This window comes from Streptomyces telluris, assembly GCF_024519335.1.
Lineage (GTDB): Bacteria > Actinomycetota > Actinomycetes > Streptomycetales > Streptomycetaceae > Streptomyces > Streptomyces telluris.
On the sequence record NZ_JANIID010000017.1, the window covers coordinates 1 to 115343 of the forward strand.

The 115343-nt window shown below is 72.7% G+C and carries 101 protein-coding genes (1 of these 101 running past the window's edge); 62 read left to right on the forward strand and 39 right to left on the reverse strand.

Annotated features, from left to right (window positions below; genetic code table 11):
- Positions 1-187: 187 nt before the first annotated feature.
- The 4 genes from NQU55_RS19010 to NQU55_RS19025 all read right to left on the reverse strand — a co-directional run bounded on the left by NQU55_RS19010 (position 188) and on the right by NQU55_RS19025 (position 4938).
- Positions 188-799, reverse strand: a complete 612-nt coding sequence (locus NQU55_RS19010; RefSeq protein WP_168096873.1) for an antibiotic biosynthesis monooxygenase — start codon at positions 797-799, stop codon at positions 188-190.
- Between the two features lie 87 nt (positions 800-886).
- The gene (locus NQU55_RS19015; RefSeq protein ID WP_168096874.1) at positions 887-1933 is read right to left on the reverse strand and encodes an alpha/beta hydrolase; all 1047 of its coding nucleotides are present in this window, start codon (positions 1931-1933) and stop codon (positions 887-889) included.
- A 220-nt stretch (positions 1934-2153) separates the two neighbouring features.
- The gene (locus tag NQU55_RS19020) at positions 2154-3176 is read right to left on the reverse strand and encodes a helix-turn-helix transcriptional regulator (RefSeq protein ID WP_240976947.1); all 1023 of its coding nucleotides are present in this window, start codon (positions 3174-3176) and stop codon (positions 2154-2156) included.
- A gap of 52 nt (positions 3177-3228) precedes the next feature.
- A complete protein-coding gene (locus NQU55_RS19025; protein WP_168096092.1) occupies positions 3229-4938 on the reverse strand; it encodes an amidohydrolase in 1710 nt (569 codons plus the stop codon).
- Positions 4939-5195: 257 nt separating this feature from the next.
- On the opposite strand from NQU55_RS19025, the gene NQU55_RS19030 reads away from it, so the two are divergent.
- The 5 genes from NQU55_RS19030 (at position 5196) to NQU55_RS19050 (ending at position 8128) form a co-directional block, all read left to right on the forward strand.
- On the forward strand, positions 5196-5807 hold the full coding sequence (locus tag NQU55_RS19030) for a hypothetical protein (protein WP_168096091.1): 612 nt from the start codon (positions 5196-5198) through the stop codon (positions 5805-5807).
- Positions 5808-5904: 97 nt separating this feature from the next.
- Positions 5905-6543, forward strand: coding sequence for a DUF6000 family protein (locus tag NQU55_RS19035; RefSeq protein ID WP_168096090.1), 639 nt, complete (start codon positions 5905-5907; stop codon positions 6541-6543).
- Between the two features lie 135 nt (positions 6544-6678).
- The gene (locus NQU55_RS19040) at positions 6679-6828 is read left to right on the forward strand and encodes a hypothetical protein (RefSeq protein ID WP_168096991.1); all 150 of its coding nucleotides are present in this window, start codon (positions 6679-6681) and stop codon (positions 6826-6828) included.
- Positions 6825-7415 (forward strand): RNA polymerase sigma factor, encoded by a 591-nt coding sequence (locus NQU55_RS19045; protein ID WP_256790882.1) that lies wholly within the window; start codon positions 6825-6827, stop codon positions 7413-7415. Before NQU55_RS19040 ends, NQU55_RS19045 begins: the two co-directional genes overlap by 4 nt.
- On the forward strand, positions 7412-8128 hold the full coding sequence (locus NQU55_RS19050) for a hypothetical protein (RefSeq protein WP_168096992.1): 717 nt from the start codon (positions 7412-7414) through the stop codon (positions 8126-8128). Before NQU55_RS19045 ends, NQU55_RS19050 begins: the two co-directional genes overlap by 4 nt.
- 166 nt (positions 8129-8294) lie before the next feature.
- Here the strand turns inward: NQU55_RS19050 and NQU55_RS19055 are convergent, their stop codons facing one another.
- Together NQU55_RS19055 and NQU55_RS19060 are read right to left on the reverse strand one after the other, a co-directional pair.
- Positions 8295-8813: a GNAT family N-acetyltransferase gene (locus NQU55_RS19055; RefSeq protein WP_256790915.1), complete on the reverse strand. Its 519-nt coding sequence runs from the start codon at positions 8811-8813 to the stop codon at positions 8295-8297.
- 200 nt (positions 8814-9013) lie between these two features.
- Positions 9014-9931 (reverse strand): EamA family transporter, encoded by a 918-nt coding sequence (locus tag NQU55_RS19060; protein WP_372504744.1) that lies wholly within the window; start codon positions 9929-9931, stop codon positions 9014-9016.
- 69 nt (positions 9932-10000) lie between these two features.
- Here NQU55_RS19060 and NQU55_RS19065 point away from each other — a divergent pair, with 69 nt between their 5' ends.
- The gene (locus tag NQU55_RS19065; RefSeq protein WP_168096642.1) at positions 10001-10864 is read left to right on the forward strand and encodes a LysR family transcriptional regulator; all 864 of its coding nucleotides are present in this window, start codon (positions 10001-10003) and stop codon (positions 10862-10864) included.
- Positions 10865-10888: 24 nt separating this feature from the next.
- Here NQU55_RS19065 and NQU55_RS19070 read toward each other — a convergent pair whose 3' ends face one another.
- Positions 10889-11683: a helix-turn-helix transcriptional regulator gene (locus NQU55_RS19070; RefSeq protein WP_256790883.1), complete on the reverse strand. Its 795-nt coding sequence runs from the start codon at positions 11681-11683 to the stop codon at positions 10889-10891.
- A gap of 202 nt (positions 11684-11885) precedes the next feature.
- Here NQU55_RS19070 and NQU55_RS19075 point away from each other — a divergent pair, with 202 nt between their 5' ends.
- Positions 11886-12623, forward strand: a complete 738-nt coding sequence (locus NQU55_RS19075) for an SDR family oxidoreductase (RefSeq protein WP_168095242.1) — start codon at positions 11886-11888, stop codon at positions 12621-12623.
- Between the two features lie 70 nt (positions 12624-12693).
- Here NQU55_RS19075 and NQU55_RS19080 read toward each other — a convergent pair whose 3' ends face one another.
- A complete protein-coding gene (locus NQU55_RS19080; RefSeq protein ID WP_168095243.1) occupies positions 12694-13110 on the reverse strand; it encodes a VOC family protein in 417 nt (138 codons plus the stop codon).
- Between the two features lie 56 nt (positions 13111-13166).
- A complete protein-coding gene (locus NQU55_RS19085) occupies positions 13167-13877 on the reverse strand; it encodes an NADPH-dependent F420 reductase (protein ID WP_168095244.1) in 711 nt (236 codons plus the stop codon).
- A 90-nt stretch (positions 13878-13967) separates the two neighbouring features.
- On the opposite strand from NQU55_RS19085, the gene NQU55_RS19090 reads away from it, so the two are divergent.
- Positions 13968-14927 carry a helix-turn-helix transcriptional regulator gene (locus NQU55_RS19090; RefSeq protein WP_168095245.1) on the forward strand — a complete coding sequence of 320 codons (960 nt, stop codon included), beginning with the start codon at positions 13968-13970 and terminating at the stop codon, positions 14925-14927.
- A 171-nt stretch (positions 14928-15098) separates the two neighbouring features.
- Here NQU55_RS19090 and NQU55_RS19095 read toward each other — a convergent pair whose 3' ends face one another.
- Positions 15099-16709: an alpha/beta hydrolase gene (locus tag NQU55_RS19095; RefSeq protein ID WP_168095246.1), complete on the reverse strand. Its 1611-nt coding sequence runs from the start codon at positions 16707-16709 to the stop codon at positions 15099-15101.
- Positions 16710-16848: 139 nt separating this feature from the next.
- Between NQU55_RS19095 and NQU55_RS19100 the strand changes: the two genes are divergently transcribed.
- The 5 genes from NQU55_RS19100 to NQU55_RS19120 all read left to right on the forward strand — a co-directional run bounded on the left by NQU55_RS19100 (position 16849) and on the right by NQU55_RS19120 (position 25341).
- Complete coding sequence (locus NQU55_RS19100; protein ID WP_168095247.1) at positions 16849-17490, forward strand: hypothetical protein; 642 nt, start codon at positions 16849-16851, stop codon at positions 17488-17490.
- 384 nt (positions 17491-17874) lie between these two features.
- Positions 17875-20679: a M4 family metallopeptidase gene (locus NQU55_RS19105; protein WP_256790884.1), complete on the forward strand. Its 2805-nt coding sequence runs from the start codon at positions 17875-17877 to the stop codon at positions 20677-20679.
- A gap of 395 nt (positions 20680-21074) precedes the next feature.
- The gene (locus tag NQU55_RS19110) at positions 21075-22196 is read left to right on the forward strand and encodes a Vgb family protein (RefSeq protein WP_256790885.1); all 1122 of its coding nucleotides are present in this window, start codon (positions 21075-21077) and stop codon (positions 22194-22196) included.
- Between the two features lie 178 nt (positions 22197-22374).
- The gene (locus tag NQU55_RS19115) at positions 22375-23694 is read left to right on the forward strand and encodes a lipase family protein (RefSeq protein ID WP_256790886.1); all 1320 of its coding nucleotides are present in this window, start codon (positions 22375-22377) and stop codon (positions 23692-23694) included.
- A gap of 42 nt (positions 23695-23736) precedes the next feature.
- On the forward strand, positions 23737-25341 hold the full coding sequence (locus tag NQU55_RS19120) for an FAD-dependent monooxygenase (RefSeq protein WP_168096442.1): 1605 nt from the start codon (positions 23737-23739) through the stop codon (positions 25339-25341).
- A 39-nt stretch (positions 25342-25380) separates the two neighbouring features.
- Here NQU55_RS19120 and NQU55_RS19125 read toward each other — a convergent pair whose 3' ends face one another.
- A complete protein-coding gene (locus NQU55_RS19125) occupies positions 25381-25929 on the reverse strand; it encodes a hypothetical protein (protein ID WP_256790887.1) in 549 nt (182 codons plus the stop codon).
- A 221-nt stretch (positions 25930-26150) separates the two neighbouring features.
- On the opposite strand from NQU55_RS19125, the gene NQU55_RS19130 reads away from it, so the two are divergent.
- From NQU55_RS19130 to NQU55_RS19145, 4 genes are all read left to right on the forward strand, one after another.
- Entirely contained in the window at positions 26151-27026 is an 876-nt protein-coding gene (locus NQU55_RS19130) for an NmrA family NAD(P)-binding protein (protein WP_168094760.1), read from the forward strand.
- 289 nt (positions 27027-27315) lie between these two features.
- Positions 27316-27684, forward strand: a complete 369-nt coding sequence (locus tag NQU55_RS19135) for a hypothetical protein (RefSeq protein ID WP_168094761.1) — start codon at positions 27316-27318, stop codon at positions 27682-27684.
- Between the two features lie 217 nt (positions 27685-27901).
- A complete protein-coding gene (locus tag NQU55_RS19140; RefSeq protein WP_168094762.1) occupies positions 27902-28894 on the forward strand; it encodes a GlxA family transcriptional regulator in 993 nt (330 codons plus the stop codon).
- A 124-nt stretch (positions 28895-29018) separates the two neighbouring features.
- On the forward strand, positions 29019-29642 hold the full coding sequence (locus NQU55_RS19145) for an isochorismatase family protein (protein WP_168094763.1): 624 nt from the start codon (positions 29019-29021) through the stop codon (positions 29640-29642).
- A 49-nt stretch (positions 29643-29691) separates the two neighbouring features.
- On the opposite strand, the gene NQU55_RS19150 is transcribed toward NQU55_RS19145, so the two are convergent.
- The 3 genes from NQU55_RS19150 to NQU55_RS19160 are packed head-to-tail and all read right to left on the reverse strand — an operon-like array spanning position 29692 to position 31597.
- Entirely contained in the window at positions 29692-30471 is a 780-nt protein-coding gene (locus NQU55_RS19150) for an alpha/beta hydrolase family protein (RefSeq protein ID WP_505017594.1), read from the reverse strand.
- Complete coding sequence (locus NQU55_RS19155; RefSeq protein WP_240976727.1) at positions 30360-30680, reverse strand: hypothetical protein; 321 nt, start codon at positions 30678-30680, stop codon at positions 30360-30362. Before NQU55_RS19155 ends, NQU55_RS19150 begins: the two co-directional genes overlap by 112 nt.
- A complete protein-coding gene (locus tag NQU55_RS19160) occupies positions 30677-31597 on the reverse strand; it encodes a zinc-binding dehydrogenase (protein ID WP_168094764.1) in 921 nt (306 codons plus the stop codon). Before NQU55_RS19160 ends, NQU55_RS19155 begins: the two co-directional genes overlap by 4 nt.
- An 89-nt stretch (positions 31598-31686) precedes the next feature.
- On the opposite strand from NQU55_RS19160, the gene NQU55_RS19165 reads away from it, so the two are divergent.
- From NQU55_RS19165 to NQU55_RS19195, 7 genes are all read left to right on the forward strand, one after another.
- Positions 31687-32616 carry a LysR family transcriptional regulator gene (locus tag NQU55_RS19165; RefSeq protein ID WP_168094765.1) on the forward strand — a complete coding sequence of 310 codons (930 nt, stop codon included), beginning with the start codon at positions 31687-31689 and terminating at the stop codon, positions 32614-32616.
- Between the two features lie 207 nt (positions 32617-32823).
- On the forward strand, positions 32824-33381 hold the full coding sequence (locus NQU55_RS19170) for a hypothetical protein (protein ID WP_256790889.1): 558 nt from the start codon (positions 32824-32826) through the stop codon (positions 33379-33381).
- A gap of 320 nt (positions 33382-33701) precedes the next feature.
- A complete protein-coding gene (gene ctaD / locus NQU55_RS19175; protein ID WP_443744702.1) occupies positions 33702-35384 on the forward strand; it encodes an aa3-type cytochrome oxidase subunit I in 1683 nt (560 codons plus the stop codon).
- A 99-nt stretch (positions 35385-35483) separates the two neighbouring features.
- Positions 35484-36014 carry a hypothetical protein gene (locus NQU55_RS19180; protein WP_206329905.1) on the forward strand — a complete coding sequence of 177 codons (531 nt, stop codon included), beginning with the start codon at positions 35484-35486 and terminating at the stop codon, positions 36012-36014.
- 143 nt (positions 36015-36157) lie between these two features.
- Entirely contained in the window at positions 36158-38644 is a 2487-nt protein-coding gene (locus tag NQU55_RS19185) for an FAD-dependent oxidoreductase (RefSeq protein WP_256790890.1), read from the forward strand.
- The gene (locus NQU55_RS19190) at positions 38641-40512 is read left to right on the forward strand and encodes a hypothetical protein (protein ID WP_168095416.1); all 1872 of its coding nucleotides are present in this window, start codon (positions 38641-38643) and stop codon (positions 40510-40512) included. The genes NQU55_RS19185 and NQU55_RS19190 overlap by 4 nt, the downstream gene beginning before the upstream one ends.
- Complete coding sequence (locus tag NQU55_RS19195; RefSeq protein ID WP_256790891.1) at positions 40509-41603, forward strand: alpha/beta fold hydrolase; 1095 nt, start codon at positions 40509-40511, stop codon at positions 41601-41603. Before NQU55_RS19190 ends, NQU55_RS19195 begins: the two co-directional genes overlap by 4 nt.
- Positions 41604-41652: 49 nt before the next feature.
- Here NQU55_RS19195 and NQU55_RS19200 read toward each other — a convergent pair whose 3' ends face one another.
- Complete coding sequence (locus tag NQU55_RS19200) at positions 41653-43077, reverse strand: Dyp-type peroxidase (RefSeq protein ID WP_256790892.1); 1425 nt, start codon at positions 43075-43077, stop codon at positions 41653-41655.
- 239 nt (positions 43078-43316) lie between these two features.
- Between NQU55_RS19200 and NQU55_RS19205 the strand changes: the two genes are divergently transcribed.
- On the forward strand, positions 43317-44348 hold the full coding sequence (locus NQU55_RS19205) for a methyltransferase (RefSeq protein ID WP_240976861.1): 1032 nt from the start codon (positions 43317-43319) through the stop codon (positions 44346-44348).
- Positions 44349-44359: 11 nt separating this feature from the next.
- Here the strand turns inward: NQU55_RS19205 and NQU55_RS19210 are convergent, their stop codons facing one another.
- Positions 44360-46036 carry a purine-cytosine permease family protein gene (locus tag NQU55_RS19210; RefSeq protein ID WP_168095531.1) on the reverse strand — a complete coding sequence of 559 codons (1677 nt, stop codon included), beginning with the start codon at positions 46034-46036 and terminating at the stop codon, positions 44360-44362.
- A 162-nt stretch (positions 46037-46198) separates the two neighbouring features.
- Positions 46199-46906 (reverse strand): bifunctional 2-polyprenyl-6-hydroxyphenol methylase/3-demethylubiquinol 3-O-methyltransferase UbiG, encoded by a 708-nt coding sequence (ubiG, locus tag NQU55_RS19215; protein ID WP_168095532.1) that lies wholly within the window; start codon positions 46904-46906, stop codon positions 46199-46201.
- A gap of 278 nt (positions 46907-47184) precedes the next feature.
- Between ubiG and NQU55_RS19220 the strand changes: the two genes are divergently transcribed.
- The 10 genes from NQU55_RS19220 to NQU55_RS19265 all read left to right on the forward strand — a co-directional run bounded on the left by NQU55_RS19220 (position 47185) and on the right by NQU55_RS19265 (position 52926).
- Positions 47185-47517, forward strand: a complete 333-nt coding sequence (locus NQU55_RS19220) for a gas vesicle protein GvpO (protein WP_372504748.1) — start codon at positions 47185-47187, stop codon at positions 47515-47517.
- Between the two features lie 111 nt (positions 47518-47628).
- Positions 47629-48096 carry a gas vesicle structural protein GvpA gene (locus NQU55_RS19225; protein WP_372504749.1) on the forward strand — a complete coding sequence of 156 codons (468 nt, stop codon included), beginning with the start codon at positions 47629-47631 and terminating at the stop codon, positions 48094-48096.
- A 3-nt stretch (positions 48097-48099) separates the two neighbouring features.
- Positions 48100-48813: a GvpL/GvpF family gas vesicle protein gene (locus NQU55_RS19230; RefSeq protein WP_168094612.1), complete on the forward strand. Its 714-nt coding sequence runs from the start codon at positions 48100-48102 to the stop codon at positions 48811-48813.
- Positions 48814-48836: 23 nt separating this feature from the next.
- Positions 48837-49079 carry a gas vesicle protein GvpG gene (locus tag NQU55_RS19235; protein ID WP_168094613.1) on the forward strand — a complete coding sequence of 81 codons (243 nt, stop codon included), beginning with the start codon at positions 48837-48839 and terminating at the stop codon, positions 49077-49079.
- Between the two features lie 64 nt (positions 49080-49143).
- Complete coding sequence (locus NQU55_RS19240; RefSeq protein WP_168094614.1) at positions 49144-49749, forward strand: ABC transporter substrate-binding protein; 606 nt, start codon at positions 49144-49146, stop codon at positions 49747-49749.
- Positions 49742-50812, forward strand: coding sequence for an SRPBCC family protein (locus NQU55_RS19245; protein ID WP_168094615.1), 1071 nt, complete (start codon positions 49742-49744; stop codon positions 50810-50812). The genes NQU55_RS19240 and NQU55_RS19245 overlap by 8 nt, the downstream gene beginning before the upstream one ends.
- Positions 50813-50865: 53 nt before the next feature.
- Positions 50866-51462, forward strand: a complete 597-nt coding sequence (locus NQU55_RS19250) for a gas vesicle protein (protein ID WP_168094616.1) — start codon at positions 50866-50868, stop codon at positions 51460-51462.
- 24 nt (positions 51463-51486) lie between these two features.
- The gene (locus NQU55_RS19255; RefSeq protein ID WP_168094617.1) at positions 51487-52290 is read left to right on the forward strand and encodes a GvpL/GvpF family gas vesicle protein; all 804 of its coding nucleotides are present in this window, start codon (positions 51487-51489) and stop codon (positions 52288-52290) included.
- Positions 52287-52541: a gas vesicle protein gene (locus NQU55_RS19260; RefSeq protein WP_168094618.1), complete on the forward strand. Its 255-nt coding sequence runs from the start codon at positions 52287-52289 to the stop codon at positions 52539-52541. The genes NQU55_RS19255 and NQU55_RS19260 overlap by 4 nt, the downstream gene beginning before the upstream one ends.
- A complete protein-coding gene (locus tag NQU55_RS19265) occupies positions 52528-52926 on the forward strand; it encodes a gas vesicle protein K (RefSeq protein ID WP_168094619.1) in 399 nt (132 codons plus the stop codon). Before NQU55_RS19260 ends, NQU55_RS19265 begins: the two co-directional genes overlap by 14 nt.
- Positions 52927-52963: 37 nt before the next feature.
- Here NQU55_RS19265 and NQU55_RS19270 read toward each other — a convergent pair whose 3' ends face one another.
- Both NQU55_RS19270 and NQU55_RS19275 read right to left on the reverse strand, forming a co-directional pair.
- Positions 52964-53935 (reverse strand): SDR family NAD(P)-dependent oxidoreductase, encoded by a 972-nt coding sequence (locus tag NQU55_RS19270; protein ID WP_168094620.1) that lies wholly within the window; start codon positions 53933-53935, stop codon positions 52964-52966.
- A 112-nt stretch (positions 53936-54047) separates the two neighbouring features.
- Positions 54048-54722, reverse strand: coding sequence for a MerR family transcriptional regulator (locus NQU55_RS19275; protein ID WP_168094621.1), 675 nt, complete (start codon positions 54720-54722; stop codon positions 54048-54050).
- A gap of 134 nt (positions 54723-54856) precedes the next feature.
- Here NQU55_RS19275 and NQU55_RS19280 point away from each other — a divergent pair, with 134 nt between their 5' ends.
- Both NQU55_RS19280 and NQU55_RS19285 read left to right on the forward strand, forming a co-directional pair.
- Positions 54857-56161: a YhgE/Pip domain-containing protein gene (locus NQU55_RS19280; protein WP_168094622.1), complete on the forward strand. Its 1305-nt coding sequence runs from the start codon at positions 54857-54859 to the stop codon at positions 56159-56161.
- A 204-nt stretch (positions 56162-56365) separates the two neighbouring features.
- On the forward strand, positions 56366-56701 hold the full coding sequence (locus NQU55_RS19285; protein ID WP_168094623.1) for a thioredoxin family protein: 336 nt from the start codon (positions 56366-56368) through the stop codon (positions 56699-56701).
- Positions 56702-56777: 76 nt separating this feature from the next.
- On the opposite strand, the gene rox is transcribed toward NQU55_RS19285, so the two are convergent.
- Entirely contained in the window at positions 56778-58205 is a 1428-nt protein-coding gene (gene rox / locus NQU55_RS19290) for a rifampin monooxygenase (protein WP_256790895.1), read from the reverse strand.
- 196 nt (positions 58206-58401) lie between these two features.
- The gene (locus tag NQU55_RS19295) at positions 58402-58935 is read right to left on the reverse strand and encodes a hypothetical protein (RefSeq protein WP_168096124.1); all 534 of its coding nucleotides are present in this window, start codon (positions 58933-58935) and stop codon (positions 58402-58404) included.
- A gap of 276 nt (positions 58936-59211) precedes the next feature.
- Between NQU55_RS19295 and NQU55_RS19300 the strand changes: the two genes are divergently transcribed.
- The 3 genes from NQU55_RS19300 to NQU55_RS19310 are packed head-to-tail and all read left to right on the forward strand — an operon-like array spanning position 59212 to position 62009.
- The gene (locus NQU55_RS19300) at positions 59212-60000 is read left to right on the forward strand and encodes a tRNA-dependent cyclodipeptide synthase (protein ID WP_168096125.1); all 789 of its coding nucleotides are present in this window, start codon (positions 59212-59214) and stop codon (positions 59998-60000) included.
- An 11-nt stretch (positions 60001-60011) separates the two neighbouring features.
- Positions 60012-61220: a cytochrome P450 gene (locus NQU55_RS19305; protein ID WP_168096126.1), complete on the forward strand. Its 1209-nt coding sequence runs from the start codon at positions 60012-60014 to the stop codon at positions 61218-61220.
- Positions 61221-61226: 6 nt separating this feature from the next.
- Positions 61227-62009 (forward strand): class I SAM-dependent methyltransferase, encoded by a 783-nt coding sequence (locus NQU55_RS19310; protein ID WP_168096127.1) that lies wholly within the window; start codon positions 61227-61229, stop codon positions 62007-62009.
- On the opposite strand, the gene NQU55_RS19315 is transcribed toward NQU55_RS19310, so the two are convergent.
- Positions 62004-63233: a cytochrome P450 family protein gene (locus tag NQU55_RS19315; RefSeq protein WP_256790896.1), complete on the reverse strand. Its 1230-nt coding sequence runs from the start codon at positions 63231-63233 to the stop codon at positions 62004-62006. The genes NQU55_RS19310 and NQU55_RS19315 overlap by 6 nt on opposite strands.
- A gap of 319 nt (positions 63234-63552) precedes the next feature.
- On the opposite strand from NQU55_RS19315, the gene NQU55_RS19320 reads away from it, so the two are divergent.
- The 7 genes from NQU55_RS19320 to NQU55_RS19350 all read left to right on the forward strand — a co-directional run bounded on the left by NQU55_RS19320 (position 63553) and on the right by NQU55_RS19350 (position 69378).
- Positions 63553-64566 (forward strand): beta-ketoacyl-ACP synthase III, encoded by a 1014-nt coding sequence (locus NQU55_RS19320; RefSeq protein ID WP_168097039.1) that lies wholly within the window; start codon positions 63553-63555, stop codon positions 64564-64566.
- Positions 64567-64576: 10 nt separating this feature from the next.
- On the forward strand, positions 64577-64861 hold the full coding sequence (locus tag NQU55_RS19325) for an acyl carrier protein (RefSeq protein WP_256790897.1): 285 nt from the start codon (positions 64577-64579) through the stop codon (positions 64859-64861).
- A 43-nt stretch (positions 64862-64904) separates the two neighbouring features.
- Positions 64905-65780, forward strand: coding sequence for an alpha/beta fold hydrolase (locus NQU55_RS19330; protein WP_256790898.1), 876 nt, complete (start codon positions 64905-64907; stop codon positions 65778-65780).
- A 34-nt stretch (positions 65781-65814) separates the two neighbouring features.
- On the forward strand, positions 65815-66828 hold the full coding sequence (locus tag NQU55_RS19335; RefSeq protein ID WP_168094052.1) for a 3-oxoacyl-ACP synthase III family protein: 1014 nt from the start codon (positions 65815-65817) through the stop codon (positions 66826-66828).
- A gap of 77 nt (positions 66829-66905) precedes the next feature.
- Entirely contained in the window at positions 66906-67163 is a 258-nt protein-coding gene (locus tag NQU55_RS19340) for an acyl carrier protein (RefSeq protein WP_168094051.1), read from the forward strand.
- Positions 67160-68098, forward strand: a complete 939-nt coding sequence (locus tag NQU55_RS19345) for an alpha/beta fold hydrolase (protein ID WP_168094050.1) — start codon at positions 67160-67162, stop codon at positions 68096-68098. Before NQU55_RS19340 ends, NQU55_RS19345 begins: the two co-directional genes overlap by 4 nt.
- Before the next feature lie 20 nt (positions 68099-68118).
- On the forward strand, positions 68119-69378 hold the full coding sequence (locus tag NQU55_RS19350; RefSeq protein ID WP_168094049.1) for a glycosyltransferase: 1260 nt from the start codon (positions 68119-68121) through the stop codon (positions 69376-69378).
- Between the two features lie 97 nt (positions 69379-69475).
- Here the strand turns inward: NQU55_RS19350 and NQU55_RS19355 are convergent, their stop codons facing one another.
- The 7 genes from NQU55_RS19355 to NQU55_RS19385 form a co-directional block, all read right to left on the reverse strand.
- Positions 69476-69634: a hypothetical protein gene (locus NQU55_RS19355; protein ID WP_168094048.1), complete on the reverse strand. Its 159-nt coding sequence runs from the start codon at positions 69632-69634 to the stop codon at positions 69476-69478.
- 187 nt (positions 69635-69821) lie between these two features.
- Entirely contained in the window at positions 69822-76040 is a 6219-nt protein-coding gene (locus NQU55_RS19360; protein WP_168094047.1) for a type I polyketide synthase, read from the reverse strand.
- Positions 76030-82311, reverse strand: coding sequence for a type I polyketide synthase (locus tag NQU55_RS19365; protein WP_256790899.1), 6282 nt, complete (start codon positions 82309-82311; stop codon positions 76030-76032). Before NQU55_RS19365 ends, NQU55_RS19360 begins: the two co-directional genes overlap by 11 nt.
- Before the next feature lie 96 nt (positions 82312-82407).
- On the reverse strand, positions 82408-84045 hold the full coding sequence (locus NQU55_RS19370) for a PfaD family polyunsaturated fatty acid/polyketide biosynthesis protein (protein ID WP_168094693.1): 1638 nt from the start codon (positions 84043-84045) through the stop codon (positions 82408-82410).
- A gap of 7 nt (positions 84046-84052) precedes the next feature.
- A complete protein-coding gene (locus NQU55_RS36840; protein WP_168094694.1) occupies positions 84053-85351 on the reverse strand; it encodes a cytochrome P450 in 1299 nt (432 codons plus the stop codon).
- A 204-nt stretch (positions 85352-85555) separates the two neighbouring features.
- Positions 85556-86386, reverse strand: coding sequence for a hypothetical protein (locus NQU55_RS19380; protein ID WP_168094695.1), 831 nt, complete (start codon positions 86384-86386; stop codon positions 85556-85558).
- Between the two features lie 288 nt (positions 86387-86674).
- Complete coding sequence (locus NQU55_RS19385; RefSeq protein WP_168094696.1) at positions 86675-87250, reverse strand: hypothetical protein; 576 nt, start codon at positions 87248-87250, stop codon at positions 86675-86677.
- A gap of 289 nt (positions 87251-87539) precedes the next feature.
- On the opposite strand from NQU55_RS19385, the gene NQU55_RS19390 reads away from it, so the two are divergent.
- The gene (locus NQU55_RS19390) at positions 87540-88670 is read left to right on the forward strand and encodes an ABC transporter substrate-binding protein (RefSeq protein WP_256790900.1); all 1131 of its coding nucleotides are present in this window, start codon (positions 87540-87542) and stop codon (positions 88668-88670) included.
- A gap of 166 nt (positions 88671-88836) precedes the next feature.
- Positions 88837-89103, forward strand: coding sequence for a hypothetical protein (locus tag NQU55_RS19395; RefSeq protein ID WP_168097159.1), 267 nt, complete (start codon positions 88837-88839; stop codon positions 89101-89103).
- 4 nt (positions 89104-89107) lie between these two features.
- On the opposite strand, the gene NQU55_RS19400 is transcribed toward NQU55_RS19395, so the two are convergent.
- Entirely contained in the window at positions 89108-89677 is a 570-nt protein-coding gene (locus NQU55_RS19400) for an N-acetylmuramoyl-L-alanine amidase (protein WP_256790901.1), read from the reverse strand.
- Between the two features lie 99 nt (positions 89678-89776).
- Positions 89777-90355: a TetR/AcrR family transcriptional regulator gene (locus NQU55_RS19405; RefSeq protein ID WP_168093925.1), complete on the reverse strand. Its 579-nt coding sequence runs from the start codon at positions 90353-90355 to the stop codon at positions 89777-89779.
- A 335-nt stretch (positions 90356-90690) separates the two neighbouring features.
- On the opposite strand from NQU55_RS19405, the gene NQU55_RS19410 reads away from it, so the two are divergent.
- The 5 genes from NQU55_RS19410 to NQU55_RS19430 all read left to right on the forward strand — a co-directional run bounded on the left by NQU55_RS19410 (position 90691) and on the right by NQU55_RS19430 (position 97214).
- Positions 90691-91359: a 2Fe-2S iron-sulfur cluster-binding protein gene (locus NQU55_RS19410; RefSeq protein ID WP_168093924.1), complete on the forward strand. Its 669-nt coding sequence runs from the start codon at positions 90691-90693 to the stop codon at positions 91357-91359.
- Positions 91356-92348 (forward strand): FAD binding domain-containing protein, encoded by a 993-nt coding sequence (locus tag NQU55_RS19415; protein ID WP_168093923.1) that lies wholly within the window; start codon positions 91356-91358, stop codon positions 92346-92348. Before NQU55_RS19410 ends, NQU55_RS19415 begins: the two co-directional genes overlap by 4 nt.
- Complete coding sequence (locus tag NQU55_RS19420) at positions 92345-94486, forward strand: xanthine dehydrogenase family protein molybdopterin-binding subunit (RefSeq protein WP_168093922.1); 2142 nt, start codon at positions 92345-92347, stop codon at positions 94484-94486. Before NQU55_RS19415 ends, NQU55_RS19420 begins: the two co-directional genes overlap by 4 nt.
- Entirely contained in the window at positions 94479-95624 is a 1146-nt protein-coding gene (locus NQU55_RS19425; protein WP_168093921.1) for an XdhC family protein, read from the forward strand. The genes NQU55_RS19420 and NQU55_RS19425 overlap by 8 nt, the downstream gene beginning before the upstream one ends.
- A 252-nt stretch (positions 95625-95876) precedes the next feature.
- A complete protein-coding gene (locus tag NQU55_RS19430) occupies positions 95877-97214 on the forward strand; it encodes a cation:proton antiporter domain-containing protein (protein ID WP_168093920.1) in 1338 nt (445 codons plus the stop codon).
- A 51-nt stretch (positions 97215-97265) separates the two neighbouring features.
- On the opposite strand, the gene NQU55_RS19435 is transcribed toward NQU55_RS19430, so the two are convergent.
- Positions 97266-98675, reverse strand: coding sequence for a DUF2252 domain-containing protein (locus NQU55_RS19435; RefSeq protein WP_168093919.1), 1410 nt, complete (start codon positions 98673-98675; stop codon positions 97266-97268).
- Positions 98676-98680: 5 nt separating this feature from the next.
- The gene (locus NQU55_RS19440) at positions 98681-99670 is read right to left on the reverse strand and encodes a hypothetical protein (protein WP_168093918.1); all 990 of its coding nucleotides are present in this window, start codon (positions 99668-99670) and stop codon (positions 98681-98683) included.
- Between the two features lie 142 nt (positions 99671-99812).
- Between NQU55_RS19440 and NQU55_RS19445 the strand changes: the two genes are divergently transcribed.
- On the forward strand, positions 99813-101168 hold the full coding sequence (locus NQU55_RS19445) for a diacylglycerol/lipid kinase family protein (RefSeq protein WP_168093917.1): 1356 nt from the start codon (positions 99813-99815) through the stop codon (positions 101166-101168).
- A 7-nt stretch (positions 101169-101175) separates the two neighbouring features.
- Here the strand turns inward: NQU55_RS19445 and NQU55_RS19450 are convergent, their stop codons facing one another.
- Both NQU55_RS19450 and NQU55_RS19455 read right to left on the reverse strand, forming a co-directional pair.
- A complete protein-coding gene (locus tag NQU55_RS19450; protein ID WP_168093916.1) occupies positions 101176-101715 on the reverse strand; it encodes a potassium channel family protein in 540 nt (179 codons plus the stop codon).
- On the reverse strand, positions 101712-103361 hold the full coding sequence (locus NQU55_RS19455; protein ID WP_256790902.1) for an MFS transporter: 1650 nt from the start codon (positions 103359-103361) through the stop codon (positions 101712-101714). The genes NQU55_RS19450 and NQU55_RS19455 overlap by 4 nt, the downstream gene beginning before the upstream one ends.
- Positions 103362-103601: 240 nt before the next feature.
- Between NQU55_RS19455 and NQU55_RS19460 the strand changes: the two genes are divergently transcribed.
- From NQU55_RS19460 to NQU55_RS19475, 4 genes are all read left to right on the forward strand, one after another.
- Positions 103602-106343: a winged helix-turn-helix domain-containing protein gene (locus NQU55_RS19460; RefSeq protein WP_168095623.1), complete on the forward strand. Its 2742-nt coding sequence runs from the start codon at positions 103602-103604 to the stop codon at positions 106341-106343.
- A 210-nt stretch (positions 106344-106553) separates the two neighbouring features.
- A complete protein-coding gene (locus NQU55_RS19465) occupies positions 106554-106751 on the forward strand; it encodes a DUF8691 family protein (RefSeq protein WP_168095624.1) in 198 nt (65 codons plus the stop codon).
- A 168-nt stretch (positions 106752-106919) separates the two neighbouring features.
- Positions 106920-108263, forward strand: a complete 1344-nt coding sequence (locus NQU55_RS19470) for a hypothetical protein (protein WP_256790903.1) — start codon at positions 106920-106922, stop codon at positions 108261-108263.
- The gene (locus NQU55_RS19475; RefSeq protein ID WP_168096870.1) at positions 108260-108676 is read left to right on the forward strand and encodes an SHOCT domain-containing protein; all 417 of its coding nucleotides are present in this window, start codon (positions 108260-108262) and stop codon (positions 108674-108676) included. Before NQU55_RS19470 ends, NQU55_RS19475 begins: the two co-directional genes overlap by 4 nt.
- 46 nt (positions 108677-108722) lie before the next feature.
- Here the strand turns inward: NQU55_RS19475 and NQU55_RS19480 are convergent, their stop codons facing one another.
- Positions 108723-109550 carry a DUF4232 domain-containing protein gene (locus NQU55_RS19480; protein WP_256790904.1) on the reverse strand — a complete coding sequence of 276 codons (828 nt, stop codon included), beginning with the start codon at positions 109548-109550 and terminating at the stop codon, positions 108723-108725.
- A 604-nt stretch (positions 109551-110154) separates the two neighbouring features.
- Between NQU55_RS19480 and NQU55_RS19485 the strand changes: the two genes are divergently transcribed.
- From NQU55_RS19485 to NQU55_RS19495, 3 genes are all read left to right on the forward strand, one after another.
- Entirely contained in the window at positions 110155-110568 is a 414-nt protein-coding gene (locus NQU55_RS19485; protein ID WP_168096907.1) for a hypothetical protein, read from the forward strand.
- 142 nt (positions 110569-110710) lie between these two features.
- Positions 110711-111541 carry an NAD(+) synthase gene (nadE, locus tag NQU55_RS19490; RefSeq protein ID WP_168096906.1) on the forward strand — a complete coding sequence of 277 codons (831 nt, stop codon included), beginning with the start codon at positions 110711-110713 and terminating at the stop codon, positions 111539-111541.
- A 330-nt stretch (positions 111542-111871) separates the two neighbouring features.
- Positions 111872-114562 (forward strand): AMP-binding protein, encoded by a 2691-nt coding sequence (locus NQU55_RS19495; RefSeq protein ID WP_168095812.1) that lies wholly within the window; start codon positions 111872-111874, stop codon positions 114560-114562.
- 112 nt (positions 114563-114674) lie between these two features.
- Here the strand turns inward: NQU55_RS19495 and NQU55_RS19500 are convergent, their stop codons facing one another.
- The 3 genes from NQU55_RS19500 to NQU55_RS19510 form a co-directional block, all read right to left on the reverse strand.
- On the reverse strand, positions 114675-114899 hold the full coding sequence (locus NQU55_RS19500; protein ID WP_168095813.1) for a hypothetical protein: 225 nt from the start codon (positions 114897-114899) through the stop codon (positions 114675-114677).
- Positions 114896-115147 carry a hypothetical protein gene (locus NQU55_RS19505; protein WP_168095811.1) on the reverse strand — a complete coding sequence of 84 codons (252 nt, stop codon included), beginning with the start codon at positions 115145-115147 and terminating at the stop codon, positions 114896-114898. The genes NQU55_RS19500 and NQU55_RS19505 overlap by 4 nt, the downstream gene beginning before the upstream one ends.
- A gap of 114 nt (positions 115148-115261) precedes the next feature.
- Positions 115262-115343, reverse strand: the final stretch of a protein-coding gene (locus NQU55_RS19510; RefSeq protein ID WP_168095814.1) for a metallophosphoesterase family protein. 428 nt of this gene lie beyond the right edge of the window; only the last 82 of its 510 coding nucleotides appear in the window; its start codon lies off the right edge, out of view; it ends in the stop codon at positions 115262-115264.

Consider the following 115343-nt stretch of genomic DNA (forward strand, 5'->3'; position numbering starts at 1 on the left):
CCCTGGCAATCACTGTGACCTACTAACCCCATTCATTGCCCGGGGGAGGGAAGGCCACCCTGCCCCCGGTTTTCACCGCACTTTTTACTAACGGAATTCGTAAGTGACCCACGCCTCATGCGCGGCCTCACACCGGACAGGCGTTCCGGCTACCCTGTGTGAGCACAAGTAAGAGGAGAGTTCCGTCCTATGCGCGCGCCGGACCGTAGAAGCGGTAGCGGCTGTGCGGGGCCCGGGGCCCGTGAGCGGCTTCCAGGTCCGCCTCACCGGCCGCAGCCGACCATTCTGCGACCTCCACCGCACGCTCCCCGTCGACCGTCAGGTGGAAGTGGGCCGCGAGCAGCCCCTCGTGCCCGGCGTCCGCCAGGGCGGCCGCCCGTGCGTCGGCCCATGCCCGCTGTTCCCCGGGTCCGCCGCCGGTGTCGTGACCGGTGACGACGAAGAGGTCCGCCTCGCCGTCGGCGCCGACTACCGCGCTGCGGTACAGGTGGGTGCGCTCCAGGCCGGGCCGCTCGATGCCCGGGACGCGGGCGTCGATACGGGCGACCCTCTCCGAGCGCCCTTCCCGGACGAAAGCGAGGTGGTCCTCGGCGCTCGTCCACTGTCCGTAGATGAACAGGCCGGCGCCGTCCACGTCCTCGAAGACGTGCGTGGCCAGCTGCACCTCCGGCGCGTCCGCCGCCGACACCTCCAGGAGGGCGTCGGCAGCGGCGCGCGTGCGTTCGGCGCTCCCGGTGATCCAGCGGCTGATGAAGGTTATTCCGGTGTCGGGGTGCTGTAGGGAAGCGATACGTGTCATGCCATGACACTCGCACCTCAACCGCAGTCGAGGTCAACTCGCGTCACATCACGTCACTTCACATCTTCCCTCTCACATCCCCCTCGCTCATCCGACAGGTGGGTTCGTCCTGCCCGACTGTGCGAGCAGGCGCCGGAGCCAGCGGGTACGGGCGTCGCGTGCGTCCCGGCTGAGGGCCGCCTTCGGGGCGATGCCGTCGAAGCCGTGGTACGCGCCGGGCCAGACGTGCAGTTCGGCCTGGCCGCCGGCCTGCCAGATCGCGTTCGCGTAGGCCACGTCCTCGTCCCGGAACATCTCGGCCGACCCCACCTCGATGTAGGCCGGGGGAAGCCCCGAGAGGTCCGTGGCGCGGGAGGGGGCCGCGTAGGGCGGCAGGTCGGCGGCGCCGTAGCGGTCGCCCAGCAGCGCCTTCCACACGGTCGTATGGGAGACCCGGTCCCACATGCCGAGGCCCGACATCTGGTAGGTGGAGAAGGTGGTGTCGCGGTCGTCGAGCATCGGGCACAGCAGCAGTTGCCCCAGTGGCTCGGGTCCGCCGCGGTCACGGTTCAGCAGGGCGAGGGCCGCGGCGAGACCGCCGCCGGCGCTCTTCCCGCCGATGATGATGCGGTCCGCGTCGATGCCGAGTTCGGCTGCGTGTTCCGCCGCCCAGACGAGTCCGGTGTAGCAGTCCTCCAGCGGTCCCGGGTACTGCGTCTGCGGCGCCAGCCGGTACTCGACCGAGATGACGGCCAGTTCCAGCGGGAGGACCCACTCGCGGAGGATCCGCGGAAGCACGGACCATGCGTTGCCCATGATCATCGCGCCCCCGTGCATGTAGTACAGCAGGGGGAGCGGCCCGGCGACCCCGGCCGGTCGTGCGCTCACGAGCGTGACGTCCGGTGCGTCCGGCGGCCCCGGCACATGGAGCTCCGTCACCTCGAACCGGCCGTCGGCGCGCAGAGCCTCGGCCGTCGGCCTGGGCCGGGACGCGGCGTCCCGCCGGCGCCGGGCTTCAAGGTTGTCCGGGGTGATCGGCTCCCTCGGCTCCTTGCTCAAGGCCTCCAGTACGACGTTGAGTTCGGGATCGAAGGGGGGTGCCGCCTTCGGTATCGGGACGCGGCCGGACGCCGACGGCACGCGGTCGTCACTCATGCCGTCACCCCCCGGTCGGACGACGGGATGCCGCGCGGTGCGCCGCCGGCATCCGCGCTGGAACTCCTCGGCTGCACACGCGTGCGCCCGGGAAACACTTGCCTGAGACCCATGCGGCGTAGCCAATCACACCGCCCGACCGATCACACCGCCCGACCGATCACACCGCCGGACCGATCACACCGCTGGGCAGCCCTGTTGCCCGGGCGGCCATCGCCGGTCAGGGAGCCGGTTCGAGGCCCCAGGCGACGGCCCGGCCCGCGGCGGCCACGCGGTTGGGGACGTCGAGTTTGGCGAGGATGTGCTCGATGTGGGTGGCGACGGTGCGCGGGCTGACGTAGAGGCGGTCGGCGATCTCCCGGTTGGTCCGCCCCTGGGTGAGTTCCGCCAGCACTTCGAGCTCGCGCGGGGAGAGCGCCGCGGGGCGGGTGACCGTACGGCACACGACGACCGTGCCGCCTCCCCCGCGGGTCAGGTGGAGTTCGAGCATCCGCTGCCGGTACGGCACCAGCACCGTTGCCGGCAGCGTCCGCCGTGCGGCCGTGCGCCGCAGCAGGGCCACGAGCGGGGAGCCGGCCTCGGTGAGGCCGGGGAGCGGCTCCCCGCTCACGGTCACCGGCGCTGCGCCCTTTCCGCTCCCGCGCTCCCCTCCGTCCTCGGCATCCGGCAGGAGTACGGCGCAAGCGTGGCCGGCGCCGCCGGGCCCCGTGGAGCGGTGTCCGGCGAGCGGGTCGGCGACGGCCGCGAGGCACTCGCCCAGCAGGGTCATCACGGCGCGGACGGCCGGCTGGTCGCACCGTGCCCGCGTCGTGCTGAGGTTGAGGATGCCCACGTACCGGCCGTCGGCGGAGAACAGGCACTGGGCCACGCCGTCCTGGACGCCGAGGGGTTCGAGGACCTCCTGGAAACCGGTGGAGGCCCCCCGTACCGGAGCGGGCACGTCGTGCCACCAGCTCGTGGTGCCCGGCGCGTGCCGGATGAGCGCGAAGGCCGGATCGTCGTGCAGGCGGGTCTCGATGTAGCGGGTGGTGCCCACCGGGTAGCTGCCGGCCAGCGTGACGTGGCGACGGAGCATCGGGTCCCACCGGGACAGCGACGCGTGGTCGTGGTCGATCACCGCGGACAGCGCCGTCAGGACGGCGTCGGCGTCGCCCTTCCCCCGCACGGCGTGGCGCGCCGCCTCGCGCACGTCCAGGGCGGCGCTCAGGACGTCCGTGGTGCTCGGCTGCGCTGCTGCTCTCATGGGCGTCGGCTCGGCTTCCATCCGCTCAGAATGATCATCCGGTGTGCGGGCGTCAAACGGCGAGTTCGTCGTGCACGACGTCGCCGCCGACGGCGGTGAACACGACCGGCATGACGGGGATGTGCCGCGGGTCGGCGGTCAGCAGGTCGCCCGCGAGCACGCACAGGTCGGCGACCTTGCCGACCTCCAGCGTGCCCTTCCAGTCCTCGGCGAAGTCCTGCCAGGCCGCGTCGGAGGTGTAGGTGCGGAGGGCCTCGGCGAGCCGGATGCGCTGGCCGGGTCCGCTGACGCGGCCGCCGGCCCTGGACTCGCGCAGCATCATCGTGGAGACGCCCTGCCGCCAGTCGGGGAGGGTGACGGGGGCGTCGGAGCCGCTGGTGACGATCACGCCTGCGTCGATAGCGTCCCGGTAGGGCCATTCGTACGCCGCCCGCTGCGGGCCGACGAACTGCTCCTCGAGGTCGGCGACGGTCCATTTGATGGTCGGGTTCATGTTGACGCCGAAGCCGTGCTGCGCCAGCGTCCGCATGCTGCGGGCGGTGAGGAAGTCGCCGTGGATGACGTAGTGCCTGGTGTCGGCCCGGGGATGCGCGGCGACGGCCGCGGCGAAGGCGTCGGCGACGGTGTCGATGGCCCGGTCGCCGGTGACGTGGACGCCGGCCTGGTAGCCGGCGGCGTGGGTGTACCGGATCATCTCGGTGATCTGGGCGACGCGCTCCTCGTCGGTCTCCCCGCCGACGCACAGCGAGCCGCAGCCGCCGCCGACGTACGGCTCGTGCATCCAGGCCGTCTTGTTGACCGGGATGCCGTCGGCGAACAGCTTGACGCCCAGGACGGCGAGGCGGCGGGGGTCGGTGGACGGGGGCTCGTCCATGGCCGCCAGGGTCCGTACGAACTCATCGGCCGTGCCGGCCATCCCGGCCGGCAGCAGCAGGACGCCGACCCGCGCGGTCAGTTCGCCGTCGGCGAGCAGGCGGCGGTAGACGTCGAGGGTGCTGTGGGCCATGGCGCCGCGCATCAGGGCGTCGCCGCCCGGGCCGAGGCCGGGCTCGGTGTAGCTGGTGATGCCGAGCCGGGCCAGGGTGCGCAGGGTGGCGCGGATCGCGTCGGCGCGCACTTCCGGGGAGAGGGCGGGCAGTGCCCGGTGGACGAGGTCCTGGGCGCCTTCCTGGAGGAGACCGGTGGGCTCGCCCGCCGCGTCGGTGACGATGACTCCTCCGGGCGGGGCGGGGGTGTTCCGGTCCACCCCGGCCCGTGCGAGCGCCGCGGAGTTGACCCAGGTGGCGTGGCCCGTGGTGGAGTACAGCAGGACGGGGTGGTCCGGGCTGACGGCGTCCAGATCGTGCCGGGCGGGCAGCCGGGAGGGGTCGGCGACGCACTCGGCGAGGTAGCCCGCGTCCCACCCGTATCCGCTGATCCACTCCCCCGCGGGGGTCGTCGCGGCCGCCTTCCGCACGGCCTCGGCCACGTCGGCCAGCGACTGCACGGCGGGGTGGGAGACGTCGACGGACAGCGGCGGCATGGTCAGCCCGAGGGCACAGCCGTGCAGGTGTGCGTCGTTGATGCCGGGGAGGAGCGTTCCGCCGCCGAGGTCGACGACCCGGGTGGCGGGGCCTGCGTGCGCCATGGCCTCCTCCCGGTCGCCGACCGCGCTGACGAGGCCGCCGGTGACCGCCAGGGCGGAGGCGACGGTGAAGCGGGAGTCGACGGTGAGGACCGAACCGTTGACGAAGACGAGATCTGCCGGAGTGCTGCCGGGCACGACGATGTCCTATCTGCCGGGGCTGGTTAAGGGGCTCCCGCGGAACCGCCGGGGAGGGGGAAGCGAAAGCGGCGGGGAAGCCGACAGCACTGTGCAGCCGGGCGGCGTTGGCGCACATCGGTCGTCCAACCGATGCCCGGGATGCTCGTCCGGCCGCCGAGGGCCCGAGTTCCCCGGCCGGACGACAGCCTGCAAAGCCGTGGCTCATGAGTAAAAGAACTCATGACGCCCGCCGAGATGCGGGAGACGATCGGCGAATGACGCTATCGAGAACGAGAACGCCGGCGGTCCGGCTCGGGGTGCTGCCGGTGATGATGCTGGCCGTGCTGGCGGCGGGGTGCGGAACACAGCGGTCAGGGGACACCGCCGACGCGGACCGGCGTTGGCAGCCGACGCCGACGCGCGCTGCGACGGGATCGTCGACGCCGAGTTCGCCGGTGGACCTCCCGTGTCCCGGTGAGAGCCCCGCTTCTGCGCCGCAGACAACCGCGCCTCCCTCGGGCCCGGCTGCGCCGCCCACCGACCACTACGCCGAGAACCACGGCTTCAGGGTTCCCCTCCCGCTGCGGGGTCAGAGCCGCTGCGACGGGCTCGCGGCCGTCCGGCGCATCAAGGACGCGCTCGAACCGCTGCGCGAGCGCGGAGACTTCGCTCCGGAGGACACCCGCAACGCACTCACCGGCCTCGGCTACTCCGCCGGGAAGGTGCAGGCGCACCGGAACGGCCCCACCGGGGTGGGCTTCCTCATCGACACCGGCGGCTCTCCGCGGTGTGTGGAGGGCACGATGGACCGCGCCTCCGTCAAGGCGGATGCCTTCGGGGGCTATCCCGACCACTCCGGCTGTGACGTTCCCTCAGGCGGCCACTGAACCGGGGCCGTCGCACCCGCCGGGCCCCGGGAGGCCGCTGAGCCCGGGTAGGACACCGGCGGGCGACGCCGCCTCGCCCATCGGTCAAAATGGACCAATGGCACACCCGTTCTACACCGATCACCAGGCCGGCCTCATCCAGCAGTACGTGACCACGCCGGAGGAAGCACCCCTCAGGTACCTCGACCTGCTGCACGGCAACTTCATCCGCATGCCGCAGCCGGAACAGCAGGCCTTCTTCGCCTCCCTCACCGAGGACGCCCGGGCGATCGCCGACGACGATCTACGGGCGCTGATGGGCACCGGGTGGCGCGGACGTCTGGTGGCCGGATGGCTGATCGGCATCGACGGGCGGACGCAGCACCGGCAGCTCCTGGGCGAACTGTTGCTGGAAAGCCGCATGCCCTTCGCGGGCCAGGGCTACTGCTTCGCCCTGGCCCGCTTCGCCACGCCCGCGGACGCCGCGCTCCTGATGACCTACCTCGACCACTGGCTCCGGCGCCCCGACAGCCGCTACGACCAGGAGTGGGCCCTCGGAGCGCTGCAGCACATCGATGCGCGCAACGCTTCCTCCCACGCCGAGCAGTTCCTCGCGCCGCAGGGCCTGTGGGACCGGTGGGTCGGGGTGGACGATCCGGATCTGTGCGACCAGCGCGTGCGGGGCTTCCACACACGGTTCCGATCGGCAGCCGGCCACCTGGGGCCGGCGCAGCGTGCGAGTGCGGGCCGGCTGTAGAGCACCAAGTTCCTCCCGATTGCCGTTGCACATCCGGCGGTCGGCAGACGCCTTACGTAACAGAGGAGCCACTGACACTCCTCCGGGGCGTAGGGGGGCGCCCCTTGGAACGTTTGAAGGGGTTTGCCGATCGTGATGCCAGATCATCTCGCGGACGGACTGCTGGTCGTCCTGCTCGTGGTGCTCGCCCTGCTCGTGCTGCTCGTGCTGCTCGTAAGGGCCTTCGGCCGGGACGCCTCGGTGGCGCCCGGCCACGCTCTGCTCCGGCGAGGAGGGCAGGGGTGACACGTACGCACCGTCCTCACCGACGCCCGGTCGCCGTGCTGCAGCCACGCCTTCCGGCGGATTTCAGGGCCTTCCACGAGCTCTACCGCAGCCGCTACGTGTACTGGGCGCAGCTGTACCTCTCCAGCTGGGCCGATGCGGAGGAGGCTGTCGACATCGCCTTCGAGCAGTTGTACTTCAACTGGTCGAAGGTGTTATCCAAGGCCAATCCGCGAGCCTATGCCTGGCGGGTCGTACGGCACCGGACCATCGACCTGGCCCGGGCCCGCGGTCGCCGGGCCGTGGCCGTCGACACCGCCGCCTTCGAGACCACCAGACTGGAGCAGGCCTGCGATCCGATCGGCGAGCTGGAGATCAGCCTGGAGATCTACCAGGCGGTCCAGGACCTTCCCGAGCGGCAGCACGACGTGTTCATCCTGCACCACGTGCTGGGGTACACCACCCGCGAGACCGCCGACGTCCTGGGCATCACCGAGGGCGGTGTCCGCTCCACCGCCCGCTACGCCCGCCACCGCCTCAACAAGGCCCTGGGGGCGGACCGCAACCCCGGGGGAAGAGACGACCGTGCCGAGGGAGGCCGAGGATGACCGAGCCCATCGACCGCCTGCTGGAGCACGCCCGCATCCACCGCCCGCCCTACACCCGCACCCGGGAAGCCGAAGAGCGCCTGACCGCACGGATCGCCGCCCGCACGTGGCAGGGGGCCCTGCGCGTCGACGACGCCCTGCAGCCCGCCTCCGTCCGCCCCGCGGCCGAACGCGCGGCCGTGCGCCGCTCCCTGCCCCGGCGGATCTTCCGGGAACACCTGCGGGCCTTGTGCGAGACCACCGCCACCCACGATCTGCACCGGCTGCGCGACTTCCTCGTCAGCCGGGTCCCCGAGCCGGACGGCGCGCTGGTCCTGGGTTGCGTCCTGCACCTCGCCGGCCGGGAGTACGGTGCCCGGTTCTGGTGGCAGTTCGCGGCGGGCGCGGGCGAGCTCTCCGCGGCGCTGTGCCTCTACCTCCACCACATGGCCCTGGGGGAGACCGACGAGGCCGATCTGTGGCACGAGCAGGCCGACCTCGGCAACGGCCTTCCCTGTGCTCCCGGACAGGACAGCCTCCGCGACCTGCGTGCCGTCCTGCGCTACACGATGGTCCAGCGCGGATACGTCACCCACGCGCCCTCGCCGGCCGTCACCGCCGTCATCGCCTACATCCCCGAGGCCCTCGACGACGCCGATGACGCCGACGTCGAGCTCCCTCTGCCCGGCCCCGATTTCGCCGAACGGATCGAAGAACTCACTGCCGGCGTTTGACGGCATCGCTCGCGTGCTTCCCCGCTGCCGGGTCTCCGGGCCCGGCAGCGGCAGCGGCAGCGGCAGCGGCAGCGGCAGCGGCAGCGGCAGCGGCAGCGGCAGCGGCAGCGGCAGCGGCAGCCGACCGTGCTCGCGGGGGCCGACCGTGCTCGCAGGGCCGGCGCCGTCAGACCATCCGCCTCTCCAGCCATGCCACGTCCCAGAAGGTGCCGAACTTGCGGCCCACCTGTTCGAGCACGCCCGCCGGGCGGAAGCCGAAGCGTTCGTGAAGCCGCATCGAGGCCGCGTTCGGCTGCGTGATGCCGGCGTACGCGCGGTGGACGTCCTCGTCCGCCAGGGCTTCGAAGAGCGTGCGGTACAGCAGGCCTCCGAGGCCGCGTCCCGTGTGGTCGGGACCGAGGTAGATGCTGGTCTCGACCGAGGTCTCGTACGCGCGCTTGTCCCGGAAGGGGCTGCTGGTGGCGTAGCCCAGCACCCGGCCCGCCTCCTCGGCCACGAGCAGGCGGTGGCGGCCGGTGGCGGGGTGGGAGTCCAGCCAGGCGCGGCGCCCCTCGACGGTGACCGGCTCGATGTCGAAGGTGATCGGGGTGTGGACCACGTAGTGGTTGTAGATCTCGGTGAGCTCGGTGAGGTCGCCGACCGCTCCCGGCCGGACACGTATGCCCGTCGTGACGCCCGTCGCCATATCCGTCATATCCGTCATATCCGCCGTGACGCCCGTCGTGGTCCCCGCCACGCTGTCGTGCATGGGTGCTCCCTTCGCTCCTGCCGGTTCCGGCTCGTCCCAGGCAGGTGCCCGGCGCCGGAACGTTACAAGGGGACTGTTACATGCATATTTCTCCCGGGCTCAGGTCCCCGGCCGTGCGGCTCCGGCCCGCGTTCCGCTCAGCGGTTGCCCGTACGGATCGCGCCCGCGCTCGCCGCCACCACCATCGCGACGGCGGCACACTGCAGCAGCGAGAGCCCCTGGTCCAGGACCAGGTAGCCCGCCATCGCGGCCAGGGCCGGCGCCAGGCTCGTCAGCACCGCGAACGTCGCTGCGGGCAGCCGTCGCAGGGCGAGCGTCTCCAGGGCGTAGGGCACGCCCGAGCTCATCACCGCGATGGCCAGGCCCAGCCCCAGCACCCCCGGTTCGAGCAGTGTCCCGCCCGCGGCCCCGATGCCCGGCGGCAGGCTGACCAGGGCGGCGACGGTCATCGCGATCGCCAGGCCGTCCAGACGCGGGAACCGGGCGCCCGCGCGGGCGTTGAGCACGATGTACGCCGCCCACATCGCCCCGGCTCCCAGCGCGAAGGCCACGCCCGCCACACCGAGCCGGCCGAAGTCGCCGCGGCCCAGCAGGAAGACCCCGGCCAGGGCGAGACCGGCCCACACCAGGCCTGCCGGGCGGCGCGAGGCGACGACCGACAGGAGCAGGGGCCCGAGCACTTCGAGGGTGACCGCCGCTCCCAGGGGGATGCGGTCGATCGCCTGGTAGAAGAGGATGTTCATGCCGCCGAGGGCCAGGCCGAACCCGACGGCCACCGACCAGTCGGCGCGCGAGTGGCCGCGCAGCCGGGGCCTGGTGACGACCAGCAGCAGCAACGCGGCGAAGGTCACCCGCAGTGCGACGGCGCCGAGCGCACCGGCCCGGGGGAACAGCAAGGCGGCGAAGGCCGACCCGAACTGGCCGGTCACCGCCCCGGCCAGCACCAGGCCGGCGCCGCCGAGGCTGCCGCGCCCGGCGGCGTGGCGAGTGACGAGGGGCGCGGCCGCCGTCGCGGAGGGGTTCTGCACCGTTGATGTCATGCCGTCCGATGTCATGCCGTCCACGCTAGGGACTCGGCCACGCGGCGTGAAATGCCTGATCGCCTGCGGTTATGCTCCTGAGGCATGACCATCGAGCTGCGGCACCTGCGTGCCTTCCTCGCCATCGCCGAGGCGGGCAACGTCACCCGCGCCGCCGCGCGCCTCCACATCGGCCAGCCCGCGCTCTCCCGCACCCTGCGCCGGATCGAGGACCACATGGGGGCCCGCCTCGTCGACCGTTCCACGCACCACCTCGAACTGACCGCCGAAGGCCGTACCTTCCGCGACAAGGCGGCCGCCGCCGTCGCCGCCGTCGACTTCGCCCTCGACCCCGGCCGGCTGCGCAGCTGGCCCCTGCGCCTCGGTCACACCTGGGCGGCGCTCGGCGACCACACCGTCCCCTTGCTGCGCCGCTGGGACGAGACGCACCCCGGCGTCCCCCTGGAGCTGCTCCGCGTCGACGACCGCACGGCGGGTCTCACGCAGGGCAAGGTCGACGCGGCCCTGCTGCGCGGCAGTGGTGCCGCCGCCACCGCCGGGCTCCGTACGGAGCTGCTGTCGTCGGAGGAGCGGGTGGTGGTCATGCCTGCGGACAGCCCGCTGGCGGCTCTCCCCCGGGTCACCCTGGCGGATCTCGCCGGCTGTCCGATCGCCCTCAACACCGTCTCCGGCACCACGACGATGGACCTGTGGCCCCCGTCGGCCCGCCCCGTCGCGACCATCGAGGTGACCAATACGGACGAGTGGCTCATCGCGATCGCCGCGGGCCGCGCCGTGGGGGTCTCCACCTCGGCCACCCCGAGCAACCACATGCATCCGTCGCTGGTCTACCGCCCCCTCGCGGACGCTCCGGCCGTCCCCGTCGTCCTGGCCTGGCGCGAGGGTCCGGGACACCCGGCCGTCCCGGACCTGCTGGCACTCGTACACGAGCTCCTCGCGAACGGATAGCACATAGCACGACGGCCGGGGCGATCACCTGTGGCGCTCGTCGGAATAGACCACCAGCGTCTGTTCCGGCCGTTCGGCCAAGTGGAATGCGGAATATACGAATTCCACCTCCTGGCCTCCCCGGCTCCGCAGCCGTTTGCGTCCGCCGTGCCGGTCCTGTACGTCGTACTGCGGCCACCAGGCGCGCACTTCCGCGCTGCCCGCGTTCAGCTCGTCGATCAGCCGGGTGTACCGGGGGTCGCCCGGGTGGCGTCCGGCGAGTGTCCGCAGCCGGGCGAGCAGGCCGCGTGCCTCGAGCTCCCAGTCGACCAGGACGTCCCGGGCCGCAGGTTCGAAGAACACCCAGCGGGCGATGTTCACCGGCCGGTCCGTCACCGCGGTGAGGTTCCGGAACAGCTCGTCGGCCGCCTGGTTGCAGCTGAGCACGTCATAGTTGCCGCTGATGATGTACGCCGGGTGCGGCTGGAGCAGGAGCGGGACGGCCGCCGCCTCCGCGGGGAGCGGCTCGGGCTCTTCGGTTCCGGTCACCGGCGCGTGACCGGCGAGTTGGAAGAGATGAGCCCGCTCGTGCCGGTTGAGCTGCAGCGCCGAGGCGAGGGCGTCGAGCACCTGGTCCGAGGCCCGGATGTCCCGGCCTTGTTCGAGGTACGTGTACCAGGTGGCGCTGATCCCGGCGAGGACCGCGAGTTCTTCCCGGCGGAGCCCGGGTGTCCGGCGTCGCCCGGTGTGGGGCAGCCCGACCTCGTCAGGGGTGATGCGCTCTCTGCGGCTGCGCAGGAAGGCGCCCAGCTCCCGGCGTTGGTCCAGTGGTTTCTGCATGGCGGTGGCATCCCTGGTTCCAGAATAAACACGCTCTGTATACCAGTGTGAACCCGCCGCAGACTGAGTCCCGGGCTGGGGGCCGCAACCCTCGCCGACGGCCGGTGAAGGCCACCCGGGCGCCGAACGGCCCCGGCGCGCACAGGGGTTCCGGGCGGTCGCCCGGAGCGCGATCCCCAAGGGAAAGGGAAGGGAAACCACCATGTCCGGAATCGACGGCAAGGTCGTGGCCATCACGGGAGCCGGCAGCGGCATCGGCGAGGCGACCGCACTCCTGCTTGCCGAGCGAGGCGCGCGACTCGTCCTGGGTGCGCGCCGGTCCGGGCGCCTCGTGGATCTGGTGGCGCGGATCGAGCAGGCGGGCGGCACGGCCGTGCAGATCCGCACGGACGTGACCCGGCGGGAGGACCTGCACGCTCTGGTCGCCCTCGCGGGCCGGAGGTTCGGCCGGCTCGACGTGCTGGTCAGCAACGCCGGGGCCGGTACGATCTCGCCCCTCGACGATCTGCGCGTCGACGAGTGGGACCAGATGGTCGACGTCAACATCAAAGGCGTCCTGCACGGGATCGGGGCCGCGCTGCCCGTCTTCCGGGCGCAGGGCACCGGTCACTTCATCACCATCGCCTCGACGGCCGCGTTCCGTATCGTGCCGGCCATGGCGGTCTACGCCGGCACGAAGTTCGCGGTCCGCGCCGTCTGCGAAGGACTGCGCCAGGAAGCCGGTGACTCCCTGCGGGTGACCACCGTCTCGCCTGGTGCAGTCGCGACCGACTTCGCCGAGGCGTCGACGAATCGGCAAGTGCGGGCGCGCATCACGGAGATGCGGGACCGGATCGCGATCCCGCCCGACGCGATCGCCCGGGCCGTCGCGTTCGCGATCGAGCAGCCGCCGGACGTCGACGTGAACGAGATCGTCGTCCGGCCCACCGCCCAGAACTGACTCCGGGTCGCACCGGATGCGGTGCCCGTGGCCGCCTCGCGGACATCCGGCAGCCGGAAGGGCTGCGGCGTCAGCGGGCGCCGTGGATGCAGAAGGGCTGTCCGGAGGGGTCCAGGAGGACGGTCCAGTGCTTGCCTCCGGGCTGGTGGCCGGGCTTGGTGGCGCCCATCTCCAGCAGCTGCTCCTCGGCTGCCCGGACGTCGTCGAACACGAGGTCCATGTGGAAGGGCAGCTCCTGCTCCGGCCATTGGGGAGCGGTGAAGGAGAGGGAGGTGTAGAAGAGGTACATCGTCCCGTTCACACGGAAGGCGAAGGCGACCTCGTCACCCTCCTCGTTCGGGAAGGCCTGCGTCACCTTGGTGCCCAGGGCGGTGGCGTAGAACTCGGCGAGCTTCCTGCCGTCGCGGGCCCACATCGCCTGGCACATGATCGTGCCGGACAGGGGTGCGGAGTGCGTGTGGGTGGCGGTGCCGGTGCGGCTGGTCATGCGGGAGTTTCCTTTCGCGTCGTCACGGGAGCGTTGTCACGGGACCATTCGCGTCGTCAGCGGACGACCTTGATGCCGAAGTGGGTGCCGAAGCCCAGGGCGAAGCCGATGGCGGAGTGCATGTGGGCGTACATCTCCATGCCGCGGGCGGCGACGAGGGGGCCGAGGTCGAGGACGTCGCTCCAGCCGTAGGCGGTGAGCAGGTCGGTGACGGTCTGCTTGGCGCCGGCGTTCTCGCCGGCGATGAACATGGTGTGCTCACCGCCACCGACGGCCTTCGGGTCGACGACGGTGGCCTGCTCCTGGGTGACGAAGGCCTTGACGACGTTCGTGTCCGGCAGCGCGCGCTGGATCTGCTCGCCGAGGCTGTCGCTGTCGCACGGGTCGAGCTTGGGCATCACGCCCCATGGTGTGGGCCAGGGGTGCTCGATCTCGGGGTTGTAGAGGTACGGCACCGCGTAGTCCACGAGCGTCTTGCCCGCCAGCTGCCCGGCGGCGGCCGACAGGGCGGCCACCGCGTTGTGACCGTCGATGCCGTTGATGACCAGCTCGGCCCGGTCGGCGGCATCCGCGAAGGTGTGCAGCTCGATGCCGGGGTGCCCGGCGAGCCAGGCCCCGAACGGCGGGGTGCCCATCATGTCGGGCTCGGTGCGCGCGAGGGTGACCCGGGGGGCGCGTGTGCCGACGTGGACCTCGTGTCCGAGCTCGGCGAGCTTGGCGATGTGGGCGCGGGCGCCGCCACCGGTACCGAGAACAGCGATTTTCATGGAAAGCTCCCGTTTTGTTCGTGCGGACGTATCCACAGTAGGAGGACTTCAGGACAGCCTGTGTCCTTTGACTCGGGCAGGGTGGGGTTCATGACGAGCGACATGACCGCCCGCACGCTGCGGCTGCTGTCCCTGCTGCAGACCCGGCGCGAATGGTCCGGCGCCGACCTCGCCGACCGCCTGGGCGTCACCGTGCGCACGCTCCGCCGCGACATCGACCGCCTGCGCGACCTGGGCTATCCGGTCGACAGCTCCCGCGGGCACACCGGTGGCTACCGCCTGTCCTCCGGAACCGGCCTGCCGCCCCTGCTCCTCGATGACGCCGAAGCCGTCGCCGTCACGGTGGCCCTGCGCACCGCCGCGGGCGGTCTGGCCGGCATCGAGGAGAGCGCGCTGCGGGCCCTGGCCAAGCTGGAGCAGGTACTGCCCCGCCGCCTGCGCGGCCAGGTCGCCGCCCTGCAGGGCTCCCTGGCCGGCATCACGTGGGAGTCCCGCGGGCCGCGGGCCGACCCGGCGCTCCTGGCCGCCCTGGCCGTCGCCTGCCGCGACCACGAGATCATCACCTTCGACTACGCCGATCGCCACGGCATGACGACCTCGCGCCGGGCCGAGCCCTGTCACCTGATCGACTCCGGAGGCCTGTGGTACCTCCTCGCCCACGACACCGGCAGGGACGACTGGCGTATCTTCCGCCTCGACCGCATCACCGATCCCACGCCCACCGGCCGACGGGTTCCTCCGCGCGAGATCCCCGGGGCCGACCCCGCCGCCTTCGTCGCCGGCCGGCTGTCGGCCGCCCCGACCCGCTACCGCGCGATCGCCACCGTCCACGCCCCCGCCGACCACGTCCGCGCCCGCACCCGGTACCTGGCCACCCGTATCCGGCCCGTCGACGAGGCGTCCTGCCGGGTCGACGCCTCCGACGACAGCCTCACCCGCATCGCCCGGACCCTCGCCGGCCTCGGCACCGACTACACCCTCGACGCCGACCCGGCCGTCCTCGACCACCTCCGCGAAACCGCGCGCCGCATCCTGCGCGCCACGGGCTGAACCCGTCCGCCGTGTGGAGCGCCTCCCGCCGGCCCGGAGTGTGCGTCCTGGGCGCAGCGATCTCGTCGGCCATCGTCCTGGTCCGGCTGACGGAACCCCGCGCGGCGCGGCAACAGACGCGCCGCGCCCGGCAGACCGGTCGCACCACACCGGCGGAGATGCTGTGCCGGACTACTTGGATTCCGTCCCGGCGGTGGTGCAGAGCGTGTCGGACGCCGGGCGCTGTCCGGTCGTGAGGAACGTGGTCACGGCACGGTCGGCGCAGGCTCCGGCCCGCTTGCTGTCCTCCCCCGCACGCGCGGCGTTGCCGAGGTAGACGCCGTGGCCTCCCGCGTCGACGCCGACCATCCGGGCGCGCTCGCCGAACGCCTCGCGCATCTTCAGGGCGCCGCGGTACGGCGTGGCGGGGTCGCGCAGGCTCTGCACCATCAGGACGTTGGACGGTCCGTCGGACGTGATGCGGGTGGGCTTGCCGGCGGGCCGGTCCTTCCAGAACGCGCACGGCGTCACGCTGACGGGCATCCCGGCGGTGAGGGGGTGCCGTATGCGGTCGGCACGGACGTCACGCGCGTACTCCGGGACCGAGCGCGGCCAGTGCACGTCGTTGCAGACGACCGCCATGTTCACCGTCGCATCGGCCGACGAGACGGACGGGAGCTCGTACGGGACCGGTTTGCCGCCCGCGTCCCGGGCCGTGACGACCAGCGCGGCGAACTGCTCGAAGGCCGCGTCGGAGTACAGCGCCTGCTGCATCACCATGCGCAGGCGGTTCCCCGTGAGCTGCCCCTTGCCGTCCGCCGACCGCTCAGGAACCCCGTCGAGCCGCTTCGCGAGGGAGAGGAACAGCGGCCGCACGTCCTCGGCGCGCGCGGCGACCCGGTGCTTCGCGTCCCGCTCGGGCGCGGCGGCCCAGCGGGCGAAGTCGGGGAAGCGGTCGTCCGCGGCCGCCGACATGTTCGCCAGCCACCCGCGCGCGACCCGGCCCGGGTCCGGGTCCCCGCTGCTGTCCAGCACCCAGCGGTCCGTGCGCTCCGGGTACTTCTGCGCGTAGACCGCCCCGACGTACGTGCCGTACGAGATCGCCCACGCCGACAGCTTCTCCTCGCCGAGCGCCCGGCGGAGGCTCTCGATGTCGCGCACCTCGTTGGCGGTGGTCAGCGACCGCATGACCTCGCCGCCGTTGCGGGCGCATGCTTCGGCGATGCGGCGGCTGCGCGCGACGCTGTCTCCGATGTCCCCGTCGGCCCGCGGCCAGGAACGCAGGTGGGCGGGCTCCAGATCGTCCGCCCCGAGCTTGCAGTCGGCCCGCGTGCTGTCCCCGACCCCGCGCGGGTCGAAGCTCACGAGGTCGTACGTCCCGCCGGTCTCCTTGCGCAGGGCCTCACCCTTCCTGGCCAGTCTGTCGACCCCCGAGCTCCCGGGCCCACCCGGTATGACCAGCAGCGTCCCCCGCCGGGCCGTGGGCTTGTCGCTGCGGATCCGGGACACGGCGATGCCGACGGTGCGGCCGTCCGGCTTGCCGTAGTCGAGGGGGACGGCGAGGGTGGCGCACTCCGTGCCGCCGGGCATGCCGTCGTGGGTGCCGTCGAGGCCGGCCTGACAGTCGTGCCAGTCGAGGCCGGGGGTGGTGGGTCGGGTGGTTCCGGCCTTCGGAGTGCCGGGCCCGGCAGCGGGCGAGGCCGCCGCCGGGGAGGCGGCGACGGCGGTGGCCACGGTCGCCGTGGCGAGGGCGAACAGGAGGGCCTTGCGCTTGGTGGAGACCTGCGAGGTCGTAAGTGCCATGCGGGACATGCTTGTTGATCAGGGCCGCCGAGACCATCAGGGAAGCCACCCATGCGGGGTGGGGGTAGCCCTCGGGTCCGTATCGGGGTGAGCCCATAATCATCGGGAATCATCGGCTCCGGAGAGGAGAAACCGGTACGTGAGAGAGGCGGGTCCGAGGGTGTCGCTGTGTGCGGAGATGGACGAGGCGTGGCAGAAGAGCGAGGTGCTCCAGCACGTCGACGTGCTGGAGGGCTTCCTGGTCTCGCGGTATCCCGGTGGTGGCGACGGAGACGGTGACACGGGCCGGGACGGTGACGCGCGCGAGGGCGCCGGCGACGGGGGCGAGAGCGCGGCCGCGGCACGCCGGAGGGTGGCCGACACGGCGGCGTCCGCACGGCGCGCGCTGGAGGGCGGCGACCTCGACGAGGCCCGGCGCCGGGCGGACGACCTCGCGCACGAAGCGGAGGCCTGGGCCGGCCACCCCCACTTCCCGCCCGCCCCGAGCCACTACGATGCCGACGCCCGGGTCCACGACTACGCGAAGGACCTGGCGCGGGGCTTCCTGTCGTCGAAGCACCGGGACGACCTGGCGACGATCCGCCTCTCCCTCACTGTCTGCCGGTCGCGCATCATCCGGCTCTGCCATCTGACCGCCCGTGACCGCCAGGACTTCCACTACATCTGCGGCCGCATCTCGATGTGCCTCGATCTGGGCCACGTGGAGACGGCGCGCCGGGAGCTGGCCCGGCTGAGGGAGATCGACGAGCGGTACCGGGGAATGCCGTGCCCGGCGGCGTGAGCGGGCCGGCTGTCCGGCCGGGCCCGGCCGGCCCGCCTGTGCCCGGCCGGCCCGCCTCTGCGCGGCCGACCCGCCTGTGCGTCGTCGTCCGAAAGTCGCCTCTGCATTTTCGTCCGCCACATTGATGCCGGTGCGCATCAGCGTTTGCATGGCTCTGCCCGGAACGACTCCGGCCGCCGGATAAGTCCGGCCAGACCTCACAGAGGGGGGACCGTGCGGAGACGCAGCTTACGTACGGCACGATCAGGGAGAGACAGAGCACGACACGGCATGTACGGTGCGGCGGCGCTGATCAGCACCGCCGCACTCGTCGTTTCCGCGGTACCGGCCGAGGCGACGACATCGGCACCGAGGGGGCCGGGCGACGTCGCGCAGGACCGGCGCATGGCAGCGCCCGCCTGGGTGACCGGCATCCGGGAGCCCGCCCCGGCGGCGAAGAACGCCGCCGACGCGGCGCTGCGGTTCCTGGCCGACCAGCAGAGCCGCCACCGGATCGCCCGCCCCGACCGGGATCTCAAGCCCTTGCAGACCGTCGCCACCGGCGGTTCGGAGACCGTGCGTCTTCAGCAGAAGCACCGCGGGGTGGACGTCCTGGGAGGGCAGTACGTCGTCCGGATGGACGCGACGGACGCGAAGAGCGGCGGCAAACGGTTCGTCACGGGCACGTCCGGCCGGTACTTCACCGGGCTGACCGTCCCGACCGAGCCCGGCATCGACGCGCCCCTGGCCGTCGAACTGGCCGTCGACGCCGTGACGCAGCGGCTCGGCCCCGTACGCCCGTCCCGCGACGACCAGGGCGGCGGCGAGGAGGACGGCCGGGAAGGCCCCGGGGGCGGCGGGGCCGGGCAGCCGGTCACCGGCACGGCCCACGGCCTGGTCGTGCTGCCGCGGGGCACGGGGGTGCTCACCCACCACGTGACGGTCCGCGGCACCGACCCGGCCACCGGGACTCCGGTGCTGCGCGAGGTGTACATCGAGGCGCAGACCGGCCATGCGGTCCTCCAGTACAGCGGGATCAAGACATTCAGGACGCCCAGCCGTTCCGCGGTCCCCGGCGCAGGTTCCAAGACCGCCGGAGCGGGCTCCAAGACCGCCGGACCCACGGCCCCGGAGCGCCGCGCCGAGGGCAGCCGGGGCACGGCTGCCGTGCGGGACGGCGGGACGAAGGGCTCCGGTGTCCGGCTGGACGGCGCGAAGGTCGAGCTGCACCTGACCCGGGACGAGGAGCGCAACGCGTATCTGATGCGCGACCGTTCCCGCGTCCGGTCCGGCGACGGCAGCGGCAGCGAGGACACGAACCTCGTTTCCACCTGGGACGCGCGCGGCCGGAATTACGGCGAGGTGTGGCGGACGTGGCCGGCCGACCTGAAGGAGTTCTCCTCCCCCACGGCCGACTTCGGCGACGAGGCCACCGGGATCGGCGCGGTCGACGCGCACTGGGCCGCGGGCCGGGTCCACGACTACTTCAAGGACGTCCACGGCAGGAACGGGCTGGACGGCCGCGGCACGGCCGTGAACTCCCTCGTGGGCCTGGGGATCTCCTTCGCGGACGTCTTCTGGGACGGCCAGAAGGTGATCTACGGGAGCGGCAACGACGAATACCGGCCCTTCTCGGCCGCCCTCGACGTCGTCGGGCGCGAACTGACGCACGGCGTCGTCGAGAGCACCGCGAACCTCGTGCCCGCAGGCCAGTCCGGCGCGCTGGGAGAGGCCCTCGCCGACTACTTCGGCAACGCCGTCGAGACCGACGCGCGCGGCACCGCCATGGACAGCCCCGACGCCGGTCTGCTCGGCGAGACGCTGTGCCGGCAGAAGGAACCGCGCGCCTGTGCCGCGCGTGACCTGAACGACGGGCGGACCACGTCCAAGTCCTTCGCCGGCGTGGGCATCGGCACCGACAACGGCGGCATCCACCTCAACTCCACGATCTTCTCAGGCGCCCTGTGGGACATCCGCGAGGACATCGACCGCACGCTCGCCGACAGGATCGTCCACAACGCGCTCACGCAGTACATGAGCCCGCTCGACGGCTTCACCGAGGGCCGGGCCGCCGTCCTCGCCGCCGCCCGCGACCTCAAGGTCACCGACAGGGAGTACAAGGCGGTCGAGCGCGCCTTCAACGCCCACGGCATCGTCCCCGGCTGGGAACTCGCGCTCGGAGTGGACTCCGACCAGCTGCTCGGCCGGGTCAACACCGACGACCGGACAAGCACCGGGGCGGGCGGCGGCTGGTGGACGGCCTCCACGTCCGGCGACGACGGCTCCGAGCCCTACTCGGTCTGGGCGGGGCGCCTCGACGGGACCGGCGAGAAGAAACTCATCAGCCCCAACGACGGCCGCTACCACGTCGACCCGGTCACCGACGGCAAGACGGTGGTGTGGCAGGCGCGCCGGGGACGGTCCACGGAGATCCTCTCCCGCCCGCTCGCGGGAGGCCCCGTCAAGAAGCTGTTCTCCAACGCGCTCGCCATCACCTCGCTGCACGTGGAGGGGAAGGTCGTCACCTTCCAGGTCCACCGTCGCCGTGCCGGTTCCCGGGTGGTGTACCTGCGGCTGGGCGAGAACACCCCGACGTACGTGGACCCGGGCTCCGCCGGACGCCTGGCGAGCACCGGCGACCCGTCCCTCAGCCACGGCAGGATCGCCTTCACCACCTGGCACCGCGCGGAGGACGGCAACTGGCGGTACGACACCGAGGTCCTGGACGTCGCCACCGGCAAGAGGACCGTGATGAAGCAGATCGGGACCCCCGCCCACCTCACGGGGACCGCCATCACCGGCAAGCACGTCTTCTGGCTGGCCGTCGACGACTACGACCACCCCACCACCGCCGTGCGCCGGTCGGACCTGGACGGCACGGGCACCGTCGACATCAGCCCCGGCACGGGCAAAGACGCCCTGTACGGGACCGGCCTGACAGCCTCCGACGAAGCGGTGACGGTCTCCGTCCGCGCGCCGGACCCGCAGGCACCGGACCCGCAGGCACCGGACCCGCAACTCCGTTACGAAGCACTGGACAGGCTCTGGCAGCTCTCCCCGGACGGGTCGCGACGGGAACGGGTCTCCTGCAACCGGGGTGAACAGCTCTCGCACGCCTCCGCAGACGGCCGGCAGGTGATCTGGGTCGACGCCACGACCGGCCGCACCGACCTCGTCACCCGCACCCGCCCGGCCGGCACCTGTGGCTGACCCGGTCCTCCGCGGAGCCACGGCCGGTACGGCCACCGCCGCGGCGACCGGCGACCGGTGACCGGCGGCCGTCGGGCAAGTGGGCCTGCGCCGGCTCCCCCATCCCTCCGGGATACCGCAGCACCACGTACATGAGCACCGGCTGCGGCGGCGTCGGCGCCTGGTACACCGTGCGCGCCTGACCCGTCTCAACGGGACCTTGCGCTCCTCGGTCTCTGCGGGGAACCGCCGCCGGGCGCGGCCCGGCGGCGCGTTCTGAATCACCCACACGGGGGAATCCGCCGGATCCGTCATCCGATGATCCGACGGGCCGCTTGCATGGGCGCGTCGCAGACCCGCAGCGCCGCGCCCACCAGGAGAGCCGCTTGGACCGCCGCACCTTTCACAGCCGACTGATGTCCTTGGGCAGCCTCGCAGCAGCCGGAACGCTGCTCGGGGCGCCGTGCACCGCGACCGCGGCCCCGCGGTACGAGGGCGCCGGCTCCCCGCCGGCGGGCCCGCCCCGGCGGACGGTGGTGGAGTACGAGCTGCCGCCCGCCGAGGAAACCCACGAGATCGTCAAAATCCCGGACCGGCCGATGGTCCTCGTGTCCCAGATGTCCAACAGCCGGCTGGTGAAGCTCGCATTGGACCCCCGTACCGAGCAGGTGACGGCCGCCAAGGCGTTCCCGCTCGGCTCCTCCGACGCGATGCTGCACGGACTGGCGGTCTCCTCGCACCACCCCGGTCGGATCTGGGCCACGCACGAGGGCGCCGACCGTCTGCTGCTGGTGGATCCGCGGGCGGACTCCCCCGACGCCGCCCCGCGCATCGAACGAGAGATCGCGGTTCCGGGCGGTGGCCGGGGGCCTCACTACGTCAACGAGTACGGGGACACCCTGTGGGTGACCCTGAAGGGGAGCGACCAGGTCCTGGCCCTGGACCACACGCGTCCCGGACGCCACCGCCTCTTCGACGCGAAACCCCACCCCATCTTCGCCGCGCAGCACCCCGTCAGCGGTGACTTCTACGTCAGCCAGGACGGCGCGAGCTCCCTGCTGCGCATCGACCCGCGCACCGGACGCACGTCGCAGCTCCCCGTCCCGGCGGAGCGGGGCAGCACCCCGGTCGGGCTGATCAGCGGCCCCGGCGGGCTCTGGGTGGTGCTCCTCGGCACGGCGAAGGAGGGGACCGGCACGTTCGGCCGGATCGACGCGGACGGGCGGATCGTCTGGCACCGGCTGAGCAGCCCGGTGGGCCGGTCGGCGTGGCTGCTGCACCTGGCGTTCGACCCACGCGGTACGGCGCGCGGGCCGGGGCTGTGGCTGCTGGCGTCGTCGATCGTCTCCGAGCAGGCACGCGACCTCATCATCCGGGTACGGTTCGACTCGTCCTGGACCCGCGTCACCGGGGAGGAGTACGCGGCACTGCCGACGCAGTTGTGCAAGGCGCACCGCCTGCTGCCGCTGGAGCACAGTGTGCTCGCCACCGAGCTGACCAGTTCCAGGGTGGCCCAGCTCATCAGCGCCCGGGAGTGACGGCCGCGCCGCCACAAGGCAGGAGGGCGCCTACGGGTTCCCTCCCCGGCACGCACGAACCAGGCAGGTGACGACCTGTTCCGCCTGTCACCTGCCTGGACGCGCCCCGCCTGCGCGGCCCTGCGCCCGATGCGACGCTGAGTCGCGTGTCATATCGCAGGCCGGAGGAGTGCGTGCCGTGGACATATCCAGTGCCGACCCCGACATAGCCCGACCGCGGACGCGCCATGGGAGCCGCTGGCCGCGCGTGCTGATCGCCCTGGGCGTCGCTGCGGCGCTCGCCGCCGGGGGGTGTTCCGACCGCTCCCCCGAGCAACCCGCGCGCGGCGCCGGTCCTGGTGCCGGTCCCGGTGCCGCCGGAGGGGCCCTGCCGGGCGTCGGTATCACCGGCCGCACCTATCAAGTACCGCAGCCCCTGCCGCCCGCGGCGCCCGGAACCCTCATCGGGGCCAACGACCACGGCACCGACGCGCGGATCGCAGGTGCCCGGCGCTGGACCGTGCTGTACCACTCGCGGAACGCCCACGACGCGGACGTTCCCGTCAGCGGCGTCGTACTCGTGCCGCCCGGGCCGCCGCCGCCCGGCGGCCGGCCCGTCGTCGCCTGGGCGCACGGCACCACCGGCGTCGCCGACACGTGCGCGCCGTCGCACGCGGCCAACCTCGGCTACAACGCCTACGCGCAGGAGATCGCCGCCTTCCTCAAGGCCGGTTACGCGGTCACGGCGACGGACTACCCCGGCCTCGGCACTCCCGGCATGCACACCTACCTGGTCGGCGCCGACGAGGGCAACGCGGTGGTCGACAGCGTCACCGCTGCCCGCCGGCTGGTCCCGGACCTCGCGCCGACGTGGTTCACCGTCGGCCACTCCCAGGGCGGCCAGGCCTCGATCTTCGCCGCCAACGCCGCGAAGAGAGCCCCGGACCTGCGCTTCGGCGGTGCCGTGGCCATCGCGCCGGCCAGCCACCTGAACGTGATGCTTCCCGGCGTCATCGCCGCGCACAACCCCGGGCAGCTCACCTTCGCCCTCTACTCGCTGGCGGGCCTGAACGCCACCGACCCGTCCGTCGGCCTCCCGCGCCTGCTCGGCCCCTCTGCCATGCGCACCGCCTCGCAGGTGTTCGAGGAGTGCATCAACGACCCGCATCCCGGCCTCATCCGCACCACCTCGGAGCAGGCCATCCCGCTCGGCTCCGCCCGGCTCACCGCCCTGGGCCGCACCATGGCCGCCTACGGCAACCCCGACCGCACCGCGGTCCGCAGCCCTCTGCTGATCATCCAGGGCGGCAACGACCTCGACGTGCCGGCCCAGTGGTCGGCGCAGGTCGCCGCCAACCTCCGCGCGCTCGGCTCCACGGCGATCACCGAACGCACCTATCCGGGCAGCGGGCACGACGACGTGCTCGGCCGGTCCTCGTGCGACATCCTCGCCTTCCTGAGCAAGCACGGAGGCCGTCCCCCCGGTGCCTGCACGCCCTTCCGCACCTTGCCGGGCTGACGGGGACCGGGTGACACTCAGGGCGAGCAGGAGGAGCCCGACATGCCCGTGGCAGACGCCGAGGTGCCGGTACTGATCGTCGGCGGTGGACCCGTCGGGCTCACCGCCCGGGCGCTCCTGGAACGCTGGGGCGTACGAGCACTGCTGGTCGAGAAGCACGCCGAGCTGTCCCCCTTCCCCCGGGCCCGGCTGGTCAACGTCCGCTCGATGGAGATCTACCGGCAGCTCGGGCTCGCCGCCACGATCACGGCCGGGGCGTTCGCACCGGAGTACGGGCGCATCCGCTTCCGCGACACCCTTCAGGACCGTGACTTCGCCACAGCGGCCATGGTCGGGATCAACGCCCCGGTACCCGAGAGTCCCGTGACCGGTGTGGTCACCTCACAGGACCGGCTGGAACCCGCCCTGCGCGCCGCGGCGGACGCCCCGCTGCGGTTCGGGGCCGAACTCATCGGCCTGGCCGAGGAGGCCGAGGAGGCCGAGGGCATCGTGGCCGTCCTCGCCGACCACCGGAGCGGCCAGGAGACGCGCGTGCGCGCCCGCTACGTACTCGCCGCCGACGGCGCGAACTCCACCGTCCGGCAGCAGCTGGGAATCGGCACGACCGGCCCCGGCGCGATGGCGGGCTTCACCACCGTCGTGTTCGACGCCGACCTCAGCCGCTGGTGCGCCGATCAGCCCGCCGGGGTCTACTTCACCCCCCATGGAGTCTTCGCGCCGCTCTACCCGGAAGGAGGCTGGGCCTGGTTCGCCCCCACCCCCGAAGACGCCGCACACGCCGACTGGGCCGGTCTCGTCGCACGTGCCCTCGGCCCCGGCACAGAGGTACGGGCCGAGGTGTTGCGCGTTCAGCACTGGACGATGAACGCGATCGTCGCCGAACACTTCCGCCACGGCCGGGTCCTGCTGGCCGGTGACGCCGCACACGCGATCCCCATCACCGGCGGCCTGGGCATGAACACCGGCATCGCCGACGTGCACAACCTCTGCTGGAAACTGGCGGGCGTCCTCCACGGGTGGGCCGGAACGGACCTGCTGGACACCTACGAGACGGAACGACAGCCCGTGGCCCACCGGACTCTCCGGCAAGCGGTGGCCAACACGCACCTCATGATGGAAGTGCAGAGCCGGCGCCGCGAGCAGCTGCGGACGGGCGGAACGGCGTCGTCGGTCCGGATCGAGCTCCCCTGGTCGGAGCAGTACTTCGCCCAACTCGGTCTCGTCCTCGGTGCCGCTTACCGCTCCGCCGCCGTCCTCGCCGATGCCGGCGCCCCGCCCGAGCCGGCCGGTACCGGTGTCGGTACCGGCACGAACTACGTCCCCAGCACGGAGCCCGGCCACCGCATGCCGCACCTCTGGCTCGCACGCAGCCGCTCCACGCTCGACGCGGTCGGCGAGCGGTTCACGCTGCTCACTCCGGATCCCCCCTCCTGGGGGCAGCGGACCGCCACCGCGCCCTGGCCGCTCCGGATCGAGCCCCTTCCCGGGGAACACGCCGGCTCCTGCGACCTCGGCCCGGACGGAGCGCTGCTCGTCCGCCCCGACGGCCACGTCGGCGCCCGCTGGTGCAGCCGCCCGCCCGGCGACTCCACCACCGTCCTCCACCAGGCCCTCAGCACGATCACCCGCTCGGGTCCGGGCCGGTAGCGGCCGCACCGGCCCGGACCACGGCATGAGCCCTCCTGATCAGGGGGAGAGCTTTCGCGCGGTGACGTACCTGAACGGTTCGCAGACTCCGGCGCTGTGGTGGCCTGCGGCCGCGAGAGCCAGAGCGAGGCGCTTACGTGGTTTGAGGTCCAGGTTCGCGGTGGCGTGCAGAGCGCCGAGCGCGAACTCGTCCCCGCACCCCACCGCCGCGTACCCGTCGGCGGGCTCGGCTATCTGGTAATCGGCGTAGACGGCGAACAGGCGACCGTATATGCCGACGAGGAACGTCCCGCCCTGCTCCTGCTCGCAGTCCTTGCGCGACCAACCGCCGTTCTTGAGGCACGTGCGCAGCTTGTCGACGAAGACGGTGGTCATGAAGTGGTCCAGGTCGCCCTTGGGCTTGGGCGCCTTGAACGCGTGATGCAGCAGCTGGCCCATGCGGAAGCTGGTGGTGAAGCCCAGGGCGTAGGGGCCGTTGCGGAAGATCTTCGGGTCCCGGCGGACGGTGAGTCTGAGGCCGGCGACACCGGCCGAATCCCCGCCCAGGTGCACCCGCTCGTTGTGGACGAGTCCGACGATCACGGTCATGGTCTCCCCCTCTGCAGTTGCCGCCCTCCCGATACTGCGCCCGGGGAGCCTGGCGGAAACCGGGCGAGAAGGGGGCGCGGCTCCGCGCCGGCCGCGTGGGAAACGGCCGGCTCGCCGGTGCGCGCCTGCCCGTTGCGGCGACTGCGGTCACGCGGAGCTCTAGAGTGCGGGGAACGCCAGTGCCGTACACGACCAGTGCCGTGCACGAAGGGATGTTTTCCATGAGCATCGTGGTCACCACACCGACGGGACACGTGGGGTCGCGCGTGGTGCGGCTGCTGCTCCAGGCCGGCGTCCGTCCCCACGTCCTTGTCCGTGACCCGGCCCGTCTGGACGAGGCGACCCGCGCGCGGGCCGATGTGCACCGGGGTGACCTGACGGACGCCGGATTCGTCCGCGAGGCGGTGGCGGGAGCGGGAACCGTCTTCTGGGTCGATCCCACGCCGCACACGGCGGCGGATCCGATCGAGACCTCGCTGCGGACCGCCGCGCCGCTGGTGGAGGCAGCCCGGGTCGGCGATGTGCGGCGGGTGGTGTTCTTGAGCAGTATCGGCGCGGAGAAGCGGCACGGGGTCGGGCACATCGACGCCCTGGCCGGGATCGAGGAACAACTCGATGCCACCGGAGCGGATGTGCTGCACCTGCGGTGCGCGTACTTCTTCACCAACCTCCTGTTCGACCTCGAAGGTCTCTCCCGCGGCGTCCTGACCACGGCGTTCGATCCCGGCCGCCCGATGCCGTGGGTCGATCCGCGCGACATCGGAGACGTGGTCGCGGCCCGGCTGCTGAGCGACGCCTGGCAGGGCCGGGTGGTCCAGGCCGTGCACGGGCCGGAAGACCTCGCCTTCGATCAGGTCGCACGGATCCTCACCGATGCGCTCGGGTACCCGATCCGGCTCGACCACGTCGGCGACGAAGCGACCCGGGACGCGCTGCGCGCGGCCGGGCTGCCTCCTTCGGCGGTGGAGGGCATCGTCGGGATGACCACCGGATCGCGCGGCCTGGTGCCCGAGCAGCCCCGCGACCTGCTCACCACCACTCCCACCCGGCTCAGCGGATGGGCTCATGCTCAGCTGCGTCCACTGCTGGAGAAGTGACCGGCGCGCAGCGTCCGGCCGTTGAGAGCATTCGTCAAAGCCTTCGCATCCGGCCGTCGCGTTCACCCAAAGGAGTTCCCCTGCAGGGAATTCCTCAATTCACTCTTTCGAGTAGCATTCGTATCGTTTTCGCGTGTCGCGTTTGCGGAAGTTTACGAGGAGAGTCCGGCTCCGCTTAAAGCCGGAAGGTCCTTCTCATGAAGGGAACGTGCTCGTCATGGACGACACGAGGAGAAACTCAGCCCGCGCGCGTACGACAACTCGCCGCCGAATCGGCCGACTTGCCGCAGTGGCCGCCACGGCAGCCCTCCCCGCCGCGCTGCTGACCGTCCCCGTCCACGCAGACGCCCCCCGCTCCGGCGGGGCTGCCGCGGCGGCGTTGTGCACGGTCAACGGCGTGCCCGCATTCGGCACCGTCATCAACGGCACGGCGGGGCCGGACACGATCCGGTGCTCCTTCGTCGGCGTCACCGACACCGTCAACGGCCTCGGCGGCAACGACAACATCTCCGTGGTCGTCAACCGCGGTCGCGTGAACGGCGGCAACGACAACGACGTCATCACGGTCCTGGACAACAACGGCGGCATCGTCGACGGAGGCGCCGGCTTCGACGTCTGTTCCGTCAACGGCGGCATGAAAGTGAACTGCGAACTGTAAGCAGACACCGTTCTGTGAGCAGACGCCGTTCTGCAAGCAGACGTCGTTCTGTGAGCAGACACAGTTCCGCCTGCCCGCCCCCGAATTCCGCCTGCCGTGCCGCGGTTCGACGCCCGGCACGGTGGGCGGATTCGCTTCACCGACGGCATGGGTGCATGTCCGGATGTGACAGATCGCCGTCATTGCGGCCATCGGTGCCGGAGGTGAGGATGGGGTCATGCCCCTTCCTCACCGTGTCGTCATCGCGGTCTTCCCCGATGTCGATCTCCTCGACGTCACCGGCCCGGCCGAGGTCTTCGCGCTGGCCAACCGGGAGACCGCAGGCCGCGCCGGCTACCAGGTCCGCCTCGCCGGGCCGGCCGCCGGCGGGGTGCGGACGTCGGCGGGTGTGCGGCTGCTGGCTGATCTGGCCTTCGGCGAGGTCGGCGGGCAGGTGGACACCCTCCTGGTGCCCGGCGCGGTCGACATGACCGACGACGGTCCCACGGCCCGGATCGACGCCGATGTCGTCGCGTGGGTGAAGGAGACCGCCGCGCACGCCCGGCGGGTGGCGTCGGTGTGCGTGGGTGCGCACGTCCTGGCGGCCGCCGGGCTGCTGGACGGGAAGACGGCGACCACGCACTGGTCGACCGCCGCCCAGCTCGCCGCCGACCATCCGGCCGTCACGGTCGACCCGGATCCGATCTTCGTCCGGGCCGACCGAGGCCAGCTGTGGACGGGCGCCGGCATCAGCGCCTGCCTGGACCTCGCGCTCGCCCTGGTCGCCGAGGACCTGGGCGAGGATGTCGCACTGGCGGTGGCCCGGCAGCTGGTGATGTACCTCAAGCGGCAGGGCGGGCAGAGCCAGTTCTCCGTGCCGCTCAGCCGGCCCGCCTCCGCCCGCCGCGACATCGACGAGCTGCGGCTGTGGATCGCCGATCACCTCGACGAGGACCTGTCCGCGGAGGTGCTGGCGGCCCGGATGTGCCTGAGCGAGCGGCACTTCGCCCGCGTCTTCAAACAGGAGACCGGCGCCGGTCCCGCCGCCTACGTCGAGGCCGCCCGGGTCGAGGTGGCCCGGCGTCTGCTGGAGACCACCGACGACCCGCTCGACCAGGTGGCGGCCGCGGCGGGGCTCGGTTCGGTGGAGACCCTGCACCGGGCGTTCAGGCGGCAGCTCGCCACGACCCCCGCCGCGTACCGCCGCCGTTTCCGCACCCGGACCGCCTGACAGCCCCACCCACCGACAGCCCCATTGCCCACTCGGGCAAGGCGGGTGGCTCCGCCCTGCCTCGTTCCCTTGCGAAATTCCCTGACGGAATTCCCTTACGACACTCCCCTACGAAAGGCATCCCATGAGCAGCAACCAGCCCTCCACGACCCTGCGCGACGTCATCGGTCTGGACAGCCGGCCGCCCGCGCTCGGCGACTCCGTCCTGATCATGGTCGACTTCCAGAACACCTACCGCAGCGGCGTCATGGCCCTGGAAGGCGCCGAAGAAGCCCTCGCGGCCGGCGCCCGCCTCCTGGAGCGCGCCCGCGCCGCGGGCATCCCGGTCGTCCACGTCATCAACGACGGCGGCGAGAACACCCCCTACGACATCCGCGCCCGCATCGGCGCCATCAGCGACGAGGTCGCTCCGGTGGACGGCGAGGCGGTCGTGGTCAAGCAGTTCCCCGACTCCTTCCACCTCACCGACCTGGAGAAGACCCTGACCGGCCTGGGCGCCGCCCCGGGCAGCGGCAAGGACCTCGTCATAGGCGGCTTCATGACCCACATGTGCGTCAGCTGCACGGCCCAGGGCGCCTTCAACCTCGGTTACCGGCCCACCGTCGTCGCCGAAGCCACCGCCACCCGCGCCCTCACCGCACCCGACGGCACCGTCCTGCCCGCCGCGGCCCTGCAGACCGCCGCCCTGACCACCATCACCGACCTGTTCGGCGTCGTCGTCCCCACCGTCGACGCCCTTCCCGCCTGATTCCCGGGACCCCGGAATCACCTGGTTCCGGGGTCCCCGGTGAAGCGGTTCATTCCCGCCCTCCGATCAGGGTGTTCGCGATGTGGTCGGCGAGGCGGGACAGCCAGTCGGGCCGCGCGTTGCCGAGGAGGTGATCGCCGTGCGGCACGGACAGATAGGTGCCGTGCGGTGCCAGGCGGGCCAGCGGCTCGCCGTTCGTCGCGCCGGGAATGACGTCCCGGCCCCCGTCCACGACCAGCAGCGGGGCCGCGATGCGCGGGGCCAGGGCGGAGAGGTCCACCTGGCGGGCGAACTCGCGGGCGGCGTCGGCCCCTCCGGTGCGCCGGGCCATGATCTCCTTCACCGGAGGGGGCAGTTCCGCCCAGTCGAGGCGGAAGGGGCCGCTGACGGTCGCGACCGCCGCCACGCGCGTCTCCAGTGCCGCGGTCCGGGCCGCGAAGTAGCCGCCCAGGCTGAGGCCGACGAGCCCGATGCGTTCGGCGCCGAGAGCGTCGACGACCCGGCCCACGACCTGCTCGTAGTCCGGCCTGAGGGTCGTCGTGGCGGCGAGCGCCCCCTGCCCGGGGCCGTCCATCGCGAACACCGCCAGCCCCCTGGCCAGCAGCGCGGACGCCAGGTCGAGGAATTCCTCCTTGGCCGAGTCCAGGCCGGGGACGACGACCACGGTGCCGGGCGCGTCGGCGGGGCCGCGCAGCAGTCCGGTGAATCCCTCGCCGCTCACGCGCCGCGCGCCGGGCTCCAGCACTGCGAGGGCTCTGCCCAGGGCCCGGTCCGCCTCGGCGGCGGCGCGGCCTCCGCGTACGGTGCGAGCGTGGCGAGGTGGAACCACCGGGCCGCCATCAGCAGGTGCTCACCCGCCGAGACGGGGGATCCCGCGGCCTCCGCGCGCTCCAGGTGGGCGTGTCCGGTGCGCAGGAAGGACGGCCCCCAGTCGGCGACGGAGGCGAGGGCGTCGGTGACGCGCCGGTACTCGTGGGGGTCGACGCCCGCGCCGGTGGCGCGCGTCCACTGGGCCGCGGCGAACTCGGTGGCGCTCATCGTCCTTCTCCTGTCAGCAGTACGGCCTTGCCGCGTATCCGGCGCTCTCTCAGGTCGACCAGGGTGCCGGCCGTCTCCGCCCAGTCGGCCGTCCGGCCGATCTCCGGATGCAACCGGCCCTGCTCCACGAGACGCACCAGTGCCGCGAGGTCGGATCCGTACGGGGCGCCCGCGTAGTGGAAGTGCCGGATCGTGACGCGCTCGGGCCCGCTCAGCAGCTGGAAGAAGTCGAGGGTCACCGGGGTACGGCTCGCCTGGCCGAACCAGACGAGCGTGCCGCCCGGGCGCACCTTCGCGAGGGCGAGGGGCAGATCCGGTCCGCCTGTGGACTCCAGCACGACGTCGAACGGTCCCCGGGCCGCCGCGACGGCGTGCACCACCTCGGCGCCCAGTGCGGCGAGCCGCTCGCCGCGCTCCGGCGTGGCCGTCACCACGGTCAGCTCGGCTCCGGCGCCGACGGCCAGTTCGGTGACGTAGTGGCCGACGCCGCCCGAAGCGCCGGTGAGGAGCACGCGCCGGCCGGTCAGGGAGCCGGCCGTGCGCAGCAGCCGCAGGGCGGTGATCCCGGCCAGGGGCAGGGCGGCTGCGCGTACGCTGTCGATGCCGTCCGGGAGCACCGCGAGCGAGTGCGTGGGCACGGCGGCGTACTCGGCCCAGCCGCCCTGCGCCGGGTGCCCGACCACGCGGGTGCCGATGCCGGGGCCCGAGCCGTCGGCCGCGGCCTGTACGACGAGCCCTGCGACGTCCTTGCCGGGCAGATATCCCGCCCGGGGCTGTTCGAGGAGGAACGTCTCGCCCCGGTTCGGCGCGAACGCCTCGACTTTGATCAGTGCCTCACCGGGCTCCGGGACGGGCTGGGGGACCTCGGCGAAGGCGACCGGACGCGCCGCGTCCCCCGTGGGAATCAGTCTGTGCATGCCGGTTATGCAACCGCTCCGGGCGCCGGGTGATCCAACAACGGACGAGCACAGTCGACAACCATTGGTTGTCACCTATGGTGGGAGCCATGGATCTCGACGTGGCGCAGGTACGCGCGTTCGTTCGCGCCGCCGAGGAACTGCACTTCGGGCGGGCGGCCGGCACGCTCGCCATCTCGCAGCAGGCGCTGTCCAAGCGGATCGCACGGCTGGAAACCCTGCTCGGCACCGCGCTGTTCCGGCGCGCCGGAGGCGGGGTGCACCTCACCGAGGCGGGCCGGCGCTTTCTGCGACCGGCCCGGCAGACCGTGGCCGCCGCCGACGCCGCGGTCGCGGCGGCTCTCGGGAAGGACCGCCCGCTGCGGGTCGACGTCTGGGGGCACCTCTACGCGCCGATGCGGACGCTGGCCCAGGTCGCCGGGCGGGCCGGGGAGTTGGTGCCGGGGCACGGGCGCGACCTGCCGTCGGTCACGGCGGCGCTGATGCACGGCGACATCGACGCGGCCTTCGGCCGGGTCCATCCCCCGCTGCACGCGCAGCTGACGCACCGCCTCGTCCGCCTCGAACCGGTGGACGCCGTACTGAGCACGGACCACCCGCTGGCGGCCGAGTCCGCACTGCGGCCGGAACAGCTGCGCGGCAGCGTGCTGTGGTCACCCGGTGCGCTGGACCGGCTCGACTTCCTCCACCAGTTCGCCGAACGGTTCGGCATCCGGGACAGGGCCGCGAGCGTCAACCTCGGGCTCGTCCACTTCCTCGGCGAAGTGGCACAAGCCCCGGACCGCTTCTCACTGCTGCCCGCCGACGTACCCCTGCCGGAGCTCCCCGGGCTGCGCTCCGTCCCGCTGGTCGACCCCACACCGCTCTACGCCTGGTCTCTGCTGTGGCGCAACGGAAACGAACACCCGGGGCTGGACGGCCTCGTCGCCGCCTGCGCGGGAGAAGCCGGCCGCAGCCGCTGGCTGGAGTACGACCCGGCTCACGACTGGCTGCCCGAACCGCCGACGAGCCGTCACTGACAGCAGGGCGAGGAGCGTCGAGGGTGCCCCACCGGCCCCGGGGCGGGGGGCCGTTCGGCCCTTTCCGTGGCGGGGTCCTTGGCGATCTTCTTGCGGGGCGGCCGGGTGTGCCGTCCCTGCATCGGCGGCCCGGGTTCCGGGAGCGGGCGGGCACACCCGGCGCGCACCACGTGCCGAGGGTGTGACGAGAGCGAACGGAGTCGACGGGTGATCGCTGTGGTGGGGCACCGGGACCTGGACGCGGGCACCTCGCTCGCGGCCGATCTGTGCGATCTGCTGAAGCGCTGCACCACGGAGACGTCGGTGCTCGTCCGTGCCGGAGCGGGCCTGCCCGTGGTGGCGGGCCGGGCCGTGCGCAAGGCGGGCCGCAAGCTCGTCGTGCTGCTGCCCGCGCCGGCGCCGGGTGCCGGCGTGCTCCCCCCGCGCGACCGCGTGGCGGCCGGTGAGCTGCTGGTCCTGGCCGAGCACGTACGGCTGCTGCCGTACGATCCGGCCGACCGGGACGCCTCCGTGAGCGCCGACGAGCAGTTGATCAGGTCCTGCAGGCAGGTGGTGGCGGTGTGGGACGGCTCGCCGTCCGACGGACGGGACGCCACGGCGCACCTCGTGGCCTTCGCCCGCGCCCGCAGCATCCCGGTGACGGTCTTCTGGCCGGCCGGCGCCGTTCGCGAGGGCGTACCGCAGGGCGGCGCACGGTCCACGGCGGCGGACGCCCCGCCCGGCGCCGGACGCGCCACCGCCGCCGGCTCTGGGCGGTACCGGTGACGTGGTGTCTCCTCATCGCCCTTCTCATCGCGGCCCGGTTCCGGTCCTCCTGGCGGTTCCTGCTCTGACGGGACCGCACAAGGGTCGCGCAGGGACCGTACAGGGACCACATGGGGACCGTACAGGGACCGATCCGGGCCCGGCATCCGGGACCATACCGGGACCAACGGCCCACGCGCGAAGGCCCTTCCGGCTCATCCGCCGCCCCTCCCCTCCCGTTGATCATGTGACCGCGGCCGGGAAGAGCAACGGCTCTCGTCTCGCACGGAGCCCTTCCCCGCCGTCGTCTTCAGCAACACGAGAGCGGAGGTCCGCGACCAGTGGACACGGTGGGTACGAAGGGCAGGGAGCCCGTGGACGGGCGTCCCGTGGTCGGTGCGGGAGCCGTCAAGGCTCCCCGCAGCCCGATGGTGGAGTGGCTGACGACCACCGACCACAAGAAGATCGGAACGCTCTATCTCGTCTCGGCGTTCGTGTTCTTCATCGTCGGCGGCCTCATGGCCCTACTGATGCGGGCGGAACTCGCCCGTCCCGGCACGCAGATCATGTCGAACGAGCAGTTCAACCAGGCCTTCACGATGCACGGCTCGGTGATGCTGCTGCTCTTCGCGATGCCGCTGTTCACCGGTTTCGCGAACTGGATCATGCCGCTGCAGATCGGCGCGCCGGACGTGGCGTTCCCCCGGCTGAACATGCTCGCCTACTGGCTCTTCCTGTTCGGCTCCCTGATAGCGGCGGCCGGTTTCCTCACCCCTCAGGGCGCGGCGGACTTCGGCTGGTTCGCGTACGCGCCGCTGTCGGACTCGGTGCACTCCCCCGGGGTCGGCGCCGACATGTGGATCATGGGGGTGGCCCTGTCCGGCTTCGGCTCCATCCTGGGCGCCGTCAACTTCATCACCACGATCATCTGCATGCGCGCGCCCGGCATGACGATGTTCCGCATGCCGATCTTCACGTGGAACATGCTGCTGACGGCCCTGCTCATCCTGCTGGTCTTCCCCGTCCTGGCGGCCGCGCTGTTCGCGCTGGAGATGGACCGCAAGTTCGGCTCCCACGTCTTCGACCCGGCCAACGGCGGCGCCCTGCTGTGGCAGCACCTCTTCTGGTTCTTCGGCCACCCGGAGGTCTACGTCCTGGCACTGCCCTTCTTCGGCATCGTCTCCGAGGTCATCCCGGTCTTCTCCCGCAAGCCGATGTTCGGCTACTGGGGCCTGATCGCGGCGACGATCTCGATCGCCGGCCTGTCGGTGACCGTGTGGGCGCACCACATGTACGTGACCGGTGGCGTGCTGCTGCCGTTCTTCGCCTTCATGACCTTCCTGATCGCGGTCCCGACCGGGGTGAAGTTCTTCAACTGGATCGGCACGATGTGGAACGGCTCGCTGTCCTTCGAGACCCCGATGCTGTGGGCCACCGGGTTCCTGATGACGTTCGTCTTCGGCGGGCTGACCGGCGTCATCCTGGCCGCGCCCCCGCTGGACTTCCACGTCTCCGACTCGTACTTCGTCGTCGCGCACTTCCACTACGCGCTCTTCGGCACGGTCGTCTACGCGATGTTCGCCGGATTCCACTTCTGGTGGCCGAAGTTCACGGGCAGGATGCTGGACGAGAAGCTCGGCAAGATCACCTTCTGGACCCTCACGGTGGGCTTCCACACCACCTTCCTGGTGCAGCACTGGCTCGGCGCCGAGGGGATGCCCCGCAGGTACGCCGACTACCTCGCCGCCGACGGCTTCACCGCGCTCAACACGGTCTCCACGATCGGCTCGTTCCTGCTCGGCCTGTCCTTGCTGCCGTTCTTCTACAACGTCTGGAAGACGGCCAAGTACGGCAAGAAGGTCGAGGCCGACGACCCGTGGGGCTACGGCCGTTCGCTGGAGTGGGCGACCTCCTGCCCGCCGCCGCGGCACAACTTCCGCAGCCTGCCGCGCATCCGCTCCGAATCCCCGGCGTTCGACCTGCACCACCCCGAAGTCGCCGCGCTGGAGCCGGCTCAGCACTGAGGCCTCCTCCCCGCGTCCCTTCCTCCTCCTTCCTCCCCCTTCCTCCCTTCCCTCCCCCGTCTGCCGCGTCCCGTGGCAACCCCTCCGAGGAGAAAGCGCATGTCCCACATCGTCCTGGCGGTCGGAGCGACGGCGGTCACCCTGGCGGGCAGTGCCTGGTACCTGCCCGCCGTCGCGGACCTGCGGGCCGGCGACGACCGCCCGCGCTCCGGGCGGCTCGCCGCCCGGGCCTGCGTGACCGAGTGGGCCGCCCTCGCCGGCGTCGCCCTGCTGCTGTTCGGCCCGGCGCCGTGGCAGGCCCTGTGCACGGTGGCGGGCGGCGGGGCCGCGGCGGGAGTTCTGCTGCGGTCCCGGGCCCGCGCTCACCTCGCCAGGGAGAGGCGGGAGTCGGAGGCCTGCTGGGCGGCGCTGCGCCCGGCCTCCCGGCCGGGAGGTCCCGGTGCCGGGGCCTCCCGGCGGGTCTTCCTCACCTGGACCCTCCTGGGGACGGTCACCGCGTCCGCCCTGGCCCTCACGCTGCTCCTGGTCACGGACATGGTGACGGCGGCCCTGACGTCCGGGTGCGTCGCCGCGGCGACGCTGCTCACCGCCGGCGCCCGTGTCACCGTCCTCCGCGGGCCCCGGGCCTGAGGGGACGCCCCGGGGACGGGCTCGCGCTGCGGGGCAGCGACTCCCACTACGATTTGCCCGCTTGTTTCACCGGCGCGAAGATTGCCCTAGAGGCCCGTCAGATTCCACCGGGCCTTTCGGAGGAGCCCCGCAAGGGAGCACCGATGGCAAACGACCGGCTCGTGAGCCCATCAGCCGTGGAGACCGCCGACGTCGTGGTCGTCGGCTCGGGCTTCGGGGGTTCGGTCACCGCGTACCGCCTCGCCGAGGGCGGCCGGTCCGTGGTGGTGCTGGAGCGGGGCAAGCCGTACCCGCCCGGCAGCTTCGCCCGTGCCCCGGCCGACATGTCCCGCAACTTCTGGGACCCCAGCGCGGGCATGCACGGCCTTTTCGACATCTGGTCCTTCCGCGGCCTCGAAGGCGTCGTCTCCAGCGGCCTGGGCGGCGGCTCGCTCATCTACGCCAACGTCCTGCTGCGCAAGGACGAACGCTGGTTCGTGCACGAGTCGCCGCTGCCGGGCGGCGGTTACGAGAACTGGCCGCTGAGCCGGTGCGACCTCGACGCGCACTACGACCGGGTCGAGGACATGCTCGGCGCCACGCCGTACCCCTACGCCGACACGCCCAAGACCGTCGCGATGCACGAGGCCGCGGGGCGTCTCGGCCTGCCCGTGTGGCGGCCGCCGCTCGCGGTCTCCTTCGCGCCGCGCCCCGGTGCGGCGCCCGTCCCCGGCGCGCAGATCGCCGAACCCTCCTACGGCAACCTCCACGGCCTGCCGCGCAGCACCTGCCGCATGTGCGGCGAGTGCGACGCCGGCTGCAACTTCGGCTCCAAGAACACGCTCGACCACACCTACCTGTCGGCCGCCCGGCACCACGGCGCCGACATCCGCACCCGCTGCGAGGTGCGCGGCTTCGCGCCCCGCCCCGGCGGCGGCTACGAGGTCCGCTACGTCGTCCACGAGCCCGGCCGCGAGGGCCGTCCCACCGCCACCGGCGAACTCCCCGTCCACCGGATCGCCTGCCGCCGGCTGGTGCTCGCGGCCGGCACCTTCGGATCGACCTACCTGCTGCTGCGCAACCGCGCCGCACTGCGCGGCATCAGCAGCGCTCTGGGCACCCGGTTCTGCGGCAACGGCGACCTGCTGGGACTGCTGCTGCACGCCACCGGCGGCGACGGCAGCGGCCCGCCCGGGCCGCGCCGGCTGCGGAGCAGCACCGGGACGGTCATCACCAGCGCCGTCCGCGTCGGCGACGAGCTCGACGAGGACGGATCGTCGGGGCGCGGCTTCTACGTCCAGGACGCGGGCTACCCCACGTTCCTCGACTGGCTCAGCGAGACGGCGCAGATGCCCGGAAGCACCCGCCGCGCGCTCGCCTTCGCCCTGCACCGGTTGCGGGCGCGGCTGGGACACGACCCGCAGAGCAACATCGGCCGCCAGCTGTCCCTGCTGCTGGGGCCGGCCGAGTTCTCCGACACGTCCTTGCCGCTCCTCGGCATGGGCCGCGACGTGCCCGACGGCCGGATGAGCCTGCGCCGCGGCTACCTCGACATCGACTGGACCGTACAGACCTCGCTGCGCTACTTCGAGCGCGTCCGGTCGGTCATGCGCGACCTGGGCGAGGAACTGGGCGCGGAGTTCCGCGACAACCCCTTGTGGTGGTCCCACCGGGTGATCACCGTGCACCCGCTGGGCGGCGCCCCGATGGGCCGCCACCCGGCCGAGGGCGTCTGCGACTCCTTCGGCGAGGTCTTCGGCCTGCCGGGCCTGTACGTCCTCGACGGCGCCGCGCTGCCCGGCCCGGTGGGCGCCAACCCGTCCCTGACGATCGCGGCGTTCGCCGACCGCGCCTGCGACCGCATCCTCGAGCAGGACCCCGGTGCGCACTCCGCCGCCGAGGTGTCTGCCGGCATGCCTGCCGACGTGCCCGGCAAGGCGCCCGCCGACCTGCCCCCCGAGGCGTTCGTACCACCCGGCATGACCGTCGAAGAGGTCCCCCAGCCCGCGCCCGCCGGCGGTGAGCGGCCGACCAGCCTCTCCTTCACCGAGGAGATGAAGGGCCACGCGGCACTCGACGTCGACGACCCCGAACAGGGGCGGGACCTGGGCCGGCAGCGCAAACAGCAGCTGGCGTTCCGGATCACCGTCACCGCCCACGACGTCGACCGCTTCGTCGACGACCCGGCCCACCCGGCCACCGTCGCGGGCCACGCGGACTGCGACGTCCTCGGCGGGCGCCTGCCGGTCGAGCACGGCTGGTTCAACCTCTTCACCCGGGACGACGACCCCGCCCGGCGCCGCATGCTCTACCGCCTGCACCTGCGCGCCCCCGGCGGCAGCCCGCTCACGCTCGTCGGCCGCAAGGACATCCACGACGACCCCGGCGCCGACCTCTGGCCCGACACCACCACCCTCTACGTCCGCCTGCTCGCCGGGCACGTACAGCCGGACGGCGACGCCGGCGCCGCGGTGCTCGGCGCGGGCGTCGTCACCGTCCGTCCCGCGGACTTCGTCGAGCAGCTGACGACGTTCCGCGCCACCGGCCCGCATCCGGCACGCGCCCTGGAGCGCTTCGGCCGCCTGTTCCTGGGCGAGTTGTGGGACGTCTACGGCTCCCGCCTGCGGCCACCGCCCGAGGAGCCGGCATGAAGGCCCGTGAGCTGCGCAAGCACGCCGAGGAGCTCCAGCTGCCCTTCGTCCCGCAGGAACAGGTGCGCTGGCTGGCACCCCGGGAGCTGGCCCGCACCGCCGGCAAGGTCGTCCTGGCCCTCACCCTCGCCGGCTACCTGGACAAGCGCGAGATCCAGGGAGCCCTCGACGCCGAGCCCCTGCACGCGCCCCTCGACGACCCCGGCGCACAGGAGATCTGGATCGACTACGCCGCCGACCTCGGCGACGGCTTCGACGCGACCAGTACGGTCGCCTGGACCCTGGCGGCGCCGGAGACCGCTGTCGAACGTCCCGGGGGCGCACCGGCCCGGCTGCCGCGCGGCTCCCTGCTTGTCCTCGGCGGCGACGAGGTGTACCCCGTGGCGTCGGCCACCGCCTACGAGAACCGGATGAAGGGCCCCTACCGGGCCGCCCTGCCGACGGCGGAGGACCGCCCGCTCATGGTCGCCCTCCCCGGCAACCACGACTGGTACGACGGCCTCACCGCCTTCCTGCGCATCTTCGCCCAGCGGGGCGGCATCGGCGGCTGGCGCACCCGCCAGACCCGCAGCTACTTCGTCGTCCGGCTGCCCCGGCGCTGGTGGCTCGTCGGCCTCGACAGCCAGCTCGGCGCCTATATCGACGACCCCCAGCTGCGCTACTTCGAGACCCACCTATCCGCCCTCCTCCGGCCGGGCGACGGAGTGATCGTGTGCTCCGCGACCCCCGCCTGGGTCGAGAGCGCCCAGGAGGACGCCGACGCCTTCAACTCCCTGCACTGGTTCGACCACAACATCGTCCGGACCCGCGTCACCGACCGGGAGACGGGGGCGCGGGAGCCGACGGGCGCCTCAGTCCGGCTGTGGCTGACCGGCGACAAACACCACTACGCCCGCTACGCCGAACGGCTGCCCACCGACCCGCCCGGCCCCGGCGCGCCGCCGCCCGACCCGCGCAGACGCCAGCTCGTCACGTGCGGACTGGGCGGCGCCTACCTGACCTCCACGCACGGGCTGCCCACCGACCTGCCGCTGCCGCCCCGCGAGTCCCACCTGCGGGGGAAGGACAGTCCACCGGTCGACTTCGCCCTCGCACAGCCCACCTGCCCCGCGGGCGACGAGTCCCGCCGCATGGCCCGGCGCATCGCCTTCCCGTGGGCGCGCGGCTGGCCGCCCCGGCGCAACCCGGGCTTCGCCGCACTGGCCGCGGGCGTGCACGCCGTCCTCTTCCTGCTCGTCGGCTTCGTGTTCGCGCTCGCCCGCGGCACGATCCGGCCCGACGAGGCCGTGCGCACCGCCGGCTGGGAGGACGCCCTCCGCTTCGCCGCGACGGCCGCGGCGATCGTGGCGGCGCTGATCGTGCTGCCCTGGCTCGCCCGGCTCGTCCGCAAGCGCAGACACGAGACGACCTCCCTCGCCCGGTCCGCGGCTCCCCCCGTGCCGGCGGTCGCCGCCCTGCTGCAGGGCGTGGTCGCCCTCGGGGTCCTGCTCGCCGCCGTCGCCCTGCCGTTCCCGTCCTCATGGCCCGGGTGGACCGTCCTGCTGCTGTGCCTCCTGCTGGCCGGGGCCGCCGGGGCGACCGCGGGCTCCGAAGCCTTCGCCCTGTGGGTGCTCTGGGCGCGCCACGGCACGGTCGCCGATTGGCAGATGTCGGGCCAGTCCATCGAGGACCACAAGGGATTCCTGCGCCTGCACATCGCACCGGACGGCGACCTCACCCTGCACGCGCTGCTGCTCGACGGCATCTGCCGTGACTGGCACCTGGAGGACGACCCGGCCGGCGGCAAGCGCCCGGCGCCCGACCGTCTGCCGCCCGTGCGGCTCATCGAGGACCCCGTCGTGATCGCCCGGGAGGCGAAGCCACCATGACCGGCACACCATCCGCCTCACCGGCCGGCTCACCGCGACCGAACCGGCGCACCCGGCCCACCACGCGCCGGGACCACGTCACCGAGGTGCAGCCGCTGAAGGCCCTGGACGGGCAGCCCCTCACGCTCGTCCACGTCCAGGGCCGGCACCCGCCCACCCGCGGCCCCGTCATCGTCGTCCACGGCGCGGGCGTACGCGCCGAACTCTTCCGCCCGCCGCTGCCGCGCACCTTCGTCGACGCCCTGCTCGACGACGGCTGGGACGTGTGGCTGCTCAACTGGCGCGCGTCGATCGACCTCGACCCGGTGCCCTGGACCCTCGACCAGGCCGCCGCCTACGACCACCCCGCCGCGGTCGCCCACGTGCTCGGCGCCACGGGCGCCGACCGGCTCAAGGCCGTCGTGCACTGCCAGGGCTCGACGTCGTTCACCATGGCCATGGCCGCCGGCCTGCTCCCCGAAGTGGACACCGTGGTCAGCAACGCGGTCTCGCTGCACCCCGTCGTCCCCCGCCTGTCGGCCTTCAAGATCGGCAACCTGGCGCCGCTGATCAGCCGTGTGACCCCCTACCTCTCCCCCGCGTGGGGCGACCGCCCCGAGGGCGTCGCCTCCCGGCTGCTGGTCTGGGGCGTGCGCGCCACCCACCCGGAGTGCCGCAACCGGGTGTGCCGCATGGTCAGCTTCACCTACGGCAGCGGCCGGCCCGCCCTGTGGTCCCACGCCAACCTCGACGAGGCGACGCACGAGTGGATCCGCGGTGAGTTCGCGGAGGTCCCCATGACGTTCTTCGCCCAGATGAACCGCTGCGTCCAGGCCGGCCACCTCGTACGGACCGGCGCCGTCGAGGCCCTGCCGGCGTCGTTCGTCGCCCGGGCGCCGCGCACGGACGCGCGCTTCGTCCTCGTCGCCGGCCGGGACAACCGGTGCTTCCTGGCCGACAGCCAGCGGCGCACCTTCGACTTCCTGCAGCGTCACCGTCCCGGCCGCGACAGCCTGCACGTCCTGCCCGGCTACGGCCACCTCGACGTCTTCCTCGGCCGCCGTGCGGCGACGGAGACCTACCCGCTCATCCTTGAGGAGCTCGCGCGCTGAAGGCGCTCGGCCGAGACCCGTACAGGCGCTCAGCCGAGACCCGTACAGGTCAGGCCGTGCGGGGTTGCAGGCTGCGCAGGAAGGCGAGCGAGGGCATGAAGAAGTACTCGCCGCCCTTCATGGTCACGGTCTGCGCGGGGGCAGGGACCTCCTGGCCCTCCTCCTGGCCCCACACGCGCGGCCAGGTCGCCGGGGGCCGGCTGCCCTGCCCGATGACCGGGTCGAGGCCGGGCGCCGGCTCGCTGCCGGGATCCGGGAAGCCGGCGTTGTTGGCCCAGTTGAGCTGCGTGAACTCGAACTGGTCGACCAGATCGGCGTTGAACGCCATGAACAGCAGGCCGACGCCGCCTTCGGGCAGCTCGTCGCCGGGGCCGTCGGTGCGCTCCCCGTAGGTCTGCCCGCGCCGCGCCATCAGGTGCCGGCGCTCCGCCTTCGGCGGCTCGAAGCCGCCGGACCCGCGCGGGTTGGTCTTGCGGATGTGGGCCTGGAAGGGGCACTTGTCGGCGGCGCCGTCGCTGGCGTAGGTGAAGTCGTTCATCACCGGGCTGTGCGCTCCGGGCGTGGCCTGCAGGGTGAGCGGCGTGCCGTCCTTGAAGCGTCCGACGAGCATCGCGCCGGCCCGTTCGCGGTCGTCGTTGTCGAGCTTCAGCGCATCGGCGAGCTCTTCCTCCGCCTTCCTGAACGCCCGGACGTTCTGCTCCAGCTTGCGCAGCACGAAGTAGCTGCCGAAATCCGTCGCGGCGTCGGGAGCAGCCGGGTCCACGACCAGGATGCGCGACAGTTCCTCACCGGGATCCCACACCGAGACCCCGTCGGTCCCGCGGCGCTCGTCCTCCAGGTCCTCTTTGAGGAACAGCGGCTGGCTGCGGCCGTCGACGTATCCGAAGTGCTCGATCCCGTCGCCGTTCGCGTTGCGCATGCCACGGCCCACTTCCTTGCCGAGCACGCGGAGCGAGCCGGTCAGCAGCTCCTCGACCTTCTTGAGCCTGGCGTCCGCCGGGCCGGGTTCGGCGTCGCCGACCAGGACGACGGCGTGGATCTCCTCCCGGTAGCCGGCCTCCCACTGCGCGACGTCGGGGTCATTCAGCTTGCTGCGGGTCCCGTCGTCCCGCATTCCCCGCTCGAAGGCCGCATCGGAGGGAGCCCGGTCCGACAGGCCCAGCCGGTCGTAGCCCGCCTTCGTCAGTCCCACACCGACGTAGGGGGTGTTCGAGACGCCGCTCGACCCGTTGCGCTTGAAGCCCTCCACTTCCTCGAGGTGCTCCTTGGCCGACTTCATCAGGGGCACCAGCCCGGCCAGGAACGCCCGGGCCTCCGCGGCGCCCGCCGGGCCCTCGCCGAACTGCACCAGCAGGATGTGCAGGTGCTCGCGGACGTGGCCCTTCAGGATGTTCGCCTGCAGGTTCTGCAGCATGGTGTCGGCGTCACCGGTGGCGGTCTTCCACGACAGCGGCTCGCTGAGATCGACGGGCATGCCGGCCCCTTCCGTCGGGTCTGGACTCCGGGCGTCTTCGCGGTGGTCCGGACCGGGATCCGGATCCGGTGTCCAGCCTGGTGGACATCCCGGTGATACGCGACTCGGCGGGGCCCGGACGCGTCTTAGGACGGAAGTCCCAGGCGAAGATCCGTACAGCGGCGGTGCCGGGGCCCGGGCGGCCGCTGGAAGGGTGGTGATCCTCCGGTACCCGCCGGAACCACCCCCGGGAGATCACCTTGGAGCCCTCGTCCAACCCCCACTCCTCCGCCCCCGACGCCTCAGGGGCCATGCGGCTGATGGAGGAGACCTTCGGTTTCCTGCACTCCGCCGCGCTGCGGACCGCCGCGTCACTCCGGATCGCCGACCGGCTCGCCGACGGGCCGCGCACCGCCGCCGAACTCGCGGCGGACACCGGAACCGACGGCCCGACGCTGCGCCGGCTGCTGCGGCTCCTGGCATCACGCGGCGTCTTCCAGGAGGACGCGACGGGCGCGTTCGGGCTGACGCCCGCCGCGTACGCCCTGCGCACCGATGTCCCCGGCTCGCTGCACGCCACGGTGCTCCTGCTCACCGACGACATGTTCCTGCGGCCCTCGGCCGACCTCGCCGAGACCGTGCGCACCGGGGAATCCGCCTTCCCCAGGGTCTTCGGCACCCCCTTCTTCCAGCACCTCGCGGCCGACGGCGCGGCCCGGGAGGTCTTCGACGCAGGGATGGCGGCCTTCTCCGGTCCGCTCGACGACGTGGTCGCCGCCGCGTACCCGTTCCCGGACCGGGGCACGGTCGTGGATGTCGGCGGCGGACGGGGCGGGCTGCTCCGGGCCGTCCTGCTGCGCCACCCCGGCCTGTCGGGCGTCCTCTTCGACCAGGAGGCGGCGGTGCGCGAACCCCTGCTCGCCGTGGAGGAGCTGACGGGGCGCTGGAGGGCCGAGGCCGGGGACTTCTTCGCCGGCGCCCCGAAGGGCGACATCCACCTGCTCAAGCACGTCCTGCCCGACTGGAGCGACGAGGACTGCGTCCGCATCCTGCGCTCCTGCCGCCGGGCCCTCACCCCGGGCGGCAGGGTTCTGGTCGTGGACGCCGTCCCGCCGCCGGGCAACGACCCGCACCCCGGCAAGGAGCTCGACATGCTGATGATGACCGCCCTCGGCGGCAGCACCCGCACCCCCGACGAGCTCGACGCCCTCTTCGCCGAGGCCGGCCTGCGCCACGTCCGCACCCTGCCCACACCGGGCTTCGCCTCGATCGTGGAGGCGGCCGCGATCTGAGCCTGCGCCGGTTACGCGGCGCCGCCGCTCTCGGGGAGCACGTGGTCGCCGATCCTGTCGGTGCTCAGGCACAGGGAGCAGACAACGGCGTCGTGGGTGCGGCAGGCGGCCACGTCCGGGCGCTCGAACTCCTGCCGGCACACGTGGCACTCGTAGAGCGTGGCGCTCGGGTTGCCGTCCGCGTCGAGCAGGGGTTCGGCAATGCCGTCCGTGGTGCGGCGCAGATAGTAGCGCCCCTTGGTCAGTACGGCCATCAGCGGGGTGAGGACGAGGGCGATCAGTGCCGCCGCGACCGGGGAGTAGGGCTGGAGGGTGTCGCCCAGGGCGTGGAAGTACATGGCGATCGACAGGCCGGAGGCGGCGACGAAGGCGACCGTGCCCACGGGGTTGACGGCGTAGAGCATGCCGCGCCGGAACTCGGGTGCGTGCGGGGAGAGTTCGAGCACGTACTTGTTCACGATGATGTCCGTGGCCACGGTGACGACCCAGGCGATGGCGCAGTTGGAGTAGAAGCTCAGGACGCGGTTGAGGAAGCTGAACATGTCGGCCTCCATCAGCGCCAGCGCGAAGGCCAGGTTGAGCAGGACGAACACCATGCGGCCCGGGTAGCGCCCGGTCAGCCGGGTGAAGGAGTTGGTCCACGCCAGTGAGCCGGAGTAGGCGTTCGTCACGTTGATCTTGATCTGGCTGATCACGACCAGGACCACGGCCAGCGGAAGGACCAGCCACGAGGGCATCATCGCGTCGAAGGCGGCCTTGAACTGCTGGATGGGCTCGGCCGCGGCCGCCGGCCCCACGGAGGCGATGACGTATACGGCGAGGAAGACCCCTATCGCCTGTTTCAGCGCACCGAGCACGACCCAGCCGGGACCGGCCACCACGACCGCCGTCCACCAGGCGCGGCGGTTGGCGTCCGTACGGGGAGGCATGAAGCGCAGGTAGTCGATCTGTTCGCCGATCTGCGCGATCAGTGACAGGCAGACGCCGGAACCCAGCAGCACCGAGGCGGTGTTCACTCCTCCCTGTCCGCCGGTGCCCGCGTACGACAGCCAGCGGTCCACCGTGCCCGGGTCGGTGGCCACCAGATAGACCAGCGGACCCACCATCAGCAGCAACCAGACGGGCGTCGTCCACACCTGGAGCTTGCTGAGCGCCTTCATCCCGTAGACGACCAGGGGGATCACCATGAACGTCGAGACCAGATAGCCGAGCCACAGCGGCAGCCCCAGGCCCAGCTTCAGCCCCTGCGCCATGATCGACCCTTCGAGGGCGAAGAAGATGAAGGTGAAGCTGGCGAAGATGACGCTGGTCAGGACCGAACCGTAGTAGCCGAAGCCGGAGCCGCGGGTGATCAGGTCCAGGTCGATGTTGTAGCGCGCCCCGTAGTAGGCGAGCGGAAAGCCGGTGACGAAGATGACCACGGCCGCGACGAGGATCGCGGCCAGGGCGTTCCCGGTGCCGTGGGTGAGGCCGATGCCGGCGCCGATCGAGAAGTCGGCCAGGTATGCGATCCCGCCCATCGCCGTGGTCGCCACCACCATCGGGGTCCAGCGGCGGTAACTGCGCGGGGCGAACCGGAGGGTGTAGTCCTCCAGGGTCTCCCGGGCCGCGTGCCCGAGGTCGGCCCGGGCCTGCGGAGACTCTTCGCTGCCGATGGGTTCCTTCAATCGTCGCTCGGTACTGCTCATGCGGTCTCCTGGACGTGCAGTGGCTGCAACGGCTGGCAGCCGGCCACGGGGAACGCTAGGCAGGGCGTATTTCCTGCCGCCGCCTCGAACATGAAGGCGATGTTTCCGTGTTCACGTCCGGGTGGGCGGGATGAGCGGGGCGATCCGGGTGAGTCGCCGCGGTCAACGGCGGGCGGCGCCCAGGTAGGTGCAGGAGAGGTCCCGGGAGAGGCGGGTCCGGAAGCTGCCGTCGGGACGGCGGCCGACCACGAACAGACCGGCCATCCGGCCCAGTGGTGTGAGTCCGGCAGCGCCGAGGTAACCGGTCGCCTCGGCCGGGGTGATGAAGTCGTTCCAGTCGTGCGTCCCGCGCGGGATCACCCGCAGCACGTGTTCCAGTCCCCAGATCATGATCAAGCGGGAGCGCCAGGTCCGGTTGATCGTGTCGAACAGGAACACTCCGCCCGGGGCCAGTACGCGACGGATCTCGCACACCACTTCGCCGGGGCCGGGCACGTGCTCCAGCACGTCAAGGCAGGTGACCACCGAGAAGGACCCGTCGGCGAACGGCAGGCGCTCCCCCGCTCCCACGGCGTAGCGGATGTCCAGACCGGACTCCGCGGCGTGCTTCCGGGCGGCGCGCACCAGGGCCGGGGAAACGTCGACCCCCGAGGCGACCGCGCCGCGCGAGGCGAGGTATTCGGTGGTGAAGCCCCCGCCGCATCCGACGTCCAGTACCCGCCGACCGGCCCAGCCGCCGTCGACGTACCGGTCGAAGAAGGCGAACCGCGGCTGGTTGAGGGCGCGCAAGGGCGCGGCCGGGGAATCCTCGGCCCACCAGTCACGGGCCATCTCCTCGAAGAGCTCGGCTCCTCCGTCGCCTCGTCCCATCCTGCACTCCCCGTTCCTGCGACCGGTGGGCATCGTCTCCCCTGACCAACGAGAACCGGCCCGCACGGCAACGGACCGGGACCTCCCGCAGCCCGCGTCTCCGCACGACGCCGCCGCTACTGTCGATGACGATCCACTTCCGTTCCGTCCGCGGCCGCCGATCCGATCGCTGCGGAGGCCGTCCCTGGATTCAGTTCATCCTGTTTGATTCACATACGCACCTTCCCTGTCAACGGGACCGGGGGGATAATTACGATTGACAGCATGAGAAGGTGAAGATCACGAACGACCGCGAGCCGAAGGCGACGAAGGCTTCCCGCGAGCACACGGCTCCGGCGGACCGTGCGTCCGCCACGGAGGCCATGCGCAGCGCGGCGGAGCAGCTGACCGAGCTGCTCGGGCGGCGGCCCGACTCCGTCTCCGCGCTGAAGCCCACCGAAGAGGGCTGGGAGGCTCGCGTCGAAGTCGTGGAAGTCGAACGGATCCCCGAGACGACCAGCGTGATGGCCAGCTACCAGGTCACCCTGGACCCCGCCGGCCGGCTGCTGGCCTACGAGCGAGGGCAGCGATACACGCGCGCACAGACGGACAGGAACGACCGCACCCGCTGAGCGCGGGGGCCCTTCGTCACGACACGACCTCGTCACCGACGCGACGCCGCAACGCGACACCACACCGGCGGCGTCCGGCCGCGGCACTCACGAAGGGAAGAGATCGTGACTGTGACTCCGCAGGGCGGTGCGCTGCCGACCGGGGGCGGCGGGCCGTCCGGGAACCTCTACGACGTGCTGGAGCTGGTCCTCGACCGCGGCCTGGTGATCGACGCCTTCGTGCGCGTCTCCCTGGTGGGCATCGAACTGCTCAAGGTCGACGCCCGCATCGTCGTCGCCAGTGTCGACACGTACCTGCGGTTCGCGGAGGCGTGCAACCGGCTCGACCTGGAGGCCGGCCGCAAGGCCCCGGCCCAGCTCCCCGAGATGGTGCAGGGCGTCGTCGAGGGCGGCGCCAAGTCCAAGAGCAAGGGAGTGCTGACCGGGGCCGTCGAGGCCATCACGGACTCGCTGCACAAGGGCGACGACGAAGACGCGGAAGAGGACGCGGAAAGAGAGCGGGAGCCCGTCGAGCGGGAGCACCGCCGCAGGGAGAGCGAACGCAGGCCCCGGCGCTCTTCGCGGTCGAGGGAGGAATGAGCGATGCCGGTGTACGTCTACGCGATCACCACGGCTGACCACCCCCTGCGCCTCGACGGCGTGAGCGGCGTCGGGGATCCGCCCGCGGAGCTGTACGCGATCGGTGACGACTCGCTGCGGGCAGTGGTGAGCGAGGCGCCCGAGGACCTCGCGGCGGGACGGCGGGACCTTGAGGCCCACCACGCCGTGCAGGAGAGCCTGTGGGCGGACGGCAGCACGCTGCCGCTGAGCTTCGGTTTCGTCGCTCCGGACGAGGACACCGTGCGTGCGGTCCTGCGGGAGCGGGCCGAGCAGTTCACCCGCGGCCTCGCGGAGGTTTCCGGGCGGGTCGAGTTCAACGTCAAGGCCGTCGGGAACGAGGAGGCGGTGCTGCGCGAGGTGCTGGCCGGCTCCGAGGAGGCCCGCAGGCTCAACGAAGCGACGCGGGACGGCGGCGGCGCCTACGAGGACCGGCTGGCGCTCGGCCAACTGGTGGCGCAGGAGGTGCAGGCCCGGCAGGAGGCCATGGCGGCCGAAGTCGTCGAGGCGCTGCGCCCGCTCAGCCGCTCCGAGCAGCTCTCACCGCCCTCCGGCCGGTACTTCCTCAACGCCTCGTTCCTCGTCGACGACGACAAGGCGGAAGAGTTCGCCCGGACCGGCGCCGAACTCGCCGAGCGCTGCGCGGCCGTGGCCGAGGTGCGCGTGCGCGGACCCCTGCCGCCGTACAGCTTCGCCTGAACGGAACGGTGGAAGGAGCAGCAGTGGGACTGATTCTGGAGCTTCTGGCGCTGCCGCTCGCCCCGGTCCGGGGCGTCGGGTGGGTGGTGGACAAGGTCCGCCTCGCGGCGGAGCAGGAACTCAACGACCCCGCCGCCCTCCAGGAGGAACTGACCTGTCTGGAGCGGGAGCGCGAGGAAGGCCGGATAGGGGAGGAGGAGTTCGCGCAGCGAGAGGACGAGCTGCTGGCGCGGCTGATGGCGGCGCGGCAGCAACAGCTTCCGTAAGGCGGCTGACGGGCGCCGCGCTCGCCGCGGCTTCCTTCCCGCCGGGAAAGCGAAGGCGGAGATGATGAACAACGCCAAGATGGGCGCGGCCGTACTCGGCGGCTACATGCTCGGGCGCACGAAGAAGGCGAAGCTCGCCCTCGGGCTCGGCGCGATGCTGGCCGGATCGCGGGTCAGACCCGGGCAGATCGGCAAGACGCTGGCCCAGTCGCCCTTCCTCAGCAGCGTCAACGACCAGGTGCGCAAGGAACTGCTCTCCGCGGGCAAGGCGGCGGCGACGTCCGTGATGACGGCCAAGGCCGAGCACCTGGCCGACTCCCTGCACGAGAGGACCACCGGACTGCGCGAGAAGGCGGAACCGGGCAAGGGCGGCAGCGGCACAGCCGCACACGCGGGCGGGCGGGCAGCGCACACGAGCAAGAGCACCGGCACGAGCAAGGGCCATGCCGACGGGGAGCACGGGGAGAAGAAGGCTTCGGCGTCCTCCGGCGGCTCCGGGCACCGGGCGTCCTCGTCGTCCCACAGCAGGACGGCGGCCTCGGCGCACCGGACCTCGAAGCCGGGCGGGACCTCCGGCACGCGGGAGACGCACGAGGAGGAGACGCACGGCAAGGCCCGCAGCCGTTCCTCCGACGGCGCGCACAGGACGAGGAGGTCGGGTGATGACTGAGCGCAAGGCAGCGCAGCGCGGCGCCGGGACGTCCGGCGGGCTGCGGGAGCGCGTGCAGGGCAACCCGGGCGCCAACCGGCTGGTGGAAGAGGCGGAGGCCTACGTCCAGGCACGGCTCGAACACATGCTGGAGGAGATGGTGCACCGGCTGGAGGACTCGGCGACCCGGCTCGGTGAAGCGCACTTGGGGCCTCATGCGCTGGTGGGCGCCATCGGAAAGGGCGGCCAGCGCCTCAAAGAGGGCGCCTCCCCCAGCGCGGCCGTGCTCTCGGCGGTCGCCTCGCACGCCAAGGACGCGCTCGTGGAGAAGGTCAAGGAGGTCTCCGGCAAGCGTCGTGACGAGAAGCGGCGGGGATCGCCGTCCGGCGGCCGGAGCCTGACGATCGTCGAGGACGTGGAGGTCGGCGTACCGGTGCGCGAGGCGTACGACCAGTGGACCCAGTTCCAGGACTTCGGCAGGTTCGCCAAGGGCGTCGTGAACGTCGAGAAGGAGGACGACACGACGACCCAGTGGCACGTGAAGATCGCCAAGGCGAGCCGCCACTGGCAGGGCATGGTCACCGAGATGGTCCCGGACGAACGCATCGCGTGGGTGTCCGAGGGCGCCAAAGGCACCACCAAGGGCGTGGTCACCTTCCACCCGCTCGCCGACAACCTCACCAAGGTGCTCCTGGTCATGGAGTACTTCCCGCAAGGACTGGTCGAGAAGACCGGAGCGCTGCTGCGGGCCCAGGGCCGTCGTGCCCGGCTCGACCTGAAGCTCTACCGCACGTTCCTGACCGTCCGCGGGGAGGCCACCGGGGAGTGGCGCGGGGAGATCCGTGACGGCGAGGTGGTCCGTGAGCCGGGCGAGGACGCATACGAAGGAGAAGCGGACGAGTACCGGGACGAGGAACCGCGCCGCGCCGGCGAGTCCGGGGAACCCTACGACGAGGAGGACGAGGAGGACGAGGACGCCAGGAGCGACGCGAAGTACGACGACCGGTCCGACGAAGCCTACGAGGACAGGTACGACGACGAGTACGAGGAGGAGGAGCCCGAGCCCCATCGCTCCCGGAGGTGAGTTCCGGGAGCCGGCCCGGAGACGGCCGGAGATGATCGAGGAGGCCTCGCACCGTGACCAAACCCGTGCCCTCTTCCGTCAGCCCGACGCGCTCGCTCTACCCCTACGGGCAGGAGGGCGGCGGCAGTGCGAACCTCGCCGACATCCTCGAGCGCGTGCTCGACAAGGGCATCGTCATCGTCGGCGACATCAAGATCAATCTGCTTGACATCGAGCTGCTCACCATCAAACTCCGCCTCCTGGTGGCCTCCGTCGACAAGGCGAAGGAGATCGGCATCGACTGGTGGGAGCACGACCCCGCGCTGTCGTCGCGTGCGCACGAACCGCACGAACTCGAACTCCGGGAACAGAACGAGCGGTTGCGGGCCGAGGTGAAGAGGTTGCGGCAACGGGCCGGCGAATCGCCGGCGGGGCTTCCCGGGGGCGAGGCTCACCCGGGCGGCACCTCCCGTACCCACCGTCCCGACCCCGACGCCGGCCTCGACGCCGACGCCGCAAGGGCGCGACCGGCCGAGCGGCCCCGCCGGCCGTCGGAGCGGGCGCGTGACGGCGCACCTCCCCGGAGCGCAGAACGTGCCCGCGGCGGCGAACCGGCCCGTGGGAGGCGGCGGGCCCGGACCGAGGAGGACCGCGGCGAGGACCGCGGCTGAGCCGGGGCTCCGGAGGGAGGAACGATGGCCGGCAACCTCTGCTACGCGTACGCCGTGGTGCCCTTCTCCCCGTCGCTCGAACGCGCCGCGCTGGGCGGAGTCCATGGCGTGGCGGACCGTCCCGTCGCTCTGGTCCGCTCCGGTGAGCTGGCGGCGGCCGTCAGCTCCGTACCGGAGACCGACTTCTCGCAAGCGGCGCTCGAAGCACACCTGGAGGACCTGGACTGGCTGGAGCGCACGGCGCGGGCGCACCACGCGGTCGTCGAGTCCCTCGCCGCCCGCACCACCGTCCTTCCGCTCCGGCTCGCCACGGTCTACCTCGACGACACGCGCGTCGCGCGGGTGCTGGAGGAGGGGCAGGAGGCGTTCGCCGGGTTGCTCGCCCGGCTGACCGGCCACGCGGAGTGGGGCGTGAAGGTCTATGTGGAGGCGGCCCCGTCCGCACCCGCCGCTCCGGCGGCCGCCGCACCGGCCGAGGCGGCCGATCCCGGGCGCGCCTACCTGCGGCAGCGCCGTCACCAGCACCAGGTGCGCCGGGACGCCTGGCGGACGGCGGAGGAAGTGGTCCGCCGCATCGACGCCGAGGTCCGCGGCCTGGCCTCCGAGCGGGCCAGGCACCGTCCGCAGCGGGGCCGCCTGGCGGGGACGGGCGGCGAGAACGTCGCCAACGACGCCTACCTCGTCCCCCACGAGCTCGCCGGGGAGTTCCGGCGGCACGTGCACCGGGCGGCCGAGGGCTCCCCCGGAATCCGTGTGGACATCACCGGGCCCTGGGCCCCGTACTCCTTCGCCGGACCCGGCGTGCAGGAGGGAGCGGCACCGGGATGACCTGGTACGAGGACGAGGACCGTCCCCCGGCGCAGCGGCAGGTGGCCCTGGTCGACCTCCTCGACCGCCTGCTGAGCGGCGGCGTCGTCATCAGCGGCGACCTCGTCCTGTCGGTCGCCGACATCGACCTCGTGCGCGTTTCGCTGCGGGCCGTGGTCATGGCCGTCCGCGAGCACGCCGAGGATTCGTGGGCGCCTCTGCTGCCGGGCGGCGGACCGGCGGAAGGCGGTGACGACCATGCCGGGGCGTGACGACCGGCGCCCGCCGGACCGCGGGCAGGACGCCGCCCCGGCCGCTGCCCGCCCCCTGTCGATGACGCCCGCCCGCCCCGACGAGCTCCCGCCGCCGCTGGAGTCCCCCGGCCGCACCGCCGCCGAGCGCCTGCACACCGACCCCGACACGGTCGAACGGGACCTCGTCCGCCTCGTGCTGACCATCGTCGAGCTCCTGCGCCAGCTGATGGAACGCCAGGCGCTGCACCGCGTCGACGAGGGCGGCCTCACCGAGGAGCAGGAGGAACGGCTCGGCCTCACCCTGATGCTCCTCCACGACCGCATGGATGAGCTGTGCGAACGGTACGGGCTGACGATGGAGGACCTGAATCTCGACCTCGGCCCCCTCGGCAGGCTTCTGTGACCGGGCGCGCAGTGCTCGGCCGCCCTGCTGGTCGTGCTCAGCCGGCCTGCTGGTTGAAGCGGCGGGCCGCGCGGTCGTTGAGCCGGGTGAGCCGGTGGATGACGCCGGGGCGGGCCGTGCGGGCGGCCTCGCGCCCGGGCACGTTGTGCTGCGGTGCCCCGCCCGCCGTGGGGAGCAGCCGGGCGCCCAGTGTCAAGCAGCGTGTCACCGTCGCCGGGGCCAGCCCGTGCAGCCGCACGGCGGCCTTGGCCGCGGGGGTCAGGACGAGCTCGGGCCGGCGCCGTTCGGTGGCGCGCACGATGGCCCGGGCGGCCCTTTCGGCATCCATCGACAGCCCCGGCAGCCCCGCCGCGACGGCGAACCAGGCGTACTCCTTCGCCGGCCGGCCGCTGAACCGCGCGGCCGTGTGGGAACCGGTGCGCATCAGGCCGGGAAAGACGGAGGTGACGCTGATGCCGTCCGCCGCCAGCTCGGCGCGCAGACCTTCGGACAGTCCGGCCGCGGCGAATTTCGCACCGACGTAAGGCAGCAGATGCGGGGCGGCGACGCGGCCGCCGATGGAGCTGACGTTCACGATCCGCCCGCCGCCGCTCTCGCGCATGCCGGGCAGCGCCGCCCGCACCAGCCGCAGCGGAGCGAAGTACATCGTCTCCATGGCCTGGCGGAAGTCACTCTCGGTCATGGCGCTCACGGGGCCGACCTGGATGACGCCGGCATTGTTGACGAGGATGTCCGGACCGCCGCCGAAGGCGTCACGGACCGCCGTGATCAGCCGTCCGGGCGTCGCCTCGTCCGTGAGGTCGCAGGTCAGCGAACGGGCCTCCACCCCTTCCTCGCGCAGCATGGCCTCGGCCCGGGAGAGCTCCTCCGCGTCGCGGGCGCACAGCATCACCCGGCAGCCGCGGCGCGCGAGCTCGCGGGCGATCAGCAGGCCCAGGCCGCGGGAAGAGCCCGTGACGAGCGCGGACCGCCCTGCGAGCCCGTCGGCACGATCCTGCGCGTGGGCCATCGCCCGCCCTCCACTTCCACGGCTGCTTCCTCCGGATCGTCTCCACGTTCGCACGGACGTCCGTCTCCCGCACGGCGTGGAGCGCACGCACCGCGAGCGGTGGCCGCCGCTGTCATCCGGTGCGGGGACCGTCGCCCGGGAGGCTCGGGATGCGGCGGCGGACCTGGTCCTCCTGGGCCAGCCGCCGCAGCAGTTCGAGCACGGGAGCGGAGAGGGCGAAGACGATGACCGCCTGTTCGGCCAGGGCCTCCGGGGCTTCGTCGAAGGCGGCGGCGCGGTCGAGGTCCAGACGGGCGATGGAACGGGCCAGCTCCGCGTAGGCGACGAGTTCGCCGGGCCGGTAGTCCGCGTCGAGGCGTCTGAGCTCCCGCAGCGCCGCCGTGAGCCCCTCCACGTGGGGGGAGGTGCCGGGCGTCTGCCAGTCCATGGCCGCGATCAGGTCCGCCACCTCCGCTTCCGCGGCCGACCCGATCTCCGCCTCCCGGCCGGCGTCGCCGACCGGGGACTCCGCGACGGGCACCGGCAGGGCGTAGCTCACCGCCCCGAGGGCACTGTCGGTGCTGTGCGCCTGGTCGACGGCGGTGAGGACGTCGCGGGTGGCGGCGATGGACAGCCCGCCCAGGGTGGTCAGCGCCTTGATCAGCCGCAGGCGCTGGACGTGCTCCTGCCCGTACTCGGCCAGCGTGGCGGCCGTCGCCCTGCCGGCGGGCAGCAGGCCCTGCCGCCGGAAGTACTTGATGCTGGCGACCGGCACGCCGGTCGTGCGGCTGAGCTCGGAGATCTTCATGCGGCTTCCTTGCTGGTGGTGCGCCGGCCGGGCGTCCTACTGCGACGACTGGACACTCCTGGAAGATACTGCCACTATCTAGCTACTGGATACCTTCAGTATCTAGTTACTCTAGGTAAGAACTCGGAGCGAATATGCCTTCCCCCGAGCCCTCTTCCGTACTCCGCAGCCCGAAGCTGTGGATCGGTTCAGGCCTCATCGTCGCGGTGGTCTCCATCCTGTTCGCCCTGCTGTACGTCGGTGGCAACGTGGACCCCAAGGGCAACCTGCGCGACCTGCCCATCGCACTGGTCAACAGCGACCGCGGCGCCGACACCAACGGCAAGCACCTCAACCTCGGCGACCAGGTCGTCTCCGGGATCGAGAAGTCCGCCGCGAACAACGACAGCTTCTCCTGGCAGGTCGTCAGCCGGCAGGAGGCCGACAAGCGGCTCGGCCAGGGCAAGGTCTACGGCGCACTCGTCGTCCCGGAGAACTTCACCGCCACGGTGGCGGGGCTGAGCAACCCGAAGGCGACGGAGGCCAAGCGCCCGGTCCTGACGGTGCTGACCAACCAGTCCGCCGGCAGCATCGGCTCCTCCATGGCCAGCCAGGCGAACCAGAAGGCGGCACACGCCGCCTCCGCCCGGCTCGGCAAGGACCTCCTCGACCGGGCCGCCGCCCAGAAGGCCCCGCTCGCTCCGGCCGCCAAGCTGATGCTCGCCGACCCGGTGAACGTCGAGGTGGCGGACGGCCACCCGCTCGGCACGCACAGCGCCATGGGTCTGAGCGCCTTCTACTACGCCCTGGTCCTCGTCGTCTGCGGCGTGCTCGGCGCCAACGCCATCAGCTCCCAGGTCGACACCGCGCTCGGCTACGTGCACACCGACTTCGGCCCCTTCCGCCAGCGGATGCCCCTCCGGCACACGAGCCGCGTCCGCACGCTGGCCGTCGGCACGGTCCTCATGCTCGGCCTCTCCGTGGTCATGGGATCCCTCGTCGAGCTCGCCACGGTCGGCATCCTCGACATGGACGCCTCGCACCTGGGCCTGCTGTGGCTCTACTCCGTGGGCACGATCGCGGCCGTCGGCGTCAGCGCCCTGGCCATGCTCGCCGTCTTCGGCACGCCCGGCATGCTGGTCTCCACCATCGTCTTCATCGCCATGGCCGTCCCGTCCTCCGGAGCGACCGTGCCGCTCGAGGCGCTGCCCGGCTTCTTCCGCACGCTCTCGGAGTTCGAGCCGCTCCGGGCGATCACCGGGGGCACGCGCTCCATCCTGTACTACGACGCCCAGGGCGACGCGGGCCTGACCCGCGCGTGGATCTCCATGGGCATCGCCCTGGTCGCCTCCGTGCTCTTCGGCTTCGGCATGACGCGCCTGTACGACCGCAAGGGCCTGCACCGCGTCCCCCGCCCGGACGAGTCCTCGGACACCGCGGCGGCGCCTGCCGCAGCCTAGAAGGCATCAGCGAAGAAGGACCGGTGAGCCCCGGGCGCCAAGCGCCCGGGGCTCGTTTTTCGTTCTCCCCGCTCACTTTCGTCCGCGGCTCCCGGCGGCCGGGCGGGGCGGCCGGTGTGCGCGACCACCGGACCCGTGGAACGGTGATGCACACGGGCTGTCCCCCTCCATGCACGCCGGAAGAGTCACGAAGGGACGAACGACATGGCCATCACACCGCTGACGAGCTTGGCCGAGTTCGAGGAGACGATCAGCCAGGACAAGCCGGTGGTGGTGTTCTTCTGCGCGACGTGGGCCTCCCTCTGCCGCGTGACCGGTCCCCTCCTCGAACGCTTCTCCGACCTTCCCGAATTCGCCGGCACCGAATTCCGTTCGGTGGACCTGGACGAGGCGTACGAGGTCGCCCAGAAGGCGGGCGTGGGCCCGGTCCCCGTCGTCATGGCGTTCCGCAGCGGCACCAGGCTCGCCGAAGTCGTCGCACCCGGTCCGGAAGCGCTGCGGGAGCTGATCAGCGCGGCGGGCACGGCGGACACCGCGTGACGCTGCGCGGATCACCGGGGCCGCGCCCGGGGGCGCACACCGGCAGCCGGGAGGACACGGTGCCACGACCGTGCACTCAGCTCGCGGCGGCGCCGAACCACCTCGGCAACTCGCCGAGCAGACCCGCCTGGTCTTCGCCGGCCCACGCCACGTGACCGTCCGGCCGCAGCAGCACCGCGGGCACGTCCAGTTCCTCGCTGACGTCGACGACGTGGTCGACCCGGTCGGCCCAGCCGTCCACGGAAAGGCCGCCGGTCCGGTCGAGCAGCAGACCGCGGCCGCCGTGCATCAGCTCGTAGAGGCGCCCCCGCTTCAGCTGCACGTCCCGCAGCCGCCGGCCGAGCAGTTCGTGCCCCTCGCCGAAGTCGTAGCGGACCTTGATCGCGGTGATCTTCTCGATCAGGTACCGGTTCACGTCCTCGAAGTCCATCAGCTCCGACAGCAGCCGGCGCACGGCCCGGGCTCCCGGTTCGAGGGAGATCAGCTCCATCTGCGCACGGGTGTTGTCCAGGACGTCGGCGGCGACCGGGTGCCGCTCGGTGTGGTAGCTGTCCAGCAGCCCCTCCGGCGCCCATCCACCCACCTCGGCGGCCAGTTTCCAGCCGAGGTTGAACGCGTCCTGGATGCCGAGGTTGAGCCCCTGCCCACCGATCGGCGGGTGGATGTGCGCCGCGTCGCCGGCCAGCAGCACCCGGCCGACCCGGTAGCGCTCGGCCTGCCGGGTGGCGTCGCCGAAGCGGGAGAGCCAGCGCGGCGAGTGCACACCGAAGTCGGTGCCCGAGAACGCCCGCAGCTGCTGCTTGAACTCCTCGAGCGTCGGCTGGACCGTGCGGTCCTCGGCCACCCCCGCGGCGGGGACCACGACGCGGTACACCCCGCCCCCGAGGGGCCCGGCACCGAACCGCAGCTGGGTCTTGCGGATTTCCGTGACGACGGCGGTCACCGTCGCCGGGTCCTCGGCCACCTCCATCTCGCCCAGCAGCGTCTCGACCCTGGTGGGCTCGCCGGGGAAGCCGACGCCGATCAGCTTGCGCACCGCGCTGCGGCCGCCGTCGCACCCGACGACGTAGCGCGAGCGCAGCCGCGTGCCGTCCGTCAGCTCGACGGTCACCCCGTCCTCGTCCTGGCTCAGCCCGGCCACCTCGCAGCCGCGCCGGATCTCGGCGCCGAGCTCGGTGGCGTGCTCGGCCAGCAGACGGTCCGTGACGGTCTGCGGGATGCCGAGGACGTAGGGATGCGCGGTGTCCAGCCGGTCGGGCCACGGCTTGCCGATGCCGGCGAAGAAGCCACCGACCGCGTGCTGCCGGCCGTGTGCGAGGAAGCGCTCCAGCAGGCCGCGCTGGGCCATCACCTCGATGCTGCGCGCATGCAGGCCGAGCGCGCGGACGAACCTGGTCGGCTCGGCCTCCTTCTCCAGCACGACCACGTGCACGCCGTGCAGCCGCAGCTCACCGGCCAGCATCAAACCGGTCGGCCCGCCGCCGACCACGATCACGTCGATCACGAATTCTCCCCCTTGTTTCCGCCTTCGGCCGGTGATTGTGCGCCAAGACCGGGGCCTTGCCGCAAGGCCCCCCGTGCGCTATACGTTGAAAGTGGGGGGAGGTGCGTCCACTCCTGCATGGCCGAAGGCGGATACGGCGCGGGGGTGCGCCAGGGCGTTCGTGTTCGAACCGCTTACGTCAGAGGCCCCGCTCGCGTCAGAGGCCCACCGGCGTATTCATCAGCGGCACCCGGCCCTCGGTGTCGAAGAGGCTCTCGCCCGCGGAGACCGGGGAGATGCCCAGCACCTCCGTGAACAACGCGGCCCCCTCCTCGGTCAACGTGACCGGCAGCTTCGCCGTCAGCCGGGCCGGGGTCAGTGACAGCGCCTGCGAATCCAGACGGAAGGCGAGCCAGGGCACTTCGCGGCCGTCGACGGTGGCGTAGTAGCGCGAGGCCGCCGCGTCCGCCCAGTGGTCACGGATCTGCAGTGTGCGGCCGTCCCCGTGGGTGAAGTCGAAGCCGCCCTTGCACTGCAGCTTGCCCCGGGTGAAGTCCGGGCTGATGCCTCCGCCGGTGATGGGAAGCGACACTCCGCCGTTCCCATTGGCATGCGCTTCGCCGGGGGACAGCGCCTGCAGCGTGATCCCGGCTTCCTGCAAGGCCGCGGCCGCACGGGCCGTCAGGTGGTACTCGCCACGCCCTTCACCGAAGCGGACGAGTTCCCCGGGGTTCAGGTTGTCTCCCAGCATGCCGGTTTCCTTTCTCGAGGTGCAGGCGGCCCTTGATGCGCACGCGCGTAGAACTCTCTGAGAAGTCTCCCGCCGCGTTCCGCCGTACGCGGGATGCGCGTGAAGCCACCCGAATGCACCGGCGCCCGGAGTGACCCGGGCGGCGGACCGGCTGCAACCGGCGTGGGATACGGCCCGCGGCACGGGCGTTGCGTCACCATGTGCCCACCGGACAGCGCACCCCGCAGCGAGAACCCCCGACGCGAACCCGCACCGCCGTGGAGACCCACCGAGCCCATGGAGACCACACCCCCTCATCGCACGCTTCCCTACACCAATCGGTGCGGGCGCCACCTCATGGCGGCCGAGCACGCTCTGATCGGACTGTCGCCGTGGAACGGCTACTTCACGGCGCGGCGGGTCGAGTCCCTGGTGGAGTGGGCCGCCGGCACCTTCCGCACGGTGGACGTGTTCGTCCCGAGCTACGAGGCGGCCTACACCCTCATCGCCGCCGGAGTGGAACCGTCCGTGGCGGTGGGCCGGGCGCGCCGGGCGGTCAAGAAGCTCCGCGGTCCGGCGCAACGCGCGCTTCTGCGCGCCGGGTGCGGCGAGGGCCGGGTCCACACGGGTACGTCCCTGGCGGCGCTGCCGCGATACCGGCAACTGCGCCGCATCGCGGAACGCATGTACCACCACGATCCCGGTGTCCGCGCGGCATGCCGGGCCGTCGCCCGTGCGGCCGTGGCCGGTGCGCTCGGGGTACGGGATCGGGGCCCGTCGCAGCCGGTACCGGATCCGGATCTGTCCGAGGGGGCACTGGACACCGCGGCCCGTTACGCCTGGGCGGAGTTGCCGGTCATGCTCGACTCGCCCGGCATCTTCGGCGTCGGCTCCTCGGTCCTCGTCTACCACCGGCGCATCCCGCTCATCGAGTCGCTCCTGGAGGACGGCTCCGCGCTGTCTCCCTCCCCGGGGCAGGGCTTCGTCGTCGTCGCGCCCGGGTGGTCGTCCGCCGACGGCGTGGCAAAGGAGGTACAGGGCGGGCCGTACAGGGTACCCCCGGGCCGGGAGGCCGCGGCGCTGTGACCGTCCTGCCGATGCCGTCGACCGCGCCTTCCCTGCCCCTGCGCTACCCGTTCACCCTCGGCCCCATGGGCACGCCGCCACCCGTCGTCCACTGGGCGCGGGCCCACCATCCGGTCTGTCCCGTGCTGCTGCCGTCCGGGGCACGGGCCTGGATGCTCACACGCGGGGACGACATCCGCTCGGTCCTGGCCGACCGGCGCTTCTCGCGCAGGCTCGCCTTCACGGGGGCTCCGCGGGTGGTCGGCGAGGACTTCACCTCCGTGCCCGGTTCCCTCTTCAACCTCGACCCGCCGGACCACACCCGGCTCCGCCGGATCCTCGCGCCCCACTACACGCGTACGGCAGCCGCGCGCTGCCGCCCGGTGATCCGCGCGCTGGTCGACGAGGTCCTCGGCGAGATGGCCCGCGGTCCCAATCCCTGCGACCTCATGGAGGCCTTCGCCGCTCCCCTCCCGCCGCGGCTGGCCTGTGCGCTTCTGCGCGTTCCCCGGTCGCTGTGGGAAGAGGGCGCAGCGGGGTTCGCCGTGCAGTCGAGCTTCGCCGCCGACCGTGGCGACGTGGCCGCCGCGACCGAGGCCGTCACCGATTTCACGCGGCGGGTCGTCGACCTTCGCCGTGCCGATCGCTCCGGACGCGACGACCCCTTGGGCGCCCTTCTGACAGCACATCAAGCGGGGGACATCACCGAGGAGGAGCTGTACGGGACGGCCTCCTACCTGCTCGTCACCGGCGTGGAATCGTTGGTCTCCCCCATGGCCACCGGCCCTCTGACGCTCCTGCTCCACCGCGGCCAGCTCCTGCGCTGCCTCGCGGATCCGGCCCTGTGGCCGGCCGCGGTCGAGGAGGTGCTGCGGTACCACCACAACGGCGTCCTCGGACTGCCGCGCATCGCCCTGGAGGACGTCGAACTGCACGGCACGCTCATCCGCGAGGGCGACGCCGTGTGCGCCACGATGCTCGGCGCCACCTGGGACCCCGCCCACTACCGCAACCCCGCCAGGTTCCACGTCCAGCGGCGGGAGAACGCCGACCCCACCTTCGGAGCGGGCCCCCACTACTGCCTCGGCGCCGCCCAGGCGCGCACTGCCCTGACCGTCGCCTACCACGCCCTGTTCGAGCGCCTGCCCGGTCTGGAGCTCGCCGTGTCACCCCGGGAGATCGCCTGGGACACCACCTCCATGTTCATCCGGCCCGCCACCCTTCCCGTCGTCTGGAGGTAGTCCCGTATGAGCGACCTCAACACGGTGAACGCGGCCGGAGGAACGGATGCGTTCGACGCCCTGGGTGCCCTCTACGAGGAATCCGCCCGGCTGCCCTTCCGCGAATACCTGGAGCACCACTCGGTCCGCGAGGCCGTCGGTGACGTCACCGGGCTCGACGCGCTCGACCTCGGGTGCGGCTCGGGCCTCTACACCCGTCGCCTGGCGGCCTGGGGCGCGGCCCGCGTCACCGGCGTCGACAGCTCCGCGGGCATACTGGCCACGGCGCGGGCCGTCGAACGGGCACGGCCCGTGGGCGTCCGGTACGTGCGCGCCGACGCCACCCGCCCGGCCGCGGCAGGCGTCGACGGCAGCACCGACCTCGTCCTGAGCGTCTACGTCCTGTGCTACGCCCGCTCCGAGCAGGAGCTCACCGCCGTCCTCGCCACGGCCCGCCGCGCGCTGCGCCCCGCCGGAGGCCGACTCGTCGCCGTCACGCTCAACCCGGACTACGGGCGGGGCGCCGCCTACTACGCCCCCTACGGCTTCACGCTGACGCAGCCGGAAGAACGGGAGGGCGCCCCCGTCACCCTGGACGCGCTCCTCCCCGGCGGCCGCTTGCACGTCACCGCGCACTGGTGGTCGCGGAAGACGTACGAAAGAGCCGCCCGCGCGGCGGGCTTCGCCGACACGTCCTGGTCCCCGCTGACCGTGTCGCCCCGGGGCCGGAGGCTTCTCGGAGACGCCTACTGGTCCGCGTACCTGCGCGCACCGCAGGCGCTGATTCTGGAGGCCACCGTGGCGTCATGACCGCGCCGTGGAGAACCGCACCGGGAGTGCCTGCAGCTCCCGGAACATGGTGCCGCGCCAGCGGAGTTCGCCCTCGTCGCAGGCGAGGTGGAGCTCGGGGAACCGGTCGAGCAGGGCGGTGAAGGCGATGCGTCCTTCCAGGCGGGCCAGGGGTGCGCCGACGCAGTAGTGGATGCCGTGGCCGAAGGCGAGGTGGCCGGTGGGGTTGCGGGTGATGTCGAGGCGGGTGGCGTCGGGGAAGTGGGCATCGTCCCTGTTGGCGGAGGTGAGGGCCACGGAGACCAGGTCGTGCCGGGGGATGGTGACTCCGCCGATGTCGAGGGGCTCGGTGGTGTAGCGCAGGCTGGCCGTGTTGAGGGGGCCCTCGTAGCGGAGGAACTCCTCGACGGCCGAGGGCATCAAGGACGGGTCGGCGCGCAGGGCGGCGAGCTGGTCGGGATGGCGCAGGAGCGCGAGGGTGCCGTTGCCGATGAGGTTCACGGTCGTCTCGTGGCCGGCGACCAGGAGGAGGAAGGTCACGGCGACCAGTTCCTGGGGGCTGAGCCGGCCGTCGTCGTCGCCGGCGCGGACCAGGTCGGTGAGGAGGTCCGCCGCGGGCGTGCGGCGCTTGGCGTCGACGAGCCGGTGGAGGTAGCCGAGGAGACCGGGCGCGGCGGCCATCATGCGCGCCGGATCGTCGGACATCCGGGCCTGGACCCAGCCGTGGAAGTGATCGCGGTCGGGAACGGGGACGCCCAGCAGTTCGCACAGTACGGACATGGGCAGGGGGTAGGCGAAGTCGCGCATGAGATCTGCGGACTGCCTGCCGGCCATGGCGTCCAGCATCTCGTGGGTGATCGCTTCGATCCTGGGACGCAGGCGTTCGACGGCGCGGGCGGTGAAGACCTTGTTCACGAGACTGCGGAGGCGGGTGTGGTCGGGCGGGTCGGAGTTAAGCATGTGGGAAACCAGTTCCATGGCGAACGCCATGAGGCCGGCCTTTCCCGTGGCGTTGCGCATGATGGCCTGCCGGCCGACTTCCACGTCCTTGGAGAGCCGGGGGTCGGCCAGCAGCGCACGCGCGTCGTCGTACCGGCTGACGAGCCACACCTTGAGACCGCCGGGCATGACGACCTGACGGACCGCGGATCCGGCGCGCATGGCCGCGTAGAAGGCGTGCGGGTCTTCGCCGTACGTTGATTCGTCGATCCGCATCAGCTCTGCGCCCTCGCATTCGGCCGCCATGATTCGCGCCTCCGGGGCACACGGGTCGGGTGAGTGGTCTCCGCGCACGCTGACGCGGCACCGCAAGGTCTCAAGCGGTCAGGGCGCAAGCATTCCCCAATACGGAACGAGTGGAAATCAAACAGCTCACGGCCACATACATCCACCGCCGGAACAAGAATTCTCATGCCCGCTCGTTCGATGATCGCACTTTCGTTGCACGGTAAACACGATCGTCCGAAGGAGTCCCCGATTCCTTTGACGGGCACTTAATGCGTGAAATACAGTGGCGCACGATTGACGCACGATCACAGGCTTGCTGTCGATCCGGGGGATTCGTATGGCCAGTTCCGCTTCCGTCGTGGCCGGGGTCGGTTCTCACCTCCCTCCCCGCGTGATCCGTAACGACGACCCGGCGCTTGCGCATCTCGGTTCGAGTGACGAGTGGATTCGCGGCAGGACGGGGATCGGGTGCAGACGGTGGGTGGAACCGGGAAACAGCACCGGGGACCTCGCGGTCGAAGCGGGCCGTGCGGCCTTGCGCAGCGCCGGCGATCCGGTCGTGGACCTCGTCGTCCTGACGACCACGACGCCCGACCACCATTCACCGGCGACGGCTCCGTGGGTCGCCGCCCGGCTGGGACTGGGCACCCTGCCGGCGTTCGACGTCGCGGCGGCCTGTTCGGGGTTCACCTACGGGCTGGCCGTGGGCGACGCGTGGATCCGGTCGGGGTCGGCGGAGTGCGTACTGGTCCTGGCCGCGGAGACGCTGTCGACGATCACCGATCCCTCGGACCGCGGCACCGCCGTGGTCTTCGCCGACGGGGCCGGGGCCGTGGTGCTGCGCGGCGGCGAGCCCGACGAGCCCGGCGCCGTTCAGGCGACCTGCCTGGGCAGCGACGGCACGCAGAAGGACCTCGCCGTGGTCGAAGCCGGCGGCTCCCGCCGGCCCGACCCCGGTGGTGCCGCGCCGGTGGCGGACCGCTGTCTGCGGATGCGGGGGCCGCAGATGTTCGCCCACGCGGTGCGCCGGATGACCGAGGTGTCCCGGGAATTGCTGGAGAGGGCGGGATGGCCGGTGGATTCCGTCGGCGCGTTCATCGGCCACCAGGCCAACCAGCGGATCCTGGACAAGGTGGCCGACTTGGTGGGAGTGCCCGACGCCAGCCGCTTCGGGAACGTTCACAAAGTCGGCAATACCTCTTCGGCATCGATTCCTCTGGTCATGGACGATCTGATCGAGGCCAGGGCCGTCGCCCCCGGTACGCGGACGCTGCTGACCGCCTTCGGAGGCGGCGCCGTGTGGGGGGCGGTCGCGTTGTCCTGGCCCGATCTCAAACCCGCACGACGGTAGGGAGTTTTTCATGGGGGAGCCGGTTCAGCGGCCGTTCGACTTCATTCGCGACTATCTGGCCACCACTTACGACCTCGATCCCGGGGAACTGACCGGCGGCCGTTCGTTCGACAGCCTCGAACTGGACTCCATCGCGCAGGTGGAAATGTTCGTGACCGTTTCCGACCACTACAGGATCCAGCTGGACGACTCGCTGGCCTCCGGGGACACCACGCTCCAGGAGACGGCCGATCTCGTACAGCAGGCCCTGGAGACGGCGGGCGACCGGCAGCAGGACACATCTGCGATCGGCTGACTCCCGAACGCCCCGCCCCGACCCGAACCCGCGACGGAGAGCTGTGACCAAGGCGCTTACCCACGCCCTGCAAGTGGACGGGCTGTCGTTCTCCTACCAGGTGGTGGACAGCGACGCCCCCGTCATCGATCCCGTGCTCGTCCTCGGCGGCGTTCTGCAAGGCATGCACGGCTGGTCCATCATGGAGCGTCACGTCCTGCCCCACGCCGGCCTGATCTCGGTGGACCTCCCCGGTGCCGGCGAGTCCACGCCGCTGCGGCCCGAGCAGGACATGGAGACCATGTGCCGGGCCGTCGAGATCATCATCGACGACCTCGGCCTGGAGCGCGTCAACTTCCTCGGCTACTCCTTCGGATCAGCGGTCGCCTTCCGCTGCGCGCAACGACGCCCGGACCGGTACGCCAAGCTGGCTTTGGGCGGCGTGCCCGTCCGCATCAGCGACAAACTCATCGACCTGTGGATGCGCGGCGCGCAGCGGATGCTGTCCGGGGATGCGAACGGGTTCGTCGACGTCCTGGCGGAGATGTTCCTGTGCTCCGACGCCGAGGCGACCGTCAGAAACCGCGATGTGGTGCGTCAGCTGGTCAAGCGGATGACCCTGCGGGCCGTCACCAGCAGCGCGCACGGGTTCCGGACGATGGAGCGTTCGGTCCTGGAGAACCTGGATCCCGAGGGCGGTCTGCACGGTGTTCCCACGCTGGTGTTCTGCGGCGAGCACGACACCATCAGCTCCCTGCAGGAGCAGAAGGAGTTCGCGGCCACGATCGGGGACTGCACGTTCGCGGCGATCGGCGAGGCCGATCACTGGGTGTTCCTGCAGCGCCGCTACGAGGCGAGTGACTTGGTGATGCGGTTCTTCACCGGCCGCCCGCTCACCGACCTCGACTACCTGATCGAACCGGCCATGGCTGTCGGGTGACGACCACCCGCCACCCCGTCCCAACGGAAAGAACGTGGCAGAAGAACAGAAGACGAACACCGTACTGGCGGGGCTGGGGTGCTGGCTGCCGCCGACCGTGGTGGCCAACGCGGATCTCATGAGCCCCGCGATGGACGACTTCGTACGGCGTCGCATCGGCATCGCCCGCCGGCACCGCGTCAGCGACGGCGAGGCCACCGTGCACCTGGCCACGGAGGCGGGAGCCCGCGCGCTGGCCTCGGCCGGAGCGTCACGCGTCGACGCACTCATCCTGGCCACCACGACCCCGGACCGGCTCTGCCCCGCCGGGGCTCCCGAAGTCGCCAGCCGCCTGGGCATGACCGGCGTCCCCGCCTTCGACCTGAACGCCGGCTGCTCGGGGTTCCTCTACGGCTGCGAGCTCGCCCGCGGGCTGATCGCCGCCGCCACCGTGGGAACGGTCCTGGTGATCGGCGCCGAAAGCTCCTCCACCATGGTCAACCCACGGGACTCCAGCACCGCCCCGATCTTCGGCGACGGCGCCGGCGCAGCCGTGCTGCGGCGGGCCGCACCCGGTGAGCCCGCCACCTTCGGACCGTCGGTATGGGGCAGCGACGGCACCCTCGCCGACGCCATCGCCATCCCGGCCGGCGGCTCCCGCCGGCGCACGCCCGCACCGGACCTCGGCGGCGCCGACGCGTACCTGCACCTGCGCGGCACCGAAGTCGTGCGCAACGCCGTCAAGCGCATGAGCGCCGCCGCGACCGCCGCCGCCGACGCCGCGCACTGGAGCCTGGAGGACGTCGACGTGCTCGTCGCGCACCAGGCGAACGCGACGATCACGCAGGCCGTGGCCGCCGCCCTGTCCTTCCCGACCGCGCGCATGCCGACCAACATCGAGCACGTCGGCAACACTGCTGCGGCGTCCGTCCCGATCCTGCTCGCACACGCCGCCTCCGACGGCGCGATCAAACCCGGTCATCGGGTGCTGATGGTGGCCTTCGGCAGCGGCCTGTCATGGGCCGCCACCACCGCCACGTGGCCGCACGCGCTCACTCCCCACTTGTGACGCACGGCCTCCTCCCCTCCCCCGGCTGTCACTCACGACCGGCAACCCCCACCCGTCACGTCCGGAAGGCCAGGCGCATGGACGACATGCAGAAGGACGACCTGCAGAAGACGGTCATCGGCATTCTGACCGGGAAGGCCGGACTGCCTCCCGGGCCGGTCACACCGGAGGCCACCTTGACGGAGGCCGGCGTGGACTCCATGGCCGTCGCCGTACTCGCCATGGTCATCGAGGACGAGTACGGCCTGGTGATCACCGAAGCCGACCTGTCGGCGAACTCCACCGTCGCCGACCTCGCGGCACTCATCGGAAGGCACCTGGCGGCCAAGGCGTGACCCGGCACGGCTCCCCGCTCCTGTCCGCGGATGCCGGTGCGCACGACCACCGCATCCCTTGGAGGGGCGCCGATTACCCGTGCAGGACCGTCACCCCGCACGGCCCGGCCGGCACCGAGCCGCTCCTCGTCCTCAGCGGCGGCCTGCAGACCAGGCACTCGTGGGCACGCTTCGAGCGCCACGTGGCCTCCCGGATCCCCCTCGTCATCCCCGACCTGCCACCCGCCCGCACACCGGGGCGGACAGCACAGAGCCTGAGCTGGGACGACCTCACCGACGCCACCCTGCACGCCATGGACCGGCTCCGCATCCGCCGCTTCGCCGTACTCGGCGTCTCCTCCGGCTATCCGATCGGCTACCGGCTCGCCCAGCGCCACCCCGATCGCGTCACACGGTTGATGCTCTTCGGCGCTTCGCCCCGGCCCGCCCCTCGCCTGGCGGAACTGATCGGCAAAGGGCTGCGCCGGGAGGCCGATGCCCGGAGCCCGCGCTCCGCCGAAACCCCGTCCGATCGGCTGCGGGCCGCCCGCGAACTGGTCGGCGTCCTGACCAACACCGAGGCGGCGGAACGGCACCTGCTGATCAGAGCCGCAGGGCGCGTCGTGCTCGACCAGCTCGCCGCATCCTCCGGCGACCCCCTCATCCGCTACGTCCACGACCGCGGGTTCCTCCTGCTGCACGACCCGCTGCCCCCGGGCGGCCTCCGCGGCCTCCCCTCGCTCGTCGGCGTGGGCGAGTTCGACACCGCCACCACCGTCGCCGACAACCGGGCCGTCGCAGGCACCATCAGCGGCGCGACCTTCGTCGTCCTGAAGAACGCCGACCACCTGCTGCACATGGAGCGCGACGCCGACTTCGCCGCTCTCGTCACCCTCTTCCTGGACGGCAGGCCGCTCGGCACCCTGCAGCACTGCTCCATCGAGAAGATGCCCTGAGCTCCGGGAGTCCCGCCGCCATGCCATCCCCCTTCACGCCCCAGCCGGCCACGCCGCAGCGCATCCTCCTGGCCACCTGGGGAACCACCGGCGACATCGCCCCCTACACCGGCCTGGCAACCGGCCTGAGCAAGGCCGGCCATCAGGTGACGGTGGTGACCTCACGGCGGTACGCGGCCCTCTTCCGCGAACACGGGCTCCCGGTACGGGCCATGCCCCTGGACGAGCAGGAAGCAGCGGTCGGAGCGCACAAACCGCGCCGCGCACGGATCGACAACGGCCGGGACATGGCACTCACCGCGGGCAAGGTGCTTCTGGAAGCAGCCGGCGAAGGCACCGACATGCTCCTCGCACATCCTCTGATGCACCCTCAGGCGGCCGTCATCGGCGAAGGGCTCCGCCTGCCGTGCATCGGCGTCTCCACCGTCTCGCACGCCATGATGCTTCCGCGGCTCATCGCCGGGGCCCCGCGCGTGCGTTACACAGTCGCCGATGCCTTGGTCCAACGCATCCTCAGTCCGCTGTACGCACCGGTGGTCACCGCGCTACGGCGTGAACTCGGCCTGCGTCACCGCTTCACCGGCGACGCCCTGAGCTCGTCCACCCGCCGCCACACTGTGTACTACGGTTTCGGCAGCGCTCTGCTGCCCGACCGCATGCCTCTGCCCTCCAGGCACGAGACCGTCGGCGTCTGGCGGCCCGCTCAGCCGCCCGACTGGCAACCTGATGACCGTCTCACCGATTTCCTCGCCTCCGGGCCCGCGCCCGTGTACTTCGGCTTCGGCAGCATGGGCCGGGGCCATGCGGAGCGGTTGTCCCGGATCATCACCCGTACCGTCCACCGGCTCGGGATCCGCGCCGTCGTCCAAAGCGGCTGGGCCGGCCTGACGGGCGACGGCGAAAGCGAAAGCGACGACATCCTCACCATAGGGGAATGCCCGCACGCCTGGCTCTTCCCGCGCATGGCCGCCGCCGTCCACCACGCGGGGCCGGGGACCACCCATGCCTCCCTGCGAGCCGCTCTCCCCACCCTCCCCGTCCCCTTCAAACTCGACCAGCCCTTCTGGGCCGCCCGGCTCCGCGCCCTCGGCCTCACCCCCGCCGTCGTCCCGATGCCCCGCCTCGACGGCGACGGCCTCGGCCTTGCCCTCAGGCGGCTCCTCGCCGACGGTCGCTACCGCGATCGGACCCGCCGCATCGGGGCGCTGATCGAGCAACAGGACGGCGTCGCGGGGGTCGTTCGCGCCCTCGGCCGCGCCGGGCGCGCGCAGCTCGGGTGACGCTGCCGCAACGGTGCGGGGCCTCCGCCGGTCCTGGCCGGCGGAGGCCCCGTCACGCGGCACGCATGGAGGTGTGCGCGCCATGGTGGATGGGCTCTCATTCCAGGTTCTGGCACCCGACGAGCTGCGCCTGGTCGTATCCGGTCCGGAGGATTGCACAGACCAGCTTCGCGACCTCGTTGTCGGCGTGGGCAGGTGTGGCGACGGCCACGCTTCCGATGGACAGAAGGATGCCTGCCGCGGCAGCGGCGGCCATGCGACGGATGCTGTTGATGGCGGACCTCCTGAGAGTCAGGGCGGCGAATGCCGCCTCAAGACGCACCGGGAGGCTTTCCTCACCCTCCGCGCACAAACGCTCACCAGAGGCCGCATCAGTGCTCAAGGAGGCGCACTCGGCCGTCCGCGCTCTCCCGTGTCCACCAGGACACATGACGGCTCTTCCTTCATGCGCGGCCCAGTCGCATGCCCAGGCCCCGCACCCGGTAGATGCGGCGGTCGTCCACCCACAGCCAACCGTCGGCCAGGGTGTGGCGCCCCCGTTCGTCCTCACCTTCCTCGACGACGTCGACGCCGACGGTGACCCGCCCGTCGGTGGGGACGACCTGGCCGCGGTACCGCCACGTGAACTCCCCGCCCGTCAGGGGTTCGAGGGCCCCGCCGGTGATCGCTGCCGCCGGAGCGGACTTCAGCAGGTGGAACTGCAGCAGCTGGGCCATCGCCTCCACGCCCAGGGAGCCGGGCTGGACCGGGTCCCTGAAGAAGTGCGCCTTGAAGAACCAGGCGCCGGCGTCCACCGCCTTCTCGGCACGCAGGCGGCCCAGGCCCGCCGGGCCGCCGTCCGGCCGGTGCCCGGTGACACGGTCCAGCATCCGCAGCATGGGCCCGGGAAGCCGCGCGCCGGCGGCCGGGCGCGGTCCGGTGAGGTCGGCGCTCACGTCGTACGGCATGGCCCACTGCGTGCGCTCGCCGGCGTCGGCGGGAATGCCGACCTGCCGGTCCAGGGAGGTCTGCGGGAAGAAGCCGAACGACGAGGTCGCGGTCAGCAGGGGCGCACCGTCGGACGTGCAGTCGACGGCGAAGGAGACGATCGTGATGTCCCCATGCCGGGCGGATCCGGTGAGTTCCGCTCGGGTACGCACAATCCGTACGCCCGGCCGCACTTGCCGGTGCAGGCGGGCGGTGCCGTCCAGGTTGCGGAAGACGAGCCGGGGTCCGGTGGTGAGGGAGTGGTGATCGGCGGTGCAGACCGCCAGCCAGCCGCACGGCTGCAGCGCGACCTCCATCAGGACCGCCCAGGGCATCACGGCGGTGCCGTTCTGCTCGAAGTACCAGACCTCCTCGGGCACGTCGTACTCGGCGACGGCCACGCTGCCCGGCCGCGGCCGGCCCGGAGAGGCGTCGAGGGACACGACGCGGCTCATGAAGTGGTAGGGCGGGCCCGGCAGATGGATGGTGGTCGGTGCCCGGTCCAAGGCGGTGGCCGACGGCCCGAAGGCCTGGCCGGGGCGGCCCCAGGCGCAGGCGAGCAGCGAGGGGTAATCAAGGGCGAAGCCGTTCTCGGTGACCACCGGACGGCGTTCGCGGTAGCCGACGAGGCCGCCCAGGAGCCGGGGTTCGGGGCATGCGCCGGTGGTGTGCTCACGGTGCGGTCCCAGGTCCCGCCAGTGGTCCAGCGGGGCGTCCCGCACCAGGCGCAGCGCCAGGTTCCGGCCGTGGAAGGCGTTGACGCCGTCCACGCTGACCATGGCTTCCGCGTACAGCACGGGCTCCGGGCCGGTGCTCAGGCCCCCGACGTGGATCTCGTAGACCACGCGCCGGCTCGCCGGGGTCGCCTGGCTGCGGCAGCGCGAGACGGCCGTGACGCCGGGCACGGCCTCGAAGCGGGCCCCGTCGCGGTCGATGGTCAGCCCGAGAGCGGTGAGGTGGAAGGCCATGGCCTGGTGCACGCCGTGGCTCATGAGGGAGCCCGCCATGACGGGGTCGTTCTTGAAGTGGCCGTCGAAGTACCAGTCGTCGGGGTGCAGCCGCGTCTCGGCGCGCAGGTAGCCGCGTCCCAGTGCGCCGCCGGTCGGCTCGAACGCGGTGATCTCCTCGATCAGCAGGAGCCGTCCGCCGTCGATGCGGGGCGTCCTCACGTGGGCGCGGGTGACGTCCCAGGCGGATCCGAAGCAGTCGTACGGGCGGCCCTCGGCGAAGGCCCGTACGGCGTCGGCGTCGAACCGCGCGGCGGTGGGGGGCGGGGCGGGCGGGTCGAAGGGCAGGTCGCGGGAGAGGGCCGCGCCCGGGGTCCACATGATGCCCCCGGCGGCGGCGAGTTCGGCGTCGGTGAAGAATCCCGCCTGTGCGTTGCGGATGCTGACGACCGGCTCGTCGCCCGCGAAGCAGTCGTAGCGGAAGAAGAACAGCCGCGTGCCCCGGTGCTCCGCGTGGCCGTCGATGTGGATCTCGTAGCGCAGGGTCTGTCCCGCCCGCGGTGCGCTGCCGTGATAGGTGGCCTCGCAGCCGAGGAGCCGGTAGACGCGCTCGCCCCGGTTGAGGAGGTCGACGCCCAGCCAGCTGATGAGGAGCAGGTCGGCCTGGCCGGCCTCGACCAGCAGGCCGCCGGGGATCCGGCCGGTGTGGTCCAGGTACCAGGAGTCGAGCCGGATGTCGGTCTCGGTCCAGATGGTGCCCGTTCCCATGGAGGCCGGTTCCGCGTCGATGCCCGTGACACGGTCCACCAGCAGCAGCGGAGGCCCCGGCAGGCGCGTCTGGCGCCGGTAGCCGTCCTGGGGGGCGAAGAGCGGGCCGAGCAGCTCGGAGACCGGCCCGTCCGCCAGCCGTTCCAATTGCGCACGGTCGAACTTCGGTCCGGGCAGGGCCGGTCGCCGCGGCGGCGGGGCGACCGGCGGAGCGGGGGCCGGAAGCGGTCCGGCCTGCGGTGGGGCCGCCGGGCGGGGCAGGGTGTCCTCCGCCGGTCGCTGCCCCTTCATCGGCCGCTGCCCCCGCAGGAACCGCTGGTGCAGGGCGGCCTGCTCCGTCAGGTACTGCCGGTGCAAGGCGGTGACCCGGGCACGGTGCCGTGCGACGGCCGCGGTACCGGGCGGCGGGGAGGGCGGCGACGCGTGCGGCCCCGCGGTCCGCTCCCCGCTCGCCGGGGCTGCGGGGAGCACCGGGGGCAGGGCCGGTGCGGGGGCCATGACGGTGACGGGTGCGTGCGGGGCGGGCAGCCTGACGGCAGGGGGATGGGCCGGTACGCGCAGCATCCGGTCCGCCGCCGGCCCGGAGGAGCCGGCGTCGCCCGGCCCGAGCAGCCGCAGCAGCGGTGCCGGGTCGCACAGTCCGGCGGCCGCCAGGCGCTCCGCCGACCGGCGCAACCGGTGCAGGGCCCGGCCGCCGGGTTCGTCGAGTGCGACCGCCAGGTGCTCCCGTCCGTGCAGGATGCGGCCGATCCAGTCGGTGCACAGGGAGAGGGGGCCGTGCTCGACGAAGACGCGGACGCCGTCGGCGTAGGCCCGCTCGATCACCGCCGGGAAGTCCACCGTCCTGGTGGACAGGGCCGTGATGGCATCAGCGGCGCTCTCCTCGGTGGGCACGTACGGTTCGGCGGTGTCGCCCCGGTAGAAGCGGACGCCCGGGACGGGCACGGTGCGGCGGCTGTGCAGCCGGTGCCAGGCGTCACGGACCGTCTCCAGTTCGGGGGCGTGGGCGGCGATGTCGTAGTCGAGCCGGACCGCCCGGTGGGCGAAGCGGTCCCGTACCAGGGCGGCGCAGGCGGTCTCCTCGCCTCCGATGACGCAGACGCCGGGGGCGTTGATCGCCATCAGGTGTACGGCCGGCTCGGCGGCGACGGCCTCCCGGGCCTCTTCCGCCTCCACGGTGAGCAGGTAGTTGCGCCAGCGGCTTCCGGTGATGCCGCGGGCCTGCCAGGCGCGGCGGATCGCCCGGTACTCGCCCGTCACGTCGCGGGTGAGCAGGCCGCCGCGCCGGGCGTCCTCGGCCAGTGCGGCGGCGTCGGGCCACGCTTCCAGAGCGATCAGCGCGGTGGTCTCGCCGGAGGAGTATCCGATGGCCGCGTCGGGCCGCAGGCCGAGCGCGTACCGGGTGATCAGTGTGTGCAGGGCGGCGAGCCGGGTGGTGGCCCAGATCCTGCCGAGGGCGCCCGTGCCGGCGAAGTCCGTGGGCGGCCAGGGGACGTCGCCGGTGTCGCAGCGCTGCCGGACGGCCTCGGCGAGCGCCGGCAGGGCGAGGGTCAGTTCCCGGCCCATGCGGGGATAGGCGGCGGAACCGTTCGTGTACACGAAGGCGACCTGTCCGTGGCGCCGGGCGGCCGCGGTCGTGGGGGCCGCGCGGAGCCGCACCCGCCGTTGCGGGCCTCCCAGGACCTGGACGACGGCCTCGGCCGTACGCAGCGGCGTTCCGACGTCGGCGATCCGGCCCGGCCGGGGCCCGGCTCCGGAGCGCAGCGCGGTGACGGCGGTCGCGACCGCGAGCAGGCCGGCGGCCGCGTGGGGCGTGCCGAACAGCGCGGAGTTGTCGCAACAGTCCTCCGCCCCGTCCAAGGGGACGGTGCTGACCCGAAGGTCGGGCGTGCCGCCGTCGGGCTCGTCGTCCAGGAGCGCGAGGACCGGTTCCCCGGCCCGCTCGGCGTCCGGCAGCCGTTTGAGGACGAGGACGACCGCGGCGTCCCCCGGTTCCCGGTCCACTCCCAGGTCGCGCAGGGCCGCCCGGTGCACGGGGTCGTGGGCGAGGTCGACCGCTCCGACGATCGCGGCGTCCGCCTCGTCCGCCCTCAGAAAGCGGGCGGCCAGGGCGAGGGCGGCGGTCCCGGAGTCCTCCTCGGCCGAGACGGTGAAGCCGGGCCCCGTCAGGTCGAGCTGGCTGTTGATGCGGTTGGCGACGATGTTCATCATGGCGCCCAGCACTCCGGCGGCGGTGCCCGGAGGGGTGAACGCTTCCTGGAGCCCGGCCGGCCCACCGGGCGGCAAGGGCAGCCCGGCACGCTGCCAGAGGTCCTCGATCCGGCGGCGGGCGGCGTGCCGGCCCACCTGCGGGTCGACGCCCGCCCCGACGACGACGGCCGTGCGCGCCGGCGGAAGGGACACGCCGCGGGCCGCCTCCCGCGCGGCGTCGAGGACCAGGAGTTGCTGCGGCAGGGCCTCCCGCAGATCCACGGGAGGGAAGCGCAGGCCCTGCAGAGCGGTGCCGGCGCTCTCGCGCGGCTCCCGGGCGGGCCGCCCCATGTACAGCGCGACGACGAGGTCCTCGGTGCCGCCGTCGCGCCCCACCCGGGCGGCGAGCGCGACGACCGCCAGGGGAACGGCGTCCGGCCGGGGAGCGGGGGCGGGGAGCGGCAAGGGGGTGTCGCGCGTGTCCCCGGCGTCGAGAACGAGGTGGGCGTTGGAGCCTCCGAAGCCGAACGCGCTCACCGCCGCCCGGCGGGGGCCGGACCAGGCCTCGTGTTCCGTGAGGAACCGGATCGGCCGCCCCTCCAGCGTCGTGGGAGTGCCGTCGTGCGGGCACGCCGGCAGGACCCCGGCCCTCAGTGCGGCGATCACCTTGAGCAGCGACGCCCCGCCCGCGGCGGTCAGCAGATGGCCCACGTTGGCCTTCACGGATCCGGCCGGCAGCCCACGGTGAGCGGCGAAGACCCGGCCCGTCGACCGGACCTCGACGGCGTCGCCCACGGTCGTCCCGGTGGCGTGACACTCCAGCAGCCCCACGGACTCGGGGGGCACCCCGGCCGACGCGTAGGCCGCGCGCATCGCACGCTCCTGGCCCGCGGCATCGGGGGCGATCAGTCCGGACGCGCGTCCGTCGTTGCCGAGCCCCACACCCCGGACCACGGCGAGCACCTGCCGGTCCTGGGCCAGGGCGTCGCCCAGTCGCATGAGGGCGAACATGACGGCGCCCTCGGCCGGCACCAGGCCGTCGGCCTCCCGGTGGAACGGCCGGCTTCGCCCCGTCGGACTGCGCGCGCCCATGACCGTGAACCCCCCCTGGATGAGCAGAGGGTCGCAACGGCTCACCGCGCCCGCCACCATCAGGTCCGCCGCCCCGTCCTGCAGCCGGTCGCAGGCGAGTTTGACCGCGTACAGCGATGTGGCGCAGGCGGCGTCCAGGGCGTGCGCACCGGCCTCCAGCCCCAGCGCGCGGGCCGCGAGCAGGGCCGGGAGACCGGAGGAGAAGCGGTTGACGGCATGGGGCCGGGCCGGCAACGAGGCCAGCAGGGCGTCCCGCACTGCAGGTTCCTGCTGCGCGAGCCAAACGTGCTCGGTGTGCCGGACGGCGGCTGTGGAGGGGTACGACAGATTGCCGAGTACGAGGCCGGCGCGCGACGGCGCGGCGGCCGGGTGCCCGGCTTCGGCGAGGGCCCGGCGCCCGGCGTGGAGGACCCATTGGAAGAGCGGGTCGAGGCTCCTGACGTCGGTGCGGCCGAGGGTGTACGCACCGGGGTCGAAGACGTCTTCGAAGCCGCGGACGAATCCGCCGATGCCCTGGTCGGCACGGTCTGTGCGGTCAGGGGCGGTCGGCCGGGCACCGGACGGCAGCCCCCAGCGGTCCCGCGGAGCCGGGCCGAGGCTGACCCGGCGGTCGAGGACGTTCTGCCAGAACTCCTCCGGGCTGTGCGCGTCCGGCAGTACGCATCCGCGCCCCACGACGGCGATGGGTTCAAAGGCCACTGGTGTCCCTTCCTTCGTCGCTCGGAGGGCCTTCGGGCGCCGGGGACGTGGCGGGCAGGGGGCTCGGGAGCCCGTCCGGTCGCCGGATCAGCCCGACGTCGGACAGGTCGGCGAACGGGACTCCGTCCTCGCCGGTCAGCCGCAGGTGGCACCAGGCCGCGCTGCCCTCGGCCCGGACCGCCTGGAGGGTGCACGTGACCGGGCCGTTCGCGAGGCCGCGGTGGTGGAGGCGGAAGGTGCCGACGGACATCGGGAGCGCGGCCCCTCCGAGGACTTCCGGCGCCCAGAGCACGGCGAGTTGCAAGGCGCCGTCGACGGCGGCCAGGTCGGTCTGCCCCGTGTCGCCGGGCCAGCCCAGTGCGGCCGCCCCGGCGAGGGTGGCCCGGGCACCGGCCGGTCCCATCCCTTCGACGCTCGTCAGCGCGTGCAGCAGCGGGCCGTGGAAGAGCACTGCGCCGTCGTAGATCTCCCCGCGCTCCCAGGGCGGCAGGGCGGGGGCGTCCGTCTCCGCCGGTACGGGCGGGGGCGCTCCCGCCGGGCCGTCGTCGACCGCGACGAACGCCCTGCAGTGCACGCGGCCCCCGGCGCCGCGCAGTTCCACGGTCAGCGAGCCGGGATCCGCGGCCCCGTTCGTTTCATTCGTTCCGTTCGTTCCATTGGTTGTACTCGTTCCGTGGAGAGTGAACTCCCTGTCCTGGGTGTCCGTCGCCTCCCAGTAGGCCGGTAGCAGGACACGGACGTCGCGCAGCGTCAGTGCGGCGGCGGCAGGGTTCCAGGCGCGGGCAGCCGCAAGGATCCACTCCAGGGACTGCGCCAGGGGCAGGACCGTCCTGCCTTGGATGACGTGGTGGGCCAGGTACGGGTGAGTGGCCGGGGTGACGCGTGCTCCGGCGGCCTGGAGACTCCGCATTCCGGGCGGCGGCAGAACGGCGGGGAGTTCGTCCTGCCCTCGGGCGACGGCGGGCACGGCTACGAGGAGCACCCGGTCGTCCTCTCCCGGGCGGGTCAGTTCCTCGACGAACGCCTGTGCTCCGGACGGGACGTCGAGGAGAGGCACTCCGGCCGCCGTGAAGTGGTCCGCCAGGGCGGGGGTGACCATGCCGCCCTGCCAGGGGCCCCAGGCCAGGGCTCGCACCCGGCAGCCGGGGCGGGCCGCCGCCTCGCGGGCCGCCACCTGGTGGAGGGTCTCGTTGGCCATCGCGTAGTCGCTCTGCCCCGGGTTCCCGAAGCAGCCCGCGACGGACGAGAACAGGCAGAGGGTCCGCAGGGGATCGTCGGCCGTCGCGTCCAGGAGGGCGCGCAGACCCGAGACCTTGGTGCCGAAGACGTCGTCGAACTGCCGGTCGGTCTTGTCCGCGATCCGCTTGTCCGCCAGTACCCCGGCGCCGTGGACGATGCCGGTCACCGGTCCCCACTCGGTGCGCACGGCGTGCAGAGCGGCTCGTACGGCGTCAGGGTCGCGTGTGTCGGCCGGGATGTAGCGCACGGGCGCGCCCGCTTCCTCGATCGCGGAGAGGGTCGCCCGGATCTCGCGGACGGCGAGGACGCGACGGGCCTCCTCGGCGAGTCCGGCCGGGGTGGCGCCCGGCCGCTGCGCGGCGAGGGCCCGTACGAGGGCGGACTGATCCCTCCCCGGCGGCAGCCCCGGGGGCTCGTCGGCCGGTTCGGTGCGGCCCAGCAGGGCCAGCCGCGGCCGCCCGGACCGGGCGAGCGCCGTCACCGCGGCTGCGGTCACCCCGCGGGCGCCACCGGTGACCACGATGACGTCGTCGGGACCCGGGCCGCCGTCCTCCGCTCCCGGCGGAGCCGGGACGACCGCTCCTGTCACACGACTCCCGTCCGCGGGAAGGCCCGCTTCCAGCAACGGCCCTCCGTGGAACAGTTCCCCGACGACCGCATCGGCCACCGCCTCCGGCGTACGGCCCGATCGCGCGCAGTCGACGGCCTTGAGCACGGCCTCCGGCCATTCCCCGGCGAGCGTCCGCACGAGTCCCGCGAGGCCGCCCAGCCAAGCCCGCTCGCCCTGCGCGCCCCCGGCTCCGAAGTCCCCGCCGGTGTCCTGCACCGTGACGAACACCCCGCCCTCCTCGGCGAACCGCGGTGCCACCGTACGCGCCGCCCGGAAGGCGTCCCGCTGCACCTCCAGCATGGCGTCGACCGTCAGGTCCTCGGACAGGCCGCCCAGCAGCAGCACCGCCCGGCTCTCCGGCGGCAACTCCGTGACGGCTTCGGCGGCCACTCCCCGCTCGCCCAGGCGCCCGGCCACGAGGTCGGCGAGACCGGAGCCCCCGTCGACCACGTGCAGGACGTGCTTCCCCAGGCCGGGCACGGCCAGGCCGGTGGGTGGAGCGGGGATGGTGCGCAGCGTGTAGCGTCCCAGGACGGCCGGGGCCCGGGCGGGCTCCGGCGCCGTGGCGGAGGCCGAAGGACCGGGAAGGCCGGCAGGATCAAGAGGAGCAGGCGGAGCAGGAGCAGCAGGCGGAAGCGCCGGCGTCGCGGCGGGGCCGGGCCCGGGCTCCGGTGCGTCCGCAGGCCCTGCCGTGCCTCCGGCCACCCCCCGGATCTTGCCGACGACCTGCCGGAGCGTCCGCAGGGACACCAGCTCCGTCGGGTCGCCCTGCATTTCGGGCAACTCCCCCATCCGCTGCCGCAGCACGGAGAGGATCTCCACGCGTTTGATGGAGTCGATGCCCAGCTCCGACTCCAGTTCCATGTCGAGGTCGAGCATCTCGATCGGGTAGCCCGTCCGCTCGGCCACCACGGCCAGCAGTTCCTCTTCGAGCCGCGCGGGGTCGAACTCCCCCGGGGCGGGCACGATGACGCCTTCGACGGTCTGCGGCGCGGCAGGAGACGGTACGAGGGCCGGGGCGGCGGGCAGGGGGGCTGCCGCGCTGTCCGGCCGGGCGGCCGGAGGCGCCGCAGTGGATGCCTCGGGTGTGCCGGAGGACCGCTCCGGGAGCGGGGTCGCGGGCTCACCGGGCGCTGTTCCCACCAGCGCCGCGAAGGACGTCTCGGACATCCTCAGGAATGCCTGATGCGCCTCGCTCATGGAGCGCAGGAAGACGGCGTGGGCGTCGGCGGTCTGGCGCTGGGCGTCCTCGATCAGGGCGATCCGGGCGTCGTCCTCGTCGGCCGGCTGCCGGGGTGGGGAAGAGACGGGAAACGGGGACGCATCCGGCGGCGGGACGGGGAACGCAGCCGGAACCGGCTCGGGCCCGGGCCCGGGCAGTTCCACGGCCGGAGCCTGGACGCCGGGCAGCGCAGGCGCTTCGGGCATGTCGAAGGCGCCGGGCGGCACAGGCGCCGCCGGTTCGTCCACAGTCTTCCGCCGGTCGGCACTCCCCTGCCGTTCCGTGGCTCCCCGGGGCGCGTCCTGCGGCGGGTAGCGCCGTCCGTGATTGCCGCCGTCGATCCGTACGGTCATCCTGGGTGCGTGTTCCCGGCCGGCGGGGCGGGGCATGGCGTAGTGCTGCCAGTAGGGCGCGAAGTCCAGCGGAATCCCGTGGACGGAGAGCCGGGCCAGGGCATCCTGGAAGGCGGTCACGCCGTGCGTCCCTCGCCGGTCGAGGGGTACGGCCAGGTGGGGCCTGTCACCGAGGATCCGGTCCACCAGCGTCGTGAGGGTCGTGCCGGGTCCGGCCTCGACGAAGGTCCTCACCCCGGCCCGGTACATGGCCTCGATCTGTTCCGTGAAGCGCACGGGCTCGGTCAGGTGGCCCGCCAGGCGGGCACGGATCTCTTCGGCCGCGGCAGGGTAGGGCGCGGCGTCGGTGTTGGAGAAGACCTCCGGGCCCGGGGGTGAGACCGTGGCGGCCGCAAGGGCCGCGGCGAAGGGGGCCCGGGCGGCCGCGACGAGCGGGCTGTGGAAGGCGGCGGAGGTGACCAGCGGCATGGTGCCGGTACCGGCCGCCTTCATCCGTTCCGCCACGGTCGCGATCGCCTCGCGGGTTCCCGAAACGACCGTCTGCCGGGGGCCGTTGTGGTTGGCGATCCACACGTCCTCCACGCCGGACCGCGCCAGCGCGTCCCTGACCTCGGCCAGGTCGGCGAGAATCACCAGCATCGCTCCCGGGGTCGCGGCCCCGGCGTCCCGCATCGCCTCCCCCCGGACGCGGGCAAGACGCATCAGCGTTTCACCGTCGTACGCACCCGCCGCGTGCAGGGCGACGAGTTCGCCGAGGCTGTGACCCGCGACCGCGTCCGGGCGGAGGCCGAACTCGTCCAGCAGGGCGAGCAGGGCCAGGCTGTGCGCGGCCAGGGCGGGCTGCGCCCACTCGGTGGCCGTGAGCAGTTCCTGCTGCGCGGCGCGCCGGTCGCCTGGCAGGGTCGGGGGGAAGACAACGCGGTGCAGTGGTGTTCCCCCGGGGGCCGTCCCGCCCGTCCCGCCCACCGCGTCCCAGACGGCGAGCGCCCCGGGATGGTGGGCCGCCAGGTCGCCCCCCATGCCCACGTACTGGGCTCCCTGGCCGGGGAACAGCAAGGCCAGGCGACCGGGCTCGCACGGCCCCGACCCCCAGTGCAGGGCGAGCGGCCGGGAGGTGGCCTCCCCCGCCTCCAGGCCCGCGGCGGCCTGGTCGAGCCGCTCGACGAGCCGGGCGGTGTCGGTGGCCAGTACCGCCAGCCGCCGGCCCGCGTCGGGCCGGAAGTCCCCCTGGCTGCGGCGGGCCAGGCCGGCGAGACCGTGCGCCGGCCGTGCGCCGGCCTCCTCCGCGGCACACCGGAGATCCGTCACCCGCGCGCGCAGCTCTTCGGCGGAGTCGGCGCAGAGGAGCAGGAGTTCCGTCGGTGCGGTGCGCAGGCGCGGCCGGGAAGCGGCGGGGACGGGGACACGAGAGGGAGCCGCAGCCACAGCCGGACTCGGACTCGGAGCCCGGTGTTCCTCCAGCGTGACGTGGAAGTTGCTGCCGCCGAACCCGAAGCTGGAGACGGACGCGCGCCGGGGGGTGTCCCCGGCCCGGATCCACGGGCGGGTCAGGGTGTTGAGGTAGAACGGGCTGGTCTCCATGTGCAGCCCGGGGTGCGGGCGCTCGGCGTTGATGGTCGGTGGCAGCACCTTGTGGTGCAGGGCGAGGACGGCCTTGAGCAGGCCGGCCGCCCCCGCCGCGCTCTTGGTGTGACCGATCTGCGATTTGACCGAACCCAGGGCGCACCACTGCCGGCCGGAGCGGCCGCTCGGTTCGAACACCTCCCGCAGAGCCGTGAATTCGGCTTGGTCTCCCGCCTTCGTGCCGGTGCCGTGGGCCTCGACGAGTTCCACGGTGGCGGGTGCGTAGCCCGCTTCCTCGTAGGCCCGGCGCAGGGCGAGCGCTTGGCCCCCCGCCCTGGGCGTGTAGATGGCCGTGCCGCGCCCGTCCGAGGAACTGCCCAGGCCGCGGATGACCGCGTACACGCCGTCACCGTCGCGCTCGGCGTCGGCCAGCCGTTTGAGCGCGAACATGACCACGGCCTCGCCGAGCATGGTCCCGTCGGCGTCCTCCGCGAAGGGCCGGCAGTCCTGTGTCGGGGAGAGCGCCGGAGTGGTGGTGAAGCACCAGAACATGCCGATGTCGTTCGTCGTGTCGACGCCGCCGGTGAGGACCAGGTCGGCGCGGCCCAGGGAGAGCTCGTCGAGGGCGGTGGACAGGGCGGCGAACGAGCCGGCGCACGCCGCGTCGGTCGTGTGGTTCGTGCCGTGCAGGTCGAAGCGGGCGGCGATGCGCCCGGCGACGACGTTGCTGAGCAGCCCGGGAAAGGTGGCCTCGGTCGGTGGGGGATAGTGCGCGATGATGCGGTCGCAGACGGCTTGTGCCTCCGCCTCGGGCAGGCCGTGCTCGCGCAGGGCCTTGAGCCAGACCGGCCGCTGCGTCGGGGCGTTGGACTCCGTGAGGAGTCCCAGTGCTGCCGTGCCGAGCACCACGGCCACGCGGTCGCCGTGCGGCCGGGCGACACCGCCGTCCGCGGCGTCCCGCAGGACCTGCTCGGCGACCAGCAGGGCGAGCAGCTGCGCCGTGTCCGTCGACGCGAGGTTCTGCGGCAGGATGCCGTAGGCCATGGGATCGAAGTCCACAGTGGGCAGGAACGCTCCGCGGCGCGTGTAGATCTTCTGCGGAGTGCCGGGGACGGGGTGGTAGTAGTCGTCGATCAGCCAGCGGGTCGGCGGGATGTCCTGCATGAGGTTCCGGCGGCCGAGGATCAGCCGCCATCCCTGCTCGACGTCACGGGCGTCCGGCAGCAGGGCGCCGAGACCGACGACGGCGACGGGTACGCGGCGCGGGAGCGGCTCATCCGGCATGGTGTGTCCTCGTGTCGCAGAACGGGGTGGGACGGATCGGGACCGATCGGGACGGGGCGGGGCGGTGGCCGGCACGGACAGGCCGGGCCGGGAGGGCTAGGCGAGCCGCCGGGGCCGGAAGGCGAAGGCGGCGGCGGGCACGGCGACGCCGTGGCTGCGCAGTTGATGGGCTCGGGTGAGGACGGCCGCGCCCTCCAGGAGGTTCAGCGCGATCTGCACGACGTCGCGCCGGCCGGGCTCGGCGAGGAAGCTGTCCGCCGCCCAGCGGTTGAACGCTCCCATGGCCGGTCCGCACCAGATCTGGTAGTCCGCTCGGCGTTCGGCGTGCCCCGCCACCGCCCAGCGGCTCGACATGCCCAGGTACCAGCGGAAGGCCAGCGCCGTCCGGTGCCGGGGATCCTGCTCGGCCTTGCGGAGCCGGGACGGGTCCCGCTGCTGCCAGAAGCGCGAGGTCTCGGCCCAGACGGCGTCGAACGACGTCCCGAGGATGTCCTGTTCGACCCGGGCTCGCTGCCCGGGCGGGATGTCCTCCCAGCTCTCGTGGTCGCGGTAGAGGTCGTAGAGCCGGGTGGCGCGCGCGGCGAAGAGCGTTCCCCTGCGCAGCACCTGGAGCTTCACCCCGAGCTCGAACATGTCGGCCGCCGGTGCCATGGTCACGTCGGCGACGTCGGCCTGTGCCAGCATCGCCTTCGCGTCGTCCGACAGCCCTGATTCCCGGGTGGCCTGGTTGACGGAGCCGGTCAGGACGTACGCCGCGCCGAGGGCGAAGGCACCGGCCACGGCGGCGGGCGTGCCCAGCCCGCCCGCCGCCCCGATCCTGATGGCCCGGTCGTAGCCGTGTGCGGCCGTGAGTTCGTCCCGCAGGGCGAGCATGGCCGGCAGCAGGACCGTGAGCGGCCGGTTGTCGGTGTGCCCGCCGCTGTCCGCCTCGACGGTGACGTCCTCCGCGACGGGCACCCTGGCGGCCAGCTCGGCCTCGTCCGCGGTGAGCTCCCCCCGCTCGACGAGAGCGCGCACCAGGGGCTCGGGGGCCGGTGCCATGAAGGGGCCCGCGACCTCGGGCCGGGACACCTTGGCGAACAGCCGGGTGCCGCGCAGGATCCGCCCTCGGGGTCCGCGGCGCAGTCCGCGGGCGGCGACCTTGATCACCGCGGGGGTGAGCGCCATGAACGCGGAGGCGGAGACGGCCGGCACGCGGTGGCGCAGGGCGATCTCGGCGACCCGGTCCTCCAGCACCGGCTCACCGGGCGAGTGGATGAGGTTGACGCCCCAGTTCGGTTTCCCCGCGAGCCCGGAGGCCAGCTCGGAAACCGCCTGTTCGACACGCTCCGGATCCAGCCCGGCGGCGCCGAAGAAGCCGAGCATGCCCGCCCGGGCCATGGCGGAGACCATGGCCACGGTCGCGATGCCGCCCGCCATCTCCCCGGCGACGTAGGGGAACCGCACGCCGTGCGCCTCGCCGAAGGAGCGGTCCCCGAGCCACTCCGGGTACAGCGGTGGCAGGGTGCCCAGCAGGGGCAGTCCCGGCCGGCCGGGGGCGACCGGGCCCGTGGAGCCCCCTACGGCGACCCCGATCCCCCGTCCCGCGGGGTCGGTCACGAGATGGACGGCTTCCCTGATGACGCCCGCCGCGCTCAGGATCTCCGCAGGAGCGAAGGCGGCCGGGCGGTCGCCCGGGTACCACAGGACGGGCGTGGCGGGGGCCTGAGGGGCGGCGGGACGGGAGGATGCCATCACGACGTCAGCCGTGGACGGCGTGGTCGCCCGCCGCGAACCGCAGCGACGTGTGATCGGCGGTGCGCGGGAGAGGACGTCCGGGACCCAGGCGGTGCGGCGAGGTGAGGCGCCAGTCACGGGCGAGGAGCCCGGTGAGGAGCGTGGCACTGGTGGAGAGGACGACCTCCTTGCCGGGGCACCGGGCGGGGCCGCGGCTGAACGGTGCGATCGACCAATCCGCCTCGGCCCGCCCGTCGAGCCACACTTCGGGTTCGAACCGGTCGGCGTAGGGGAGGCGCCGGGCGTCACGCTGGAAGAACGGGTTGCAGAAGATCACCGCCGTGCCCGCGGGCACGGTCCAGCCGCCCGGCCAGTGCGTCTCGGTGGTGCTGTCCCGCAGGATGACCATGGTCGTGGGCCACAGGCGCTGGGCGTCCAGGACGCAGGCCCGGAGGTACGCCCGGTCCGCGCGGGCCCTGGCCGACGGCTCCGGGCGGCAGGCGAGGAGGCCGAGCGTGAGGTAGTCGGAGATGGGGGCCGCGTCGAAGGCGAAGAACCAGTGCTGCATCTGGGCCACGGGCCTGGTCTCGGCCGTGGCGGGCGTGGCGCACACCCCGCGGGCCAGGCCGCCGGGTTCGGGCAGGTCGAGGTAGCGCTGCGTGCGGGCGAACAGCTCCGCGCGCAGGCGGTGGCGTTTGCGGTGCAGCATGGCCCAGTTGCCGTCGCTTCGCAGCATGTCCCGCAGTTCGGTGATGCGCTCGTCGTCACGGGCGGCGTCGCCGAAGACGATCCGGCGCACGATGCGTTGATGGGCGGCGTGGAACCGCCCCCAGGTGAGCGTGTCCCCGGCGAGCAGCGGCCGGATCTCCTCCTCGACGGCGGCCCGGCAGGCCTCGCGGAATCCCGGATCGGCTGTGCAGCCGTCGAGTGCGGCCTCGTTGAACCGGCGCCGCCCCGCCTTGAGAGGGCCCGGGGTGATCAACACGGCATCCGGCTCGAAGTGCGACAGAGCGGCCGTCTTCTCGCGGTTGGCGGAGGTGAACGACGTGCCGGTCTCGGCCAGCACACGGCGAGCGTCCTCGGCGGAGAGGAGGACGAGCCCTGTCCTGCCGAAAACGGTGACGAGCACCGGACCGGGGCCGTGACGCTCGCGCAAGTCGTCCAGAACCCGGCAGCCCCACGCGTGGGTGTCCAGTGCGGCCGTCACCCTGAGGGCGAGGGGACGGCGGAGCACGAACCCCTGGGCGAAGGCGGGAAGCACGCCGATCACGAGCAGCCGCACGCTGTCGGCCCAGCCGGCGCGGGTAGGTCCTGGTACCGTCACAGCGACTCCTCCCGTCCGGGAAGCCTGTGAGAAGGAGGCTGCCCGGCGCGCTCCCCGCTACCCGCAGGGGGAAACGGGCTCACCCGTTCAGGTGAGCGCGCACACTGCGGCTGCGCCCCGGGCCCTCTGCCCAGCCGCAGGAGTGCTCCCGTCCGCCGGTTGCCCGTGCGAACACGACGCGCTCCCTACGGGTGCCGAAGGCGGCTACGGGACGGTGCAGTGGGCCTCGGCGTTCATGACGTCATCGAGGTCGGGGCTGGTGTTCGCCACCCGGAACTTCCAGCCGTTGCCCGAGGGGATCGAGGCGCGCACGAAGGTGGGGAACCCGGCGGCGCCGCCACCACCGGTCACGACCTGACTGGCGGGACACGGCGCCGTCGCCTCCACGGTCTGCCTCGCAGGGACCGGCAGGCTGCCGCTCCTGGGGTGGGAGTGCGCCGCCGGGGAACAGACCGCGTACGAGGTCAGGGTCTGCGGGCCGTTCCCCGTGTTGGAGGCCGCCGCGAGCCAGCCGGCGGGCTGAACGTCGACGAGCGTGACGCGGAGCGAGTCCCCGGTGACGTCGTACCCGCCGCCGCTGGGCACCTGGCCCGCCGGGCAGGGAGCGATCGCGGAGCCCCCGTTGCCCGGTGGCACGGAGTCGTTGGCGCTGCCCCTGCTGTGCGGTGCCGTGGTGCAGACCACTTCGGCGTGGAGCTGCGCGGTCGGGCCGCCGGCGTTGAGGCCCCGCACCTCCCAGGTGCCCGTGGTGCCGGGCCGGGGGCGGGACCACGTGAGGAAGACCGAGCCGCCGGTGATCTCCCCGCCACCCCCGGAAGCCACCTGACCGGCGGGACAGACCGCCGGGGGCGCCACGACGGCCTGCCCCGCCGGGACGCTGACGGTCGGGCCGACGTGGACGGTGTGCTGGGCCATGACGTGCGCCCGCTGGCGCGCGGGTACCGCACCTTCCTGCACTCGCGCGGCGGCCGTGGTGGAACCGGCCGCCAGAAGAGCGGCGGCCGCCATGGCCAGGCAACGACGTAGGTATCTCATCTCGGCCTCCGAGGGTCACAGCGACAGTGGAAGACGAACGCGACGCGCCTACGAGCTGCCCAGGACCACTCCGACGGATGCCCCAATTCACCCGCCTGGCCCACAAATGCCCGCCACACCTGGACAGAGGAAGCGAAAACGGAAGCAGCTGCAGCGCCATGAGCGCGCATGGGTCGCTGCCCAGGCCGCTGAGAAGCAGGGGCACTGGGGAGTCGTGTGCGTCGCCGCACCTCACGCCGTCGTGGGAGTCCTGAGCCTTCGGGCGGAGCCCGGCAGGCCCTCGGCCGTTTACGACGCCGACGGCGTCGGCGTCGCCGCCTCCGCGGTCGCGTAGATGTCCCGGAGCCGCGCGGCCAGGGCTTCGTAGGCCGCGTTCGCCTTCTTGCTCACGTCGGTGAAGTCGACCGGCGCGTCGAGGGAGATGCCCGAGGCCGCCCGCGTGATGGCTTCCTCCGCGACGTCGGCCAGTGCCCGGACGTTGTTCGCGAGGATGAAGCCGATCTGGGAGCGCAGGGCGTCGAGGGCGGCGTCCGAGGCATCGGATGCGTCCGTCACCGGCCGCCGGAGGCTCTCCGGTGGTTCGGACGGTTCGGATTGCATGCGTGACCTGTACAGATGCCGGGCGGAACTGAACGCGAGGAGAGCGGCCATCGCGTTCCGCAGCAGGGTGTTCACTTCGACCAGATGCGTCAGCTCGAACGTCTCACGGCGCTCGGCGAGCACCTTGGACCGGTCGGCCCTCCTGGCCAGCGCCTCACGCCTGAACTGCGACCGATTGTTGAAGATCCCTGTCGCCAGGGCCGTGGCCTGGCCGAGCAGCATCGACGACACGATCCAGAACCAATTCCAGCCCCCCGCAGCCATACCGGTAGTTTAGGGACACCGAGGGGAGCCCGGCGGCGAGTTCCGTTTCCGGCATCCGAAGCGTTCCGCGCCCTTGGTCATCGATCACCGGCGCCGAAGCACCGCGCTCCCCCGTCCCGGCTGCCCGAATCCGTGCGAGGCCCGGGCACGCCCGCGCACCCCCATGCCCACCGCCCCCGGAGGCACCCCGACCCCACTCCTTGAACTTTCAACGAGAGCGTCCTAGAGTGAGCGCCCGGGGATCATTGAACTTTCAAGATCTCCCGTCTCCCCCCATGAAGGAGCCTTCGTGAAGTCCACCCGAAAGGCCTGGGCCACCGCCGTCGCCCTCGGCGTCCTCGCCGCGAGCGGAGCCACCGCCGCTGCCGCCACCCCCGCCGCCCGCCCCGCGCCGAAGAGCGCGAGCGAGGACGAGCAGCTGCAGAAGCTGTACCAGGAGGCCGTCGCCGAGGGCGGCCGTCTGGTCGTCTACGCCGGCGGCGACAAGCCGGGTCAGGCCGACTCCCTCAAGAACGCTTTCGTCAAGCAGTTCCCCAAGATGAAGGTCGACACCGTCGTCGACTTCAGCAAGAACCACGACGCGCGCCTCGACAATCAGATAGCCGAGCGCAAGGTCGTGGCCGACGTCGTCCACCTGCAGACCCTCGACGACTTCCCGCGCTGGAAGAAGGAGGGCGCGCTCGAGAAGTACAAGCCGGTCGGCTGGAACAAGGTCTACGACCAGGTCAAGGACAAGGACGGCTACTACACCGGCCTGTTCTTCATCGCCTTCGCCAACGTCACCGCCACCACGCTCGGCGACAACGCACCCGTCGAGGCCGAGGATTTCCTGAAGCCCGAGTTCAAGAACAAGCTCGTCTTCACGTACCCGAACGACGACGACGCCGTTCTGTACTACTTCAAGCAGCTCACCGACAAGTACGGCACCGACTACCTGAAGAAGCTCCTCGCCCAGAACCCCAAGTTCGTCCGTGGCACCGCGGACGCGTCCGGCCTGGTCGGCACCGGCGACTACGTGGCGAACTTCGGCAGCTCGGGCAGCGCCAGCGGTCTGTCGAAGACGAGCATCCCGGAGAAGTCGCCGTGGGTCGCGTGGCCGCAGACCGGCGCCATCCTCAAGGACGCCCCGCACAAGGCCGCCGCCAAGCTGTACATGAGCTGGATCCTGTCCAAGCAGGGGCAGCAGAACCGCTGGAGCGCCCGCACCGACGTCGCCACCCCGGCCGGCCGCAAGAACATCTTCGACTACCCGAACATGAACCCGCTCGGCCTGGGCGCCTTCATGAGCGACCGCGCCGCCCTCGACCGCTACAAGGCGCTCATCAACCTTTACGTCGGTGACGTCAAGGGCGCCAACCCGGCCGACCCCGAAGGCCGGCTCGGCCTGTACCCCGTCGACCAGAACGGCACCCAGGGCTAGGACCCTGCGGTACCGGCCGCCCTACGGACCCCGGGTCAACGGCGACCTTGACCCGGCAGGTCTGCCAAGTGACGTCCGGGGACGTGTCGAAGAACGTCAGGCTTCCGCGCGACGCCGCCTCGGGATCCGTCCCGCGGGACAGCGAACGCACCGGGTCCTGAGCCACGTGCAGGACCGCCGGCACCCGGCGGCGAAGGGCCGGGAGCCCACCGTCCGACGCCGTCACGTCTGCGTGCGGCACGAAGCGGTCACCGTGCTCGTAACGGACGGCCGGCATGGCGACGCGGTTCCCCGGCCGCTCGACGCCGCGCCCGGCCAGGCCGACGAGAAGGGTGGCGTGCACCGCGGCCAGGAGCCCGATCTCGCGTCCTGCCCGTCCGCCGGCGGGAGTCGATGCCTGGCCCGTATCGCCATGCGCGAGGTCTGCCCCTGACGGCCTAAGGTTCCCGGCCCTGGCCGAGCTCGGCCCAGAACGCCGACACGGTTTTCCAGGGGAAGAGCGGTCCGGGGTCGATCCGGCGGCGCACCTTCGTCTCGGGGCGGTCCGCTGCCGGGACGAGGGCGGTATCGAGATCGCTGTGCCGGTACAAGTCGGCGAGGTGGCGGAATTCTCCGCGAAGCACCCTCAGCACTTCCCGGAGCGATTGCACCTGCGCGGCCGGGAACGGCTCGGTCGGGGTCTGGTGGTCGGCGTCGAACCAGCGGGGGTACCGCCCGCGGTTGGTCAGTTCGATGCCGATGGACGGAGTGTTGTGTCCGCGGACGTGTTGCGCGACGCGTTCGAACGGCACCAGTTGGTGCACCGCACCGTCCCGGTCGATGTACAGGTGCCCGCACATCCCGCGCCCGGTCTCGCTCTCGCGTGCCGTCCTGTCGGCTTCCAGCACCGCCTCGTCGAAACCGGGCAGCTCGGTGGCGTGCAGCACGACCGCGGTGATGATGTCGAGACGGCGCTCGGGCAGCCGGTGGTGCCAGCTGACGAGGTGATCGCAGGCATAGCGTTCCATGAGGCCCATGATGGCCGACCCTACGCGCCTCCCGGCTCTCTGACGCCAAGTCAGGGCCCCGCGCCGGCCTCGCTCCCGAGCCCCGAGCCCCGAGCCCGGCTACCGCCCCGGCGCTCCCGCGCGCAGTCCGTCCATGACGAGGTCCAGCAGCCGGGTGACGCGCGGCTGCCAGTCCGAGCCGGGGTCGATCTGCCAGAGGCCGGCGATGGCGAGGAGGAAGTCGTCCGGGGAGACGCCCGGACGGATGGTGCCGGCCTGCTCGTTGGCGCGGAGCAGGAGGCCGGCCGCGGCGGTCACCGGGGCGTGTCCCGGCTTCGCCGGTCCCCCGGGCCTGCCGGTGGCCATGCGGATGGCGTCCGCCAGGCCGGCCTTGGTCATGGCGAACCGCGCGAGGCGGTCCATCCACTCGCGCAGGGCCCGGTCCGGCTCCCGCGTTTCGAGCAACTGGGCCGCCGTGTCGGCGACCTGCTGCATTTCGTAGCGGTAGATCTCGAGGACGAGTGCCTCGCGGTGGGGGAAGTTCCGGTAGAACGTGCCCTGCCCGACGCCCGCCTTCTTGGCGATCGCGCTCAGCGGGGCGTCCGGGCAGCGCGTCAGCTCGGCCACCGCCGCTTCGAGGATGCGCTCGCGGTTCCGCCTCGCGTCCGACCGCAGAACCGTGTCCTTCTTCTCCTGCACTCGTCCTCCCGGCGGCGCGTGCCCGAATCCCGCCCTTGTTAACCGGACAACTGTCCACTACGCTCACAATGAGCGGACAGTTGTCCGCTTGTGCTCACCATAGCGGCGGATACGGCCGGCCGGTGGCCGTCGCGGCACCGGCTTCGCGATCTCCGCCGCCCGCAGTGTTCCCGGACCCACGTCGTCACGTACGCACAGCACGCGATCTCCCGCCCGGCCCTCCACCTCCGCCTCCTCACTCGGCTCGTCACCCGGTTCCTGATACGGCTCCTGCTTCGTCCGCCTGCCGGCCCGCCCCCCTCGGTGCGCCCCGGATACGCGAAAGAAGGCTGATCGTGACCCCACCCCCCTCATCACCGAGCTCATCGCCCCCCTCGTCCACGCACAGCTCCGTCACCCTGGACATCAACGGCGACAAGCACACACTGACCGTCGATCACCGCACCACCCTCCTCGACGCGTTACGCGAGCGCCTCGACCTGACCGGCACCAAGAAGGGCTGCGACCAGGGCCAATGCGGCGCCTGCACCGTCCTGCTGGACGGGCGCCGGGCCGTGGCCTGCCTGCAGCTCGCGGTGGCGGCCGAGGGACGGGCGGTCACCACCGTCGAAGGCCTCGCCGAGGGCGGGCAACTGCACCCGGTCCAGCAGGCGTTCCTCGACCTGGACGGCTATCAGTGCGGCTACTGCACGCCGGGGCAGATCTGCTCGGCGGTCGCGGTGATCGAGGAGCACGCGGCGGGCTGGCCGAGCGCCGTCACCGACGACGTACGGCCCGAAGCGGGCCCACCCCCGCTGACCGACGACGAGATACGGGAGCGGATGAGCGGGAACCTGTGCCGCTGCGCCGCCTACGTGTCGATCGTGCAGGCGGTCTCCCGCGCAGCCGCGGTCCGGGCGGAAACCACAGGACACACGGTGATCACGGGACACACGGTGACCACGGAGCACACAGTGACCACCGAGCGCGCCGCGACCACGCCGGCCAAGAGGGCAGCCGCATGAAGGAGTTCGGATACCAGCGCGTCTTCGACGTCTCCGGCGCCCTCGCACTGCTCGATGCCGATCCCGGCGCCCGCGTCCTCGGTGGCGGCACCAACCTCGTCGACCTGATGAAGGCCGGCGTCGAGCGCCCCGCCCGCCTCGTCGACGTGCGCGAGCTGCCCTTGGGCCGCATCGAGCCGACCGCGGACGGAGGCCTGCACATCGGCGCGACCGTCACCAACAGCGACCTCGCCGCGCACCCCGACGTCCGCCGCCACTACCCGGCGCTGGCGCAGGCGGTGCTGGCCGGCGCCTCCGGGCAGCTGCGCAACATGGCCACGGTCGGCGGCAACCTGCTCCAGCGCACCCGCTGCGGCTACTTCGCCGACGTGACCAGAGCCTGCAACAAGCGCGTCCCCGGCAGCGGCTGCTCCGCCGTCGAGGGCGAGCACCGCAACCACGCGATCCTGGGCGCCTCCGCCCACTGCGTGGCGGTCCACCCCTCGGACATGGCCGTGGCGCTGGCGGCTTTCGACGCCGTCGTCTCGTACGAGACGACCGGCGGCCCGGGCGAGTTGCCGCTGACCGGGTTCTACCTGCCCGTGGGCGACACGCCGCACCTGGAGACCGCCCTGCCGCGGGGAGCGCTGATCACCGGTGTCACCCTGCCTCCCGCTCCGGCCTCCGCACGCTCCCGCTACCGGAAGGTGCGCGAGCGTGCGTCGTACGCGTTCGCGATCGGCTCGGTCGCCGCCGCGCTGGACGTCCGGGACGGCGTGATACGTGACGCGCGCCTGGCCCTCGGTGCGGTCGCGTCCCGGCCGTGGCGGGCCACTGCGGCCGAGCGGGCGCTGACCGGGGCGCAGCCGGGCGCCGAGGTGTTCGCCGCCGCCGCGGACGCCGAACTGGCGGCCGCCGAGCCGCTGCCGCACAACGGATACAAGGTGACGCTGATGCGCAACCTCGTGGTGGCGGTGCTGACCGAACTCGCCGAGGAGGCCGCCCGATGACCACCGCCCCCACGGCGCGCAAGGGCGCCGTCGGCACCGCGCGCATCCGGGTGGAAGGCCGCGACAAGGTCACGGGAGCGGCCCGCTACGCCGCCGAGGTCCCCTTCGCCGGGCTCGCCCACGGCTGGCTGGTGTCGTCCACCGTCGCCCGTGGCCGTATCCGTTCGCTGGAAACGGACGCGGTCCTCGCGCTGCCGGGGGTGCTCACCGTTCTCCACCACGGGAACGCCCCGCGGGTCGACACCGGCTACATCGGACTGCTGGGGGTCCCGCCGGACCCGACCTGCGCCGTGTTCCAGCACGACCGGGTGCCGAGCATGGGCTGGCCCGTGGCGCTGGTCGTCGCCGAGACGCCCGAGCAGGCCAGGGAGGCCGCCGAAGCGCTCGTCGTGCACTACGAGGAGGAGCCGTACGACATCGCGTTCTCCGGAGAGCGCCCGGACGCTTACCCCTTGGACGGCCACATGCCGGCCGTCGTCGAGAAGGGGGACCTGGAGGCCGGCCTCGCGGCGTCCGCCGTCGTCGTGGACGCGGAGTACACCACGCCCGAAGAGCACCACAATCCGATGGAGCCGCATGCGGCCACGGCCCGCTGGGACGGCGGCAGGCTCGAAGTCGTCGACTCCAACCAGGGCACCACCTGGGTCGCGAGCGAGCTCGCGAGCCTGTTCTCGCTCGACCCGGCCTCGGTCCGGGTGCGGTCCGAGCACGTCGGCGGCGGGTTCGGCAGCAAGGGCCTCCGCGCCCATCAGGTGGCCGCTGTGATGGCCGCAACCGCCCTCCGCCGCCCGGTGCGGGTCGTACTGACGCGCCGCCAGATGTTCTCGCTCGCCGGCTACCGCAGCCCCACGGCACAGCGGGTCAGGCTGGGCGCCGACGCCGACGGGCGGCTGCGCGCGCTGGAGCACCGCTCGCTGAGCCTCACCTCCACCGTGTACGAGTTCATCGAGCCGAGCGCCGCCACAGCCCGGGTGATGTACGACGCGGACGCCCACCACACGGCCAACCGGGTGGTGCGCCTCGACGTGCCGACCCCGAGCTGGATGCGCGCGCCGGGCGAGGCGCCGGGCTCGTTCGCCCTGGAGGCGGCGCTCGACGAGCTCGCCGAGAAGTGCGGCATCGACCCGATCGAGCTGCGCGTGCGCAACGAGCCCGAACGGGGTCCCGTGTCCGGCCTGCCCTTCAGCGGCCGCCACCTGCTCGCCTGCTTCCGGGAGGGCGCCCGCCGGTTCGGCTGGGCGGACCGCGATCCCCGCCCGGGCGTGCGCCGCGACGGGCGCTGGCTGCTCGGCACCGGCACGGCGGCGGCCTCCTTCCCGGTGATGGCCCGGCCGTCGACCGCGGCCGTGACGGCGGAGGCGGATGGGACCTTCACCGTACGGATCTCCGCGGCGGACATCGGCACCGGCGCACGGACCGCGCTCACCCAGGTGGCCGCCGACGCGCTGGAGACCGGGCCGGACCGCGTCCGGGTGCGGATCGGGGACAGCGACTTCGGACCGGCGATGATCGCCGGGGGTTCGATGGGCACCCGCTCCTGGGCGTGGGCGATCACCGCCGCGGCCGCCGCGCTGCGCGAGCGGCTCGCACCGGGCACCGACGTCCCGCCGCAGGGGATCACGGTGCGGTCGGACACCACCGCGGCCGTCGACGCCCTCCCGCCGAAGGAACGGCACTCCTTCGGCGCGCAGTTCGCCGAGGTCGCCGTCGACGCCGGAACCGGCGAGGTACGGGTGCGGCGCATGCTCGGCGTCTTCGCGGCCGGCCGGATCGTCAACCCGCTCACCGCCCGCAACCAGTTCGTCGGCGGAATGACCTGGGGCATCTCCATGGCCCTGCACGAAGAGGCCGTCCGGGACCGCGCCTCCGGCGGCCACTACGGCGCCGACCTCGCGGGATACCACGTCGCCACGCACGCCGACGTCCCGCACATCGAGGCGGACTGGATCGACGACCCCGCCCCGGACCCGGACGACCCGGTCGGCATCAACGGCATAGGCGAGATCGGCGTCGTGGGCGCCGCGGCGGCCGTCGCCAACGCGGTCTGGCACGCGACGGGCGTACGCCACCGGAGCCTGCCCATCCGGCCGGACCGCGTCATCCGGGCCGGGACGAGCACGGGGGAACGGCATGCTTGACATCGCCGGGGAGCTGCACCGCTGGGCCGGGCAGGGCCGGGAGTTCGCCGTCGCCACCGTCGTGGCCGTCAGCGGGAGCGCCCCGCGCGGCCCCGGCGCCGCCCTCGCCGTCGACGGCGGGGGCACGGTCGTCGGCTCGGTCTCCGGGGGCTGCGTCGAGGGGGCGGTGTACGAGCTGTGCCGGCAGGCGCTGGCGGACGGTGAGACGGTCGTCGAACGCTTCGGCTACAGCGACGAGGACGCCTTCGCGACCGGGCTCACCTGCGGCGGGGTCATCGACGTCATGGTCACGCCGGTCGTCGCGGGCGCCCCGTGGCGGACGGCGTTCCGGTCGGCGCTGTCGGCCGTCGCCGCGGGCGGGCCGGTGGCGGTCGCGCGGGTCGTCCGGGGCCCGGCCGGTCTCCTCGGCGGGCTCCTGCTCGTGCGCGGCACCGGAGCGTACGAAGGCACCCTCGGCGGCCGTGCGGAACTGGACCGGACGGCGGCGGCCGAGGCCCGGGCCGTGCTGGACACCGGCCGCACCGGCACGGTCGAGCTCTCGGAGGACGGGTCGCACTGCCCCGGTGGTCTGACCCTGCTCGTCGAAGCGAGCGTGCCACCGCCCCGCATGATCGTCTTCGGTGCGGTCGACTTCGCCGCGGCGCTCGTGCGCGCGGGCAAGTTCCTCGGCTACCACGTGACCGTGTGCGACGCCCGCCCCGTCTTCGCGACCCGGGCCCGCTTCCCCGGGGCCGACGACGTCGTGGTCGACTGGCCGCACCGCTACCTGCGGCGCACCGCCGTCGACGCGCGCACGGTCCTGTGCGTGCTCACCCACGACGCCAAGTTCGACGTGCCCCTGTTGCAGGAGGCGCTGCGGATGCCGGTCGCGTTCGTCGGCGCGATGGGCTCGCGCCGCACCCATGCGGACCGCGACCGGCGGCTGCGCGACGCGGGCGTGACCGACCGGGAGCTGGCCCGGCTGCGGTCGCCGATCGGCCTCGACCTCGGCGCCCGTACGCCCGAGGAGACGGCGCTGTCGATCGCGGCGGAGATCGTGGCGGCCCGGCGGGGCGGGACGGGGGCCCCCCTGACCGGATCGGGCACGCCCATTCACCGCGCCGCCGGGGGAGAGCGGAGGGCTGAGGCGGCCGCCTGAAGACCTTGCGTCGCCGGTCACCCTTCAGCCTGCGGTCTCCGGCGGATACGCCGCGGGGCCGGTCCGGAGCCGGTGTGCGTCCATCGGGTGAGCGTCCGCGTGTCCGGTGCCGCAGGGCGCACAGGAGCGACCACTCTTCCTGGACAGGTCCGCCCGCGCGGGCACGAGGAGGGCGGTCGTCCCACCCGGCATCCGGGCGGCGCGGACGTCACGTCGGCGCACGGCGCGCCGCCGCGGGCCGGAGGAGGGACTGTGAGCGGAAGCGGCGGGTGGGCGGTGGCCGCGGTGTCGGCCGTCACCGGTGGGTACGCGCTGGTCTCCCGGCGGCTGGCCGCGACCGTCGTGTCGGCCCCGATGGTGTTCACCGCCGCGGGCGTGCTCATCGGCCCGGTCGGCCTCGGGCTGCTGGATCTGGAGCGCGACACCGGGCCGGTGCTCGCCCTCGCCGAGGTGGCACTGGCGCTGGTCCTGTTCACCGACGCCGCCACCGTCCGTTCGGAGGAGTTCCGCAACGGCTGGTTCCTGCCCGTCCGTCTCCTCGCCGTCGGGCTGCCGCTGACCATCGCGGGCGGCGGGCTCCTCGCGTGGGCGCTGCTGCCGGGCCTGACGGGGTGGGAGTTGCTGCTCGTCGGGGTGGTCCTCGCGCCCACCGACGCGTCGGTGGGCAAGGCCGCCGTGTTCGCGCGGCGCATCCCCGCGGTGGTGCGGCACGGGCTCAACGCCGAGTGCGGGCTGAACGAGTGCCTGGTCCTGCCGGTCTTCGCCGTCCTCCTCGCCGGACTGCCCGGGACGGCGGCCTCTCACCAGGGGGTGGCGGGGATCCTCCGGCAGGTGCTGCTGCTCAGCCCCGCGCTGGGCCTGGCGGCCGGGGGGCTGGGCGGGGTGCTGCTGTCCAGGTCGTGGGCCGCCGGGCGGGTCACCGACGACTGGCGCCGCATCCTCCCGCTCGCCCTCGCCGCGGGGGCGGGCGCTCTCGCGGCGGCCACGGGCGGCAGTCCCTTCGTCGCCGCGTGGGTGGCGGGGTTCGCCTTCGCGGCCGCCCTGCGCGCGGGACCGCCGCCGGAGGCCGTACCGGCCGCTCAGGACGTCGAGGACGCCGAGGACGCCGAGGACGACACCCTCGAGTCCGTGGAGCACCTGGCGGCCTTCCTGGCCTCGCTGACCTTCCTGGTCTTCGGCGCGGTGCTGCTCGGCCCCGCACTCCAGCACCTGAGCCGGCACGTCGTCGCGTACGCGGTGCTGAGCCTGACGGCCGTGCGCATGCTGCCCACCGCCCTCGCGCTCGCGGGCAGCCGGCTGAGTCCCCCGACCCTGGCCTACACCGGATGGTTCGGGCCCCGCGGCCTGCCCTCCCTCGTCCTCGGGCTGCTCGTGGCGGCCGAGAAGGCGCCCGGAGCCCGGCTCATGGGCACGGTCATCGCGGTCACCGTCGGGCTCGGCATCCTCCTGCACGGCGTCTCGTCCGTCCCTCTCGCCGACCGGTACGGCCGGTGGTACGAGCGGGCCAAGGCCCGTCGGCCGTCCCTGCGGGAGGCCGTGTCCGACAGGGTGACCGGAGAGCACGTCGTACCCGAGTGGAAGAACCGGTGACCTCGGGCCGGCGGAAGAGCCGGTGGCGCCGGACCGGCGGGCACGGACGTGTCACGCCCGCCGGGCCGCGACACGGCCGCGGCGCACGGCCTCGCCGAGCGCCCGGAAGTCGAGCTCGTTCCGGTCGGCGTAGGCCTCGGCGAACTCGGCCGCGGCCCGGTCGAAGGTCTCGCCGCCGCCCAGGTACGCGGCGATCGCGATCCGGTCGCCGGAACGGGCGTGGGCGCGGGCCAGGGTGGCACCGCACAGCTCCCCGTAGAGCTGCAGCTGGCCGGGCGACATCGTCTCCGGCCGGGCGCTCCCCTTCCAGTCGCGCAGCTGCCGGACGTAGAAGTCGCGCCGGCGCCCGTCTATCCCTTCGGCACGCTCCCATCCGAGGAGGATGTCGCCGACGGCCTGCATCAAGCGCTGTCCGCAGACCACGCGCTGTCCTTCGTTGCCGTACGCGCTCGGGCTCGTGTACGGCGCCAGCACCGACGGACCCGCCTCCTTGGCCTGCAGGAACAGTGGATCGTCTTCGTCCCTGCCGAGCATCAGCACGATCCAGCAGCGGGTGCCGACGCTTCCGACGCCCACGACCTTGCGCGCGGCGTCGGCCATGCGGAACCGGCTCAGGAGGTACCGGCGGTCGGAGGCGAGGCTGCGGCCGTAGGCCTCGACGAGCAGGTGGAGGCGTTCCTCGAGTTCGGCCCGCCGGTCCTCGGTCATCAGATCGCTCAGCGGGACGAGCAGGGGCGGATCGGCGGCGATCCGCCGGGCGCCGTCGACGACCGTGGTGAGCCGTTGGAAGGCCTGCAGGTGGTCTCGGTGACGTGCGGTTTCCATCGCCCGGGAGACCCGGTGGCGCTCCTGCTTGCCGAGCCGGTCGGCGAAGAGCACGCGCAGGCGTTCGGCGTCGAAGTGCGCGTACCAGACGTCGAGGTTGCGCATCTCGGCGAAACCGCGCATCGCCTGCCGGTAGGACCGCACGCTGCCGCGGACGACGTCCGCGCGCCGTTTCCGCGAGAAGCCGTTCTCCCGTCCCGCGACGGCCAGGCTGGCGGCCAGCCGCTCGACGTCCCACTCCCACGGCCCGGGCAGGGTCTCGTCGAAGTCGTTGACGTCGAAGACCAGGTGGCGCTCGGGCGAGGCGAAGAGGCCGAAGTTCAGCAGGTGGGCGTCTCCGCACAGCTGCGCCTCGATCCCGGTGGTGGGCCGGGCACCCAGGTCCGCGGCCATGACGGCCGCGGCGCCGCGGTAGAACGCGAACGGCGACTCCAGCATCCTGCCGTAGCGGATCGGGACGAGTTCCGGCACGCGGTCGGCGCTCTGCCGCTTGAGGATCTCCACGGGGTCGCCCCGGTCGGCCGGGGGCTCGAACCGGGCGTGGGCCGAGCGCGGCATCCGGTGGCGGGCCGCCTTGCCGCACGCCGCGCGTTCGCCCGGCGTCGGACGGGGTTCCTGCGCGCTCGAAGAAGCCATGTCCGTCACTCCTCGTCCCCTCCTCGCCGCCCCCGCGACCGGCGGTGCACGAACCAGACGCCCGCCGCGAACAGGGAGACCGCGACGAGGACGAGCAGGCACGTCCCCCAGAACCCGCCGGTCAGCCGGAGCCCCGCCACGGCGGCCACGGCCGCGACCACGAAGGGCACGACCGCGAGGGCCACGACGCGCAGCACGGCGGCGACACCGGCCACCGTGGGCACCCGGACGATCCGTTTGCGATGTCCGCCCCACTGCTCCGCGGCGTCGGGGGTGTAGTAGCGCACGGTCTTCGCGCCCAGTCGCAGGGTGTTCTGCCGGTAGATCACCGCGAGGGCGGGCACCCAGATCAGCGGCAGCACCATGCCCACGAGGAACAGGGCCACGATCAGGGCCGTCGAGACCACCTGCCGGAGCCGGCTGCGCTTCTCGCCCCCGCCCACGATGCCGAGGAGCGCCGCCATCCTGACGAGCAGCGACCAGCGTGTCCGCCGGGGGATCCGTCCCCGGCCCCCGGGCGGGTGGCGCTTCGTCTCGCTCAGGGCCCGGGCGGCCTCCTCGGTCGACGGGTACACGTCCTGAAGGACCAGCAGGTCCGCCACGCGGTTCTCGCCCCGGGGGTCGTGTCCGGCGAGGACGGCCAGTTCGATCACCATCTGGGCCTGGGAGAGCAGGGCCGCGACGAAGCTGACGGGCATGGTGATCATGAACGGCCCGCCCAGCACGGCGCCGTCGGCGATCGTGAGGCGCGTTCCGTGGGCGATGACGTCCCGGCGGAGCTCGTCGTCCCCGGCCAGGGGCTTGCGCTGCTTCCGGCGGGCCACGTAGGCGTCGGCCCGGGGCCCGAAGCGCCTCACCGCGAAGAGGGCCAGCTGCTCGGGCATGTGCTGCGGGTCCGCCCAGATCATCGGCAGCAGCGCCTGGGCCTGTACCGTCGCCGACTCGGCCGTACGGGCCTGTCGTGATCCTTCGGTGGTACGTCCGCCGCCGTTCATCGGTCCCACTGTGGGCCCGGCACGCCGGGCCCGCCTCACCCGTTGCGGGTGAGGTGGTCGCCGCCCGCCGCAGGCGGCGACCATAGGGGAAAGGGGTCGTCCGGGCCGCGGGGGCCGGAGGACTCCCAGGGCTGGAGGTCCCATGAGGCGTGGTCCTACGAGGCATGGTTCTGTGAGCCGTGGCGTCGCCCGCGGAGGGGCGGGGCAGCGCTGGTGTGCACGACTGGCGGTCGCGGCGACCACCGGTGCCGCGATGCTCCTGCTGTCCGTGGCGGGGTTCAAGAGCGTGGCACTGGTGGCCGTGGGGCTGGCCGGCCTGGTCGTTGCGGCGGCGGCCGGGTGGTGGGCCCTGACGCGCCGGGGCGTGGTGAGAGGCCTCGCACTGGTCCTGGCCGTGGCGGCCCCGGTGGCCGTGCTCGCGTCGTACGCCGCGGCGAACCTGCTCTGGCTCGTCCTCGTCTCCGTGGCGCTGTGGGCGCTCGCCGCCGCTGCCGGCTGGGCCGCGCTGAGGGCGGAAGCGGCCCCCGCGACCACGGCTCCCGGCCGGCCCGTCGCGCCGCCCCGGCATGCCTGTCTGCTGATGAACCCTCGCTCGGGCGGCGGGAAGGTGGGGCGCTTCCGGCTGAAGGAGAAGGCCGAGGCCCTGGGCGCGGAGGTCGTGGTCCTCGGCTCCACCACCCCGTCCTGGGACGTCGCCGAGCTCGCCCGCGAGGCCCTCGCACGGGGCGCGGACCTGCTCGGCGTGGCGGGTGGCGACGGTACGCAGGCGCTGGTGGCGGATGTGGCGGCCGAGCACGGCGTGCCGTTCGTGGTGATCCCGGCCGGGACGCGCAATCACTTCGCCCTGGACCTCGGGCTCGACCGCGAGGATCCGTCCCGGAGCCTGGAAGCGCTCACCCACGGGGTGGAGCTGCGGGTGGACCTCGGGCGGGTCGGCGGGCGCGTCTTCGTCAACAACGCCTCCTTCGGCGCGTACGCGGAGGTCGTGCAGAGCCCGGCGTACCGCGACGACAAGGTCGGCACCCTGCTGCGGCTGCTGCCCGACGTGCTGACCCACCAGAACGGCCCGCGGCTGACGGTCCGCGCCGCCGGTGCGGCGGCCGTCGACGGCCCGCAGGCCGTACTGGTCAGCAACAACCCGTACCGGGTGGGCGACCGTGCCGGGCTGGGCCGGCGCGACCGGCTCGACGGCGGAGTGCTGGGGCTGGTGAGCGTCAAGGCCGACAGCGCGGTGGAGGCGGCCGATCTACTCCGCGGCAGGCGCGCGCCCGGCCTGGTGGCCCTCACTTCCGGCGAGATCGTCGTCGACGCCGACCGGCCGGAGGTGCAGGTCGGCATCGACGGCGAAGCGCTGGCCCTGCCCACGCCGGTGCGCTGCGTGTCGGAGCCCGGCGCGCTCCGGGTGCGGGTTCCCCGGCACCGTCCGGGGGTTCCGCAGGCGCGGCCGCGGCTGGACTGGCCGCGGCTGTGGGAGCTCGCGTTCACGGCCCGCCGGTGACCGTGCCTTACCCGCGGCCGGAGCTCCCGGGGCCCGTTGACGGCCCGGCGGCAGGCGGTGGCCCGCCGGCGTTCCCGCGCGAGAGAGCGTGCTGGACCGCCCCGACGACGACGTGGGCGGCGACGCCGATGAGCAGGATGTCGCCCACCATCTGCACCATGGTGACGACCCGTGCCGGTTCGGTGCGGGGGCTGATGTCGCCGAAGCCGACGGTGCTGAAGACCGTGAGCGTGAAGTACAGGGCGTCGGTCCGGTTGAGGGGCTCGCTGAAGCCGCCCGGTCCGGTCTGTTCCATGAGGTAGTAGGTGGCCGCGAAGAGCAGCAGGAACAGCGGCACGGTGGTGGCCAGTGCCTGGACGGCGCGCAGACGGGGCCGGGAGGAGCGCATGATCGAGCGGATCTGCCAGGTGAAGAGGGCCGCCACGACGGCCAGGCCGAGGACGAGGCCCACGGCGTTGCTTCCCTCGAACTTCTTGTCCAGGGGGAGGAGGTAGTAGGCGAGGACCAGACCGGTCGCGGTGCCGATGGGCCGCAGGACCACGCTCACCGGCCGCCCTCCCCCGGCTTCTCCGTCCCCGTCTTCCCCGTCTTCCCCGTCCCCGTCTTCCCCGTCCCTGTCTCCGCCGTCAGCTGTTCGGCCGGCAGGCGGCGGGTGAACGGGAAGGCGCCGAGGGTGATGGCCGCGGCGGCGAGGATCGAGGCCTTGAGGGCGTCGAGCTGCGCCGTGGCGTACGAGTCGACGAGCGCGTCGGTTTCGGACGACGGGAGCGAGGCCTTTTCGGCGGCGCCGCGCACCTGGTCCGTGCTGACGAAGCTGACCCCGGCCTCCATGGCGATGCCGGCCTGCTGACGCGCCGCGTCCGAGATCTTCGGATTGTCGTCGATCTGCGTGGTGAAGGCATGGACCAGGGCGCCGATCAGCAGGGAGCCGATGAGCGCGGTGCCCAGGGACGAGCCGAGGTTCTGCGCGGTGTACTGCAGGCCGCCCGCTTCGCTGCGTTCCTCCTCCCCGACGCTGGACTGCACGACGTTGCCCAACTGGGAGGCGAGGAGCCCCATGCCCAGGCCGAGGACGCCCATCGCCAGGCCGAAGGAGAGGTTGTCGATCCGGGGCTCGATCGTGGCCAGCAGCCACACCTGGGCCGCCACGAGCACCAGCAGGCCGCACCGCACCACGGTCCTGGGCGTGGCGATCCGGCCGAACAGCGGCCCGGCCATGGCGGACAGCAGCATGGTCACCGACACGGGCAGCAGCCGGAGGCCGGTCTGGAAGGCGTCGAAGCCCTGCACCACCTGGAGGTACAGCGGGATGACGAAGAACAGGCCCAGCAGGACGAGGTTCTGGCAGAGCAGCATCGTCAGCCCGGCCCTCAGCGGCGGCACCCCGAACAGCGACAGGCGCATCAGGGGCTCCCTCCCCCGCGCCTGCTGTCGCCGTTCCCAGACGCAGAACAGCCACAGGCCGACGGCCCCCGCGGCGATGACGAACACGGTCGGGGAGAAACCGAAGACGGTGAAGGGCGGGTTACGGGGCTTCAGCCACCCCCAGGAGCTGCTCTGCAGGACGCCGAGGACGACGAGGGCCAGCCCGGCCGCCGACAGCACGACGCCTCCCTTGTCCAGGGCGGTCTTCGGCTCCGGCGGGGTGTCCGGGATCCACCGCACGACACACAGCATGGCGATGACGACCACGACCTCGCCGGCGAACACCAGCCGCCAGGTCAGGTACGTCGTCACCCATCCGCCGAGCAGCGGCCCCACGGCGATGCCGGCTCCGGCCAGCCCGCCGACGACGCCGTAGGCGACCGCCCGTTCCCGCCCGCGGTACGCGCCGGCGACGAGCGCCGCGAGCGCGGGGAGGACGAGGGTGGCGCCGAGTCCCTCGACCACCGACCAGCCGACCGCCAGTACCCACAGCGACGGCGCCAGCGAGGTGACGGCGGACCCCACTCCGTAGACGACCAGGCCGGCCGCGAACGCCCTGCGGCGCCCGAACGCGTCACCGAGCTTTCCTCCGGTGATCATGAAGGCGGCCATGACCAGGGTGTAGAGGGTGATGACGGCCTGGATCGCCGTGACCTCGGTGTCGAAGTCCTCGACCAGCGTGCTGATCGAGACGTTCATCACGGACGTGTCCAGCACCATCAGGAACTGGGCCGTGCCGAGCACGATCAGGGCCCGCCATCGCTTCACGCCTGCGCCCCTTCCGCGCTCCGGATCCCGTTTAATCCTTTTAGTCGGGTTGATCAGGTTGATCGCACTCTAGAACCGCACGGCGAACGGTCGGCGTTTTCGACGCTTTCGTCAGGGTGTGTCGCCCTGCGGCCCAGGAGATCCGGACCGGCCGGACCCCGGAGCGGGTCCGTGTGCGATCAACGGTCGGACGTGGTGAAGATGGAGGACAGAGGAGCGGTCTAGCACGGTGGTGATCGGATGCCTCCGACCGGCGCCCACGTCCCCGGCGGCGGGCACGGAACGACACTGGCCTGGTCCGGTGATCCCCTGCTCGCCGCGAAGCTCTCGGTACCTCCCGCCCCGCGCGCCCACGTCCCCCGGCACCGGCTGCTCGACAGGCTCGGTGCGGCCACGGACGGACCGATGACCCTGATCACCGGTCCCGCAGGCGCGGGGAAGACCACCCTCGCCGCCGCGTGGGCGCGGGACGGCGAGCCTCCCGGGCCCGTGGCGTGGCTGACGCTCGACCCGTACGACGGAGCACCGGGCGTCTTCTGGAGCTACGTCGTGGAAGCCCTGCGGCGCGCTCTCCCCCGGCAGCTGCCCGGCGGCATCCCCGTGCCGGCCTGCCCCGGCAGCGTCGGCAGCTCCCTGCTGACCCGGCTCGCCGCCGCGACGGAGCACCTGCCCGGACCCGTGGTCCTCGTCCTCGACGGCTTCGAGAAGGCGGCGGGCCGACGGGTACCGGCCGGCCTGGAATTCCTCCTCGAACACTGCGGGCCGCTGCTGCGGCTGGTCGTGACCAGCCGGCTGGACCCGCTGCTGCCGCTCCACCGCTACCGGGCCGAGGGCCGGCTGACGGAGATCCGCGGCGCCGACCTGGCCTTCACCCCGCACGAGGCGGCCGCGCTGCTGCGCGGGCACGGCGTCAAGCCGGGGGACGACGTCGTCCGCGCCCTGACGCAGCGCACCCAAGGGTGGGCCGCCGGTCTGAGGCTGTGCGCCCTGGCCGTGCAGCGCACCGGCGATCCGGACGGCTTCACCCGCTCGTTCACCGGCTCCGAGCAGGCGGTATCGGGCTATCTGACCGCCGAGGTGCTCGACGCCCAGCCCGTCGCCACCAGAGAACTGCTCCTGCGCGCGAGCATCCTCGACCGCCTCCACCCGGACCTGGTGAACGCCCTGACCGGGCGCAAGGACGCCGAGGCGGTCCTGACCCGGCTGACCCACGAGAACGCCTTCGTCGACCCCGTCCCCGGCACGCCCTGGTGCCGGGTCCACCCGCTGTTCGCCGGGGTGCTCCGCGCCCAGCTGCGCATACGGCACCCCGCTCTCGTACCGCGGCTGCACGCCCGCGCCGCCCGCTGGCTGGCCGGAGAGGGCCGCACCGTCGAGGCGCTGGAGCACGCCGCGGAAGCCGGGGACTGGCAGTTCGGCGCCTCCGAGGCCGTTCGCCGGCTGATGGTGGGGTCCTTGTGCACCGCTCCGGAGGCCGGGCCTGCCGAGCGCGCCTTCTCCCGCATGCCGCCTTCTGCGGACGGGGCCGAACCGGCCCTCGTGGCAGCCGCGCTCAGGCTGGCACGGCATGACCGAGCCGGGTGCCGCGAGCGCCTCGCCGTGGCCGAACAACACCTGCGGCGGAACGGCGCCGAGCCGGATCCGGAGGCCGGGCTCACCCACGCACTGCTGCACCTCCTGTGCGCATCGCAGGTGGAGGAGCGGGCGGAGGAGCGGGTGGAGGCATCGGCGCGGGCCGTCTCGGACTCGATGGGGCGGATACCGCTCGAACGCCTCCTGGCGCACCCCGAGATCGAGGGGCTGAGGCTGTACGGCCTCGCCCGGGCGTTCCTGGGCTCCGGTCGTCTCGCCGATGCCCGCCGGCTTTCCGCCGAGGCTGCCGAGGCTGTTGGGGCCGTCGGGTCTCTCGGGACCGTCGGGGCCGTCGGGGCGACCGAGGCCGCCGGAGCCGCCGACGCCTGTACGGCCGAGGCGTCTCTCCCCGTACAGCACATGTCCCTCGGCCTGCTCGCACTGACGGAGAGCGCCGCGGGTGCCCTGACCTCGGCAGAGGACCACGCGCTGCGGTCGCTGGTCGTGGCCGACCAGTACGGCGCCCCGCCGGACCACCGGTCCGGCGCCGGATACCTCGCCTTGGCCTTGGTGGCGTTCGAACGGAACGACCAGGAAGTCGCCCGGCGCCGGCTCGAACAGGCCCTCGCCTGCCCTGACGTGCGGGAAGACCCGGTCCTGGCGACCGAAGCGGCGGTGCTGCGGTCCCGTCTGGAACTGGCCCGGGGGCACCGGGAGGCAGCCCTCGCCGCCCTCCCCCGCCCGGGAACGGACGGCGCGCCGTGGTCCCTCCAACGGGTCGCGCTCACGCGCTCGGCCGTGGCGCTGGCCCGAGGGGACCACCGAACCGCCGTCGCCGCCGTACACGGCACCCCGGCCGACGGACCGGCGCCCCTCGTCGCCCTCGCCCGCTCCCACCTGCCCGCCGGACACACCGACCGCGCCCTGCGGCTGCTGGCCCGCGCCGAGGACTCCCCGGACCTGAGCCTGCCGGACCGGGTGGGCGCTCTGCTGCTCCGGGCCCACGCCGCGCTCCTGGCCGACGACCGGGCGACTGCTCAGTGCCTGCTCGACCGGGCCTTGGAGACCGCCCGGCCCGAGCGGCTGCGCCGGCCCTTCGCCGAAGCCGATCCCTGGCTGCGCCACCTGCTGAACAAGGCGGGCGGTGCCGGTCCCGCACCGGACCGGGGGGCCTGGCTGAGCGCGCACGGGGAAGGCGAGCCGGCCCCCGGCGTCGTCCAGCCCCTCAGCAGCCGTGAACGCGACGTCCTGGTGTGCGTCCAGAAGATGATGTCCTCCGACGAGATCGCCGCCGAGCTCACCCTCTCCGTGAACACCGTGAAGACCCACCTGCGGAGCGTCTACCGCAAGCTGTGCGTCTCGCGGCGCCGCGACGCCGTGGAGCGGGGCAGGGAACTGCACATCCTGTGACCACTGCACTTCCTTCCCTTGATCACTGCACGTCCGTTGATCACTGCACGTCCGTTGACCACTGCACGTCCGTTGCCGACGGACCGCCTGTTGCCGACGGACCGCCTGTTCCGGGTGGTGGCGGATGCCTTCGCATGCGTGCACGCTGCCACCGATGGGCGCATGCAGCGCATGCACCACGTGTGCCTCGACGGCAAAGGCAGTTCGACCATGCGCTACGAATTCCGCGTGACGGGTGACGTCTCCCCCCTCATGACCGAGGCGTTCCCGGAACTGGCGACCGAACCGGTCTCGCGGCAGACGCTGTTCTTCGGCACCGTCACGGACGAGGCCCACCTGTTCGGGCTCCTCGCGCGCTTCCAGAACCTCGGCCTGAAGGTGGAGGAGATGCGCCGCCTGCCCGGATGACGGGGCGGCGTCCGCCCGCACGGCGGAGTGGCGTACGCCCCGGCTCATCCGTTGCGGGTGATGCGGGGCACGCCGGAAGGCGCCGACCCTGTGCGTGAGACGAGCCCTTCGATCTTCGGCGCGTGCCCGCTCCCGGCGGCACCTGCCACCCGAAGGAGGGAGCAGGCCATGGACCCGCCTCGCGCCCCCGGCCCCCAGGGATCCGGCGCCCCGTACGGCGACGGACCGCTGACCCCCAGCGAACGCCGCGACTATGCGCGCCTTCGGAAGCGCGAGACCCTGCACCACCGGCGGCTGCGCTATGCCGGCGCCTCCGTCCTGCTGGTGCTCGCCTTCGTGCTGTCGCCCCTCGCGGTCGTTGCGGCCTGGGCCGACAGCCAGGTCTCGGACACCGACCGTTACGTGCAGACCGTCGCCCCGCTGGCCAAGGACCCGGCCGTACAGAACGCCGTCACGGACCGGCTGACCACCCGCGTGGTCGACAACGTCGACGTCAAGGGCATCACCGACTCCCTGAGCAACGCGCTCGCCAGGACGGACGCCCCGCCGGCCGTCGTGGACAAGTCGCACCTCCTCGCCGGCCCCCTCAAGAACGCCATCACCTCGGCCGTGCACACCGTGATCGACAAGGTCATCACGAGCGACCAGTTCGCTCAGCTGTGGGACGGCGCGAACCGCAAGGCCCACGCGGCCCTGGTCAAGACGCTCACCGGCGAGGGGAACAGCGCCGTGGAGGCCAAGGGCGACTCCGTCGTCCTGGACCTGGGAACGGTCATCGACAAGGTCAAGGAGAAGCTGGTCGCCGACGGCTACGAGAAGGCCGCGAACATCCCGGACGTCGACAAGACGATCCCCCTGTTCCAGACCGACAAGCTCGACGACGCCCAGAACACCATGCGTCTGCTCAACGTCGTCGGGACGTGGCTGCCCGTCGTCGTGATCGTTCTGGCCGCGTTCGCCGTGTGGGCGGCACCCGCGCACAGGGTGGCCCTCATGGTCACGGCCATCGGTATCGGCGTGATGATGGTGCTGCTGCTGGTGGGACTCGTCATCGCGCGGCGCATCTACCTCGACTCCGTCCCGACCACCACTCTGCCCTCGGACGCGGCCGCCGCGGTCTACGACACCTTCGTCCGCTTCCTGCGCAACAGCACCCGCACGGTCCTCGTCACGGCGGTCATCACGGCCGTGGCCGCTTACCTCTACGGACCCGGACGCGGCGCCCGGTTCATCCGCTCGGCGAGCTCCCGGGCCACCGGTGCCACCGGTCGGGCCATGGCCCGCTCCGGTCTGCGCACCGGTGCCACGGGCCACTGGCTGGAGACGCGCCGGCGCTGGACGACCGGCATCGTCATCGTGGCAGCGGTCGTGGCGCTGGTCCTGTGGAACTACCCGACGGCCGCCGTGGTCGCCCTGATCCTGTGCATCGCCGTCGTCGTCCTGGCCGTCCTCGCGGTACTCGGCGCCGCCTCCACCGGGGAGGGCGCGGAAGAACAAAGGACCCGATCATGAACGAGTACGTAAACCTGGCCTACGACTATCCGCTCCTGGGCGCGTTCTGGACCGTCCTCTGGATAGTCCTGTGGGTCTCGTGGTTCATCCTGCTGTTCCGTGTGATCGCCGACATCTTCCGCGACGACACGCTCAGCGGCTGGGCCAAGACCGGCTGGCTCTTCTTCACCATCCTGCTGCCCTTCCTGGGCGTCTTCGTCTACGTCCTCGCGCGCGGCCGGAGCATGGGCTCCCGCGAACGGCGTCACCTCCAGGCGCAACAGGAGGCGCTCGACCACTACATCCGCGAGACGGCCGGCGGCACGGGCCGCAAGAGCGAGGCCGACGAGCTCATGAAGCTCTCGGAGATCCGCGCCAGAGGAGACATCACCGACGAGGAGTTCCGCCGCGCGAAGGAGAAGATCCTGCACTGACGTGCACGGGCAGGGCTCCCCGGGCGGCACCGGGACGGGGAACCTCCTACGGCCGGGCCGGGACACCGGCCGCAGGCGGCGCCGAGGCGGGGGGCCTCGCGGCGGACGGCCTGTCAGGGGCCTGCGCACCGGGCGGCGTACCACCGCCGCCCGGTGCGCGCGTCTCGTCCTTCTTCCATGGGCCGACCCCGAGCTGCCCCGTCGTGCCCAGGTCGAGTTCGGGCGTCACCATCACCGGCGGAGCACCGGGCTCCGGCCGCACCCTCGCGTAGGGGACGTTCACGGCATCGCCGCCCCCGGTGGTGTTGCGCCAGACCAGACCGGAGTGCGCCCGCTCGCCGGGTTGCAGGACCAGCTGCTGCGGTTCCCCGTCGGCTCCGGTCCCGGTCGCGATGGCACCGCCGCCACGGAGGATCTTCACGCCGTCCACGGGCCGGTGGTCCCCGTCGAGGAGTTGGAGCTGCGGGTAGCCGTTGAGCCGGTAGGGCCGGGTGCCGCAGTTCTCCAGCAGGAGCCCCACGACGCGCAGCCCCATGGCGGCGTCCCCTTCGTCCGCGTACACGTGCACTCCCGACGACGGGCAGGCGCCCCCTCGGGACGGGGCTTCGGCGGCGGGGACGCTCCTCACCTTCGTGATCCGCACATCCGTGATGGGCTTCCGGTCGCCCGGACCGCGTTCGCTCATGGTGACCGTGCGCTTCACGGTCCGCCCGGGCCCGACCGAGGGCACCGTCTCCTTCCCCGTCTCCAGCGCCTCACCGGATTCCGACGCGAAGGTGAAGGTGATCGTGTACGTAAAGGGTTCGCTCTTGTGGTTGGTGACCTCGAACCCGGCACAGGGAAGCACGCCCGGGCTCACATCGGTGATCCTCACGCTGTCCTTGCCCGGCTCTCCGGCAGCACCGCCCGGCACGGCCGATGAGCCGGGCGCGGAGGCCTGACCGGATGCCGGGGCCCCGCACAAGGGTGCACCGGAAGCGCTGGGAGAACCGGACCCGGACCCTTGCCTCCGCGCCGGGCCGTCGTCCCCCGATCCTGCCACCTGAGGACCGCACGCCGTGAGCAGCAGGACGCCCGTGAGGGCGACGGGAAATGCGCGAAGGACACGAAGCATGTGCCGATTCGACCAGGACCGCACCACGGCCCGCCGTGGCGCACACCACAATCCCGCGTCACAGTCCCGCCACAGACGAACAGTCAGCCGGCTTCTGCCCGGCCCGGACCGCCGTCGGCGGCGAGAGCCGCGCGGGGTCCGGACACCTGCCGGCTGGAGGACGAGCTACGCCGAGCGGACCGAAATCTTCGGGCAGATCGCGCACCGAACCTCCCATTCGGAGAACTCCGTCAGCGTCCCGTCGGTGAGCGTCTTCTGCCGGGGTTCGACGAACGCGTCGAGGTCGCGGACCACGGGCCGCCGCCGGCTGTCAGGGCGGAGCGCACCCCGCCCGGGGCGTCACCGGACCGGGTACCGTCGCGGGATGTTCGAGCTGCTGCCCCGGACCGGGATCGTCCTGCCACGCGGAGCCGGGACGCTGGCCTTCGGCATGGCCGAACGCCCGGCGCAGTGGACCCTCGCCACGCTGTGCGACGTCCGTGAGACATGGGTGTGCGGGCTGTACTGGTCGTTCGCCGCCGAGTACGGAGGCGTCTCGCTGCTGATCGGCAGCAGGCACGGCGAGGGGATGGACTCCGTCGTTCTCGACCGGATCGGCGACGCGCCGAGCACCGCGGCCACCACACCGGTCGTCTGGCAGGACATCGACCTCTTCGGCCACCCGCACCGAGAAGTGACCGAGGCCCTCGGAGACGTACCTGCCGGCATGCGGCTGACGCGCCCCGCGGGCCCCGGCACCCACCTGAGCTCCGTCCGCCTGACCGCCGCCGCACCGTGACCCGCGCGCCGCGCACGCAGCGCACGCTGCACGCCCCCGCGGGCTCGCTCGCGCTCGTCGCAGGAACCGCTTCGACCTGCTCGAACACGGCCCCGCTAGGGTGGGCGCGACAGCACATCGTGAAGCGCAACGAGGAGCAGACGTGAGCGAGACGGCGTCCATCGCCCTGCAGCAGGAGATCGCCCGGGAACTGGAGGTCGCCGAGACCTTCGAGGCCGAGCGGGAGATCGAGCGCCGGGTGGCCTTCCTCGCCGAACGGCTGACCTCCACCGGCCTGCGCTCCCTCGTGCTCGGCATCAGCGGCGGCGTCGACTCCACCACCGCCGGCCGGCTGTGCCAGCTCGCCGTGGAGCGGGCCCGGGCCGCCGGGCACGAGGCGCGCTTCTACGCGATGCGGCTGCCCTACGGGGTCCAGGCCGACGAGCACGACGCGCAGCTCGCGCTCTCGTTCATCCAGGCCGACCACCTGCTGACCGTGGACATCAAGCCCGCGAGCGACGCCGCGCTCGACGCCGCGCTGGCCGCCGGCGTCGGCTTCCGCGACGCCCACCACCAGGACTTCGTGCACGGCAACATCAAGGCCCGGCAGCGCATGATCGCCCAGTACGCGGTGGCCGGTGCCCACGACGGGCTGGTCGTCGGCACCGACCACGCCGCCGAGGCGGTCTCCGGGTTCTTCACCAAGTTCGGCGACGGCGCCGCCGACCTGGTGCCGCTGACCGGCCTGACCAAGCGCCGGGTGCGCGCCGTCGCGGACGCGCTGGGCGCGCCCGCCGAGCTGGTGTGGAAGACCCCGACGGCCGACCTGGAGACCCTCGACCCGGGCAAGGCCGACGAGGACGCGCTCGGGGTCACCTACGACGACATCGACGACTTCCTGGAGGGCAAGCCGGTGGACGAGCGCGCCTTCGACACGATCGTCCGCCGCTACCGCCTCACCGACCACAAGCGTCAGCTGCCCATCGCTCCCTGAGGTCCTGAGCCGAAGGCCTTGAGTCGAAGGCCCCAAGTCGAAGGCCCTCCTGCCCGGGCAGGAGGGCCTTCGACTTGGGGAGCCCCGGAGGCCGAAAACACCTCATGAGGAACGTCGACAGCCAAGCGTCAAGGTAAAGCCCGGCCAAAGGGCGGAGAGCCCCGCCGAATGATCTAGAAAGCCGCCCGGAACGCCGACCCGTAACGGCTTTGGATCATTGCCGCAGGTCAAGGCCCATATTTCCAGGCAGATACAGGGAAGTTAACCTTCCGGAAAAGACCCTCTCCGCCGGGCTTCCAGGTAAAGCAACCCTTATCTACGATACTCAGCGTGACGCTCTCTTTCGGCCAGCCAAACGGAGTCGCATCAGTCCCCTTCGCCCGCGCCCTCGCAACTCATGGTGATCGCACGGCCCTCATCACCTCCGCCGGTGAGGTCTCGTACCGCGAGCTCGCCGAGCGCGTGACGGCCGTCGCCGAGCGCCTCGGCCCCCGCCGGCGTCTCGTGCTGCTCGCCGGCGCCAACACGGCCGATGCCCTCGTCGTGCATCTCGCGGCCCTGGCCGCCGGCCACCCCGTCCTCCTGGCACCGGACAGCGGCTCCGCGGTGGAATCGCTCACCGCCGCCTACGACCCCGACGTGGTCGCGCGGCCCGCCGACGACGGCACGTGGCACCTCGACGAGCGCCGCGCCGTCCCGGCGCACGAGCTCCACCCCGACCTCGCGCTGCTGCTGAGCACCTCCGGATCGACGGGCTCGCCGAAACTCGTGCGCCTCTCCCACGCCAACCTCCAGGCGAACGCGGAATCCATCAGCTCGTGCCTGGACATCCGTGAGGACGACCGGGCCGCCACGACGCTGCCCATGCACTACTGCTACGGCCTCTCGGTGGTCCACAGCCACCTCCTGCGCGGCGCGGGGCTGATCCTCACCGACCTCTCCGTGGCCGACCCCCGCTTCTGGGACCTCTTCCGCTCCGCCCGCGGCACGTCCTTCGCCGGGGTCCCGCACACCTTCGACCTGCTCGACAGGGTCGGTTTCGCCGCCATGCGCCTGCCCCACCTGCGCTATGTCACCCAGGCGGGCGGCCGGCTGGCGCCCGAGCGCGTGGCCAGCTACGCGGACCTGGGCCGACGCGCCGGCTGGGACCTGTTCGTGATGTACGGGCAGACCGAGGCCACCGCCCGCATGGCCTACCTGCCGCCCCAGCTCGTCTTCGCACACCCGCGGTCGATCGGCGTCCCCGTCCCCGGCGGATCCCTGCGCATCGAGCCCCTGCCCGGCGACCCGGCCGGCCCCGGCGCCGGCGAGCTGGTGTACCGCGGGCCGAACGTCATGCTGGGCTACGCCCGGACCCCGGCGGACCTGCGCCTCGGGCGCACCGTCGACGAGCTGCGCACCGGGGACATCGCGCGGCGCACGGACAGTGGGCTGTACGAGGTGATCGGCCGGAGCAGCCGGTTCCTGAAGATCCTCGGCCTGCGCATCGACCCGGAGCGCGTCGAGTCGGTCCTGGAGGGGCACGGCATCACCGCGTGCTGCACGGGTGACGACGAGCGGCTGATCGTGGCCGTCACCGGCCCCCGTCCCCGCGACCTCGCGCAGCTGCGGCGGCTGGCGGCGGGAGTGAGCGGATTACCCGTCCACACCGTGCACGTACGCCACTTCGCCGAACTGCCACGGCTCGCCACGGGCAAGCCCGACTACCGGGCCGTACGGCGGCAGGCGCGGGCTCCCGGATCCTCGGAACCGGCGACGACGCGCGAGACGACGGCCGTAGTCGTCACGACGGCCGGCACCGTCACCACGGCACTCTGCCGTCACTACGCGGAGGTCCTCGGCCGGACGGACGTCACCGAGGACAGCACCTTCGTCGGCCTCGGCGGCGATTCCCTCTCCTACGTGGAGATGTCGCTGCGGATCGAGCGGGCGCTGGGCCGCCTCCCCGCCGACTGGCACACCCGGCCGATCCGCGAACTCCGGCCTGCGGATCCCCTCCCCCGGCCCGGGACGCGCCCGGCCGCGCGCCGCATCCGCACGCTGGAGACCGGAGTCGCCCTCCGCGCCGTCGCCATCGTCCTCATCGTCGGCTCCCACATACCCCTGTTCGCCGTCCAGGGCGGGGCGCACGTGCTGCTGGGCATCGCCGGCTTCAACTTCGCCCGCTTCCACCTCACCTCGGCGCCGCGCCGCGAGCGCGCCCGGCACGCATGGCACAGCATCGCGCGCATCGCCCTGCCGAGCGTCGCCTGGATCAGCCTCGTGGTCTTCCTCGGCCGGGGCTACGACCCCGAGAACGCCGTTCTGCTCAACAGCGTCATCGGCTCGCACGAAGGCCGGCAGGAGTGGCACTACTGGTTCGTCGAGGCCCTCGTCTACTTCCTGGTCGCCCTGGCCGTCTGCCTGGCCGTCCCCGCGCTGGACCGTACCGAACGCCGGTTCCCGTTCGCCTTCCCCGCCGCCCTGATAGGGGTCGGGCTGGTCACCCGCTACAACCTCCCCGGGTTCGACCTGCGCGTCCCGCACCTGACGCCGGTCGTCGTCTTCTGGCTCTTCGCCCTGGGCTGGGCCGCGGCCAAGGCGAGCACCCTGCGGCACCGCCTGCTGGTGACGACGACGGTCCTGGCGTCCGTACCGGGCCTCTTCCACCTCCCCGGCCAGTCCCAGCGGGAGGCCGTGGTCATCTCCGGCCTGCTCCTGCTGGTGTGGTTCCCGGTCCTGCCCAGCACCAGGACCCTGAACCGGGCGGCCGGCCTGCTGGCCGGCAGCTCGCTCTCCATCTACCTGACGCACTGGCAGGTATACCCGCACCTCAAGGACCACTCGCCGGTGCTGGCGCTGTGCGCCTCGCTCGTCATCGGCATCGCGTACGCCACGGTGGCGACGCGTCTGATGCGCAGGCTGCCGTTCGCCCGCCGGCCGGCCGCGAAGGAGCCCGCGACGGGGCCGGACGCACCGGCGGCCCCGGGCACGGTCACGGGCACGACCCGGGGCGACCTCGGCGGGGCGCTGGCCGGGTAGGCGGCGGCGTCGGTCGCCGTGGCCGCTGCCGCCTCCGGTGCCGGGCGCGCCTCCGGTGCCGGGCGGTCGCCCCACGGCGTCACACGCAGCCGCCCCCGTCCGGGCGCCGGCTTCAGTCCGGGGGCTCGTCCGCCTTCGGTTGCTTGAGGTCACCGGTCCTGTCGGTGCGCTGCTCCCCTCCCCCGGCGCCCTCGGCTTTGCGGGCGTTCTTCGAGCCGCGGGAGGGGGCCGGGCCCGCCCGGTCCCGCTCCGGTGCGGCGGCCGCCTGCTGGTCCTGCATGTCCCGGGGAACGGCCTTGCGGTGCCCCGCGGGCTTCTCGCCGCGCCGGCCGGTCACGGCTGGGTCCTCTTGCCGTGCCCCTCGTCGCGCGTCCGCTCCTTGTCCCTGTCCTTCTCCCCTCGCTCGCCGCTCGCCCTCACTCCTTCCAGGGCCTCGTCGTGCGCGGTGCCTCCCTCTGTCCGGTAGCCCTCTCGGGCGCTCGCCGTACCCGGCACGGAGCGCTCGCGCGCCTGGCTCTCCTGACCGGAATGGGCTCCTGGTCCACGCTGGTCGCGGGGTGTCTTCCTGGGCTGCTGCCGGGCCATGTCGGCCACCTCCGTGGTCGCGGTCGTGGGCGTTCACCCCACCGCGCGGATGCGGTGGGCGCGCCCCGGGTACCCGGAACCCGGCAGGGCATGCGGTGGCGGCGGCCCGTGGTCCTACCCGGCCTCTGCCGCCTCGATGCGGTGCAGAGTCACCGCCGTGAGCCTTCCGTCGGCGGCACTGGCGGTCACGTACGTG

Bases quoted from the DNA above. Each gene is read 5' to 3' on its own strand.
- NQU55_RS19010 (WP_168096873.1), bottom strand. From the start codon at position 799: ATGACACGTATCGCTTCCCTACAGCACCCCGACACCGGAATAACCTTC.
- NQU55_RS19015 (WP_168096874.1), bottom strand. From the start codon at position 1,933: ATGAGTGACGACCGCGTGCCGTCGGCGTCCGGCCGCGTCCCGATACCG.
- NQU55_RS19020 (WP_240976947.1), bottom strand. From the start codon at position 3,176: ATGAGAGCAGCAGCGCAGCCGAGCACCACGGACGTCCTGAGCGCCGCC.
- NQU55_RS19030 (WP_168096091.1), top strand. From the start codon at position 5,196: ATGACGCTATCGAGAACGAGAACGCCGGCGGTCCGGCTCGGGGTGCTG.
- NQU55_RS19035 (WP_168096090.1), top strand. From the start codon at position 5,905: ATGGCACACCCGTTCTACACCGATCACCAGGCCGGCCTCATCCAGCAG.
- NQU55_RS19040 (WP_168096991.1), top strand. From the start codon at position 6,679: ATGCCAGATCATCTCGCGGACGGACTGCTGGTCGTCCTGCTCGTGGTG.
- NQU55_RS19050 (WP_168096992.1), top strand. From the start codon at position 7,412: ATGACCGAGCCCATCGACCGCCTGCTGGAGCACGCCCGCATCCACCGC.
- NQU55_RS19055 (WP_256790915.1), bottom strand. From the start codon at position 8,813: ATGGCGACGGGCGTCACGACGGGCATACGTGTCCGGCCGGGAGCGGTC.
- NQU55_RS19060 (WP_372504744.1), bottom strand. From the start codon at position 9,931: ATGACATCGGACGGCATGACATCAACGGTGCAGAACCCCTCCGCGACG.
- NQU55_RS19065 (WP_168096642.1), top strand. From the start codon at position 10,001: ATGACCATCGAGCTGCGGCACCTGCGTGCCTTCCTCGCCATCGCCGAG.
- NQU55_RS19070 (WP_256790883.1), bottom strand. From the start codon at position 11,683: ATGCAGAAACCACTGGACCAACGCCGGGAGCTGGGCGCCTTCCTGCGC.
- NQU55_RS19075 (WP_168095242.1), top strand. From the start codon at position 11,886: ATGTCCGGAATCGACGGCAAGGTCGTGGCCATCACGGGAGCCGGCAGC.
- NQU55_RS19080 (WP_168095243.1), bottom strand. From the start codon at position 13,110: ATGACCAGCCGCACCGGCACCGCCACCCACACGCACTCCGCACCCCTG.
- NQU55_RS19085 (WP_168095244.1), bottom strand. From the start codon at position 13,877: ATGAAAATCGCTGTTCTCGGTACCGGTGGCGGCGCCCGCGCCCACATC.
- NQU55_RS19090 (WP_168095245.1), top strand. From the start codon at position 13,968: ATGACGAGCGACATGACCGCCCGCACGCTGCGGCTGCTGTCCCTGCTG.
- NQU55_RS19095 (WP_168095246.1), bottom strand. From the start codon at position 16,709: ATGGCACTTACGACCTCGCAGGTCTCCACCAAGCGCAAGGCCCTCCTG.
- NQU55_RS19105 (WP_256790884.1), top strand. From the start codon at position 17,875: ATGGCAGCGCCCGCCTGGGTGACCGGCATCCGGGAGCCCGCCCCGGCG.
- NQU55_RS19110 (WP_256790885.1), top strand. From the start codon at position 21,075: ATGTCCTTGGGCAGCCTCGCAGCAGCCGGAACGCTGCTCGGGGCGCCG.
- NQU55_RS19120 (WP_168096442.1), top strand. From the start codon at position 23,737: ATGCCCGTGGCAGACGCCGAGGTGCCGGTACTGATCGTCGGCGGTGGA.
- NQU55_RS19125 (WP_256790887.1), bottom strand. From the start codon at position 25,929: ATGACCGTGATCGTCGGACTCGTCCACAACGAGCGGGTGCACCTGGGC.
- NQU55_RS19130 (WP_168094760.1), top strand. From the start codon at position 26,151: ATGAGCATCGTGGTCACCACACCGACGGGACACGTGGGGTCGCGCGTG.
- NQU55_RS19140 (WP_168094762.1), top strand. From the start codon at position 27,902: ATGCCCCTTCCTCACCGTGTCGTCATCGCGGTCTTCCCCGATGTCGAT.
- NQU55_RS19145 (WP_168094763.1), top strand. From the start codon at position 29,019: ATGAGCAGCAACCAGCCCTCCACGACCCTGCGCGACGTCATCGGTCTG.
- NQU55_RS19155 (WP_240976727.1), bottom strand. From the start codon at position 30,680: ATGAGCGCCACCGAGTTCGCCGCGGCCCAGTGGACGCGCGCCACCGGC.
- NQU55_RS19160 (WP_168094764.1), bottom strand. From the start codon at position 31,597: ATGCACAGACTGATTCCCACGGGGGACGCGGCGCGTCCGGTCGCCTTC.
- NQU55_RS19165 (WP_168094765.1), top strand. From the start codon at position 31,687: ATGGATCTCGACGTGGCGCAGGTACGCGCGTTCGTTCGCGCCGCCGAG.
- NQU55_RS19180 (WP_206329905.1), top strand. From the start codon at position 35,484: ATGTCCCACATCGTCCTGGCGGTCGGAGCGACGGCGGTCACCCTGGCG.
- NQU55_RS19185 (WP_256790890.1), top strand. From the start codon at position 36,158: ATGGCAAACGACCGGCTCGTGAGCCCATCAGCCGTGGAGACCGCCGAC.
- NQU55_RS19190 (WP_168095416.1), top strand. From the start codon at position 38,641: ATGAAGGCCCGTGAGCTGCGCAAGCACGCCGAGGAGCTCCAGCTGCCC.
- NQU55_RS19195 (WP_256790891.1), top strand. From the start codon at position 40,509: ATGACCGGCACACCATCCGCCTCACCGGCCGGCTCACCGCGACCGAAC.
- NQU55_RS19200 (WP_256790892.1), bottom strand. From the start codon at position 43,077: ATGCCCGTCGATCTCAGCGAGCCGCTGTCGTGGAAGACCGCCACCGGT.
- NQU55_RS19210 (WP_168095531.1), bottom strand. From the start codon at position 46,036: ATGAGCAGTACCGAGCGACGATTGAAGGAACCCATCGGCAGCGAAGAG.
- ubiG (WP_168095532.1), bottom strand. From the start codon at position 46,906: ATGGGACGAGGCGACGGAGGAGCCGAGCTCTTCGAGGAGATGGCCCGT.
- NQU55_RS19230 (WP_168094612.1), top strand. From the start codon at position 48,100: ATGCCGGTGTACGTCTACGCGATCACCACGGCTGACCACCCCCTGCGC.
- NQU55_RS19240 (WP_168094614.1), top strand. From the start codon at position 49,144: ATGAACAACGCCAAGATGGGCGCGGCCGTACTCGGCGGCTACATGCTC.
- NQU55_RS19245 (WP_168094615.1), top strand. From the start codon at position 49,742: ATGACTGAGCGCAAGGCAGCGCAGCGCGGCGCCGGGACGTCCGGCGGG.
- NQU55_RS19255 (WP_168094617.1), top strand. From the start codon at position 51,487: ATGGCCGGCAACCTCTGCTACGCGTACGCCGTGGTGCCCTTCTCCCCG.
- NQU55_RS19260 (WP_168094618.1), top strand. From the start codon at position 52,287: ATGACCTGGTACGAGGACGAGGACCGTCCCCCGGCGCAGCGGCAGGTG.
- NQU55_RS19265 (WP_168094619.1), top strand. From the start codon at position 52,528: ATGCCGGGGCGTGACGACCGGCGCCCGCCGGACCGCGGGCAGGACGCC.
- NQU55_RS19270 (WP_168094620.1), bottom strand. From the start codon at position 53,935: ATGGCCCACGCGCAGGATCGTGCCGACGGGCTCGCAGGGCGGTCCGCG.
- NQU55_RS19275 (WP_168094621.1), bottom strand. From the start codon at position 54,722: ATGAAGATCTCCGAGCTCAGCCGCACGACCGGCGTGCCGGTCGCCAGC.
- NQU55_RS19280 (WP_168094622.1), top strand. From the start codon at position 54,857: ATGCCTTCCCCCGAGCCCTCTTCCGTACTCCGCAGCCCGAAGCTGTGG.
- NQU55_RS19285 (WP_168094623.1), top strand. From the start codon at position 56,366: ATGGCCATCACACCGCTGACGAGCTTGGCCGAGTTCGAGGAGACGATC.
- NQU55_RS19295 (WP_168096124.1), bottom strand. From the start codon at position 58,935: ATGCTGGGAGACAACCTGAACCCCGGGGAACTCGTCCGCTTCGGTGAA.
- NQU55_RS19300 (WP_168096125.1), top strand. From the start codon at position 59,212: ATGGAGACCACACCCCCTCATCGCACGCTTCCCTACACCAATCGGTGC.
- NQU55_RS19305 (WP_168096126.1), top strand. From the start codon at position 60,012: ATGCCGTCGACCGCGCCTTCCCTGCCCCTGCGCTACCCGTTCACCCTC.
- NQU55_RS19310 (WP_168096127.1), top strand. From the start codon at position 61,227: ATGAGCGACCTCAACACGGTGAACGCGGCCGGAGGAACGGATGCGTTC.
- NQU55_RS19315 (WP_256790896.1), bottom strand. From the start codon at position 63,233: ATGGCGGCCGAATGCGAGGGCGCAGAGCTGATGCGGATCGACGAATCA.
- NQU55_RS19320 (WP_168097039.1), top strand. From the start codon at position 63,553: ATGGCCAGTTCCGCTTCCGTCGTGGCCGGGGTCGGTTCTCACCTCCCT.
- NQU55_RS19325 (WP_256790897.1), top strand. From the start codon at position 64,577: ATGGGGGAGCCGGTTCAGCGGCCGTTCGACTTCATTCGCGACTATCTG.
- NQU55_RS19340 (WP_168094051.1), top strand. From the start codon at position 66,906: ATGGACGACATGCAGAAGGACGACCTGCAGAAGACGGTCATCGGCATT.
- NQU55_RS19350 (WP_168094049.1), top strand. From the start codon at position 68,119: ATGCCATCCCCCTTCACGCCCCAGCCGGCCACGCCGCAGCGCATCCTC.
- NQU55_RS19355 (WP_168094048.1), bottom strand. From the start codon at position 69,634: ATGGCCGCCGCTGCCGCGGCAGGCATCCTTCTGTCCATCGGAAGCGTG.
- NQU55_RS19365 (WP_256790899.1), bottom strand. From the start codon at position 82,311: ATGCCGGATGAGCCGCTCCCGCGCCGCGTACCCGTCGCCGTCGTCGGT.
- NQU55_RS19370 (WP_168094693.1), bottom strand. From the start codon at position 84,045: ATGGCATCCTCCCGTCCCGCCGCCCCTCAGGCCCCCGCCACGCCCGTC.
- NQU55_RS19380 (WP_168094695.1), bottom strand. From the start codon at position 86,386: ATGAGATACCTACGTCGTTGCCTGGCCATGGCGGCCGCCGCTCTTCTG.
- NQU55_RS19385 (WP_168094696.1), bottom strand. From the start codon at position 87,250: ATGGCTGCGGGGGGCTGGAATTGGTTCTGGATCGTGTCGTCGATGCTG.
- NQU55_RS19400 (WP_256790901.1), bottom strand. From the start codon at position 89,677: ATGGAACGCTATGCCTGCGATCACCTCGTCAGCTGGCACCACCGGCTG.
- NQU55_RS19415 (WP_168093923.1), top strand. From the start codon at position 91,356: ATGAAGGAGTTCGGATACCAGCGCGTCTTCGACGTCTCCGGCGCCCTC.
- NQU55_RS19420 (WP_168093922.1), top strand. From the start codon at position 92,345: ATGACCACCGCCCCCACGGCGCGCAAGGGCGCCGTCGGCACCGCGCGC.
- NQU55_RS19425 (WP_168093921.1), top strand. From the start codon at position 94,479: ATGCTTGACATCGCCGGGGAGCTGCACCGCTGGGCCGGGCAGGGCCGG.
- NQU55_RS19435 (WP_168093919.1), bottom strand. From the start codon at position 98,675: ATGGCTTCTTCGAGCGCGCAGGAACCCCGTCCGACGCCGGGCGAACGC.
- NQU55_RS19440 (WP_168093918.1), bottom strand. From the start codon at position 99,670: ATGAACGGCGGCGGACGTACCACCGAAGGATCACGACAGGCCCGTACG.
- NQU55_RS19445 (WP_168093917.1), top strand. From the start codon at position 99,813: ATGAGGCGTGGTCCTACGAGGCATGGTTCTGTGAGCCGTGGCGTCGCC.
- NQU55_RS19460 (WP_168095623.1), top strand. From the start codon at position 103,602: ATGCCTCCGACCGGCGCCCACGTCCCCGGCGGCGGGCACGGAACGACA.
- NQU55_RS19465 (WP_168095624.1), top strand. From the start codon at position 106,554: ATGCGCTACGAATTCCGCGTGACGGGTGACGTCTCCCCCCTCATGACC.
- NQU55_RS19470 (WP_256790903.1), top strand. From the start codon at position 106,920: ATGGACCCGCCTCGCGCCCCCGGCCCCCAGGGATCCGGCGCCCCGTAC.
- NQU55_RS19475 (WP_168096870.1), top strand. From the start codon at position 108,260: ATGAACGAGTACGTAAACCTGGCCTACGACTATCCGCTCCTGGGCGCG.
- NQU55_RS19485 (WP_168096907.1), top strand. From the start codon at position 110,155: ATGTTCGAGCTGCTGCCCCGGACCGGGATCGTCCTGCCACGCGGAGCC.
- NQU55_RS19505 (WP_168095811.1), bottom strand. From the start codon at position 115,147: ATGGCCCGGCAGCAGCCCAGGAAGACACCCCGCGACCAGCGTGGACCA.